Raw genomic sequence first — 110,848 nt, 5'->3', positions numbered from 1 at the left:
GCGGATACGGGCCAGTTCCAGGCTACCGCCGCCCAGATCGCCGACGATGCCGTCCGCGCCCGGAATGCCCGACAGCACGCCATGCGCCGCCGCGATCGCCTCCTGCCCGCCGGTCAGCAGTTCGACGTCCAGACCCATGGCCTTTGCGCGCTGGATGAACTCATCGCCATTTTCCGCGTCCCGGACAGCGGCGGTGGCGACGCAGCGCACCTCCTGCACCTCCATCTCGCGGCAGAGATGGGCGAAACGGCCCACGGCGCGCAGCCCCCGGTCCATGGCCTCCGGCTCGATCCGCCCGGTCCGGCCCAGCGACGCGCCCAGACCCGCCATCACCTTTTCGTTGAAGAGGATGAAGGGAATACGGCGCGGCCCGTCATAGACGACCAGCCGCACGCTGTTGGAACCGATGTCGATGATCGCCGTGCGCGCCTTGGCCTGCTGCGGCGACGTCGCCATGCCGGGGGCAATCGCCCGGATCTGGCTCAGCATGGAATTCATGGCGCTCAGGCCCGCCCGCGCAGGCGAAGGGTCGGCACCGCACCGCTATCCAGCGACGCGCCCCGGCCCGAAAGCGATGGGTTGGTCATGAAATAACGATGCAGGTTGAACGGCCGGTCGGTCGCCTCGACCCGGCTGTAATGGCCCTCGCTGTCCAGCACCCAGCTTTGCTCGGTGTCGATCAGGTTCGCGACCATCACCTGGTCCAGAATCTGGTCGTGCACGGTCGGATTTTCCACGGGCGCCAGAAACTCCACGCGCCGGTCGAAATTGCGCGGCATCCAGTCGGCCGAACTGATATAGACTTTCGCGCCGTTGTTGGGCAGCGCCTTGCCATTGCCGAACACGGTGATGCGGCTATGTTCCAGGAAGCGGCCGACGACCGACTTCACCCGGATATTTTCCGACATGCCCGGCACGCCCGGCCGCAGGCAACAGATGCCCCGCACGATCAGGTCGATCTGCACGCCCGCATTGCTCGCCGCGTAAAGCTTTTCCATGATCGCCGGGTCCACCAGCGAATTCATCTTCGCCCAGATGGTTCCCGGCCGCCCGGCGCGCACATGCTCGATCTCCGCATCGATCAGCTCGCACAGCCGGTCGCGCAGGTCGCGGGGCGACATGACCAGCTTTTCCAGCCTCTGCGGCTCGACATAGCCGGTGATATAGTTGAACAGCGCCGCCGCGTCGCGGCTATAGGCCGGGTCCGCGGTGAAGAAGCTGAGGTCGGTATAGATGCGCGCCGTCACCGGATGATAATTGCCGGTGCCGAAATGGCAGTAGCTGCGGAACTGCCCGCCTTCGCGCCGGACGATCATCGACACCTTGGCATGGGTCTTCCAGTCGATGAAGCCATAGACCACCTGCACGCCCGCGCGTTCCAGCGCGTCGGCCCACATCAGATTCTGCTCCTCGTCGAAGCGGGCCTTGAGTTCGACCACGGCGGTCACCGACTTGCCCGCCTCCGCCGCGTCGATCAGGGCGCGGATGATCGCGGACTGCTTGCCCGCGCGGTAGAGCGTCTGCTTGATCGCCACCACGTCCGGGTCCGACGCCGCCTGTTTCAGGAAGGACACGACCACGTCGAACGCCTCATAGGGATGGTGGACGACGATGTCCTTCGCCCGGATCGCGGCGAAGCAATCGCCGCCATATTCGCGGATACGCTCCGGAAAGCGGGGCGCGTAAGGCTCGAACTTCAGGTCGGGCCGGTCCTCTTCGACGATGCCGGACAGGTCGCCGATGCCGACGAACCCCTCCACCTCCGCGATGATCGCCTCATGCCCCTGGAGCATGTCCTGGAGCATCTCCTCGACCGGTTCGGGGATGCGCTCCTCTATCTCCATGCGGATCACGCGGCCCCGGCGGCGGCGCTTGATGGCGCTGCGGAAATAGCGGACCAGATCCTCCGCCTCTTCCTCTATCTCTATGTCGCTGTCGCGGATGATGCGGAACACGCCGCTGTTGCGCACCCGATATCCGGGGAAGAGATCGGCGGAAAAGCGCCGGATCACCGCCTCCAGCGCCATATAGCGCGCCGTTTCCCCCGGCATCCGCACGAATCGGGCAAGCGAGGACGGGATCATCACCAGTTCCCGAATCGATTCCTTGTCCGACAGCCGCTCCAGATCGAAGACGATCGACAGCCCCTGATTGGGGATGAAGGGGAAGGGATGCGCCGGGTCCAGCGCCTGCGGCGTCAGGATCGGGAAGACCTGCGAAAGGAAATGCTCGCGCAGCCAATTCTCGCAACTGGGGTCCAGCGCGCTGGACGGGCCGATCACCTCTATCCCCACCCGCGCCAGTTCGCCGTGCAGCGCGGCCCACACCTTCTGCTGCGCACCCATCAGCCGCGCCGTTTCCTCCGTGATGGCGGCCAGTTGCTGCGCCGGGGTCAGCCCGTCGGCGGAGCGCATGTCGACATCCTGCAACTGCTGGCCCTTCAGCCCCGCCACGCGCACGGAGAAGAATTCGTCCAGATTGGCACCCGAAATCGACAGGAAGCGCAGCCGCTCCAGCAGCGGATGCGCCCGGTTCATCGCTTCCTCCAGCACGCGCTGGTTGAAGGCCAGCCAGGACAGCTCCCGATTGAAATAGCGGTCGCCGGGCAGGGTCAGGCTGGCGGAGGGGTCAGCTTCGGCCACATATCTCTCATCGTTGCAGAACCGGTTCAGTCCGGGACTATAGGCAAAAATCCCGCACCTTGCAGGACATCTTTCGCCATAGCGGCAGAAATCTTACGTCCCGATGACAAGGCCGCCTCATCCAGCAGGCGCGTCACGGCGGCGATGGCGGCATAGCTGCGCTCGATCCGGCGCAGCAGCCATTCGGGCAGGTCGGCGGCATAGCTGGCCCCCGCCGAGGCCAGGGAGCGTTCGATCAGGGCATGGGCCAGCGCCTCGTCCGGCTGTTCCAGCGCGACATGCGGCGCGGCGGCCAGACGGGAACGCAGGTCGGGCAAGGCCACCTGCCATATCGCGGGCGGCGCGTCGGCGATCAGCAGCAGGGGCCGCTGCGCCGTCTGCGCATCGTTCCAGGCGTTGAACAGCGTCCGGTCGTCCCGCCGCTGCGCATCGTCGATCACCGTGCCGCCGCTCTGCGCGGCGAAGTGGCGGCCCAGCGTCGAGCGCCCGGACAAGGGCGGCCCGCTCAACACGCTGATCGCCAGCGGCCAGCCCCGCCAGTTTTCCAGATGGCGCACGGCGATGCGGTTGGCGTCGCTGACCAGAAATTCGTCGTCCGTTCCCTGACCCGGCCGGTCGAACGGCAGGCTGATCTGTCTCATTGGGCCGGGGCAGCCCCCGCAGCGGCCCGGCGGATGCGCAGCGTGTTGCCGGACACCGCCACGCTGTACCCCCTGGCCGTCAGCGCGGCGCGCAGCGCGTCGACCGTGCCGTCGAAGCTGACCTGCATCACCGACGTGCCGCCCAGCGCCAGGCTGCTGGTCGCCGCCGAACGCACGCCCGCGATGGAGCGCACCGCCGCCTCGCCCTGCGCCACGGACCCGACATCGGGGGTGTCGAACTGGATCGCGAAGCTGCCGGTCGTGACGCCCGGCGTCGGCGGCGCCATCGTCTCCAGCGGCAGGTCGGCGGCATTTTCGATGGCCAGCGCGTCGGGATCGACCGGTTCCTCGATGATCAGCGACGGATCGGGACGCAGGCGGCCGTCATTCAGCGCCTGGGTGTAAAGCTGGTCGATGCGCTGCGCCGCCTGGTCCATCATCTGCGGAAGCGCGCTGTCGCTGGAGGCGCGCAGCGAAAAGCTGCCGATCAGGAAATTATCGGGGCCGTAACGGGCCGTGAAGGTTCCGGTCACGGGACCGCCGGGATATTGGCGGTCCAGCCGGGCGATGGGAATCACCACGTCCGCCGCGCCATATTGGTCCAGCAGCACGCGCCACCACAGCCGCCCGCGCCGCCCGGTCTGCCCCGCGTTCAGCAGGATCGGGTCGGCGATCGACCCGGCCACGCGCACATAGTCGATGGCGCTGTCCCCGGTGCGGAATCGCGCCCAGGCCTTCTGCCATTCGTTGATCCGCTCATAGGATACCGCAGAACCGCCGTCCCACAGCACCGGGATCACCAGCAGCGGCGGCGAATGCACGACATTGCTGCCGGTGACGCCCAGCACCTGCCCGGTCCGCGCCCGGTCGAACATGACGCCCAACGTCGCGACATAGCGGTTCGGCCCGGCCTGCTCATATTCAATCTCTATGCCGGAGATCATGCCCTCAAGCTGCGAATCGGACAGGCCCGGCGCACCGGTCCCGCCATGGGTGCGGGTCCAGAGCATCTGCCAGGCGCGCCGCTGCGCCAGCCGCCAGCCCGCCTGCCTGGCGCTGGCTGCATCCCTGGCGAAGACGTCGACCTTCACATGGCTCACCTGAAAATCGCCGCCGCTGGCGATGGGGGGGACGCCGCGTTCCCCCTCCATCTGCGCGAACAGCGCCGCCGCCGCGAGGCCGAGCGCCACCGCGCCCAGAATCTGGAGGGGGCGCGCCAATACCCGAAAGAAGGGTGCGCGAATCAGGTTCAGAGGCCGAAAATCAAGGCCGCGAAGGACAAGTGGCAGGCTCACGCGCGTCCTTTTGGCGGGATTTGCCTGCCCTGCCAAGCGGCAACCCATTTCCCGTTCCGTTTTCCTCTCCTTTGTTCTAGTGGCGCTCACCATGAGCGAGAACGAATCCTACAGCTACGCCAAGGCTGGCGTCGACATCGCCGCCGGCAATGCGCTGGTCCGCGCCATCGCCCCGCTGGCCAAGGCCACGCGCCGCCCCGGTGCCGACGCCGAACTGGGGGGCTTTGGCGGTTTCTTCGACCTGAAGGCGGCGGGTTACGACGATCCGCTGCTGGTCGCGGCCAATGACGGCGTGGGAACCAAGCTGAAACTGGCGATCGATCATGACGCCCATGACGGCGTCGGCATCGACCTGGTCGCCATGTGCGCCAACGACCTGATCGTGCAGGGGGCCGAACCGCTGTTCTTCCTGGACTATTACGCCACCGGCAAGCTGGAGAGCGGCGTGGCCGAACGAGTGATCGCCGGGATCGCGGAGGGTTGCAAGCAGGCGGGATGCGCGCTGATCGGCGGGGAGACCGCAGAGATGCCGGGCATGTACGCAGCGGGCGACTATGATCTTGCCGGTTTCTGCGTTGGCGCGGTGGAGCGGTCCCAAGCGCTGACCGGCAACAGGGTCAAGGCGGGGGACGTGCTGCTGGGCCTTGCTTCGTCGGGCGTGCACAGCAACGGTTTTTCGCTGGTCCGCCGCCTGGCCGCCGACAAGGGGTGGAAGCTCAATCGCCCGGCGATCTTCGACAATGAAGTGCTGCTGATCGACGCGCTGATGGCGCCGACGCGCATCTATGTGAAGTCGCTGCTGCCGCTGGTGCGGGCTGGGCGGATCAACGCGCTCGCCCATATCACCGGCGGCGGCCTGCTGGAAAATATCCCGCGCGTGCTGCCCGAAGGCTGCCATGCCGTGGTCGAAGCCGATGGGTGGGAACAGCCCCGGCTGATGGCCTTCCTCCAGGCGCAGGGCCATATCGAGCCGGAGGAGATGGCGCGCACCTTCAACTGCGGCGTCGGCATGGTGCTGGCGGTCGATGCGGACGGGGCGGATGCCGTGGCGGCCGAACTGGAAGCGGCTGGCGAGACGGTGGTCCGCGTCGGCACGGTCGAAACGGGTGAAAAGGGCTGCACGGTCAAGGGCAGCCAGGAAACATGGAGCGCGAAGGCGGACTGGACCGCGACGCATCTGGGGTAAATTTTCCCCGTTCGTGCTGAGCAGGGACTGAGCGAAATCGAAGCCTGTCCTGAGCCTGTCGAAAGGCTCAGCGGCTACTCAGGACGGACGGAGGCCGTAAGAAATGTCCAAGGCAAAGGTCGGCGTTCTGATTTCCGGACGCGGTTCGAACATGGCGGCGCTGCTCTATGCCGCCAAGCATCCGTCCTGCCCCTATGAGATCGTGCTGGTCGCGGCCAACGATCCCGAAGCGCCCGGCCTGGCGCTGGCCGCCGCCGAGGGGGTCGCGACCTTCGGCCAGAGCCACAAGGGGCTGAAGCGCGCCGAATTCGACGCCGTCATCGACGCGGAACTGCGCAGGGCGGGCGCGGAATATGTCGCGCTGGCCGGCTATATGCGCCTGCTCTCGCCGGAATTCGTCGCGGGATGGGAAGGCCGGATGCTCAACATCCACCCCAGCCTGCTGCCCAAATATAAGGGCCTGGACACCCACCAGAAAGCGCTCGACGCGGGCGACAGCCATGCGGGCTGCTCGGTCCACATCGTCACCGCCGAACTGGACGACGGGCCGGTGCTGGGCCAGACGCAAGTCGCGATCCTGCCCGGCGACACCGCCGACAGCCTGGCCGCGCGCATCCTGATCGCCGAACATCAGCTTTATTCCCGCACCCTCGCGGATTTCGTGACCCGCGAGCGTCAGCCCGAATGGCTGCTCGACAAAGTGCGCGAGCGCGCCCTCGCCCTGCCGCAGGCAGATGAGGTGACATCGCACGGCATGCCCTGCTTCGGCATAGAGAAGGGCAAGAAATTCGCCTATTTCACGCAGGATCATCATGGCGATGGAGTCATCGCCATCCTCGTCAAGACGACCGCGCCCGAAGAGCAGGCGATGCTGATCGAAAGCGATCCGGCGCGCTATTACCGCCCCGCCTATTTCGGCGACGGCTGGGTCGGCATCCGGCTCGACCTGGGGGATACGGATTGGGAGCAGATCGGCGAACGGCTGCATCGTGCCTGGCGCGAAGTCGCGCCAAGGAAACTCACCGCGCTGCTGGACGCCGCCGACGAATTTTAGCCCCGCCCTTTCCATTCCGATGGCCCAACCCCACTATAGGCAGCCATGACCGACACCCCCTTCCCCGCTCCGCAAGCCGCCATAGAGATCACCAACCTCTCCAAGATGTACAAGGGGGGCAAGCTGGCGCTCGACAATATCAGCCTCTCCATCCCGCGGGGGCAGATTTACGGCCTGCTCGGCCCCAATGGCGCGGGGAAATCGACCACGATCAACATCCTCGCAGGCCTCGTCAACAAGACCGGCGGCAGCGCGAGGATATGGGGCTTCGACATCGACCAGAACCCCCGCAACGCGAAGAACAGCATCGGCATCGTGCCGCAGGAGATCGTCTTCGATCCCTTCTTCACTCCGTTCGAGACGCTGGAGAATCAGGCGGGCTATTATGGCGTGCCCAAGGATCGCCGCCGGTCGATGGAATTGCTGCGCGCCGTGCATCTGGAGGACAAGGCCAACGCCTATGCCCGCACCCTGTCGGGCGGCATGAAGCGCCGCCTGCTGGTGGCGAAGGCGATGGTGCACAGCCCGCCGATCCTGGTGCTGGACGAACCGACGGCGGGCGTCGACGTGCAGCTTCGCCAGCAACTCTGGGCCTATGTGCGGGAGCTGAACCGGCAGGGCGTGACCATCGTGCTGACCACCCACTATCTGGAGGAAGCCGAGCAACTGTGCGACCGCATCGCCATCATCAACCATGGCAAGGTCATCACCGACAAGCCGACCCGTGAACTGATCGCCATGGCGCAGGAAAAGGTGGTGCAGGTGACGGTCGACCGCGACGTCGCGACGCTGCCCGCCGACCCCAGCTTCGAGAAGATCGAACTGTCGGACGACCGCACGCTGACCATCACCTATATGAAGAACCGCGCCAATGCCGGCCAGGTACTGAGCGCCGTGCAGGCGAGCGGACTGGCGATCGTCGATGTGGTGACCCGCGACCCGGACCTGGAGGATGTGTTCCTCAATCTGACAGCGGCAGCCTAGCCCATATAAGAAAAACGTCAGGACGAAGATGCCCATCACCACCTATGACGTCGTCATCATCGGCTCCGGCGCGGCGGGGCTGACGGCCGCCATCAACTTGGCGCAGGACCGCAAGGTCGTGGTGCTGGCCAAGGGCGCGCTGGACGGCGGGTCCACCAACTGGGCGCAGGGCGGCATTGCCGCCGTGCTCGACGCCGGTGACAGTTTCGAGGCGCATATCGAGGATACGATGGTCGCGGGCGCAGGCCTCAACGACCGCAGCACGGTGGAGTTCGTCGTCTCCGAAGCCCCCGCCGCCATCGAGCGGCTGGCCGAACTGGGCGTCCCCTTCAACGCCCATGAAGGGGGTGGAGAGGAATTCGGCGAACGCTGGCACCTGACGCGGGAGGGCGGCCACAGCCATCGCCGTATCGTCCATGTCGACGACGCCACCGGCCATGCCGTGCAGGTCGCGCTGCTGAAGGCCGCCCGCGCCAATCCCAACATCACCCTGCTGGAGGACCGGGTCGCCCTCGACCTCATCACCAGCCGCCATGGCGAGAAATATTCGGGCGACGGCCATGTCTGGGGCGTCTACGCCTTCAACAAGCAGACCGATCATGTCGACGCGATATTGGGCCGGGCGACGATCCTGTGCACCGGCGGCGCGGGCCGCACCTATCTCTTCTCGACAGCGCCCAGGGGGGCGACCGGCGACGGCATCGCCATGGCCTGGCGCGCGGGCTGCCGCGTCTCCAACATGGAGATGAACCAGTTCCACCCGACCTGCCTCTACAATCTGGAGGTCAAGAATTTCCTGATCACCGAAGCCGTTCGCGGCGAAGGCGGCCATCTGAAGCTCCCCCCCGGCGTGCCCGGCGGCGGCGAACGCTTCATGCCCCGCTTCGACAAGCGCGGCGAACTCGCCCCCCGCGACGTGGTGGCCCGCGCCATCGACCATGAGATCAAGCGCCTGGGCCTGGACTATGTCCATCTGGACATCAGCCACAAGCCGCCTGAATTCGTGCGCACCCATTTCCCGACCATCTATGCGCGCCTGCTGGACCTGGACATCGACATCACAAAGGAGCCGATCCCCGTCGTCCCGGCACAGCATTATACCTGCGGCGGCGTGGTGATCGACCTGGACGGGCGCACCGACCTGCCCGGCCTCTATGCGGCGGGCGAAGTCACCGAAAGCGGCCTGCACGGGGCCAATCGCCTCGCCTCCAACTCGTTGCTGGAATGCTTCGTCTTCGGGGAGGCGGCGGCCCGGCATATCCGCGCCCATTGGGACGAACTGCCTGCCCCGCCGCCCATCCGCCCCTGGGACGAAAGCCGCGTCACCAATTCGGACGAAGAGGTCATCGTCCAGCATAACTGGAAGGAAATCCGCCGCTTCATGTGGGACTATGTCGGCATCGTCCGCACCACCAAGCGGCTGGAGCGCGCCCAGCACCGCATCGACCTGCTGGCCAAGGAGGTGGATGAATATTACGGCAATTTCCGCGTGACGCCCGACCTGATCGAACTGCGCAACCTGCTGGAGGTGGCGCGCCTGGTCGTCCGTTCGGCGCTGCATCGCAAGGAAAGCCGGGGCCTTCACTATACGCTCGACTATCCGGACATATTGCCGCAGGCCGTCGACACGGTGCTGACGCCGTGAAAAAAGTGGCGCAGCGATCCGTCGCGCTGCGCCATCAGTTGGGGAGGGAGCGCTGAAAGCGCCGTCCTCCTTGTGCAATTTCCATGCAGCGTCCGCTTTGATCGGCGTCAAACCGTCTTCAGAAAATCGCCCAGCGCCGCGTTGAAGCGCGCAGGCTGGTCCGCCATGACCACATGGCCGCTGGGGCCGATGGGAACCAGCCGGACGCCGCGCTTGGCGGCATAGGCGGCGCGGAAGGTGCGGCCGATCTCGCCCGCCTGTTTCGCGTCATCGCCCACCGCATAGACCACCTCCATCGGCGCGCCCAGCCGCCCCAGTTGCGGCCGCAGGTCGACATTGGCCAGATCGCGCAGCGCATTGGCGATGACGTCCGGATCGCTGCCCTTCGCACCCGGCATTTCCGCCAGCATCTGCGCCAGATAGGCCCGGCCCGCCTTGGTCCCGGTAAAATACTGCCCCAGTTGATCGGCCAGGAAGCCCAGCCCCTGCGCCGTGCCGCCGACCATCGCCGCCCCTTCGGGCAGCATGTCGACCACCATCAACCGCCCGGCCAACCCCTTCAAACCCAGCATCATCGCCAGCGTGCCGCCCATGCTGTGGCCGACGATGGCGGGCCGGTCCAGCCCCGCCGCCGCGATATAGCGGGCAATCTCGTCCGCCAGCGGCTGGACCAGCGGCCCACTGGCATTGGCGTCCGCAGGCAGGCCCGCAAAGCCCCGCACATGGACCAGATGCCAGCGATAGCCGGGCAGCGCGCCGACCACCCCGTTCCACAGCCCCGGCCCGCTCGCCAGCCCGGCGATCAGCACGACGTCGCGCCCGGCCCCCCGCGCCGTGACCGCAATCCGGCGGGATGCGAAAGGCGCAGCCCAGGCCATCGGCGCGGACATGCCGCCCGCCAGCAGGGCCGCCGCGCCCCACATCATGGTTCGTCTGTTCATCATTGGCGCTTTCTTGCAGCCCGACGCCTGAACCTCAACTGAGTTGGGGTTTCCCGTTCAGCCTCCTTACATCGCATTTGTGGAATCGTTCGTCGCATGATTCTTGTCACCCGGCGCGCATCTGAACCCTAATGCGAAAGGAGAGTGCGGGGATTTTGATGACCATGTTGAAGGGAGGGCGCGGCAAGCGTCCAAATGGCGGCGGCCCGAATGGCGGCAGGGGCAGCTCTGTCCGTCTTGTCCTCTTGATGGCGGCGCTTTCGGCCTGCGTCAGCGCGCCGCAACAACCCTATGCCGCGGTTCAGCAACGGCCCCAGCCCACCACGGCGACCTTCCCGATCAAGCCCGTCGCCAATCCGCCCAAGCCCTTCGAGGCGCTGAATGTCGACCAGCGCGAAACCCCGCCGCCCGGCCTGGTCAGCGTGGTCCGCAACCTCGGCCAAAGCTTCAACGGCAAGGTGGGCATCGCCGTGCGCCGCATCGGCAGCGACTGGACGGTCGCCTGGAACGGCAATCTGCTCTTCCCGCAGCAAAGCGTGTCGAAACTCTGGGTGTCGATGACCTTCCTCGACGCGGTGGACCGGGGCAAGATTCGCCTCAGCGACAGCACCACCATCACGAAGAAGGATCTGACCCTCTTCCACCAGCCGACCGCCGCGCTGGTCGGCAATGCGGGTTGGACCACCACCTATTCCGACCTGATGCGCCGCGCCATGACGCAGAGCGACAATACCGCCAACGACACGCTGCTGCGCGCCGTGGGCGGGCCGGATGCGGTGCGCGGCTATCTGGCCCGCCGCTATATCAAGGATATCCGCTTCGGCCCCGGCGAACGGCTGCTGCAATCGACGACCGCCGGTCTCGAATGGCGTCAGGATTATTCGATCGGCCGCAATTTCTACGCGGCCCGCGCCCAATTGCCCATGTCGGTGCGGCAGAAGGCGCTGGACAATTATCTGGCCAGCCCGCCGGACGGGGCGGCGCCCTCCTCCATCGTGCAGGCGCTGGCGAAGCTCAAGCAGAATGACATGCTCTCCCCCGCTTCCTCGCAACTGCTGTTGTCGATCATGAGCGAGGCGAAGACCGGGCCGCAACGCATCAAGGGCGGCGTCCCGGCGGGGTGGCGCTATCTGCACAAGACCGGCACGGGCCAGGATCTGGGCGCGCGTTCGACCGGGTTCAACGACATCGGCATCATGACGGCGCCCGACGGCACCAGCTATGCCGTCGCGGTGATGATCGGCAGCACGACCGAGCCGATCCCGGCGCGCTGGCAATTGATGCAGGCCGTGGCGAAGGCGGTCGCGGCAAACCACGAGGCGCGTTAGCCACAAGCGCTTCCTGCGAAGGCAGGAACCCAGTTCTGCCGTTTGAATATTATGGCAAAGTTTAGACTGGGCTCCTGCCTTCGCAGGAGCACGTCGTTCAGAAGGTCAGGGTTCAATCCAGATTCGGCCTCAGCCAGCGCTCCGCCGTCTCCAGATCGACGCCGCGCCGCCTGGCATAATCCTCCAACTGATCCCGCCCGACCCGCGCCACGCCGAAATATTCGGCCTGCGGGTGGCCGAAGTAAAAGCCGCTGACCGCCGCCGTCGGCAGCATCGCGAAACTCTCGGTCAGCGTGATGCCGGTCGCATGATGCGCGTCCAGCATGTCGAACAGCAGCGGCTTCAAACTATGCTCCGGACAGGCCGGATAGCCCGGCGCCGGACGGATGCCGCGATATTGCTCCTTGATCAGCGCCTCGTTGGTAAGCTGCTCGCCCTCGGCATAGCCCCAGAGCGCGGTACGCACATAATGATGCAGCCGCTCGGCAAAGGCCTCCGCCAGACGATCCGCCAGCGCCTTCAACAATATGTCCGAATAATCGTCGATGGCGTTCTTGAACCGCGCCAGATGCGGCTCGATGCCATGGATCGACACGGCGAAACCGCCCATCCAGTCGCCGTCATGGCTGATGAAGTCGGCCAGGCACATGTTCGCCCGCCCTTCCCGCTTGGCGATCTGCTGCCGCAGCATGGGGAGGGTGAAATGCTTCTCATCCTCGACATGGACGATGATATCGTCGCCCTGCCGACGGCAAGGCCACAGGCCGGCGACGCCCCGCGCCGTCAGCCACTTCTCGTTGACGATGCGGTCCAGCATCGCCTGCGCGTCGTTGAACAGGCTGGTCGCGCTTTCCCCGACGACCTCATCATCCAATATCGCGGGATAATTGCCCGCCAGTTCCCAGGCACGGAAGAAGGGCGTCCAGTCGATATATTGACGCAGATCCTTCAGATCCCAGTCCGGGAAACGATGGACGCCGGGCAGGCGGGGCTTGCCGGGCTTCAGGCTCTCATCGATCTCGAAGGCGTTGTCGCGGGCTTCCTCTATGCTGAGCAGCTTGCTCTGGCCCTTGTTCGCGCGGGACACGCGGACATGCTCATAATCGTCCTTGGTCTTTGCGACGAAAGCATCCTTCTGCGTCTCCGAAACCAGCGCCGTCGCCACGCCGACCGCCCGGCTGGCGTCCAGCACATGCACCACCGGTCCCTTGAAGGCCGGATCGATGCGCAGCGCGGTATGCACCCGCGATGTCGTCGCGCCGCCGATCAGCAGCGGCATGGTCATCTCCGCCCGCTGCATTTCCGTCGCGACCGTCACCATCTCGTCCAGAGAGGGGGTGATGAGGCCGCTGAGGCCGATCATGTCGGCGTCATTCTCGTTCGCCGCCTTGATGATGTCCTGCCATGGCACCATGACGCCCAGGTCGATCACCTCGAAGCCGTTGCACTGGAGCACGACGCCGACGATATTCTTGCCGATGTCGTGGACGTCGCCCTTGACCGTGGCCATGACGACCTTGCCCTTGCCCTTGGCGCCCGGTTCCTTCGCCGCCTCGATGAAGGGCAGCAGGTGCGCGACCGCCTTCTTCATGACGCGGGCGGACTTCACCACCTGCGGCAGGAACATCTTGCCCGCGCCGAACAGGTCGCCCACGACATTCATGCCGTCCATCAGCGGGCCTTCGATCACTTCGATCGGCTTGGCGGCGACGAGACGGGCTTCCTCCGTATCCTCGACCACATACATGTCGATGCCCTTGACCAGCGCATGCTCCAGCCGCTTGGCGACGGGCCAGCCGCGCCATTCCTGCGCGGCCTTTTCCGACGCCGCGTCCTTGCCCTTGTAGCTTTCCGCCAGCGCGACCAGGCGGTCGCCCGCTTCGGGATCACTGTTCAGCAGCACATCCTCACACGCCTGGCGCAGTACCGGGTCGATCGCGTCATAGACGTCGAGTTGCCCCGCATTGACGATGGCCATGTCCAGCCCCGCCGGAATGGCGTGGTAGAGGAAGACCGAATGCATCGCCCGCCGCACCGGCTCATTGCCGCGGAAGGAGAAGCTGAAATTCGACAGGCCGCCCGAAATATGGACATGGGGGCAGCGCTTCTTGATCTCCCGGCAGGCTTCGATGAAGTCGAGACCGTATCCATTATGCTCCTCGATCCCGGTCGCCACGGCGAAGATATTGGGATCGAAGATGATGTCCTCCGGCGGGAAGCCGATGGACAGCAGCAGCTTGTAGGCGCGCTCGCAAATCTCGACCTTGCGCTCCTTGGTATCCGCCTGGCCGGTCTCGTCGAAGGCCATGACGACCACCGCCGCGCCATAGGCCATGCACAGCCGCGCATGATGCAGGAAAGCCTCCTCGCCCTCCTTCATGCTGATCGAGTTCACGACGGGTTTGCCCGAAACGCATTTCAGCCCCGCCTCGATCACTTCCCATTTGGAAGAATCGATCATCACCGGCACGCGGCTGATGTCCGGTTCCGACGTCATGAGTTTCAGGAAGGTCGTCATCGCCTCCACGGCGTCGAGCAGCCCTTCGTCCATGTTGACGTCGACGATCTGCGCGCCATTCTCCACCTGGTCGCGGGCGATGTCGATGGCCGCGGCATAGTCGCCCGCCATGATCAGCTTCTTGAACTTGGCCGAACCGGTGACGTTGGTGCGCTCACCGATATTGACGAAAGTGGCGGTCGATTGCGTGGTCATCGTATCAAATTCCGTTCGGGCTGAGCGAAGTCGAAGCCCTTGTCTGAGCGGAGGCGAAGACACCTCGCTACGTTCGGTACAACCCTTCGATTTCTCTCAGGGCGAACGGAGGAGAGACTTCTCTCCTCCACATCATCACGCCGCGATATGCATCGGCTCCAGCCCCGCGAGCCGCGTCACCACCGGCAATTCCGGCACCTGACGCGGCTTCTGCCCCGCCAGCGCCCTCGCCACCGCGCCGATATGCGCGGGCGTGGTGCCGCAGCAACCGCCGACCATGTTCACCAGCTCCTCATCCACCCACTGGCGAATGAGCGACGCGGTCGTCTCCGGCAATTCGTCATATTGCCCCAGTTCATTGGGCAGCCCCGCATTGGGATAGGCCAGGATCAACGTATCGGCATTCTTCGCCAGTTCGCTCAGATAAGGCCGCAGCAGGTCCGCCCCGAAGGCGCAGTTCACCCCGATGGTCAGCGGCTTCAAATGCCGCAGCGAATACCAGAAGGCGTTGATCGTATGCCCCGACAGGTTGCGCCCCGACATATCGGTGATGGTGAAGCTCAGCATCAGCGGCACGGGCCGCCCCGCCGCCGCCTCGGCCTCCCGCGCGGCCATGCCCGCCGCCTTGGCGTTCAGCGTGTCGAAGCATGTCTCGACCAGCAGGAAATCCACCCCGCCCTCGATCAGCGCGTCGCACTGCTCGCGATAATCGGCCTTCAGCGTATCGTAATCGACCTCGCGATAGGCCGGGTCGTTCACGTCGGGCGAGATCGACAGGGTCTTGTTCGTCGGCCCGATGGACCCCGCCACGAAGCGCGGGCGGCCGTCTTTCGCGGTCGCATCCTCGCACGCCTTGCGGGCGATCCGCGCGGCGGCGATGTTGATATCCCGCACCAGATGCTCGCAGCCATAATCGGCCATGGCGATCTTGGTGGAGGAGAAGGTGTTCGTCTCGATCATGTCCGCCCCGGCATCAAGATAGGCGGCATGGATACCCTCCACGATATCCGGCCGGGTGAGGCACAGAAGGTCGTTATTGCCCTTCTGATCCTTCGCCAGGTCGAGCGACCCGCGATAATCCGCCTCGGTAAGCCCATGTTTCTGGATCGACGTGCCGTAGCCGCCGTCGAAGATCATGATCTTTTCCGCCGCCATGGCGCGGAAGCGTTCCTCGGCGGTCATGCCGTCTTCTCCAATTGGGGTCTGCGCCCAAGCAAATGACAGATCGCATAGCTCAGTTCCGCCCGGTTGAGCGTGTAGAAATGGAAGTCGCGCACCCCGCCGGCATACAGCTTGCGGCACAGTTCCGCCGCGAGCGTCGCCGATACAAGCTGACGCGCAGCCGCATGATCGTCCAGCCCCTCGAACAGCTTGCCCATCCAGCCGGGCACATCGGTGTTGCACATCGCCGACATGCGCTGGACCGCCGCGAAATTGCTGACCGGCATGATGCCCGGAATGATGTCCGCGTCGATCCCCGCCGCCGCCACCGTATCGCGGAAGCGGAAGAAAGTATCCGGCTCGAAGAAAAATTGCGTGATCGCCCGCGTCGCGCCCGCATCCAGCTTGCGCTTCAGATTATCAATGTCGCTCCGTGCGCTCAACGCATCCGGATGCGTCTCAGGATAAGCCGCCACCGAAATCTCGAAAGCATGGCGCTTCATCAGCCCCTCGACCAGTTCCGCCGCGCCCTTGTAACCTTCCGGATGCGGCTCAAACTTCGCGCCCATTTCCGGCGGATCGCCGCGCAGCGCCACGATGTGCCGCACGCCCGCTTCCCAATAGGCGTCGGCCACCTCGTCGATCTCGGCCTTGCTCGCCGCCACGCAGGTCAGATGCGCCGCCGCCGCCAGCGGCGTCTCCTTCGCGATCCGGGCCACGGTGTTATGCGTCCGCTCCCGCGTAGACCCGCCCGCGCCATAGGTCACCGACACGAATTTCGGCGCCAGCGGCGTCAGCGCCTGGATCGCGGACCAGAGCTGCTCCTCCATCTTCTCCGTCTTGGGCGGGAAGAATTCGAAGCTCACATCAACGTCGCCCGCCAGATCGGCATAGAGCGGCGCCTGCCAGTCGTGCCTGGCCTCTTCAACGGAAGGGAAGCTAAAGGTCATGCGGAAAGTCGTCCTTCGATTGGCAGCACGCGCGCGCCCCGGCGCCGTCCCAGCCATAATTGCACCGTCAGTTCCTGGCCGGGCAGCACATCCACCCGCTCCAGTTCCAGGCCCGCGCCCGCGAACCAGCTTTCGATCTGCTCGTCGGAAAAGCCGAGGCGCGCATGCTGGTCGCGCAGCCGCAGCTCTTCCCGTTCATGCGCCGCGAAATCGGCGATCAGCACCCGGCCCCCGGCGCTCGTCACCCGCGCCGCCTCGGCAATTACAGCCTCGGGCGCCTGCGCATAGTGCAGCACCTGATGCAGCACCGCCGTATCGACGCTGCCCGGCTCCAGCGGCAACGCGCCGAAATCGCCCAGCACCAGCGCATATTTGTCGCCCGCATCATGCGGCAGCTTGGCCCGCGCCAGCCGCAACATGTCGGGGCTGCGATCCAGCGCCGTCACCTGATCCGCCGACGGGCCGAACAATTCGATCATGCGGCCCGTGCCCGTGCCGATATCCAGCAGATGCCCGATGGGTTCGGCCCCCAGCAAAGCCGTCATCGCGCTTTCCACGTCGCCCTCCGGCACATGCAGCGACCGGATCGCGTCCCACAGCTCGGCATGTTCCGCGAAATAGCTTTCCGCCGCCCGGGCGCGATCCGCCCGCACCGCCGCCAGCCGGGCCAGGTCGGCCTTCTGCCACAGATCCTCGCTCTCCGAGGGCACAAGCTGGTCGAACAGGGTCAGGAAAGGCGCGATTTCAGCCCCCTTGCCCAGCCGCAGGAAAACCCAATTGCCTTCCTTGCGCCGCTCGACCAGACCCGCCTCCGCCAGGATGCGGACATGGCGCGACACGCGCGGCTGGCTTTGCCCGACGACCTGCGCGATTTCGCCCACCGCCAGTTCCATGGCGCGCAAAAGATAGATGATGCGCAGCCGCGTGGGGTCGCCCAATGCCCTGAAAATGTCGAGTGCCGCGCTCATGGAATGATCATATAAAGAAATCTTTATATACGTCAATGGGCGTTGGGATCGCGCCCCTCACTCCCCTTCCAGCCCCGAATCACGGGCTTAACGCAGGAATGGGATTGCCATGAGTCGCCGGATTCATTACGAATCGCGGCGCAGACGCAATGGGGGGTGAACTTTTCTCCGAGAGTGGTCTGCACCGTTATTATTCTCAGAGAGGGGTTAACCCATGACCAAGTCGATTGCTCTTTCGCTCGTTCTCGCCGCGTCGCTCGGCCTGGCCGCCTGCTCGGGCGGTGCGGAAAATGCCGCCAACAACGCCGCCAATGCTGCCGAGAATGCTTCGAATGCTGCCGACAACGCCATGAACGCCGCGCTGAACGCTGCCGACAACGCTTCGAACGCCGCTTCGAACGTTGCCAACGCCGCTGGCAACGCCGCCGCGAACGCGATGTAATTCCCTTTTCGGGAATTATCCGGGAAGGGGCCGCGCCGGAAACGGGGCGGCCCTTTTCTTTGGCAGGCGCGTGGAGCACGCAAAAGAAAAGGGCTGCCCAACCGGGCAGCCCTCTTTCGTTCATTCTTCACCGCCGGATCAGCAATCCCGATCGATCGCCCGCCCGGCCAGCGCGCCCACGCCCGCGCCGATGATGGCGCCCGTGGTGCCGTCGCCGCGACGGCCATAACGGCCGCTGCCCTTGCCGACTTCATTGCCGAGCAGGCCGCCGGCAATCGCACCGATGATGGTGCCGCCCGTGCCGCTGTCCCGGCAGCGATAGCCGCCGCGATAACCCCGGTAGCCACGATAGCCATCGCCCCGATAATAGCCGCCACCCCGGTAATAGCCGTCGCGGTCGCCGCGATACCCCCGATAACCCCGGTCGCCGCGATAATAATCGCCGCGCTCATAATGGCGGCCCCAACCGTCGCGGGCCATGGCGGGCGTTGCGGTAACGGCCAGGGAAGCAGCGCCCATCGCCAGCGCAGCCCCCAGATTGATCAGAAACTTCGTCTTCATGGCGTTGCTCCTCGACTTTGCCATCCGGCTCGCCCTTCCTGGAGGGACTCGCCATCGATTGATGCCCTTTTGCCCGATTCGCATTGAGCCGAGCCTGAATGGCGATGTCAGCGACCGTTCAGCTAACCGTCGCGCCGCTCCAGCGGCTATGGCCCCCATCATCACGCTTTCCCGCCGCCAGGGCCAGCCGCGCCGTCCTGGGGCGAAAAATCCTTCACGCCGCCCCATAATCCCCTATGGCAGAGGGGATGCGCCGAATCCTGATCGTCCTGCTGCTTGCGATCCTGCTCCTCCCCGCGCCGCACAAGAACAAGCCCGAACCCTTCACCGCCGGTCCGCTGCTGGTCAGGGCGCGCCCCTTGCCCCTGAACGCCGCCGATCCCGCGCAGCGCGACCTGGGGCGCCTCCACTATCTGGGCGGCTGGCAACTGGGCAGCGCGCATCACGGCTTCGGCGGCATATCCTCCCTGTTGGCGGAACCGGACGGGCAGATATTGGCGCTCAGCGATTCCGGCACGCTGATGGGCTTTCACATCGGTCCGGTCAAAGCCAACCGGCGCCCGTTCATCGCCCCCCTCCCCATCCGGCCGCAAGACCGCGACCGCCCCTGGTGGGCCTGGGATTCGGAGGCCATGGCCCACGACCCGGCGACACGGCGCTATTGGGTGGGCTTCGAACTGCAGCAGATGATCTGCCGCTATTCCCCCGGCTTCGCCCGCGTCGAAGCATGCCGCATTTGGCCGGAGATAGAGGCCTGGCCCGAAACGGGATCGGTCGAATCGCTGGCGCGGCTGCCCGACGGGCGCTTCCTGGCGCTGGCGGAAATGGGCATGACCGCCGACGGCAGCCATGACATGCTGCTGTTCGCGGGCGACCCGGCGGAAGCCGCCACGGCGGCGCCCATGCACCTGCGCTATGTGCCGCCGCGGGGCTATCGCCCGACAGACGCGGTGGCGCTCGATGGGCGGCATGTGCTGGTTCTCAACCGGCGGCTGACCTTGCAATCATTGTTCACGGCGACGCTGGCGATCATCGAACTGCCGGAAAAGCCGCACCCCGGCGACAAACTCAAGGCGCGCACCCTGGCCCGGCTGGCGCCGCCGCTGCTGGCCGACAATTTCGAAGGGCTGGCGCTCACCCGGCAGGGCGGCCGCCCCATCGTCTGGATCGTGTCCGACGATAATCATGAATTCTTCCAGCGGACCCTGTTGCTGAAATTCGGGCTGGATTTTTAATCCTCCCCATCGGGAGATGGGGAGGGGGACCGCGCGAAGCATGGTGGAGGGGAAGGGGCGCGACCTCCGAAATTCCCCTCCACCATGCTTCGCATGGTCCCCCTCCCCACGCTGCGCGTAGGGAGGATTTAAGTCGGCCAACGCAAAAAAGCGGCCCGTTGCCGGGCCGCTCTTTCAAGCGAACGAAGCGAAGCGGATCAGGCCGCGACGGCGGCCTTCTTCTTCGCGATATCGCGCTTCAGCCGGCGGGCCTTCAACGACAGCTTTTCGTCGCTGGTCTTCAGCAGCCAGTTGTCCAGGCCGCCATTATGTTCGACCGAACGCAGACCATGGGTCGACACGCGCAGCTTCACGCTCGTTTCCAGCGCTTCGGAGATCAGCGACACGTTCTGCAGGTTGGGCAGGAACACACGCTTGGTCTTGTTATTGGCGTGGGAAACATTGTGACCCACCTGGCGACCCTTGCCGGTCAGCTCGCAAATGCGCGACATAGTCAATCAACCTTGTAATTCGGGTTCGTTCGGAAAGCGGCGCCGATAACGGGATTCCCGACGCACGTCAACCCGCACAGAGCCTTTCCGGGCCGCAACCCTTTCCGACTCATGAGCGTTGATGCCCCATAATCCAAAGGAGGCCGAAATGCGATTCATTGGTGGCTTGGTGCTGATTTTGCTGCTGGTTCTGGCTGGCGGCATCGCCACCGGCTTCATCGACCTGCGCAAGACGCAGGAAGGAAGCCTGCCCGACGTCGCGGTCAAGGGCGGTTCCCTGCCCAAATATGAGGCCGATGTGGCGAAGGTGGAGGTCGGCAAGCGCAAGGAAACGGTCGAAGTGCCGACGGTGGACGTCAAGAAGCCGTGATTTTCCCTTTTCGGGCCGATGTTGTAAGGGGCGATCCATGCCATCGCCCTTCCCCCTGCCCGATCCGATGCGGCGCGCCCTGGACCTCGCCCGCGCCGCCCGGGACGCGGGCGAGGTGCCGATCGGCGCGGTCGTCACGCTGGATGGCCGGATCGTCGGGGAGGGCGAAAATCGCAACCGGCGCGACAATGATCCCACCGCCCATGCGGAAATGGTCGCGATCCGGGCGGCTGCCGCGCATCTGGGGGATTTCCGGCTGACCGGCTGCGACCTTTGGGTCACGCTGGAGCCTTGCGCCATGTGCGCCGGAGCCATCTCCCACGCCCGCATTGCCCGTCTCTATTACGCCGCCGCCGATCCGAAGGGCGGCGCCATCGAACAGGGACCGCGCCTCTTCACCCAACCGCAATGCCTGCACCGGCCCGAAGTCTATGGCGATCTGGCCGAAGCCGAAGCCTCAACGCTGCTGCGGGACTTTTTTCTCGCCCGGCGCTGAATAATCGATGCGGTAGAGGCTGTAGGGCAGCGTCATTCCCGTTTTCAACGTCACAGGCTTCAGCCAGTTCGGCACCTCGCCCCGCATCAGCCCGGCGTAAAAGCCCCTGGGACTGCGCGCCTGATAGATGGTGCCTTCGGGAAAGCCGGGACAGACCAGCAGATAGGTCGCGCGATGCTTCGCCGCGATGGGCCGGAAAGCCTCCGCCGGGCCGTCATAGGCGTGATGCATGTCCAGGATCGTCGCGCCGTTGCGGTGATAGGGGCCGGCCACGGCGCTATGATGGGTGGCGACGATCAGGCGCGGCCCCAGATCGACCATGGTGAAGATGGTGGCCGGGGGCAGCTGGTTCAGCACCTCCAGCGCGGGCAAGGTGCGGCAGCGGCCATTGGCCTTGTCGATTGCCTTCCGGCGCGCCTGCACCGTGGGCTTGGGCGGCTTGGGCTTCTCGCCCGTCGTCCTGACCCAGAATTGGTTGATCTGCGGATAGAGCGGCGTGGCAAAGGCCGCCACGCCCAGCAGCGCCGCGCCTCCAGCCGCCAGCCCGCGCGCCAGCGGACGCCCGCTACCCAGGACGCACAGCAGCCGATAGGCCGCCCAGGCCGCGGGCGGAATGGCCAGCAACTGCGCCGCCGGCCCCGCCCGCAACTGCCAGAAAAGCAAAGCGGTCGAAAACAGCATCATCAGGCCCACCGTGGCCCAGGCCCAGAGCCGGTCGCCGTCGCGCCGCGAAACCCACAGCGCCCAGATCAGGCCGACAAGGCCCGCGACCGGGATCGCCATCAACGGCACGATCAGGCTGCGCGCCTGCACGGTGATCGGCTTCGCCTCCCGGATATTGGCCAGCCACAGCTTTTCAAGTTCCGGCGAGATCTGATAGGCGCCGGACAGGCATTGTGGCCAATTGAGCCAGGCAAAGGCCGCCACCGCCGCGCCTACGACGATCCCGGCCCCAAGCCGTGCAGGCCAGCTTTTGAGCGGCAGCAGCGCCAACAGCGCCATCCCCGCCGAAGCCGCCGCGAAGATCGCGACCCAGATAGGCGAGATGGCGTCGCACACCATTTCCCGGTTGGCATAGCTGGCAAACAGCAGGAACAGCAGCGACGTCGCTCCGCCCAGGCTGAGCGCATAGGGCAGCATCCGCCGCGCCGCGCCATCCTTGAACACCCAGCGCAGCGCGATCAGCGCCCCCCCGGCGGCGAGGTAGACGATCATCTCCATGCCGATGGCGATGGAAAGCGCGCTGCTCACCCCCGCGACGATGCCGCCGCGCAGCCAGTTGCGGTCGATCAGCCCCGCCAGCATCAGCACGGTGAAGGTCAGTTGCCAGCCATGATGGTCGATCCGCATCGGCACGAACATGCCGATGCCCATCTGCGCGGCGAAGGGCGCCAGCGCGGCCAGGAACCAGCTATTCCCCCCCGCCAACCGCCGCGCGATGAAGCCCATCCCCAGCATCAGCGGCAGCAGCGGCAGCAGCGGCGCGATCCCGCAGGCCAGCCGGTCGGCCAGTCCCTGATCCACGAAAGCGCGGAAGAACAGCATCAGGCCCGCCAGCGGCAGGTCCACCAGCCGCGACCAGTGGATGTTGAACCCGGCGGGCGGATCCAGCCTGTACTGCTGCAGGTCGTACCAACCCTGCCCCGCCAGCCAGTCCTTCACCTGAAGGAAACGCATATTATCGTCAGTATCGCTAAGCGTCAGCCAATGGATCTGCGGCCAGCGCATGGTGAGCAGGCAGGCCATGGCCCCGATCCACAAAAGGACGGTCAGCCATTTCCAGTTCCGCTCCGCATAATGGGAGAATTTCGCCGCCAATGGGGCGATACGGGCGCGCAGGACAGGCCAGCTTTGCAGTTTCATGGCGGGTGGATTAGAGGCTCCGCACCAAAGCGCAACGGGGCTGCATGAAAATCCTCCAAATCCTGACGCCGGAAAAACAGGCCCTGTTCTGGCAGATCGTCCGATACGGCCTGACCGGCCTGTTCGTGACGGCGTGTCAGGCGGCGATCTACTGGACCCTGGCCGCGCCGGTGGGCCTGCATCCGCAGATCGCCAACGGCATCGGCTATCTGGCGGCGGTGGCGATCGGCTATGTCACCCACAGCAGCTTCACCTTCCGCGGCCACGGCAGCCGCGACAACCAGGCCGCGCGCGGCGTCCGCTTCGTCGCGGTGTCGCTGGTGAGCTATGCCCTCAACGCGCTGTGGGTGTGGCTGTGCGTCACCCATATGCAATGGCCGGAATGGTCCCCCATCCCGGCCATGCTGTTCGTGACCCCGGCGGTGATGTTCGGGCTGAACCGCCAATGGGTGTTCAGATGATCAATGCACGAAGCGCGCCACCACATCCCGATAGGACCGGCTGACCTTCACCTGCGCGCCTGATTCCAGCACCAGGAAGCATTCGCCGTTGGTATGCGGCTTCACCTGCCGCACCTGGCTGAGGTTCACGATGGTGGAGCGGTGCACCCGCTGGAAATTGCGCGGATCGAGCCGCTTTTCCAAATCCTTCATCGTCTCGCGCAGGATCAGCGAATTGTCGGCGGTATAGATGCACATATAGTCGCCCGCCGCGTCGATCCGCTCGATCGAATCCACGTCCACGCGGAAAATCTGCCCGCGATCCTTGATGTTGATGAGCTTTTCGAAGCGATTGGCGGCAGGCGCGTCGCCCTCCCCCGCAAAGTCGTTCATCGCATCCGGCGCGACTTCGGCCAGCACTTCGCGCAGCTTTTCCGCTTCCTGCACCTGTTTCCTTTCGGACAGCCGCTGCCGCACCCGGTCCAGCGCGTCGGCAAGCCGCCCTTCCTCCACCGGCTTCATCAGATAATCGACCGCCTGCGCCTCGAAAGCGCGGATGGCATGGTCGCTATAGGCGGTGCAGAAGATGAACAGCGGCGGCTCCACCTCCATCAGCCCCTGCACGACGGAAAATCCGTCGAAGCCGGGCATCTGGATGTCGAGGAACACAAGGTCGGGTTTATGCGTCTTGATAGCGCGGATCGCTTCGCGGCCATTGGAGCAGGTTTCTACGATTTCGACATCCTCATGCGCTTCCAGACGCAGCTTGAGGCCTTGGATAGCCAGGCTTTCGTCGTCGACGAGGATTGTTCTTATGGTCATGCGGCCACTCTCGATGGTTCATCCAGGTTAAGCGGCATTTCGATCAGGACCGAAAAGCCGCCAGGCGTGGAACGCGTTTCGAAGCTCTGTCGTTCCCCGAAGGCCTGAATTAGCCTGTCGCGGATATTCGCCAGACCAACGCCCGTCCCTTCGCTCACATGATTGTTCGGGCGGGTGAACCCCTCATTCAATCCCGGACCCGTATCGGATACGATGATCCGGACATTTTCACCGGCAGGCTGCGCCGTGACGGAGATTTCCGCGCCCTCCTCCTTGGGCGTGACCGCATATTTGATCGCATTCTCGACCAGCGGCTGGAGCAGCAGAGAGGGCAGGCGCGACTGGGCCACCGCCGGATCGATGTTGAACACCGGCCGCAGACGGTCCTCGAAGCGCATCTTCTCGATCTCCAGATAGAGTTTCAACGTCTCGATCTCCTGCTCTATCGTCACCTGCGCGGTCGGCTCGTTGATCAACGTATAGCGCAAAAAGGAGGAAAGGCGCGACAACATCGCATTCGCCCGGTCGGTCTGCTTCAACAGCACCAGGGTAGAGATGGAATTCAGCGTGTTGAACAGGAAATGCGGATTGAGCTGATAGCGCAACATGGCAAGCTGCGCGCTGGACGCCTGGTTTTCCAGATGCAGAAGCTGGTCCGCCTGCTCCTCCACCGTCAGGTAGAAGTTGATCGCATAATAAAGCGCCGACCACGCCCCCAGCAGCGTCATGCTGAGGTAGAAGGCGCCCAGGAACAGTTGCAGCCCCGCCGTGTCGCTCCCCCGGTTCTGGGTGGAAAATACCCACGCGTCGATGAACGCCACCAGGCCGGCCGCGACCACCACCGTGACGATGGACGCGCCCCAGGTGACGATCGGCCGCTGACGCTGAAGAAAACGGAACACCACCGCGATCAGCAGCGTCACCGAATAGCCCGACACGGTAGAGATCATCACCGGGATCAGGCTGGAAAGCGGCTGCCCATTGGCGATGGTGGATGACCCGCGCAGCAGGAAGGCCCCGGCCCATCCCACCGACTGGAGGTTCCAGAAAGCGCGGTTCTTGTCCGCGAAAAAGGGCTGGGGCTGGAAACGATGGACTGACATTGGCGCCAGCCTAATGCATCAGAGGCCATCAGAACAACCGTCATGCTGAACTTGTTTCGGCATGAAGGATATAGGGGAATTTTGCCGCCTGGCCCTCAGGCGGCCGCTTCCTGCCTGACCGGCGTCTCTTCATCGACGCACAGCCAGATCAGATCGTTCGGCTCCAACGCCCGGCCGTCATGGGCCTGGATCGTCATCCTGCGGATGGGCTGCCGGTCGCGGCTGTCGGCCAACACCTGGCAGGAGATGGGGCCGCAACCCCATTTTTCGCCCCATTGGCGCAGCGCGATCATGGCGGGGGCCAGATCCTCGCCCTTTTCGGTCAGGCGATATTCGACCTTGCGCCGGTCGCATTGCATCGGCTGACGCACCAAGATGCCGTTTTCCACCAGCCGCGCGAGCCGATTCGCCAGGATGTTGCGGGCGATGCCGAGGACCGACTGAAACTCCTCGAAATGCCGAATCCCCGAAAGAGCGCCCCTCAAGATAAGGAACGACCAGCGTTCACCCATCATTTCCAATGCGCTGGGCAGCGCGCATTGTTCCAGATTCTGCGCCAGATTATGTGTCATCGTCTTCACTTGATAGCTCAAAGCCACCCGCGTTGCAAAAGTGCATCGCACTTGGCGTAAATGGGATTTTTTTGTTGCGCTGCAAGGGTGATCGCGGACAATCGGTAGGGTAATGCTACGCCAATATGAACTTGTCGAACGGGTAAAACGCTACGATCCGGATGCGGACGAAGTGATGATCAACCGCGCCTATGTCTTCTCTGTCCAGAAACATGGCAGCCAGAAACGCGCCAGCGGCGACCCCTATTTCAGCCATCCCATTGAAGTCGCCGGCATTTTGACCGACTTCAACCTGGACGACCAGACCATCGTGACCGCGCTGCTGCACGACACGATAGAAGATACGCTGGTCACCTATGCGGAGATAGAGCAGGCCTTCGGCAAGGATGTCGCCCGGATGGTCGACGGCGTCACGAAGCTCAGCAAGATCGAAGCCATGTCCGAAAATGAGCGGGCGGCGGAAAATCTGCGCAAATTCCTGCTCGCCATGTCGGACGATATCCGGGTGCTGCTGGTGAAGCTGGCCGACCGGCTGCACAATATGCGCACGCTGCACTTCATCAAGAATGAGCAGAAGCGCCGCCGCATCGCCCGCGAGACGATGGACATCTACGCCCCGCTGGCGGAGCGGATCGGCATGTACGACTTCATGCGCGAGATGCAGCTTCTGGCCTTCCGCGAACTGGAGCCGGAAGCCTATGACAGCATCACCAAGCGGCTGGAGCAACTGAAGGAGGGCGGCCATGACAAGGTCGACCGGATCGGCGCGGAACTGCAATTGCTGCTGGGCGGAAAGGGTCTTCCCGTCACGGTGTCGGGCCGGGAAAAGCACCCCTATTCCATCTGGAAGAAGATGCAGGAACGCCATATCAGCTTCGAGCAACTGACCGACGTCATGGCGTTCCGCGTCATCACCGAGACGACGGAGGATTGCTACCGCGCGCTGGGCGTCATCCACCAGACCTATAAAATGGTGCCGGGCCGGTTCAAGGATTACATCTCCACGCCCAAGCGCAACGGATACCGGTCGCTGCACACCACCGTCATCCATCAGGACAATGCCCGGATAGAGGTGCAGATACGCAGCCGCGACATGCATCATGACGCCGAACTGGGCCTGGCCGCGCACTGGGCCTACAAGCAGAAGGGCGACGCCGACGACCATCAGGCCGCCTGGCTGCGCGACCTGGTCGAAATATTGGAGCAGAGCCAGGACGCGGACGAACTGCTCGAACATACCCGCATGGCGATGTATCAGGACCGCATCTTCGCCTTCTCGCCCAAGGGCGAACTGCATCAGTTGCCCAAGGGGTCGACCCCGGTCGACTTCGCCTATGCGGTGCACACCTCGCTCGGCAACCAGACGGTCGGCGCGAAGGTCAACGGCCGGGTCGTGCCGCTGCGCACCACGCTGGAAAATGGCGATCAGGTCGAGATATTGAAGTCGGAGGGGCAGGAACCGCAGCCCGGCTGGCTGACCTTCGCCATCACCGGCAAGGCCCGCGCCGCCATCCGCCGCTATATCCGGCAAAAGCAGCGGGGCGAGGAAGTGGCGCTGGGCGAGAAGCTCTATGAGGAGATTATCGGCCGCTTCTCCCCCGAACTGGCAAGCGAACTGGGCGACAAAGCGCTGAAGGCGGCGTTGAAGCGCCTGAAGCTGGACGACCGCGCCTCGCTGATGGTGGCCATCGCCACCCACCGGCTGCTCGATTCGGAAGTGATGGAGGCCCTCATCCCCGGCTCGACCAGCGTCGAAGGGATGGAGGAAGCCCATCCGCGCCAACATGCCCCCGTCTCGATCCGCGGCCTGACGCCGGGCATCGCCTATAATCTGGGCGATTGCTGCCATCCCGTCCCCGGCGACCGCATCGTCGGCGTCCGCCGCACCGGCGAGCCGATCGAGGTCCACACCATCGACTGCCGATCGCTGGAGGTCGACCAGAATGACGATTGGGTCGACCTGAGTTGGGACAGCAAGTCGAAGGGCGGCACCGCGCGGCTCCAGGTGATCGTGAAGAACCAGCCGGGCGCGCTGGCCGCCGTCACCCACGTCTTCGGCGCGACCAAGGCGAATATTTTGAACCTGCAACTGGTGAACCGCGAAGGCCCCTTCCACACCGACATCATCGACCTGGAAGTGGCCGACGCGCAGCATCTCAATCGCATATTGTCGGCACTGCGCGGGCTGGACACGGTGGTGCAGGCGGACCGGGTTTAAGGCAGCGAAGAAAGCCGTCATCCCAGCGAAAGCTGGGATGACGATATTTTCAGCGTCTGCAGATGGCCGAAATCAAACCTCGCCCTGCAACTGTAACCTCCATGTCACGGCAAACGAAAAAACATCCTATTGCCCGACGGACACCATTTTATCCTGTCCTACACCCCTCCGGCCCGCCTATTCCGGCCCCCGTCTTTGAAATGTCGATCCGCTTCCCACGACGCCTACGCGCGCCCGCGCTCGCGCGCGCATATGGTGTGAACTTCGATGGAAAACCGCCCTTTTCCGCCCTCTCCCTTCCCCCATCGCCAGATTTTGCGTGACAGCGCTCCTACAAATCTCTAAGGGCGCCCGCAGCGGACCCCCGGCAGCAATGCCGGCGGTCTTCCGTCCGAGACAGTCGGTGAAGGGAATATGCCCTTCTTAATTTCCGGCCTAGACGGGGAAAAGTTCTTTACCGGCCGGGCCTTTTCGCCTGTCCGGGTCTGCCTGTTTTCCCTGAGGGATGCGGGCCGGTCGATCTCTCCCCTTCGGACCAATGCCCCGCGTGAAAGCGCGGGTTTTTGCCGTCCACCGGATTTTCCGGCGGACATGAAGTGGAGTAAAGGCATGGATCGTAATCAGAAAGCTGAGGTCGTTTCCGCGCTGAACGCACATCTGGCGGATGTTGGCGTGGTCGTCGTGACCCGCAACCTCGGCATGACGGTCGCCCAGTCGACCGTCCTGCGTCAGAAGATGCGCGAAGCCGGCGGCACCTACAAGGTTACGAAGAACCGCCTCGCCAAGATCGCCTTTGAAGGCACCGACTATACCGGCCTCAGCGACCTGCTGACCGGCCCCGTCGGCCTCGCCTCCTCGGCCGATCCGGTCGCAGCCGCCAAGGTTGCGGTCGAATTCGCCAAGACCAACGACAAGCTTGAGATCGTTGGCGGCGCGATGGGCGAAGTGCTGCTGAACGCGGAGGGCGTGAAAGCGCTCGCCTCGATGCCGTCGCTGGATGAACTGCGTGCGAAGATCGTCGGGTTGCTCGTTGCACCCGCGACCAAGCTCGCGACCGTCACCCAGGCGCCGGCTGCGCAGCTCGCGCGGGTCTTCAACGCCTATGCGGAAAAGAACGCGGCCTGAGGGCTTCGGATTTTTCCGGAATAACGTTTTCAACTCTCATTTAAGGGGCTCAGGCCCCACCCAGAAGGGAATATCAACATGGCAGACATCAACGCACTGGTCGATCAGCTCTCGGCCCTGACCGTCCTCGAAGCCGCTGAACTCTCGAAGGCCCTGGAAGAAAAGTGGGGCGTTTCGGCCGCCGCTGCCGTCGCCGTCGCTGGCCCCGCCGCTGGCGCCCCGGCTGCCGCCGCTGCTGAAGAGCAGACCGAATTCGACGTCATCCTGACCGGCGACGGCGGCAAGAAGATCAACGTGATCAAGGAAGTCCGCGCCATCACCGGCCTGGGCCTGACCGAAGCCAAGGCGCTCGTCGAAGGCGCGCCGAAGGCGATCAAGGAAGGCGTCAGCAAGGACGAGGCCGAGAAGGTCAAGAAGCAGCTTGAAGAAGCCGGCGCGACCGTCGAACTCAAGTAAGTTCGGGTCGGGCCTCGCATCGGCGGGGCCTCGCTGCCCGGCTTCGGCTGGGGAATTGGGGGCGGTGCCTATGGCGCCGCCCTTCTTCTTTGGGGGCGGTTTGGGTGGAGAGCGGGCATTCCAAATCCCTCTCCCTTGAGGGAGAGGGTTGCGCAGACTTGGCAGCTTGCTGCCTTAGTCGTAGCTGGGTGAGGGGAGCGAACAGGTCGATCATGCCCCCGGCATGATCTAAGGGCTGCGGGGCAGCCCTTACCTGTTCGCTCGATCCTGCGGATCGCGCGGGCCAAAGGCCCGCTCCCCCTCATCCAACTCCGCCTAGGCTCCTTCGTCACCAAGGCTTCGTATCCTTCTCCCTCAAGGGAGAAGGAATGTCTTGGTTTGGCCAAAACCGGCCGCGCTATTCGCCCAGGATCACATCCACCCCGGCGCGAGCATGGATGCTGGTGCCGTCATAAATGGGCAGCACGTTCGCCTTCACGTCGACGATCATCTCCAGTTCGGTGCAGGCCAGGATCGCGGCCTGCACCTGTTCCTTGGCGATGTCGGTCAGTTCCGACTTCATATATCGTTCCGACTCGCGGCTGACCTTACCGATGGTCAGTTCGTCATAGACGATCCGGTCGATCCGTTCCGCCAGCTCCATATCGGGCGGCAGCAAGGAGATGCCGTGCGCAACCAGCCGCTGGCGGTAGAATTTCTCCGTCATCACGTTGCGCGTGCCGATCAGCGCGGCTTTTTCGATGCCGTCCGCCTGCATCTTGCGCCCGACCGCCTCGGCGATGTTGATGATCGGAATGTCCACGCCCGCCTGCACCTCGTCATAGACGCGGTGCATGGAGTTGGCGCAGATCAGCAGCGCCGCCGCGCCGCCCTGCTCCAGACGCCGGGCCGATGCGGTCAGCACCTCCGCCGCATGCGCCCATTCCGCCTGGGTGGTGGAACGGCCTATGTCCGCGAAGTCCAGGCTCTCTATCAGCAGCGGCGCGCTGTGCTGGCCGCCCCTGGCGCGGTACACGGCCTGGTTGATGATCTGATAATAGCGCGCCGTCGACGTCCAGCTAAGACCGCCTATCAGACCGAGCTTCCTCATGAATTACCCCAATGCGCCGACAGGACCGGAAAGGCCCGCCTCTCCCTGCGAAGCGTTAGGGGTGGCGTTCCGCATCGGCAAGCCCCTTCCTGCCCGGCCCGCCGCAAAGACGCGCGCAGAACAGACTTCCCGCCGCGCCCGTCAGTCCACCGGCGACGGCCATCGCCATATTTTCCATCAGAAAAGCGGATGCCGCGACGGCCCAGCCGGAAAACCCGCCAACCAGCGCCATGGCGGGTCCGGTCCCGGCGTCCATGGCCCGTTTCGTCAGCCCGCGTCCCGCGAGCAGCGCCGTTCCGCCGCAAGCCACAAGCAGACCGATGTCCGGAGTCGCGACAAATACCCCTATGAACCCGCCGGTCGCCAGCAGCATGACGACCGCGACAAGAGCCTGCCCCCGCCTGACCGGCCCGCGCCGCAGGATGCTCCACACACCCGCGCAAGCCATGCTCCCCCAGGCAATGGCGGCCGCCATCGCAGCCGCGGCGTCGGCCCGCAGCCGGTCCGTCGCATCGTCCAGCAGGCCGAAGGCATGGGGATCGCGCCATGCCGCTCCGCCGATGAAGAGCGCCGCCAGCCCGGCCAGGCCGATCAGCCCGGTCAACAGCGCCGGCAGGGTGGTTCGCGGCACGCCGCGCCCCAGCGCCAGTCCAACCGCGCCTCCGGTGATCAGCGCCGCGCAGATTTGCGGCAGGGCCATGACATCATGGCTATAGAGCGTCACCGCCCCCGCCGCCATCATCCCGGCCATCGCCAGATGCGCGCGCCGCCGAAACCCGCCCCCAAAGGGCGCCAGCAAGGTGGCCGCGAACAGCAAGGCCGCCAGCCACCAGCCGGTAAGGACCGTCGGGTTCATGCCCTCCATCACGGTTTTAACGACGTGCCAAGCCGCCGCGCCGCGATGAAACCGCCGCAAAGCGATGCGCTGCCCGCCACTATGGCGAGCAGGCCCAGGGTCCGCGCCACGCTGCTGCCCGCCTCCGCCGCGACGATCAGCGCGCCGATCAACATGGCAGATGACAACATCTGGAGGGCGGAAACCAGCGGCCGGCCGTCATCCAGCCGCGCCCGCCATGCGGCGACCGCTCCCAGGGCGCAGGCGACGAAAAAGGCGATGAGGATAGGGATGGTCAAGCCCGACCGCGCCTGCGAAGGCGGCCGACTGCGGGGAGAAATGGATGCTGCAACAAGTTCAGCATGACGAAGGGGGATGGGGCAATGCTCTATCCCTCAGGAAATGCGACACGCCCCGCACGCCTGCTTAGCTGGCGATCAGCACCACGACCAGGGCAGCGAGCACGACGCTGGCGATCGTTCCCCATTTGATGAGGGCCACGAACCCTTCATAGGTCTGGGTTGCGCTGTTCATATTTCCATCCGAAGCCATGCACTGTCTCTCTCTGTTTCCGGGCCGCCGACCGCAAGGGGTCGGGTCGAAAATGGTTCGGCCCGTTTTGCCGGCCTCCTCTTATCGTCAAGCCATCCCCCCCTCAAGCCGGAGCGGACAAGAAAATCTTTTCGGTTAAGCCCGCCTTTACCCCTTCCCTCTACGTTCGGGGGTCAGTTCGCAGATGAGGGGTAAGATGGCGCGCGACGGCGTTCCGATGCTGATGTTGATCGATGACGAGCCGGCGCAGCGCAGGCTGGTGTCGGCTCTGGCCGCGCGTGCCGGATGGCGCACCATCTTCGCCAATGACGGCGATACCGCGATCGCGATGCTGGGCACGCAGGACGGCATGCGGCTGGACGCCGTGCTGCTGGACCAGTGGAGTCCAAGCTATGAACCCACCGGCCTGATCCGCGAATTGCGCGCCCGCCGCCCGGCCTTGCCCATCATGATCCTGACCGCGCACAATAATGTCGCCGTAGCGGTAGAGGCGATGCGGGCTGGCGCGACGGATTATCTCGCCAAGCCGATTGCCCCGGAAAGGCTGCTCGCCGCGCTCAACGCCACGTTGAGTGGCGAGCATGGCAAGGGCGAGTTGCGGCCGCTTACGGAAAAGATTCCCGCTGCCCTCTCCTTCGAGGATGTGGTCGGCGCCGCGCCGCAGTTCCGCGCCGCGCTCGCCATCGCGGCCAAGGCCGCCCGCGCCCGCGTGCCGGTGCTGATCGAGGGCGAAAGCGGCGTCGGCAAGGATGTGCTCGCCCGCGCCATCCATGCCGCCTCGCCGCGCCACAAACAGGCGATGGTGACGGTGAATTGCGGCGCCATTCCCGCCAATCTGGTCGAATCGGACCTGTTCGGCCATGAACGCGGCGCCTTCACCGGCGCCTTCGAACGGCAGGTCGGCAAGTTCGTCGCCGCCGATATGGGCACCATCTTCCTGGATGAAGTCAGCGAAATGCCCCTCGATGCGCAGGTGAAGCTGCTGCGCGTGTTGCAGGATGGCGAAGTGCAGCCGATTGGCGCGCGCCGTCCGGTTCATGTCGACGTCCGCGTCATCGCCGCCACCAACAAAAGGCTGCATGACGAGATCGAGGCAGGGCGCTTCCGCGAAGATCTTTATTACCGTCTCAACGTCGTCCAGCTCACCATTCCGCCCCTGCGCGACCGGCTGGGCGACGTGCCCGCGCTGTGCCGCCATCTGCTCACCCGCATCGCCGGTCAGCCGGGAATGCGCGGCCTGGGCCTGACCGACGATGCGCTGGCGCTGCTGATGCAGCATGACTGGCCGGGCAATGTCCGGCAGCTTCAAAACGCCCTGTTCCGGGCAGCGGTGCTGTGCGAGGGCGACGCGCTGACGGCGCAGGATTTCCCGGAAATCGCGGCCCATATTCGCGGCCGCGCGGCGGGCGACACGCCGCAGGCCCGGCTGCGCGCCGTGCCGCAGCCCCATCGCGAGGCCGCGGGCATCACCCTGTTCGAAGGGGACGGCCATGTCCGCCAGTTGGCCGAGATCGAGGCGGATGTGATCCGCCTTGCCATCGGCCATTATCGCGGGCGCATGACCGAAGTGGCCCGGCGGCTGGGGATCGGCCGATCGACCCTCTATCGCAAGCTGGCGGAACTGGGAATCGACAGCGCCGCCTGACCGCGCAGGCCCGTCCCGCCATCATTCCATCGCGCCACCTTCGGCTGCGACGTTGAAATGTCGCGGCGGCTATGCTTTGGGGGAGGAATGAAAAGCCCCTTCTTTGTCGTCGCCATGCCCCTCCTGCTGCTGGCCGCCTGCGGCCGCGCCGAACCGGTCGAGGATCTGCCTAGTCAGGAGGAACTGGCCGCCGCTGCCAATGCCGCCGCCGCCAAGGCGATGGCCAGCGCCAAGGCGGACACTCCGGCCTCCCGCAATTATGTGAATGTCGAGCGCGGCTTTTCCATCACCTTCCCCGAAGCCTGGGTAAAGGACACCGCCTCCAGCAATGCGGACGGCGTGGTCTATCAGGATCCCGGCGCAGGCGCGGACATCCGCATCTTCTGGCAGAAGAAGGATGGGGAGCAGACGTTGCAGCAGATCGTCGCAACGGTGAACGAAGGTTCCGAAGGGGTCAGCGGCGATTTTGTCGGCGACAATGAATATCGCGGCACGGCCAATGACGGCGAAGGCAATAATGTCGCCCTGCGCCTGATGAAGCAGCCGGACGGCTCCGTCGTCACCGCCAGCTTCGTCTATCCCGAAATGCTGAGCGAGCAATATCAGGCGATGGCGGAAAGGACGCTGGACAGCCTGCGCGTCTTCGCGCCCAAGGCCCAGACGCCGGAAGGCGGCGCGGGTCCAGCGGCAGGGACCAATGCCGTGAAGCCGTGAATTGGGCACGGTGGTGAAGCCGTAATGGGCAAGCGGGCATTGAAGTCTCTTATTGCCCGCATCGTTCCCCCGACGGATCAGAAATCCAGTTCCGCGCGCCAGCCGACGACGTCGACGCCATAATCCTTCCGTCCTCCGGCAGGGATGGCCGCGTCGCTATAGTCCAGATGCGCATAATTGACGTTGAAGCGCAGATATTCGACCGGCGTCCACACCAGCGCCGCGATGATCCCGTTCTGCGTGCCGCCGACAATGTCCTTGTCGTTCAGGCTGAGATAGTCGTAGCGCACCGTCGCCTGGAGCGCGCCCCAGCCACCGCTGCCGACCGGGCGGTCGGGCTTCACGATGCCGAATATGCCGTTCCTGTAGCCCCGCGATTCCCCAGTCAGCACATAGCCCACTTCGCCATAGCCGCCGAAGAAGGTCGGATCGGCCAGGCCGGGCCGCGACACCCGCAGCCAGTGCGCCTCGCCCGCCCACCAGAGCGGCCCGCGCACACCGGCGAATTCGGCGCCATAATGGGTTTCGCCCTCCGCCGCGATGCGGGGCGTCGACAGGAAGCGGCTGTTGGCGCTGTGGAGATAGGCGCGCTGGCGGTAACGCTGCGGCGTTTCCGACAGGCGTTGAAAGTCCCGCCAATGGCCGGAAAGCCCGAAATGCAACTGGGTCTTGCCCAGTTTCGGCGCCAGCACGATGCGTCCGTCGACGCCGTAGCTGTTATTCTCGTCGCCGCCTTCGGGACCATCCACATCGTTGGTGAGCGAATCGGCGCTGTCGGAGAAAATGCCCGCCTGCGCCAGCAGCATGCCGGAACGATATTGCGCCGACAGCCCCAGCCGCCGCTCGAAACCGAAGGCGTCGGTGAAGGCGGCCCGCTCCATCACCGAACCGCCGGTATCGCTGATCAGCTCGTCCATCGACTGGAAACCATTATGGTTTCCCAGCGTGACCAGCCACTTGTCCTTCTCATAGGTGATGAAGGTATCGACCAGATCGACGCTGTTGTCGGACAGTTCCACTTCCAGCTTATAGCCGAACCCCCCGCCCAACTGCCCTTCCCCGCCCAGACGCAGGCGGCGCAGCTCGTTCGAATAGCCCTTGGCCCGGTCCTGCACGCTGGCCGGAGTCATCAGCAGCCCGGCGTCATATTGGATGCGCCCCTTCACCTTGAAGCTGGCCGCGCCCTTGCTGAAGACCGGTCCACCCTTCCAACCGATGCTGGTCGATTCGGACTTGGGCGCGGCGGCCGCCTGGACGACGGGAGGCGGCGGAGGCGGACTGTCCAGCCGCGCTTCCAACCGTTCGACCTGCGCCTTGAGCGCCGCGATCTGGGCGCGCAATTCGGCGGCTTCGGTTTCGCTGATGGCCTGCGCCGCGACCGGCGAAGGCATGATGCACATCGCCAGTCCACCAGCCAGTCGGAAGGTTCGGTTCATGAAGGGATCCCTGAAAATCAGCGATGCCAATATGAAAGCAAGATTACGGTTTGAGGTCTATTTAATGACACTTTTATGACAATCACTCCGCCGCCAAGGCGTAGGTCGAACGCGGCAGTTCATGGGCGAGCGCTTTCGCAATGGCCCCCACCACCTGCTGCAAGCGGGCAAGTCCGTTACCCGGACGATCCAGTGTGCCGTCGAGATAGAGGCTGCGGTCGCATTCCAACTGGATCGCGTAAAGCCCATGGGCAGGCCGGCCATGGCGCTCGATCATATGGTCGCCCGCATAGGGATGATTCTGCGCGGCGGTCAGGCCATGGGCGGCCGCCACATCCGCCGCCAGCGTCATCAGCCGGGCCGAAGCGCTGCGCCCGAACCGGTCGCCCAGCACCAGTCCCGGCGCGGCCTGCCCCGCGGTGGGCGGCGGAAGCGGCGGCATGGAATGCAGGTCGATCAGGATCGCATGGCCATGGACATCGCGGGCCGTCCGCATCAACCGGGCCAGCGTCGCATGATAGGGTCTGTGAAACCGCTCGATCCGGCGTTCGACCTCCGCCCAGCCCAGCGGCCGCTGCCAGAGTTCATGCGCGCCGGGCATGCGGCGCGGGATGAGGCCCAGCCCTCCCCGCAACTTGGCGCTGCTCTGCAAGGCCACGTCGCGCGGAATGCCGCTGACCATGCCGGCGTCGATCTCCCGCTCATGCCGGTTGAGGTCGATCGCGGCGCGGGGCGCCCGCGCCACAAGCACCGGAATGCCACGCTCGATCAGCGGATAGGCGATCAGATCGGCCCAGCGATCCTCCAGCCTTTGCAGCACATCCTGCCGGACCCGCGCCTGCGCCAGCAGCGCATCGTCATAATCCCGGCCCGCATGCGGCACGGAAATGACGACCGGGCCGGAAGGGACATCCGGCTCGTAAAGATCATATGCTGGCGTTGTCTCGGTCGGAACCGGCGGCGCGCTATGTCCCAAAAAAGCTCCCTCCTTGCCCGCTTCCAAAGGCCGCCGCCCAAAAATGGTTACTCGGCTGGATAATATTTACACCTTGTCGCATATATAGGCGCTGCACGCCATCCGCGAAGGGGATGGCGTGCAGGGGGCGGCCTTGAAGGCCTGGGGACGAGACGTACGGGGCAATGGTTCGAATTCTGCTAGCCGAAGACGATGAAAGCATGCGCGCCTATCTGGCCCGCGCCCTGGAGCGTTCGGGCTATGACGTGGTCGCCGTCGCCACGGGCGCGCAGGCGGTGCCGCATATCGACAGCGACCGGTTCGACCTGTTGCTGACCGACATCGTCATGCCGGAAATGGACGGGATCGAACTGGCCCAGCATGCCGCCGCGGTGGCGCCCGACATGCGAATCATGTTCATCACCGGCTTTGCCGCCGTCACGCTGAAGGCCGGCAAGGCGGTGCCGCAGGCGAAGGTTCTCTCCAAGCCCTTCCACCTGCGCGATCTGGTGCTGGAGGTCGAGCGGATGTTCGGCACGGAGAGCTTGACCGGACTCAGTTGAGCGCCGTTCAGCCCGCAACCACCTCTTCCATATCGGGCGTGGGGGGCAGCGGCTGCCCGGCCATGGCCGCGGCGAATCGCTCGCGATCCAATCCCTTTTCCCATGCGGACACCACGACCGTCGCAACCGCATTGCCGATGAAATTGGTAAGGCTGCGGCATTCGCTCATGAAGCGGTCGACGCCCAGGATCAGCGTCATGCCCGCCACCGGCACCGAAGGCACGATGGAGAGAGTCGCCGCCAGGGTGATGAACCCCGCCCCCGTCACGCCCGCCGCCCCCTTGCTGGAAAGCATGGCGACCAGCAGCAGCAATATCTGCTCCTCCAGGCCCAGATGCACGTTGGTCGCCTGCGCGATGAACAGCGCCGCCAGCGTCATGTAGATATTGGTGCCGTCCAGGTTGAAGCTGTATCCGGTCGGCACCACCAGCCCGACCACCGATTTCCGGCACCCGGCGCGCTCCATCTTCTCGATCAGGCTCGGCAGGGCCGCCTCGGACGAGGAAGTGCCGAGGACCAGCAGCAGTTCCGCCTTCAGATAGCGGATCAGATGCAGGATGTTGAACCCCGCCAACCGCGCCACCACCCCCAGCACCACCAGCACGAACAGCAGAGAGGTCAGGTAGAAGGTCGCCACCAGCCCGGCCAGATTGGCCAGCGCCCCCACGCCATATTTGCCGATAGTGAAGGCCATCGCGCCGAAAGCGCCCAACGGCGCGGCCTTCATCAGGAAGGATACCAGCTTGAAGATCGCATGGCTGGCCGATTCGAGCACGGTCATCAGCGGATCGGCCTTCTCCCCGATCATGGTGAGCGCGATGCCGAACAGGATCGCGACGAACAGCACCTGCAGGATGTTATGCCCATCCGCCACGGCCGAAATCAGCGTGCCGGGAATGATGTCCAGCAGGAATCCGGTCAGCGTCCGGTCATGCGCCTGCTGCTGATATTGGACCACCTTGCCTGCGTCCAGCGTCGCCGGATCGATATTGAGGCCCGCGCCCGGCTGTACGAGATTGGCGACGATCAGCCCGACGATCAGCGCCAGGGTGGAAAAGGTGAAAAAATAGGCGAAGGCCTTGGCCGCCACCCGGCCGATCGCCCCCAGTTCCTTCATCCCCGCCACGCCGGTCACGATGGTGAGGAAGATGACGGGCGCGATGATCATCTTGACCAGCTTGATGAAGGCCTCTCCCAACGGCTGGAGCGCCACGCCGGTTTCGGGAAAGAAATGCCCTATCGCGACGCCCGTAGCGATGGCGATCAGCACCTGGACATAGAGCTGACGATAGAATGGCAGGCGCGCGACGGCCTGATCAGACGGCATGGTCGATGGCAGCATAGTGTGTGGCGTCCCCTTTTCGCACCGCAGCATATGGCTTGGCAGGCCGCTGTCCAGAAGAATAGCGGGAAGGCCCAATTTCCCGCTTGCGCTACCTCCCACCCCCCGCTATTGGCCCACTCCACCGTGGGCGTGTAGCTCAGTGGTAGAGCACTGTGTTGACATCGCAGGGGTCGCAAGTTCAATCCTTGCCACGCCCACCATGATAAGGCCTTGGAAATCTTCGGGTTTCTGAGGCCTTATTTGTTTCTATCCGGGCTGACCAACGCCGTTTCGCCGCTCCTGACACAATTTCAACACAGGAGCCGCCACATGGCGACCATTACAAAGCGTAAATCGGGTTGGTCTGTTCAGATTCGCCGCAAGGGTTATCAGCCGGAATACCGCACCCTCCCGACCAAAGCTGCTGCGGAAAAATGGGAAGGGAGCGCGAATCTGAAATCGATAGAGGAGATGCACCGCTCGACAGGAAAAGCCTTCTCTCGACCACCCTAGGCGACCTGATGCGACGCTATATGGTGGAGATCACTCCGACCAAGAAAAGCGCCCATAGTGAAGAGTTGCGGATGACCAAGATGCTTTCCGCGCCGATGTGCGAGCTATCCCTGTTGGAGCTTTCGTCCGCACCGATATCGGCCTATCGGGACCAAAGATCGCGGACGGTGAAAGCCGGTACCGTCGCCCGCGAATTGTCACTCATCCATAACGTCATCGACGTAGCGCGGCGGGATTGGGGATACCAGCTTCCGACTAATCCTATCGCCTTGGTCCGTAAGCCTCGCATTCAAAATGACCGCGACAGACGCCTCCGTCCGGGCGAACTGCAACGCTTGGAAGCGGCGTTAGCAGAAACACGCAATCCGCTTATCCGTCCCTTGATTCTGCTGGCAGTTGAAACAGCCCTCAGGCGCGGTGAGCAGAGGTGGCCGGGTTGGTCTGAACGGCGATCGGCATTGGATAAGTGGACCGTCTGCCGATTGTTTGCTCGCACTGCCGATATGGGGCGTCATGCAGGAGGGCGTAGCCCGACCGGAGTGACGCCCCATATCGGCGGCCAAATTCATGCTGCCATCGCCACGGGCAGGTTGTCAAAATATGCCTGGTCCGGGGTCTTGGCGCTAAGGCTCGAATGCGGCCTCTTCGCGTTGTAAAAGCTCAGATAACGACCGATCGATCCCCGGGCTTCGCTGACCCCGCCGTAGGCGTGCAGATAAACCTCCTCGTATTTCACCGAGCGCCACAGGCGCTCGACCACCACATTGTCGCGCCATGCGCCCCGCCCGTCCATGCTGATGGCGATTTTCTCCCGGTGCAGCACGCTTGTGAAGGCGAGCGAAGTGAACTGACTGCCCTGGTCGGTGTTGAGAATCTCCGGTTTTCCGAAGCGCGCGAGCGCTTCCTCCAATGCCTCGACACAGAAGTCGGCCTCCATCGTGATCGACACCCGCCAGGCCAGGACCTTCCGGCTGAACCAGTCAACGATGGCCACGAGATAGACGAACCCCCTCGCCATCGGGATGTAGCTGATGTCAGTCGCCCAGACCTGGTTGGGCCGCACAATCGGCAGTTTGCGCAGCAGGTAGGGGTAAATCTTGTGCCCTGGTGTCGGCTTCGATGTGTTCGGGCGACGGTAACTCGCTTCGATCGCCATCTTCTTCATCAGCGTGGCGACATGCTGGCGGCCGATCTCGATGCCTTCCTGCCGCAGCAGATCGCGCAGCATCCGACTGCCCGCGAATGGAAATTCCAGGTGTAGTTCGTCGATGCGCCGCATGATCGTCAGATCAGCCGCCGAAACCGGCCTGGGCAGGTAATAGACGCTGCCCCGGCTGATCCCAAGTGTCCGGGCCTGCCGCGCGAGCGGCAAGCTGTGCGATCGATCGATCATCGCTTTGCGTTCGGCAACAGACCCGCCTTGCCGAGCGCGCCTGACAAAAAATCGTTCACCAGCGTCAGTTCGCCAATCTTGGCGTGCAGCGTCTTTACGTCGATCACCGGCTCGGCAGCGTCGTTCCGCGTCTCGCTGCCGAACACACCAGCGGCCCCTTCCAGAAGTTGCCCGCGCCATTGCGTGATCTGGTTGGGATGCACGTCAAACTGCTGCGCCAACTCGGCCAGCGTCTTCTCGCCCTTCACGGCAGCCAATGCCACCTTCGCCTTGAATGCCGGGCTGTGATTCCGGCGTGGTCGTTTGCTCATCTCTGCTCCTGTCTCGCGGCTACTCTGGCCGCCGTCAGGCAGAAAATCCACTTATCCCACTGTCCAATTTTGCCAGGCCACCTCTCTACTCTCGTTAACTTCAGCAACTCCGATTTCACCTTTAAGAAGGGCGATAAGTTTTTCAGGCTATTATTCCATACGCACGATCCGGTGCCGCCAAATCCGGTCAGCAAGTCGATGGACGATTATAAGCGTGAAATCATGCAGCGATCACGCATGTTTGCGCCTACATTTTTAAGCATGGAAAGCCTTTCAAAGGATGTTGCTGCCGAAGTGCTGCGCCTTCCTAAATGGGGATACGTTCTTGCCTTGGTAGCAATCATCGTTTCTCTGCTCGCGATCTATGCGCCTATCGCGATTTCAGTTTACACTGATTATTATGTCGGAAAGCCTATGATCGAGAAGATCGACGCACGGGTCGATGCACTTGAAGAAGGCTCATCAGGGAAAAAGGCCAATCCCTCAACTGCTGGTGTGCCGTTCGATTTCAAACAGTGCGATCTCGAAAAAGTCGAGGGGGTTTGGCGGGCGTCTTGCACAAGGTAATGTTCCTTATGGGCCTTCCCATTGGGAACAGGTGCGCCGCGTCCCGCTGAAGTTGATTTCAACCCAGCGGGACGGCGTGTAGCTGGTTCTATGACCCTATCGGGACTGCGGCTGTCGGGGTGGGGGCGGGCCAGACATGTCTGGCGGCCTCGAACAGCGTCTCCGCGCGCCGCCTCATCCCGGCTTCGTCCCATTGATCGGCATGATCGCGGAGTAACCGGGCGTTCAGTTCCAGCTTGCTGTGATCCTGCAAGCCCCTCCGCTTGGAAGGCGCGCCGTCCGGCGCGGTCCACGGGCCGTGGCTCAACTCCTTGTTAAGCGGTCCGCCGATCAGCGTCAGGTTGCCGATGCCGTGCAACGCCCAGTTTCGGTTTTCGCGGGTCACGGCGCTGTCCCCCAACGGCCAGTTCGCTTCCCATTTCTGCGGCAGGATGTGCTCCACCTCCAGAGCGTCGAAGTTGAAAGCCAGCACGGGTTCGGATTTCAGATGCTCGCGCTGATACCTCTCCTCAATGGCCCGCAGGATCATCAGGACGCGGCTGCGGCGCAGGGTGCCGTAGAACTTCCGGTGACACCATTCGGTGCGGAAAGCTTCATCGTCGGGCCAACTGTCCGGCCCGGCAGGCGACGCGGACAGGGCGGCGCGCAACGCGGGGGCGGCGGGGGCGTCGGCGTCCAGAGCCGCAATGTGGTTCACCAGCGTTATAGCCAGCGTGCCATAGCCACGGGACTGGGCCTTGCAGATAGTCCGGCGGACCAGATAACTTTCCAGCACAACCCCCGCTTCATCGAGATCGGCGGCATCAGTGCCGGAGCGACCCATCAGTGCCAGCAGCAGCGGATGGAACACGATGATGTCGAGCGACTTCAGGCGGCGGAGGAACGTGTCGAAGCGGCTATGCCCTCCGGGCTGCTCTATGATCTGGAACCGTTTGGCATCGGCAGCGATGTCGGCCATCAGTGCAGCGACATCCAGCTTGCCGTCATCCAGCCGAGGACCGCCAGCCTGGACGAAATGCAGGAAGCGATCATACAGATGTTTGGCCGACGTGGGTTCGCGCAGGTGACGGGTGATCCAGTTCAGCAGGAAGGTGTCCACACGGGCACGCGACGCATGGCCCACGCCGACCTGCTCACGCCAGTAATCGCTGTCCCGGTCAAATGGTCGCCAGTAGCTGGTGTATAGCGTGTCCGTCTCCAGTCCCTGCCGTGTGCCCTCCCATAGCAGCCAGTTCTTGATAAGGTCGGCAGGCAGCAGCGGCGTGCCATGGGCGTTCAGCGTCTCGAAGATGGCTTGCGGCTCGTCGCTGCCATCAAGATCGAGGACAATCAGTTTAAGATAGTCCTTCAGGGCGGAGGCGAGCGCCTTTGCGCGTTCGCCATGCTGCCCCTGCGCCAGCCAGTCGGCAAACTCCTGCCGGAAATAGCGATAGGCTGCGCCCATGCGCGTATTGGCGATCTGTGGCCCGGCTTCTGCCGTGGCGTCCATAACATCGCGGAAGGCAGCCCGGTCCTCATTGGTCGGCCAGACCTTGTAGCGCTCCTCGTCTTCTGCATAGGCCGGGTTGCTGGTGAGCGGCCCGATCTGGCGGGCGGCAATGTCCACGGCCTTTGTGCCTTCCTCATCGGATTGCACGATAGAGCGTAATGCCTCCAAGGCGTGTTCCGCCGCTTTGAGGACGAGTTGCAAAGTGGTGAGGCGCTGCTGGCCGTCGATAACCTCGCGGCGTGGCAGGCTGAATACCGGATTGGGGGTCTGGTCGAGAACGAGGGTTCCGAGGAAATGCGACGACACGGGTTTGCCGTTCGCATGAAGGACGCGGTCGGCGGCGGCGCGCACATCGTCCCACAACGGTTCCCACTGCCCGTCCTTGTCCCATACATAGGGACGCTGAAATAGCGGAACCGTGTATCTCGTCTGCTGCGTGAAGATGTTCATCACGGAGATGTAACTGGGCTGCATTGTTCCCCCGGTATCATTTTGGTCGCGGCAAAGCCTATGCCGCGTGATGGTGTATTCATCGTAAAAGATCGACCCCGGAAACGATCCGGGTTGACGGTATCGCGTGACTTTCCATGAGTGTTTGCCATTGTTATTCTTGGATTTAATGCAGGAAAAACAGATGGTTAATGTCGGATACGCACGGGTCTCAACGGTAGATCAAGTGGCCGGGCTGGAGGCGCAGGAGCGCGACCTCGGTGCAACGGGTTGCACGAAGGTTTTTACGGAACGGGTGTCATCTGTTGCGGAGCGTGCGCAACTGGCGTCAGCGCTGGACTATGTCCGGGAAGGCGACACGCTGGTTGTGACCCGGCTGGATCGCCTCGCTAGATCGACGGCGGACCTGCTGGCGATCATAGCGACGCTCGAACGCAAATCGGTGGGGCTGAAGATTTTGGATTTCGGTGGCCAGCCCGTCGATACCAAGTCGCCTTCCGGTCGGCTTATCGTCACGCTGTTCGGCGCGGTCGCCCAGTTCGAGCGGGAACTGCTTCTGTGTCGCCAGCGTGAGGGGATTGCCAAGGCAAAGGCGGAGGGGAAATACCGGGGGCGTGCGCCCACCGCGCGCCGCCTTGCCCCGCAGGTCCGGGCGATGAGCGCAGCGGGCGTCGGCGCGTCGATCATCGCCCAGCAGCTTCGGGTCAGCCGGTCATCCGTCTATCGCATCCTCGCAGACGAGAGCCTGTCATGAGTGGCCATCATGTCCGGGCGTCATTTGCATCGCTGACATGCCTGTTCGAGGACATGCATGCGGTTGCGGTCGAAGGTCAGCAGTCGGGACTTCCTATTGATCTGGCGCGGGCGCTGATCGGAAATGTCCGCGAGCGCTTGCTGATGGTCGAGCGCGTGCTAGCCAGCATGGAGGCCGGGCTACTATGAGCCGCCTTCCCGGCAAGCCCGGCCAACGATGGTATAATGGCGCTGATCCGGCCCAGCGTGCGTGGAAGTTGCGGATGGTCAAAGCGGCACTGGCGTCTGGCGACATAGTGCCTTCCTGCACCTGTTCGGTTTGCGAGCGGACGTTTCCTTACGCGGTGGGGCTGCACTCCGAAGACTATGCCGATCCACTGGCCGTCTATCCCGTTTGCCGCCAGTGCCATTTCGCCATTCACATTCGCTTCTGGAGGCCGGATTATTGGCGAGGCTACATCGCCCGGCTCAACCCTGATGGATGGTTCCAGCCGCTTTCCCTTGATCCGGGGACCATGGCGCGGCCATTCGCGGAAACCTATCCGTGCGGCCTTCCGGGTTAAGCTGCTTGCTGGGCCTGACGCACCATGGTGGTCCACATCGCCAGAGCATCCGGTATGAGTGCTTTCCGGCGTTCGAGGTGCAGCGCAGTCGAGCCTTCCGGTATTGCATCCGTAACGTCGTCGCGCGCGCCGACGAGGCAGGCGATTATCACGGCTTGCAGAGCCTCCATGCGGTTTTCGGGGCGGGCATCGTGATAATAGCGAAGGCAGGCCAGTTCAGCCAGTTGTGCTTGGACCCACCGATCTCCCGTTCGCCACATAGGGTAGGCCCGCTGCCACTGGAGCAATCTTCGGCGGGCCTCTTCTATCCCGACAAGCGTGACCGGACGCGATGGCTCCCAGTCCGCCATTTGAAACGTGCTTTGTCGAGTGGCATCCGGTGCCCAGTCCAGCCGATGCCGGATGTTCGTGCCCACCTGCTTTGCAAACTGGACGCCTGCCGGGTGCAGGAAGCATCCGACATCCCTCATCCTTATCTCCAGCGCTCCGGCTTCGGGCTGCGCAGCCTGCTCCTGTAGGCGTTCTGCTCTCGACCGAGTTTCCCCCTCTGTCGATCCGAGGACCAGCAGATTATCGGCATACGTCACCACTTTGCCGATGTCGGCATTGGCCAGCAGATGACCAATGATGATTTCACCGATGATGGGGGAGGTGGCGGCACCCATTGGGAGCCCCGCCGGAGCACTGGAGGAAGGAGGAACCCCGCCGAGGGGCTCGCTTCTGACGCTATACACCGCAGTATGACACATGCGCGCATCGCGGATCACGTTGGCGGTGACGGAGGCGGGCAGCGGGTATAGCAGTTCAGCCAATCGGTCATAGCGGATCGAGCCGTAGAAGTTGGAGATGTCCAACTCCACGGCGTAGATGTCGCCATCACGGAAGGCTGCTTCGATGGCCGCGAGGGCCTCCGGCATCCCCCCCGTTGAACAGGAACTGCTCTGGACGGGGAGGATGTAGCTGGGCCAGCACCTTGGCTACCAGACGGTGGTGCAGGCGTCTTTCTGGCCCGAAGTTCTGAACGATGCGCGGGCGACCATGCTTGACGACCGTAGTCGTGCGGATGCGCTCCCGGATCGGGCTATACGGATTGCATCTGGTGGCAAGGGCGCGGATCGAAGCCGGGGTAACGCCGTGCAACTGTTGCAAGTTGCGGATCACCTCATAGGCATTAAGCGTCGCCAATCGAGGACAGTGCAACAACGTGCGGACATAGGCACGGCGACCGCGCGCGTTCAAGGAAGACAGCTTGCCAAGCGCCAACTTCTCAAACTGGCGCAATCCCTCCAGTTCGATGATGAAGTCAGGATGCTCCGCACGAAAGGTCTCGTAACAGCAATCTCGCGTGCGCCGGGGGTCTGTCTTGCTGGTCATCTCGCGGGCAGCATGACCCGGATAGGATTAAGATCGGCCTAATCGAGCAAATCGCCCATGCTCACGTCTAGCGCCTTCGCGATGCGCTCGACGATGGTGATCGTCGGGTTTCGCACGCCACGCTCGACATCGCTGCAATAGGAGCGTGCGATGCCTGCAAGGTCGGCAAGTTGTTCCTGTGTAATACCGCGCTCTCTTCTGGCACGCGCGATTGCAAGGCCGAACTTCTTTTTGATTTCCATCGCACAGTGAAGGCCATCGCGCGCGTCTCACTGCTACCCGGTATGAGGGTCATTTGTTTACTATAAGGGTCTACGATGGGTAGGTTCGATGAGGAGTTGACGAGATGATTGTGGTGATTGGATTGATGGGTTTTGTTGCTCTATGCTGTTGGGCAGCATCACAGGCGAAGAGGCAGCGGGCCAGTTTGGAGCAGTCGATAGCGTCGATCCCCGATTTCTCGGTGGGTATGCGCTATAATGATCCGTGGAAATCCAGCGTCATCGCCATTGATCCCAGTTCGAGCCAGTTTGCGTATGGCGGAGTGGATCGGCCTTTTCGGACATTCCCATTCAGCGCGTTGATCGCCGCCGAAGTTGAAAGCGACGGCGTAACCATAGAGAAGACAAATCGTGGTTCGCAGGCCATGGGGGCCGCTTTGGGCGGTGCATTGCTTGGGCCTGCCGGATTGCTGATGGGAGGTTTGTCAGGCTCCAAGACCCGTAAGAAGGGCAAGGATACCCGGTTGAGTCTGAAGTTGATCGTCAACGATCTTCAGGACCCCTCTATCGAGATCGTCTTCCTCGCTCCCGGCATCAGAAAAATGGTGGATCATAAGGAGAAACTGATTGGGACGCCGGAGGAACGGCTGGCAGATTGGTTTGGACGTTTTCGGGTCATTCTGCATAGTCAGCAAAACGGGCCGTCCATTTCGGCTCCGGTCCCATCGGCACCTTCGTCACCTCCTTCCGGGTTTGGGCGTCGGCGCGGCCTGCTTGCATCGGACTAAACCGGGATGTTCAGCATCGGCCAGTAGGGTGTGCGAAAGCGGAGGACTGGGACATGCTCTATACGCGGATCGGATTGGAACGCGCAGGCTTCGCCGGATGGGTGCCTTTCGAGAAACTGCGTTATGGCAGTGCGTGCCCGCTGACTGGCGGCGTCTATGTGGTCTGTCGCGACCCGGACGCTCTACCTTCTTACACCCCGGCAAGCGTGGGAGGCTGGTTCAAGGGTAAAGACCCTGCTGTGTCGCTCGACGCGCTAGCCGCCAACTGGGTTGATCTCGCGGAAGTGGTATACATCGGCAAGGCGAATAACCTTCGCCGCCGCCTGAAGCAGTATGCCGATTTTGGCGCTGGTCAGCCAGTTGGTCACTGGGGAGGGCGGCTGATCTGGCAGCTTGCGGATTATTCGACGCTGCTGGTCGCGTGGAAGGAGACGCCGGATCGCGTTCCAGAACAGGTCGAGGCGGAAATGATTGCCGATTTCCGACACTGTTACGGAAAACCGCCATTTGCCAACGATCCGCACAGACTGGGAGCATAGAAATAAAAATCGCCAAAGTTGCACGGGCATAGAGAACATTGCGGGCATGTCTTGTGCTAAAGTTCAAACAGCATGTTTGACCAAGAAAGTCGTCTCTGCCGGAATAATAATAAACTGATTTAACCAAATAGGCTTGCAACCCGTTGCAGCCGAAAATGTTTGACTGATGGTTCAACTTTCCTATTATTTTTCAGGTATTTTGGTTTTTACTTGAAAATGAGGTTGGTGAAACATGGGCTTCAAAGTAGTCCGGTCGCGAACTGGCGACATAGCCGCAGAGGGGGCACAGCCTGCACCGTTTCCTATTGAGGGCAGTGGCACGCTTCCTGAAGATGATGCTGCACTTCCCGGTCCCGCGAAACGGAAGCGGTCGCGCCATGCTGGCCCGATTTACCCCGGAAAGGTGGCTATTCGGCACGCGGGGCAAGCTGCCCGTGCCTTGGGGCTCACTATCGGCGGAATAGAGATCGTGCCGGACGGGACCATAAGAGTTCTGGCCCAAGGCGCGACTTCTTCTCAACCCAAAGACGAGTTTGCAGAATGGTTGGCAGCCGGAAAACTGGCGTAGAGGGCGTTCACATCGTCACCGCAAGGCGACCGGGAAAGCCAGTCCGCTACTACATCTATGCTTGGCGCGGTGGTCCGCTTGTCCGCTCTGTTATCGGTGGCGAAAAACCCGCAGTCACGCGGGAAGATGTTATTGCCATCGCAGAAGCCCTCGAAAAGGCGAAGCCCGCACCGAAGGACACGATTGAAGGCTTAATCCGCCAGTATCGTCCCAACAGCCCTGAATGGACGAAGCTGGAGCGTAGCACCCAACAGACATGGGGGCGGGCACTGGACCGGGTTGAGGAACGGTGGGGGACTGTGCCGCTTCGACTTTGGAACGACCCCCGAATGGTCACGCAGGTAGTGAAGTGGCGTGATGAGATGGCCAGCACTCCGCGTGCGGCAGACATCCATGTTTCAATGCTTCAACGTCTGCTGGAGTTTGGCAGATTGCACGGGAGGGTCACGGTCAACGTCGCGTCAAGCATCCCGACCCTTTACCGGGCAGCGCAGCGTGCAGAGATCATTTGGACCGACGAGGATTTTGAAGCCTTTAACGCCACCGCGAACCAGTCCTTGCGCGATGTCGCAGCGTTGGCGGCTCTGACGGGATTGCGGCGTGCCGATTTAATCGGGCTGACATGGGATGAAATAGGCCCGCAAGCAATAAGGCGGATCGCGGCAAAAATAAGCAGGGGGAAGCGGCGGCTGGTTGTCATGCCTGTGATCCCAGCGTTGCACGACTTGCTTGCGGACCTCAAAACTCGCGCACGCAAGGCGGAGGTAAATACCGTCCTTGTCACCAGCCATGGCACGCCATGGACTGGCAATGGGCTGTCAGGAGGTTTCGGAAAGGCAGTGCGCGATGCGGACATTCATCACTTCGATCATGATGGCAGCAAACGCTGGAAGCATCTTCACGACATACGTGGGACTTTTGCTACTCGGCTCATGACGGCTCCCGGAGAGCGTTTCACGGATAGTGACATTGCCAAACTGATGGGTTGGGCACCCGAACAAGTCTCACAAATCCGCAATCACTATGTTGACGAAACCGCCATTGTCGTGGCACTGGGCGAACGTCTCGCACAGGCTGCTGTAAAACGCTCTGTAAAACGCTAGGCTCAGGCGGCTCTAAGTCGTTGAAAAGGGGGTATAGCTCAATGGTAGAGCACTAGCCTTCCAAGCTTGTGATGCGGGTTCGATCCCCGCTACCCGCTCCAGTGATCTTCCGACCTGGTTGCCCGCTACAAAACATTCCAAACATTAGCAGACTGCATAGGCTCAAGATAAGGCCCGCCCATTCCTGCCACACAAATATGCGTTTTATGCGATAATGCCCCGGTCGAGCGTGGAATCGGATGACGGGACCGCTATAGGGCACCACCTCTTCGCCTCGCATGACGCGCCAAATCGGGAATGCAGCGCGGCGCATCGTTACCTCGCCCGCTGTATCCACGACGATTTCTTCACTCAATGGGACACCGCGCCAGGCTGACAGGTCCGGCTTTCGTTCGAAGTCGGTAATCTTTGCCGTGTCGAACCCGACAGGCAGATATTCGGCGGCATCGGGCAGATCTTGCGCCATCATCGCGTAGGGCACCGGCCTAATCAGATATTCCGACGCCTCCGAAATCCAACGGATGCAGGAGAAAAGAACAAGCCCTAGCCTCTCTTATTCACGACGCTCGGTTTCGGGCCCGCTCTGGGCATTTGCTGCGGCTGGCTGTATTGCGCGGACGACCGGCATCGCTGGCGTTTGTTTCACCGCATTCGGATTGATGGGCTTTTCGGGTTGAAGGGCTGGGCTCGGAGTTCTGCGGCGCTGCCGCATGGGCTACGTCGGCGCAGGCTTCAGCCGGAGAACGAGGGCGCGGAACAGGTCGGCATCCGGACAGGCGGAAGCGAAGGCAATGCGGATGCGGCTAGCACTTTCTACGACGCGCGCAGCGACCTTGAGCAGCCGCAGGCGCAAGGTGGTAAACTCCGCGCTTGCCAGAGCAGCGGTCCTGGGCATCGCCTGCTGGATGCGCCATAGCAGCCAGTATGCGGCAGTGTGCAGTATCAGGCGCATCTGATTGGCATTGGCCGAGCGGCACGAGGTTCGGTCGCTGGCGAGCTGGGACTTGTGGCGCTTGATCAGGTTCTCGGCCTGACCACGCGCGCAGTAGAGCGTGTCGTAGATGTGCTCGGCCGATCCTGTTGCCAACGAGGTGACGACATAGCGGATGTCCATGCCCAGCGTGCTGGCCTCGATCCGTGCAACGACGCGACGCTGGCACTTCCAGGTCTTTGCCCCATAGCGGGTCTCGGCATAGTTGCGCAGGACGGGACACTGACGCTGGGCGCGCTTGACCGCGCAGGCATCGGCGACCGCAACAATGGCGGGATCGGCGCGCAGCGCTGAATTGGTGGGCAGGCCGAACACGTAATCGACGCGGGCCGCATCGCAGTAGGCCATGACCTCGGGTCGACCATAGTGCCCGTCGCCGCGGATAGTGATGTGGGTATCGGGCCAATTACGGCGCAGGTGACGCACCAGGCGTCGGATGTGCCCCGCCGCCTCCTTTCCAGAAGGCGTCTTGCCTGTGCGCAGCAGCATGGCCACCGGCCTGCCGGTCGCGGTGTCGTAGATATGGATCGGTAGGAAGCAGCGCTCCCCATGATGCCCGTTCCAGAACGAGAGCTGTTGATAGCCATGCACGACGTCGCACGTGTCGTCGATATCCAGCGTGACCGCTGTCGGAGGGGCGGGATAGCTGGCGCAGTAGATGTCGATCATCGCGGCCATCATGCTGGCCAGTTCGCGCGTAGTCGGTGCATTTTCCCACCGGCTCATCGTCGGTTGGCTGGCCAGCCCCGCGCCCGATTCCGGCAGCTTGCCGAGCGCCAGGCGGAAGCCTGGATCGTCGCGCAGAGCATCGAGATCATCGGCATCCTCATAGCCGCACGCAATCGCGAACACACGGGCACGCAGAATGTCATCCAGGCGATGGATCACCCGCGCTGGATCGCGCGGATCGGCAATACAAGCCGCCAGGCGCTGGCAAATCCCCATCGCGCGCTCGGCCTGTGCAAGCAGTAGAACACCGCCATCCGAGGTAAGCCGGCCACCGTCGAACGCAGCTGTGATTTTCTTGCGGCCGACTGCTGGGAATCCAAATGAGCTTGCGATATCATCGTTCATGGCGGGTGTGGCCCGTGGCATTTTCTGCCCTGCGGCAGGTTCGGCTTAGACACCCAGTTCCTAATTCAGATCAGAGGCTTACGCCACTCCCGCCAACCCTTCAGGACACTTTTGGTGAATAAGGCGGGCTAGTCCCAAGCCCAACAGGATCGGCTTCGGGCGACAACTCAGCATTGCCGTTATGGCAGCAAATTCGATCAGACCGAGAAGCCGCCAAGGGAACTGCGCCTGGCTCAAGGGCGGGATGTCCCAGATAAAGGGGATCAAGCCGAGCGCCGCCAACGCCGCCAAGAGGCTTACGAACGTCCAGATAGACCGTGCAGACAGCGACATCAGCGCAAGACCGCCGATGAGGACCGGAATATAAAGCATCTGGAGCAGCGGACCATGTGCCAGCAACCCCCAGGACGACGCCCTGTACCAAGCCCCCCATAGAAGCTGCGAGGAAATATAGCCCTGCATCGTCAGAGCGGGAACAAGATAGAAAGCCGCAAGGCCCACGGCCAGTGCGCCGCTGATGACCAAAGGCCAAATGGCGCGCCGGTCATGCCAGATTTTATACGCGCCGAGCGGAGCGATCAGGAAGAATCCTGTCAGCATCGCCATCGGTAAATGTGTCAGCACAAGCCCGGCATAGCTCAACGTCAGCAGGACGATACCCCTGCGTTCAGGAAGGCGAACTATGGCCAAGGCGATGAGTGGGTACCATATGAAGGCAGTGAATTCCGCCAGCGCGCCCCGCACATAGAAGTCCAAGAGGTGATAGGGCGCAGCCATGTAGAGGATTGCGCCGATCAGCGGATAGGTTCCTCGCCCTGATAGCCAATGATACATGGTAATGCCCGAGAGCAGCAGCGTCAGAAAAGCTGCCATGTTGATCGCTGCGAGCGTGGACAAGCCGCCCGCATCGAAGGCGCCGGCTATCCAGAAGGCGATTGGCGGATAGAAGTAGAAGGCGGGGCTTCCCAGACCTTCGAAACTCCCCGGCAACCATCGCGGGTACAAGTTCCCTTTCGCTATCTCCGTCCCGAACTGACTGGTCCAGACGTAGTTATAGGTAACAGAATGGGAAAAACCGGGACCCAGAAGAAAGGTCGGCAACAGGATTAGTGCGGCCACGAGCGCCAAAATGCTGACAATCGTCAGGCTGTTCCGGGTGATCATCCGCGCCGCCATCTGGCCATTCGATACATTGTGGCGTGATCGCCAAAAATGGTAAAAATTATGTTCAATCCCTCGGGCGTGCTATACTCTGCACTAGCGGGTGGTGTTTTGTTAACCATTTTTGTCGATAGCTGCGGTGGGCGTTAGTCCGCAGGGGGGCTGAAGGCATGGCTGAACCATCGTTGCTGTCGATCGTCGTTCCGGTGTTTAATGAACAGGAGAGTATCTCGCTGTTTTTGGATGCCGCACGCCCCGCGGTTGCACAAGCGCTTGCCCTGATCGGGCCGAACGCGCAGGCCGAATATCTCTTCGTCAATGACGGCAGCACCGACCGGACTGGCGACATACTCGCGATCCTCGCACGCCGGGATCCCGACGTGCGACACATCACCTTATCGCGCAACTTCGGCAAGGAAGCCGCGCTGGCAGCAGGCATTGATCGGGCCCGGGGAAATGCCGTCATCCCTATCGACGTCGATCTTCAGGATCCGCCTGAAGTCATAACTGCCATGGTGCGTCATTGGCTGGCTGGTGCGAAGGTGGTCAATGCGCGCCGTGCGGATCGGTCGAGCGACGACTGGTTCAAACGTTGGAGTGCGCAAAGCTTCTATCGCATCATCAATCGGCTTTCCGACTATCCGATTCCTGAGAATGTCGGCGATTTCCGGCTGCTCGACCGGCAAGCGGTGGACGTAATCAAACAGCTTGGTGAACAGGCGCGCTTCACAAAGGGCATTTTTTCCTGGGTTGGCTTCCGCGTGGCGACCGTCGATTATGAACGTGCCCCACGCGAGGCGGGGAACAGCAAATGGCGTGTCAGCAAGCTCTGGTCGCTGGCCGTGGACGGCATCACCGCATCGACCACCATGCCGCTGCGCATCTGGTCCTATGTCGGCGGCAGCATCGCTCTGATGGCCTTTGCCTATGCTGCATTTCTCGTGCTGCACACGATACTGACCGGGATCGACACGCCGGGCTACGCATCCATCATGGTCGCGGTATTGATGCTAGGCGGGCTTAACCTGATGAGCCTTGGCATCATCGGCGAATATTTGGGTCGCGTCGCACAGGAAGTTCGTAAACGGCCGCTTTATGTTGTGGCAGAGGAAAGCGAGCAGACGCCGCGACCTGCCATACAGCCGCATATCGAGGAAATGGACGAATGGATCGATCAGCCTATGCGAGCATGAGTGCGCAGGAACAGGATCATTGGTGGTTCGTGGCTCGCCGCGCCATCATCGATAGCCTGATCCGCGCGAATGTGCCGCTGCCGCCTGGAGCACATATTCTTGAGGCTGGCTGTGGTACCGGCGGCAATATCCCATTGCTGGCACAATTTGGCACGCTGGATGCGATGGAATATGACGCCGACGCGCGTGCACTGGCCTCCGCGCGAGGCCTTTGTCGCGTCGAACCGGGCGCTTTGCCGGACGCGATCGGTTTCAGCGACACGCGCTATGATATGATCGCGCTGCTCGATGTGCTGGAGCATATCGATCAGGATGAAGCATCGCTTCACGCCCTGGGCGCACGGCTGGCGCCAAACGGGCGATTGTTGCTAACAGTTCCCGCAGCGCCCTGGCTCTGGTCGGACCATGATGTGCTGCACCATCACAAGCGCCGCTATACCCATGAGGGCTTGTTGCAAGTGGTCCGTGCCGCTGAGCTGAAGGTCGAAGTCTCAGGATATTTCAACAGCCTGCTTTTCCCGCTCGCCGTGGCGCAGCGCTTCGCCCATCATTGGCTGCGGCGTGACGCTCCACTGGATGCGCGCCCCTCACCCCTTATCAATGCCGCGTTGCAGCGGGTTTTTGCGGCCGAGCGACATGTTCTGGGGCGTATTCCATTCCCGGTGGGACTGTCACTTTACGCCATCCTTTCGGCCTGACGGAGCATTTCGCGGGTCGAAGGGCATATTCCAGGAACCATCCCAGCAGCGCGGCGGCTCATTTGCCATGGCTCGGAAGGGATGATGCGGACGGATCAGCGTCGGCACCTTATTCAACGGGGCAAGATAGGAACCTTTGGGAAAGGCCGCGAACGTCTGATCCCATGCCTTGAAAAAGCTGCATCGCACTTCCGGCGCTGCGGGATAAACCAGCGCCCGCCGGATTTCGGCAAGGCCGGTCAAGCTACCAACCGACAAAACGATCAACAACCAGCGTCGTTTTTCGCCCCGCTGCACCACGTGATCGCTGACCATCACCGTCACCAGAGCCAGCGCAGTGATAGACCCGCGCATCATGAAATCGGTCGACCAGCCAATTTGGACGAACGGGATCAGCATGAGCCAGATAATGGCAAGCCAAAGGCTGTCGCTGCCGAACCGCGTCGAACGTCCAGCGATCACCAGCGGAATCAGATATGGCAGTGTTTCGAACGACTGGAACAGCAACCACTGGATGAAGGGGATCGGTTGGAAATGAAAGCCAACGTCGTCCGATGCTGCCCCCAGATAAATGAGAGAGGGTATGCAAAGGAGAAGCGAGACTGCGGGAACCAGAACGTCGCGCAGACGAAACGCATGCGCGATAATAGTCCGAAATCCAGCCAGAGCAACGAATGGCATCGCCCCGATCAGCCCCAAAGGAGACCACAGCGCCGTCAGCGGAAGCATTGCCAGCCATGGCGCAAGGGTGATCCGGCCTTCTCGCCACATCATATATCCAATGGCGCCCACCCAACCGGCGATCGCATGCTGCGGCACCCAGAACAGCAGAGTGACGGTGGAGGAATATTGGATTTCCGCCCAGTCTTCCATGTGACCTGTGAGCATTCCCTGCATCAGCAGGTCGCCAAGCGCATCCATGCCTGAAAACAGCACGAATATGGTCAATCCGATCACGCGCGATCGCCTGTCAGCGAATAACTGACTTCCCATCGCGAGCGACAGGGCAATGAGCGTGCTGTTCTGCACCAGCAGGGTAACATCAGCCGCGCGAGCGCCTATCGCCTTGAAAATGATCGCGGGCACCAGGAACATGCCAATCGGCGCGCGGAGTAGGTCGGGTTCCGGCCGAGCTGTGTAAACGAACGGCCAAGGGCTTATCCCCATGTCTCGCAAAACGGCAAAGCGCACCTGCCAATCCACATTGGCGTAGAAGAAGCGCCCTTCGCCGCTCAGCGCGAGCAGGCCCAGAACCACAAGAAAGCAGGTAAGTATGGTGCCAATGCCAATATTGCCGCTGTTCTTCGTGACCCTGATCGTGAACGCGCACAGGCCCGCAATGATCAGCAAGCCAATCGGAAAGGCCCAGATAGGCGCCACATCGAGAAATCGCCAGAGAAGTAGTTGGCTGCCACCGAACCAGATGATCAAAAATGCCCATATCCATCCCGGTGCGATCGACATGGAGGACGGGTTTTCCGAAATCGGAGCATCCGTGCGAACGGTGGATGCGTTACGGTCAACCAGCATGGATGCTTCCCGCATCTTTGAAATCCCGATGATCGTGCCGCATATGATAACGATGGTACTCCGAACGCACTAAGTTGCCTTAAGAGCCTCCGGCGAATCTCGGGCATCCCGGATGGGTAGGACGGGGGTCAGGCGGCGTCACTCGTCGGTACACATAGAGCCAACGGGTTGGCCTCCACTCACGATAATTCGCTGCCAGATACTGACGGATGTCCGCACGGCGTAGGAAAAATCCGCGAACATCAAAACTCGCAGGCTGATAAACATAATTTGCCCGTCGCTCGAACAGGATCAGCGCGGGTGACGAGCAACGAATTTCCAGAGCGGCTTCTGCCTGTATCCGCTTGGCCAGTTCGCGTAGCGGTGCCGGATTGGGGCCGATCACTTCGCCGTGGGCGATAGCCGGTATCATCCAATAGGCGTAAAGGCGCGATGGCCAGGCAAGCCCATGATCTTCAACCGTGGGCCATCCCCACATCGGTTCGCCCGAGGCGATGAAAACTGGTCTGCCCTTTGGCAACGTGGACAAAACTAGGTCAATATCGCCCCGGAAAAAGTTGAAATAGGGGCCGATCCTGACCGGCATCAGTACGGGCAATGCCAGCATAAACAGCCCAATTACGGTAGGAATCAGCCGGCGCATGTCGGCCATACCCAGTCGCACGCCCAACGCCAAACCGACAGCGCCGGTCACGGGGACGCTGTGGTAAAGCCAGCCCTTGCGCTGCATAAAGTAGGAAAAGCCATAGCCTATGGCCACGAGCAGCAAGGTGGACACAAACGGATTTGCCTTTTTGCCGAAGGCCCCGCCAAATGTCAGGAAGAATGCGGCTATAAGCGTCCAGATCACGATCCAGGGCCGCAGCAGGATCATTGCCCATGATGATTCAAAACCGTGATAGGCGGCGCGGACCATCGGAAGGTTGTCGGTGAAAAAAGCCGGGGCGAAAGCGATCACGGTGATGGCATAAACGACCGCAAATATTCCTATGGCGATAATTTCGGGGCGGATAGGTCGCCATAGTGACCGGCTGCGGGTGACCAGCCACAATTCCAGCATCACTGGCACAATCGCGAAATAATGTTTAAGCGCAAAGCCGTAAGCGGCGGCGATGCCCACAAGGAGCGCGAGGCACGGCTGTATAGGCACCCCGGTCGATCTGCGCGCAATCAGTGCGGCGTAAGCGACCGAGCAAATCAAGGCGATATGTTCGCGCTGTCCAAAATCGTAGAGTGGTCCGATGACCATCAGCCAGAACGACATGAGCATCAGCGTAAGTCGCCCAGTGGGCGACCCGGTGGCTGAGAGCCGTCCAGCCACCAGCGCCGATAGACCGCCGAGCGCCGTTATACAGACTATCAGCAAGCGAAGCGGAGGCATAGAAAGCCAAGCAGCGACAGAACGGATCGGCACTGCAGACCAGAACCAGAGAGGGGGATTGATTTCCCACACATCCCGATAAAGCGTCGCGCCATTCATCATCTGGCGCGCGATCCAGAACTGCCAAACGACATCGTGGGTGAGCGGAATGTCGTACAGAAAAATCATCGCTGCAGCGACGATCACGGCGAAAATCGCTTCAGGAAGATAGCGTGCCGCGGCCACGGCCGCAGGCGGTTGGATTTGCGGACCCGTCATACCGCCAGGCCGCCATCGTTAGGCTGATTAAGAAAATTCCCCACGCCGAACTTAGATACCAATTAAAGTCACGCGGCAACAGCTCGCACAACGGCTCTGACAACCCTGACGCTTGGTCCTAGGCCCCCAGATATGCCGGCGACGATTGGGGTGGCTGGTTGAGCTGATCTTTTGTTTGACTGGTTCGAGGGGCTGTCACCCTGTTTGCGGCCCAGATCGACATAATCGCCACGCTACATCCAGCCAAAACGTCGGAAAGATAATGCGCTCCGCTGACAAACGTCGAGACGATCACGCCCACATTGAGCAGTAGCCCAGGCCAGCGCAGGAGGCGAATGCCATGGGTTGCCCAGATGAACAACACAGCGGCGGCGGAATGGAAGCTGGGAAACTGTATCAGGCCCGGCCAGATTTTTGAAAGATCGCGAATCTCGCCGTTTTGAAGTTGGGTGATCCACTCTCCGAAATGCCACTGCCAGGGCCAATCATCTCCTATGCCGGGCACGGTGCCCTGCCGTATCCCGTAAAAAATATATGGCCCTTCGGCTGCAGCATATGGGAAAATCGCGGCTGACAAGAGAAGTGCGAAAACATAGGCAGTGATGTAGGTCCACAGCAGCTCGGGTCGCCAAACGCACAATGCCACAGGCAGCAATAAAAACTGCGGTTGAAACGAAGCATATACCGCTTCGGACAAGGGCACGATCCCGGGATATGCGAGGTAGAGGCGAAATACGGCTCTCCAATCGAACCCGAGTGCCGCATCGATCCTGATCAGTTGAGCATCGACGAAGTGGCTGCTGATCGAGGCTAACATTATTATCGTCCCCCCGCTGAGCGCCGCTGCTATTGCAGGAACGGAGCAGGCTTCAAGGAAGAGCGCGATCCTGGCATGCCCATAGCGTCGGGCGAGCGCACCGCAGCCTGCAATCAAGCAAATCGATCCGAACGACGAATAAAGCGCGGACTGGCCGACGATGAAGTCGGATAGCGCAAAGACAGATATCCATGCCATGCACCACGCGAAGAGAATCAAATAAACGATCCGCGATTTCGGGTGGAGTGCATCCTGCGGTTTAACAGTACGAGCATGTTCATTGATACGCTCTATCGCTGCGGTTATCAAATCGCCCCCCTCATCGCCATCTGGCATATAACCAATGGGCTAAAATCATGGCGAGGTTATTAACCGCTGAAGATTTTGAAATGCTTTAAAACCTTTCGTGGAGAAGATGAGGGCAGCATAATCTTATGCTGCCCTGCCATTTCAATGGTCCGGTTGGTCGAAAAATCCCGGCGAAGGATCAGGTTCATTGGCACTAGGGTCGCTCCTGCGAACCGCCGCTCCTGACTGCTCACTGCCCTTAGCTACCATCAAAAGCTCGCGGTCCTTGGCAAGTATTTTCGCCTCCAGCACAGCCGACTGCAGCTGTTCCTTGAGTTCGTCGACTTCCACACCCAGCGCGCCGATCGCCTTGACCAGATCGTCGCGCTCCTGCCGCAGCGCTTCGACCTCATCGTGCAGGGCAGCATTCTCGATGGCGGTCGCCTGACGTTCGGCCTCCAGTTCCCCACTGGCAATGCGCTCCACCGCAGCGATCAGATCCCTGCGCCCCGCTTCGGAGAAGAGCAGCGGCTGCACCACCGACCTGTCCGCACGCCTTTCCTTCCAGTCACGCACCATTTCATAGGCGGTGCTGCGCGAACCCACGCTGCCCAACTTCGTCCAGACGAGCGAGCCGTTGATCGCCTTCATCGGCATGCCCGAGGCGCGCAGCTCATCGCAGACGGGATCCACATCTTCCTGAAACAGCTTCTTCATTTTTCGATATTCCAACCACTATGCCTCGCCCGCTGTACGGTCTGTATCGTTGTACGGATTATACGCTTTGTACTAATGATACAGCGGCGGCCGGGGCAGAATTCCAAACATGCGGCAGGTAATGCCGCTGACCGATGCGGCCTGATTGGCCAGCAGCAGGATCTATGGCGCTGCCCAGCGCTGCGGCGGCGCGGTCAGCATCCGCCGCACACGCCATGCCGACGGGTCGGAGAGCGAGACCTGATCTGCCATAAATCCGAGAAGTTCGACCATCCGGCGGACCGCCCAGCCCAGCCACTCGACCAGCAGCCAGAGCCAAGGCGATCGCATACGAACAACCGAACCCAGCAATATGCCGATGATCCGAAGCACGGACGCGCTCATCCGGCCGGCAACTGCCTCTTCATGCGGTGGATCGGGGTGCTCGTTCTGGGTCACCCATTCCCTGATAGGATGGTCCGACAATTCCCGCCAGAGACGCGCGCATTTTTCTCTGCTGTCGCGACGAAATTCGGCGCGGTATTTCGCTATCGGCCTTTCATTGCCCATTTAGGGGGACAGTCTCCCCCTTCCTGAAATGGGCAATGAAAAGTCCATTGCCTGCCTTCCACCTGCCGGCTCTCATGTGCCCAGCATGGAAAATAGCAGTGCAGCAGGCACTCCGCGCCGTCCGCAGACTCGCGCACGAACCCGGTCTAAACCGCAAAACGGCTTTCCCAGAGAAGTCCTAGAGCAAGAACTTCTACTGACCACAAATGGGAACCAGTCCCCATGCCCTAAAAGTTGCGCAATACCTCTAACGCTGATGCAGTCAGCTGTTAGAGGGGAACTCTGGCGAGTGGTCGTTTCACGATTATTCGCTTCCTCACGTCAGCGGCGGCTATTGCCGTTTGTGATATTTTCCAGTTCATCCTACAAACTAGACTTACGGCTATCATCATTTATCCGTTGCTTCAACGATCTTGATCATGGACACTATTGTTCATGTCGCAACAACTCGACTTCGAGCCTTCAGCCGCTCTCACAGCCAAGCAGGCTGAGCTCGCCCGGGCGGCGATCCGCAAATATCGCGATCGCGCAACTGCCCGATCGGACGACGACATCACGGGCCGGGAGACCAATGTCCTTAAGCTGAAGGGCCGCCGGTTCATTGCAGAAGCTGATCATGCCATCGCGCCGGTCAAGCGCGAAAGGCGGCCCATGGAATTGGCGCCAGCGCGCTTCCACTTGCCACGCGCACCGCAGGGGCGTCCCACCACAGCCGATGGCCGCCAGTCCTTCCACTTCGAACTGACGAGAGTCACCAAAGGCGTGGGCGGCACTTGCCACACCAATGACGGCAAACTGGCCAATCCGGTTGGTCATGTCGGCTATGTCGGCCGAGACGAAGCCGTGGCTTCAGCGGCGGATGCAACTCAGCCTGGCGCGGCACCCCATGAAGCGGTTGCCCATATCGGTTATGTTGAGCGCGACATGGCGCTCGCGATCGACGAAAGCGGCCAGCCCGTCATTCTGAACAACATACCCGGCGATGCCGCCACCTTCTTCGCCCAGGTGGTAAAGCATGAGCGCGAAGGCCATCCCGACGGCATCTGCCTTGCCAAATCGTTCGACGCCGAGGCCCTGTTGGCGCTGACGGATGATGAGACCATCCCGGCAGGACTGAAGGGCGCGATCGAAGCGATAGTCGCTGATCCCGAACGCTATCGGGTGCGGCAGTCTGGCAATGCCGTTACCAGAACCCATCCCTTTCAGATCGAGGCCGACATCGAGGGCGTAGCCGCCTGGCTAAAGAAGAAGAAGGTTGGCGCAGCCATCCATGTACGCGAAGGCCGAGGCGGCATCGTGCAACGGCGCATCACCGGCGAACTGCCGCACGAACTGGGACCGGCGGGATGCGAGCGGGTGTTGTCGGCGCTGGCGGCGGAACTCGATAAGCGAAAGCTGCGCTACTATCTCGCCCTGCATGCGCCCACGGCGGCCAACCATGACCGCAACTGGCATTTCCATCTGCTCTTCTATGATCGCCCGTGCGAGTTGATCGACGGCGAGTGGGATTTCACCATTGCGGCCCAGCATAAATCGGCATCGCGCAATGCTAGGGAAACATATCCCCATCGCCGGCCCAAAGACAAAGATGTGGGCCGCCGCGAATGGCCGAGCCATATGCGCAAGCTCTTCGCAGATGCCGTGAATGTCGAGCTCGCCATGGTCAAATCCCGGCGACGCTATGATCCGCGAACCTTCGCCGAGATGGGTATCGCAGCTGAACCGCAGGTCCATCTTGGATCAAAGGCAGGGTTTCTCGCCGCCTGCGGAGCGGCGCCCAAAAAGGAATTGGGCAATGCAGAGAAGGGCTGGCGGTGGAAACTGCGCCGGGTCCTGCAGTTTCATGATCAGCAGGACAAGGAGGACGCCGACCGGGTGGCGACACTTCGCGCCATGGCTACCGAAGACGACAAGGCGCTCAAGGAAATCGCGGAATTGGAACGCCAGTTGGAGACGGGTCGTGCCGCGGCTCGCACCAGCGACGTCCTGCTGAACGTCCTGCATCCCATGGCGCGCAGCAACGCGGAACGCACAGCCCGCGACATGGCGGGCCATGCCGCCGACTTTGCCGCCAAGCGGAAGGCGGCAGGCAAAGACCCGGCGCAGCATCCGCGCTATCTGGCGCTCACCCAGCGCGGTCGTGACGCCGAACTCTATCTTCAGGATTTGGAGCGCGCGTTCGCGGCGGAAACCAGCTTCGCTCTCGACCTCCATGTCAGCGCGCAGATTGCGCGCGAGCAGGCCCAATTCGATCTCGATGTCCTGCAGCCGGGATTGGCCCGTCCCAGGGCGTCGGCAAAGATTCTTCCCGCTCCGCAGGCGACACCGCGCCTGGATGAAGCATCAGGTGTCGGACAGAGCATTCCCGCCATCATGCCGGATGTTCCGGCTGACGTGCCGCTCACGCCTGATCCGGCCGAACAGCGCCGCGCGCTGACCGTTGAAGAGCGCAGCACGGAGGTTGATCGCTGGCTCGGTCGTATCGAAAGGCACCGCCGCCGCCTGGTCCGGCGCGACGGCCATGTCGAGCCGTTCAAGCTCGACGAACTGGACCGCATGATGCTGGCCACCGCTTCGATCGAGCAGTTGAACCGGCTTGATCGCATCCGCGACCGGCAGAACAGACTTATCGCCAGGATCGTAGAAGCGGTCGAGGCGGCGCCGGGCATATTGACGATCCCGTCACGGCCTGAGGACGAGTGGAGGTTGGCCCATCACGATCCCGCCATGCAGGATGGGTTGCGCCGCTATAGCATCGATCCAGCCGTGCAGGATCGCCTGCGCGCTGCGCAGAAAGCGGGCTGTGCTGCCCAAGCACTCGCTCAGCAAACGGCTTTGCGCAATGTACACCGGGTGATCGACGAAATCTCGAAGCGCGGCCTGCCTATACTGACAAAGGGCACGCAATTGCGGGTAAGCGAGGAAGACGCTGCCCGCCTTGGCATTGCTCCAGCCGATCTTCAGTCGCCAACGGCACAGAAACGCCTGGCGGGCATATATCGCACGCAGGCGATGCTCCGCGCGTCCGCCCCTTCGACGCCCGCTCCGTCTGCCCCTGCCGTCACTTCAACGCCTGCAGCCGAACTTCCCAAGAACAATCCAGCGATTCCCGCCCCCACAGTGCGTCCGGTCGAGACTGTCCGATCCAGGATGGAGCCGGTCAGCATAGGGCCTGCCAGCACCGCTGCGCCTGCCAAAGCAGCGGAACCAGTCGCGGTTCCACCTCCCTCGCCACCAAAGCCCCCCCCGATTACCCCATCGGTTCAGCGTCCGAGAAACGACAAAGCGGAACTGGTTGCCGCCTGGCTGACGGCATGCGCGGCGGCCAAAAAGGATCCGACCTGTGCGCAAGATCGCGACAAGGCCGCCGCCCTGATTATGGCGGACGCCGCGGCACAGGCGTTCGCCGATCTGCTCGATGCGGACAGGCTGAATGATCTTCGGCAACAGGCGTCGGCCCATCATGAACGCCACGCGCCTGCAAGGGTCGTGGCCGAGGCGGAGAAGGCCGCCCCGGTGGCACCGCGCGCTGCAGTGGAACAGCCTGCCCCGGCAGCCCGGTCATCCGAAGAACAGCGGCGCCTGCATCTCCAGCGCCAGATACAGGCCGCGCAGAGGGGTTCGCCACGACGCTGATACGCCCGCATCGGCATCACGGAATCGGTGCTGCAAGCCTGTAGGCAGCATGGAAAAGGCGCCGCTGGCGGGTGTTCTGAACAGCAGTGAAGTCGAAGGTTTTGGAAGAAGGAAAATAGAACAGGCGCAAGCCTGCGCTGCTTCCAGCCTTCATTCACTCACCGGCAACGCCGGTATCCCAGCCTGCACATGATCGCCCTACCGTCCCAAGGCGGTGTGCGGTCGTGCGCCCATCGGAGATCATCATGCTCCCATCCCATACCATCACCGCATTTACGCCCGTCACCATCAATGCCGGTCATCCGGCCGCCGCCGGCGACATTGCGGTCGGCGCTGCCGCGCTGACCGTGACAGTCGTCGCCGGAAAGGTCAGCTTCGACCTGTCTTCCTTCATCCTGCCGCCCAACCAACCCCCGCAGAAGTTTCTCGCGTGGATCGATGATCGCCTGAGCGACGATCAAGCTACCCTGTCAATGTACGGGCCGGGCTGCGTCGTCCAACTGCTCGGGCAACTGCCGGACATCGTCTATTCTTCTGGCTTCCGCAGCCTGGCAGGCAGGGGTAACCAGCCCATCATCTGCCTGCAGATCGAAGATAGAAGGCGCTTCATCTCCCTCCATAAAGCCTGCGCTCAGGCCCACATCGCCTGCGCATCGACCGATCCGGCTGAGCGCTTCGTCGCCTGGGTCAAGGACGACATCGACCAGATCGCCGTGGATGCCGAGATCGATGCGATCGCGACATGGCGGATGACGGTCGCCGCGATCGAACGCAAGAGCGGCCTTGGCCGGGAGCTGGCCACGATCCTCCACCGGCATCTGGTCCAGTGGCTGCGCGATACCGATCGCGCCTCCACCCGTGCGCACGAGCGCAGTCTTTTCCCCATCGCTGGCTGACACGCCTGCCGCGCCTGCGGGCGCGTCCCTATCGAAGGATATTTCCATGGAATTGATCGATCTCTCGATCATGCATCGGGGCTTTGCGCCCCGCAGCATCGCCATCAGCTTGCGGACCGCCGGCTGTTGCCACGGTATGCGCCACCGCCCGGATTGCCGGATATTGGCTGGCATCGGCCTGCTATCGGTCCAGCCGGACTTCGACGGCGGCTTCAGCATTGAAGCCGATGCAACTTACCTCCAGCCAGGAGACATCGTCACCGATCTGCTGGACTGGCTGAATGATCGGGTGCCGGACGATGGCGCGATCGTCACCTGGGACAAATGGTGGCCAGCGGCACGGCGTCTGGCCGCGCTCGCCGATCCGGAACGACATCCCCTCCTGGCGGCGGCGGCGGGCGATACCGCAGGCCGCTGGCGGGAACTGCCCGCAGCCGACACATGGTATCTGCGTCAGGCCCGCGCGCTACCGGTACCCTGCATCTGCGATGCTGGTGTTCAGGTCGCGGACTGCCACTCGACGGTGCCCTTGTCGCTGTTGCCTGATGCCGAGATCGCGATCCCGCAACTGAAACAGGAAGCGATCGCTGGCTGGCTGGCCTGGGCGAGGCAGTTTGCCGACTTCGCTGTGGATCCGATGGCGGCGCGGGCAGTGCGCGCGCTGGAGGCATGGCGCGCGGCCATGCCGATTTCTGACCACGACTGATCATCGACCGACGATTTTCAATGCCCCCGGCACGATGCGCCGCATCGTGCCGGGGCTTCCACCCCAACCTCCGCCACCCTCTCTTGGAGAATATCCCATGCATATCGACCCCGCGCGTGCCGGACGTCCTCAAGGGCCTGCTCTCTCCATGGCGGCGGCACGAATCCGGCCATCGCGACCTGATGAGCGAGGTCTGCGCCGGAGCCGGTCCCGTCCATCTCGCCGAAGTGGCCGCACGGCTATCCATCCCGGTCAAGACGGTCTGCCGCGCCGATCTCGTGTCGCGGCTCATGCAAAATGGTAAATGGTCGTCTGTCCGTGCGGTGGCGGAGGGCGACACGTTAACCACGGCCATGATCCTCATGCTCTGGCGCGACATGGCGGGCGAAGGCGCGTCAGCCCTTGAAGCGAAAATGCGTCTCGCGACCTTCATCGCCGAAAACTGCGCACACCGTCCCTATCATCGGGACTGGCTCGCCTATCGCGACGACGCCCTGCGCACCGCCTTCGCGACCGAGACTGCGCGCATCGGCGCGCTCGCACCAACCATCTGAAAGAGAAAAGAAATGCGTCCTAAGACGGGACGGAAAATGAAATAAATGGGCCGCTGGCCCAGGAAGGAATGTGCGATGACTATTCACCACACCCAAAGCATGATCAACGCCGCCACTTTCGCCCTTCGTGGCCTGATGGGCTATCCGCAGTTCGCGCCGACTGCGCACACCATCGCCTTCTGCTCGGGAGGCGAACGCGACGTTGAAGGTGCAAACTGGATCTGCCAGTTGGTTCAGGAAAGCGGCAACGACGTCGTTCATGTGAACTTCGGCACCGACTCCCTTGAACCGATCAGCGTTTCGCTCGCCCTGCGCCAAACCCAATATGTGGATTGGCATCTGCGCGTGCAGCTATACGCTGCCAGCGAAGAAGCGCCGATCGACCTGGTGACGTCGCAGCATCGTTGGACGGTCGGTCCGCGCCATCTGCTCATGGCAAAGCCACTTCCCCCGCGCAGCAAGATCAAGGCGGGCGTCGAACGCGCCGCCCGTCGCTGGCGCGAAACGACGCTGGTCACGGCAGAGGGGCCACTGCCGGCCGCGCACCTCATGCCGCGAGGGTCGTCCTTCGCAGACGCGATACCGGATCAGGCCGATGCGACCATCGTAAGGATGTTCGCCTGAACGCTCGCGAAGCGAACAAATGCTTCGAGTTCATCCTGCGCCGGCCATGTGCCGGCGCGGACAACTTCAAAAGCAGCGGTCAGGAAGAGCAAGGGAGAAAGGAAAAAAGAAGGGCTTCGCTAAAGCGAGTAAGGTTCGGTTCTTACCGAACCGTTAAAGGGCAAAGCGGATTTGCGTTTTTTACCAAAAGATGCATTCGGGACACAGGAACTGCGCGTCCTGTTTCTTCCTTTTTTTCCTTTCCCCCTGTCGACCTCATCATGCTGTCAGCATGGAAAAGGAGGGCTGTGGTTAACATAAATTAAGACCTCTTCGCTGCGCGATCGACTTGCGCAGCACGTCCTTGTTTACATTCAGATCGCGGGTCGCCTTCGCCTCGGATCAGGCTGGACCTTAAGCAAGATGGCCGCTACATACCCGCCGACACTCAGAGGGGTCCGCTTCTGGATAGTCTGCAGGGTAGGCTCCTTTCCCCGGATCCACGATGGTCCTTGTGCGGGCGGCGCTACCTGGAATATGAACACGGGCAGGAACGCGAGCACATTTGCGAATGATAAATAAGGTAATCGGAAGGATCAAATCCAGCGGCCCTCTGTTCTGGATAACGGTACTTATCCCCACCTCTCTGTCCATCGTTTACTTCGGAGTGCTCGCTTCCGATGTCTATGTTTCGGAATCGCAGTTTGTCGTGCGCAGCCCGGAGAAACCGTCAATGGGCGGCTTGGGCATGCTGCTCAAAAGCAGCGGGTTTGCCAACGCAAACGACGAAATCTACGCAGCCAAAGACTACATCCTCTCACGCGATGCACTGCAGGCGTTGAACCGGCGCCAAGATTTCGCCAATGCATACGGGGCTTCCTCCGTCTCGTTCTTCGATCGCTACAATGCGAGTGGCACCGACGGGACGTTCGAGGATCTCTACAAATATTATCAGAAGAAGATCGAGGTTCAGCATGATACCGCCTCCGCGGTTGTCACGTTAAAAATGCATGCCTATTCAGCGCGGGACGCTTATCGCTTTAATGAGCATCTTCTTGAAATGGTCGAGGCGACCGTCAACAAGCTCAATACACGTGGCCGCCAGGATCTTATCCGCTTCGCGCAAACGGAAGTTGATGAAGCAAAGAAGAAGGCTCAGGACGCCGCTATCGCGCTGTCTGCCTACCGCAACAGGCAGGGTATAGTTGACCCCGAGAAGCAAGCCACGATCCAACTTCAGATGGTTTCTAAGCTTCAAGACCAACTGATCGCTACGCGCACTCAATTGCGCGAGTTGCGCACATTTGCTCCTGAAAATCCGCAGATTGAAGCACTTGAAACTCGGATCAAGGGTCTCTCCGACGAAATCAATGAGCAAACTAGCCAAGTCGCAGGTGGCGCACGGTCCCTGTCGTCACTCGGCGCGCAGTATCAAAGGTTGTTACTGGATAACCAATTCACCGAAAAACAACTGGCCAGCGCCATGGCCTCACTTGAGGAGGCACGAAACGAAGCAAGGCGCAAACAGGCCTACGTCGAACGGATCGTCGAGCCAAACGTGCCCGATAAACCGATCGAACCGCGTAGAATGCGGGGCATCCTTTCTACGCTGATCCTGGGCCTTGTAGCATGGGGGATATTGAGCATGCTTCTGGCCGGGATGCTGGAACACAAGGACTGAGGCGCGAAGATGGCCTTCCTCCAGCTTTCAGAGATCGGCCGCAGCGCCAGCGTGCAGTGGCGTGTGATCCACGCGCTGCTGATGCGCGAGATACTGACGCGATATGGCCGGCACAACATCGGCTTTCTGTGGCTGTTCGTGGAGCCAATGGTTTTTACCACTGGCGTCACGATCCTCTGGACGATGACCAAAGCACTGCATGGATCAGACCTTCCTATCGTCGCCTTTGCGCTGACTGGCTATTCGGCCGTCCTGCTGTGGCGAAACATGCCGGCGCGTTGCATTGGCTCGGTCAACCCCAATCTTGCCCTGATGTTTCACCGTAACGTCCGCGTAATTGACATCTTTATCGCTCGTTTGATCCTCGAAGGCGGTGGCGCGACGATCTCGTTTGTCACTTTATCACTATTCTATATTTATATCGGGTGGCTTGAGCCGCCACAGGACGTCCTCACGATCGCAGCAGGATGGTCACTTATTGCATGGTTCGGATCATCGCTCGCGATTTTCTTGGGCGCACTTGCCGAGAGAACCGAATTGGTGGAGAAAATCTGGCATCCCGTTTCGTATCTCGCCTTCCCGCTCTCTGGCGCCGCGTTTATGGTCGATGCTATGCCGCCAGGTGCGCAGAAGTATCTACTTTACGTGCCAATGGTAAATGGCGTGGAATTGGTACGGGAGGGCTATTTCGGCAGCCTAGTGCATGCTCGTTATGATCTTCCTTACATGGTCGGCTGTTGCTTGACGCTCACCCTCTTGGCATTATCTCAAGTCGCAATCACCAACCGCAAGATTACGCTCGAATGATTCAGCTCGACAATATTCATAAACTTTATCCCACCCGGGCAGGCGACCGCGTAGTTTTAAACGATATTTCGTTCACGCTGCACCGCGGCGAAAAGCTTGGTATATTGGGACGGAACGGTGCCGGCAAATCTACACTGGTACGCTTAATCAGTGGTGCTGAACAGCCAACTTCGGGTAAAATCACCCGCGACATGTCGGTATCCTGGCCGCTGGCATTTGGCGGCGCTTTCCAGAATGCCCTTACGGGCCTCGATAATGTTCGTTTCATCAGCCGGATCTACAAGCAAAGCGCTGAGAGCAACTTCGATTTTGTCTACGACTTCACCGATCTTGGCGCCTACTTAAGAGAACCGGTGCGCAGCTATTCATCAGGGATGCGCGCACGCCTAGCCTTCGCTATATCTATGATTATCGAGTTTGACTGCTATTTGATCGACGAGATCACCGCTGTAGGCGACGCTAAGTTCTATGAAAAGTGCGAGAACGAACTTTTCACCAAGAGAGCTGACCGCGCAATGCTGATTATTTCGCACGATCTCGAATATGTTCGCAGACACTGCCAGCGCTTCGCCGTACTTCACGAAGGTGACCTGATATTCTACACTGAATTCGACCAGGCTTATGCAGCTCATCTGCACAATTTGCACATAGGCGAAAATTGAGAGCATCGAAGCGGGACTTCCGTGAAATAGACATGCGAACATTTCTTGAACTTCTTCCTTATCGCATTGAGCAGATGCTTTGTTCGAGAACGTTCCGCAGCCTCTATGTCCGGTTCATCCGTAAGCAAGGCCCACACGAGGCACGGTCCTGCCCAGCACCAGCCGCCATACGACGGCTATTCGTCGATATGGCGGTTATCAGCGGCCATGATGCAAAAACCGGGATTCAACGCGTGGTCCGCGCACTCGCGCGTGCGCTGGTGGCCGAAGCACCTACCCAGTGGGACATCCGCTTCGTCGCCGCACCAGGAAAAGGACCTTATTGTGAGATCGCGTGGCCCCTTCTCGATCCCGGTAACCCTTTCGGCAACAAAATGGCAGCACGGCCCGGCGATGTCTTTGTCGGTCTGGATTATTCACTTAACGAAGTACGGCGCCATCGTCGTCAGCTTGCCCGCTTTCGGCGAGCTGGCGGCACATTGTGGTTTCTCGTCCATGACCTATTGCCGCTCAACCACCCCGAATGGTTCTCTCACAATACCGTTATTCGCTATCGAGCATGGCTGAGCATCATAGCGGGCCTAGCCGATGGCTTTCTGTGCAACTCGGCACAAACCGACATTGAACTGCGCAAGGCGTTGGCCTGTAGGTATGGATTACAGCAAGGCTATCGCACGCAAATTCTGCCCATGGGACATTCCATTGTGGAAGCGCACGACACCACAAACATTCAGGCCATCCCGTCCCGCATCGATACGGCGACACCCTTCGTGCTGATGGTTGGCACTCTAGAACCTCGCAAAGGCCACCGTGACATCATCGCTGCCTTCAATATTCTATGGCAGCAAGGCCGACCTGAGAGACTGGTCTTGGTCGGTCGCCTAGGGTGGAAGGTCCAAGCGTTGCGCGACTTGATCGTCGGCGATCCCGAATATGGAGATCGGTTGCTTTGGTTTGAAGATGTTAACGACGCCGAGCTTCTCACAATCTATCAGACGTGCACGGGTGTCGTCATAGCCTCGCTTGCCGAAGGCTTCGGACTACCCCTAATAGAGGCACTGGGCCACGGCAAACCCGTCCTTGCACGCGATCTCGCGGTGTTTCGCATACATGACGGCAAGGGCGTGCGCTTCTTTCCTGCCCAAGCCACCGCCATCGAACTGGCCAATATCACGGCTAGATGGTTAAATGAGTGTCAGCAGGGTACCATCGCCGTCGAACTTCCTAAAGGAGAATGGCGCGACGCCGTCAGAACGATGCTTGCCGCAATCGAAGTAAAGGCAGCGCAAATTCCTGCCGAAGAATAGCCATACCAGACATGAAGCACATAAGACACATTTCTAAAATAAGGCCCTGGGCTCAGCGAGGATTTATGATCACCCGTCTCATTGCCAACTTTCAGAGCGCAAATGTCCGCGATACCGATCGCGATTGGGCAATTATCGGATCCACTGAGCCCTATTTTGGCGTGATAACGGCAGACCGTTTTAAACGCGAAAATCTTGACGAAGAGAACCAAGCTGACTTCTTTCGGTCCGGTGAAAGCGATATACGCCACTTCATCAGTCGCATGCGCGATATTTTCGGAGCGTTTGAACCTCGATCCGCACTAGATTTTGGCTGTGGCGTCGGACGCCTGACTCTGCCGCTTGCCGCACTGACCGGATCCGCTACAGGGATCGACATCTCGCCCGGCATGCTTGCCGAGGCGCGCAAACATGACCATCCCGGGCTGCGCTTTCTAAACAAAGTGCCCGATGAACTGTTCGACTGGGTGGTCTCAATCATTGTGCTTCAGCACATTCCCCCAGAGCGCGGTTATAAGATCATCGAACAACTGCTGAACCGGGTCGGCCCAAGCGGTGGCGTCACGTTGCAAATCATGTTCGGGCGGGCCGCGCGACATGAAAAGTCGGTCGGCTCGCGCCTGGTGATCGACGATGCCGGAGTGCGTCCTGCTATCACACGTTGGTGGCGCAAGCGCGTGGCGCCCGGCAGAATGCTGATGCACGACTATGACCTGTCGTGGATCGTAGGCCTATTCTACCGGGCAGGCATGAAGCACCTGACACTGGACCATTGCGATCATGGCGGAATAATTGGGGCCACGATCTATGCGCGAAAGCAGCCCTGAATATCGATCTCATTTAAAATAATTTACGGCGACCAGCCTTCGGCCTTTTTCTCCGCCCAGCAACTTATGATGGCAACAATCATCCGGTGAAAAGATGTAGAAGTGAGCCACAACAACAACGCTTGCCGGGTCCCGTTCGTGCAAGCTAAAGTCCCTACTACTGCATCACGCGAAGCAACGCGATCGCGCAAGCAACCTTGCCATCACCTTTGGATCGGACATAATGATGATTGGGATAAAAGAGAATAAAGGCGATAATCATCTTTCTCATGAAGAGTATGTCACCTTTTTATATCGCAATATTCTTAAACGAGAACCTGATGATGAAGGTCTTTTAACTCACACCGCTGCATTGCGGAAACATGGCGATCATACAAAAATATTTAAAGAATTTTTGGACTCGTCAGAATTCTCGAATCAATCATTATACAACAATCAATCTCTTGAACCAACGTTGCGCGCGAAAACAAATCATGGTGCTGGAAGCATCGACACTGCCACGTTGATAGAGAGCAGTCTTGATCATTTTTATAATATAGATTTCATAGAATCATTACTTTTTCGTTTAAATATAGAAAGAAAATCATCTTCTCATTTAAAAGTTATAGCAGTTTACTATCCTAAAATGAGTAACGGCGGAACAGAGAGGGTCACGTCTCGGCAAATACTTTCATGGATCAAGCTTGGCTACAAAGTCATCCTGCTAACGGATCTGCCAGAGGATAAAGAAAACGACTATCCCTATGGGGATGTCGAGCGGATCATCATCCCCGGCAAGATGATGCACAACCACGATTATCGAGCGCGCGGGCGTGCCCTTGCTGCGATCCTGACTTCATACAAGGTCGATGTTTTCGTAAACAACCTATGGGACGAAACATCCACGGTGTGGGATGTGTTAGTCGCAAAAAGCCTAGGCATTCCGGTCGTAGTCGGATGGCACAATGTGTTCGATACGCGTATCCGCCAGCCGGACGACCTCCATCTGGCCAACATCCGACTTGCCGGTTACCGATACGCCAATCTTGTCACGACTCTTAGTACGGTTGATCAGCTATGGTTCCGGGACCGCGGCATTACTGCACGGGTCGTTTATAATCCGCTGACCTTCGACGCTCTACCCAAAAAGGTGGCTCCATTAGATGGCAAAACGGTCATCTGGGTTGCTCGGGCCGAACGTCATCAGAAGCGCCTCGACCTAGCCATTCGCATGTTCCCCTTGGTTCTGGAGCAGGTTCCCGAAGCGACCCTCCTCATCGTCGGCGACGGCCCAGACCTCAAATGGGCAAAGGAATATGCCCGTTCGCTTGGAATCTCGAGCAGAGTCAACTTCGCTGGATACACGACCGACGTTGCCCAACATCTTGCACAGTCTGATGTCCATATTCTCACATCAGAATTCGAAGGATGGTGCCTCGCGCTCGGCGAGGCATGGGCTTACGGCCTTCCGTCGGTCATGTTCGAGTTACCCTATTTGGAATATGTCCAGAATGGAAAAGGGTTCATTGCCGTCCCGATGGGCGACATTTCTTCGATGGCGGACGCCGTCGCCCGTCTGCTGCTGGACAATGATCTGCGCAAGCGGGTCGGACAGGAATCTCGTCAAGTCGCCGAGGAATTCGACAGAGTGAGCGTGCAGGAGGAATGGCGTCAGATATTTTCCGGAATAGAAGCGGGCGAAAACCTTAGCCCAACTTTGACGCCCGAACACGAACTGCGGGGTTTCAAGGCACTAACAACCGTGTTAGCCGATCGCTTTTTGAGCCTTAACAAAGAAAACACGGACGGTTTTCGACCGGTCCTGCCAAGCGATAAGCCTGCATGGCGACCAAGAAAGAGGCTCACGCGACATATTCTCAAGACCGGCAAAGTGATCGCGGCGCCGTTACTAAAGACAAAGCAAGCAGTTGATCTGATTGTTACCGGCCGGGACCGGCGATTGAAGATGATTGATCTTTCCCACGTCGGCCTAGGTGACAACATCATGATCTGGACGGGCTTGTTCACCCTCCTCAGCAATGATGTGCCGTTGTGCGCTCCCGGGTGCGTGATGCATGTGCAGCCCATCCTTGCAGATCTGGCTTCGCGGCTGTTTGCTCCCTATGGGATCGTAATCCAGCGCGGCCGACCGCAGCAGGAGATAAGTCCGATTTACACGCCGCTACCTCCTGTAGGCTTTAAGCAATGGTGGAGGGCATATATAGGCAGGGACTGGCGCATGAACTGGGTGGAGGCGCTGGACGAGCAAAAGACGTTCCCGCGCAACGGTTCGGACACTTCCTTAAGCGCACGAGTACGCTTGGCCATCTCGGAACGCTTCCTGTATCGTCGGCGCAACTGGGCCGAAGCAACGCCATCATATATCGGATACCGTGTGTGGCTGCCGGTGGCGCTCGCCCACGGAGTGTATCCGCTCCCGTTCCTTTCGCAAATGAAACGTTCACTATCCACGATGCGCAAGATCGTGTCAGACTATATCGATGGCTTCACTCCGATCAGCGATCGAGAGCATTATGAAGGAAGCGCGGCCTTTCCAACCGGCAAGTCGTTCCAGACAATAGCGCCGGAAGCATTTTCTAAAATAAATAGTCTGCTTGGCAATAATTTCTTTGAATGTTATGTACAAAAGGACAGTCCATGGTTCCCCGTTTACGAGAACAGTGGGCTAAATCCGCACAGCTTGGACGATATCAAGGACACGTTTCGTATTATAAAATATTCGAAGAACCTGTTGACTACAGACAGTTTTACCTCACATGTTGCGCAACTTCTGCGCGATGATTTTACCCTGGTCCTTAGTCGTGATATGAAGGAAAGTATTTGTCATCCCGGGGCGGACCCAATGATCGTGGCCAATCACCCTGCCTGCGCACCATGCAACTATCAGGAACGACAAGACTTCGAACGCTGCGTCGCTGGCTATGAGCACTGCATCGCATTCGAAAATGAAGCGTTCGTCTCGCGTATCGCGGCCTGCTTCAACCATAAAAAGCACGCAGAAAATGCGCGTACTGATCTGTAGCAACGCCTATCCCCCCTATTTTCTGGGCGGCGCAGAGCTGGTGGCTCATGCGCAAGCCAAAGCCCTTTCCCGTATGGGTCATGAGGTGCGCGTCTTTGCCGGACAGCTCACCTCTAGCCGCCCGCGGCATGACAGGGCTGATGATGTCTATGAAGATGTTCGGGTGCATCGGATCGCTGCGCTGCCGAAAGATTACAATCAGGCCTTTCTTAACTTTTATCACCCGGCCATCGATTGTCACTTCAATACGATAGTGCAGGAATTTAAACCTGAAATTGTCCATTGCCACAATCTGATGGGACTCTCGGTTAACATCCCAATTCTTGCCAAGCGGCAGGGTGCGAAAACCATATGTACCCTTCATGATTTTTGGGGTTTCTGCCTCAGAAATACGGCAGCGCGCCCGGATGGCCGAAGCTGCGACGATCGGACCCAGTGCCGCTCATGCCTTCCCCGCATTCACGACGGGACCAAGCGCAATGTCCCTATCCGTTTCCGCAAGGATTTCATCAGTTTCGCTCTGGAGCATGTGGACCAGTTCATTGCTCCGAGCCGATATCTAGCGGCCCGCCATGTCTGGGCCGGCTTCCCCGCCGATCGCCTGACCGTCATCCCGAATGGCGTGGACTTGGAGCGTTTTCATCCAGCCCTTGCCGTGCCCGATCATGAAAATGTCCGCATCACCTATGCCGGCCATTTCGGGGCGCACAAGGGCGTGTCAACCTTGCTGGACGCGCTCGCCCGGATCATTCCGGACATGCCCTCCGCCATGCTCCAGCTGGCAGGTGAAGGGCCTGAGTATGAAAATTACCTTGCAAGGATAGAGGCATTGGGCTTGCACAAGCATGTTCAATTCCTCGGGAAGGTCAATCCTTCAGAAATGCCGGATATCTATGCGCGGTCTGATATTGTCGTGCTTCCCTCGGTCTGGGACGAAAATCAGCCGGTATGCCTGATGGAAGCAATGGCGGCAGGCTTGCCCGTCGTGGCATCGCGAAAAGGCGGGATTCCCGAACTGATCGAGCATGGCGAAAACGGACTGATGTTCACTGCCGGAGATACCTTTGGCCTAGCTGCGCAACTTGCAAAGCTGATCGCCAATTCAGGTCTGCGCCAGGCCGCCGGCTGCAAGGGACGGCAACGAGTAGAAGCACTGAGCCATGACTGGCAAATCCGTCGCTATTTGGAAATCTACGCTAAGCCGACTGCCGCCCCGCCCGCCTCCACGCGGCCCCGCGAATTTTACGCTGCGGTCGGCAGCATGCGCTGGAAAATGGCTGGCGAAGACCGCCGCTTGGCCGACGACATGTATCCGACGCGATATTTCATGCCGCGCAAATGGCTAGCAAACAACATGCCGCCCTCCCGGGGTATCATTCTGACCGGTTGGCTCTGGTCCGCTCTACACCTGCTGGGCGTCGATGCCATGTTTACCCTCCCCTTATCATGGCGGAGATTTAGCGATGCTATACGCCGCCATATCGCTGGGCTTGAACGGTGATGGCGGCATACCGGGAAAGTGGCAGTCCGGCTCATGTGTAGGAAAAGCCTAGGTGAGGCCGAGCTCACCCATTTCTTGATCCGCCCTGCCGGTTAGGCCATAGCACAATTTCGGATCGTCCGAAAATATCAAGCACCCTCATGTAGTTTTCGAAACAGCCATGAAAAACGTCTTTCTTTCGTCCAAGGTAATCGGCATCGCATGCATTGCTTCTACACTTTCCGCCTGTGCGGTGGCGCCCGCGAACGGCCCTTCCACACGGGGTATAAAGCAAGCCGAGTCGGATGAATCGAACAGCGCCGGCATCAAGGTGATCCAAGTGACCGACGCGGTCGCCCGCCGGCTCCTCGCCAGCAAACGGCAGGATCTGTTCTCCGAAAATCTTGGCGAGGGCCAGGCTATAGGATCGACCATTGGCAAGGGCGACGTGCTTGAAATCGCCGTATGGGAGGCACCTCCCGCCGCGTTGTTCGGCGCCTTGGGCGGCGATCCCCGGCTGTCCTCTTCCGGGGCGACCGCGCGCGGCACGTCATTGCCCGAACAGATGGTCGATAGCGATGGCAAGATCGTCATTCCCTTTGTCGGCAATGTCCAGGCCGCAGGCCGAACCCCGCAGGCCATCGCTCGCGAAATCACCGCGCGACTGACCGGCAAGGCCCATCAGCCCCAGACCATCGTGCGCCTACTGCGCAATGCCACAGCAACCGTTACTGTTGTAGGAGAAGTCGGCGGCAGTGCGCGCGTGCCGTTGACCGCCAAGGGTGAACGCGTGCTTGATGTGCTGGCCAGCGCTGGTGGCTCCAAGCAGCCGGTCGGCAAAACCGTTGTGCAGATTACTCGCGGCCAGCAGGTCGCTACGATGCCTTTGGAGGCGGTCATTCGTGATCCGCGACAGAACGTCGTCCTTCGGCCGGACGACGTCATGACGGTTCTTTTCCAGCCTTACAGTTTCGTCGCGCTGGGCGCCACCAACCGCAACGAGGAAGTGCCGTTCGAGGCGACCGGCATCACCCTAGCGCAGGCATTGGGACGCGTGTCCGGCCTTCAGGATGCGCGCGCGGACGTGAAGGGCGTTTTCCTGTTCCGCTTGGAAAATCCTGCAGCCCTTTCGCCAGAAGACCGCGCGTCCGCGCGGACCACTCCCGATGGCAAGGTTCCAGTCATCTATCGCATGAATTTGAAAGACCCGGCGATGTTCTTCGTCGCCCAGAGTTTTCCGATCAGCGACAAAGACGTCCTGTATGTCTCCAACGCACCGCTGGCGGACTTTCAGAAATTCGTGAACGTGATCTATTCCACTCTGCTGCCGGTCGCTACCACCCTTACCGTCACACGGTGACAAAACCGGCCCACCGCTGAACGCACGAGGAGTCAAGTGACGTGACGTTTTCGATCGACACGGAAATCAGCGAAACGCTGGAAGCATTAAGGCGGGCTCTGACACCCGACTTTCTTGCCGGACTTGAACCCGTCGCCCGGCAGCTTGCAGCTGCGTTGAAGAGCGGGGGCAAATTCCTCATCATGGGCAATGGCGGCTCCGCAGCCGACGCGCAGCACATCGCCGCTGAACTGGTAGGCCGATACAAGATCGAGCGTCCGGGATTAGCAGCCATCGCGCTTTCCACCGACAGTTCGATCCTGACCGCATGGAGCAACGATTACTCCTATGAAACCGTGTTCAGCAGGCAGGTAGAGGCGCTGGCGCGGCCCGGCGACATCGTCTGGGGCATTTCGACATCAGGCAACTCCGCCAATGTCGTACGCGCCTTCGAAGTAGCGCGCGCAATCGGCGCCACCACCTTCGGCCTGCTGGGTCGCGACGGCGGCAAGCTGGCTGCGCTGAGCGACTTATCCATCATCGTGCCCATTGGGCAGACTGACCGAATCCAGACCGCGCACTTGCTGATCTACCACGCATTATGCGCCTATCTGGACGAGGCGTTCCGTCCAGCCGTCCTCGCCCATGCTTGACCAAGATATTCGCGACCGGATCGCCGCTCTTAATATACTGGTCGTCGGCGACGTGATGCTGGACGAATATTGGTTTGGCGACGTTCGGCGGATTTCGCCCGAAGCGCCCGTGCCGATCGTACATGTCTCGAGGTCGGACGAGCGCCCCGGCGGAGCGGCCAATGTCGCACGCAACATCGTGTCGCTCGGCGCGCGGGCCACCCTGCTTTCAGTAGTCGGCGCCGATGCGACGGCGGATCGTCTGCGCCATACACTCGACGAGGCTGGAGTCAGCCACCGACTTAGCATTGACCCCGCCATCCGGACGACGCTGAAGCTACGCGTCATCGGCCAGCATCAGCAGATGCTGCGGATCGATTTTGAAGAAGCCCCTTCGCTTGAGGCACTGCGGCACAAACAGGCTGAATATGAACAGCTTCTCGCCACAATCGACGTTGTCGTCCTATCCGATTATGGAAAGGGGGCACTGGCTTTCGTAGCCGATCTGATCGTTTCGGCGCGCAGGCTGGGCAAGCCCGTGCTGGTTGATCCCAAAGGGCGCGACTATGGCCGCTACGCCGGAGCCACAATGATAACACCCAACCGTGCCGAGCTGGCCGAGGCGGTGGGAGCATGGTCGTGCTCGGAGGAGCTGGATCAGAAAGCTGAAAAGCTGCGTGCCGATCTAGGGCTAGAAGTGCTGGTCTTGACGATGAGCGAACAGGGTATGAAGCTCTATTCCCCCTCCGGCATTTTCCATCAGCATACGCACGCGCAGGAAGTCTTCGACGTTTCCGGCGCTGGCGATACCGTCATCGCGGCGCTGGCGATCATAAGAGGATGCGGAGCGGACTGGGACAGCGCAGTTACATTTGCGAACGCCGCCGGCGGCGTGGCTGTGGGCAAGCTGGGCACCTCGGTCGTTCATTTCGATGAGGTCGGACGCTTCCTGCAACAGGCAAATGAGAGAAGCCGGTCATCATGACGATCGTCGCCAAGATTGTTGCCAGATGCGAGCTTGCGGACCGCATTTCGGCTCTGCGCCGTCCTCTGGTGTTCACCAACGGGGTTTTTGACATACTCCATCCCGGGCATGTGACCTATCTGGAAGCCGCGCGCGCGCTGGGCGGATCGCTGATGGTTGCGCTCAACAGCGATGCTTCGGCCCGCACGCTCGACAAAGGGGCGGATCGTCCCATCAATCCCGAAATGGACCGCGCCATAATGATCGCAGCGCTGGAATCCGTCAGCCTCGTCACCTTCTTCGATGAGCATAAGCCAGTCGCGTTGTTGAAGGAGGTGCAACCCGACCTCTATGTAAAGGGCGGCGACTATGACATGGAAACGCTTGAAGAAACAGAATTGCTAAGAACCCATGGTGGGGACGCGGTCGCCATCCCTTTCCACGAAGGTTATTCCACCACAGCGCTGTTACATCGCATTCGCGCGAGCAGCATATGAGCCGCGTCGCCCTCTTTCTGGACCGAGATGGCGTGCTGAACATCGATCACGGCTACATCTCCCGGGTGGAAGATTTTGAACCTGTTGAGGGCATATTCGAAGCTCTGCGTTCGGCGGCAGCGCGCGGCTATTCGCTGATCGTGGTCACCAACCAGTCCGGCATAGGGCGGGGTTATTTCACGGAGCAGGATTACGAAGCGCTGGAAGCCCATATCCAGGCACTTTTTGCGGCCAATGGCGTGGACCTGACTGCAACCTATCACTGCCCGCATCATCCCGACGCTGGCTGCGATTGCCGGAAGCCAAAACCGGGCATGATCCTCAAGGCTGCCCGTGAATATAATATCGACCTCGCTAGATCGACAATGATTGGCGACAAGCCGTCAGATATTGCTGCAGCTCAACATGCCGGCGTGGGTAAAGCTGTATTAGTTACCTCATCGAAAAATATTGGTAGTATTATATCTCAACTCTGATGGTTCAGGAAAAGGTGCAATATGAATCTCGAATACTCCATTGATGCTTTTCATGTGGTAAGATCCGCGTTGTCCCTTTTACGTCCTCACGATGTTCGTGGTGCCCGTAAGATCAGGGTAGGACGCCCATTCGATGGCGGATATATTATGATCGATGCGTTCGACGAAGTAGAAGCAGCGTTTTCTCTGGGCATAAATGATGATGTTTCTTGGGACCTAGATATAGCTCAACGTGATATCAACATATTTCAATATGATCATACCATTGATTCCTTGCCCGTAAAAAATCAATATTTTCATTGGGAGAAGATGGGAATTGCTGCTTTTTCTTCGGAAAATATGCGGAGCATCACAGACGCTGTCCAATCATCTGGAAAAATAGAATCCAAAAATCTGTTGCTTAAATGCGATATCGAATGCGCCGAATGGGAAGCTTTACGATACACATCCTCAGAAATACTTTCTAAGTTTTCACAAATAGTTATTGAACTTCATGACATATGCCGATTGGGCGATCCAGAAGACCATGGGGTGCGTCAAGCTCTAGTTAATCTAACAAATTCACACCGTGTTGTGCATATACATGCCAATAACTATGGCGGAACTAGGATGATTGGGGGAATTTTCCTACCAAATGTGGTTGAGGTAACACTACTTCGTAAGGACATGGGCGAGTTTATCCCATCCCAACAGAAGTTTCCAACTGCCATGGACATGCCCTGCAATCGAGCCCATGCAGATATTTTTCTAGGCGATTTCACCTTTTCATGAATTAATTATGCCAATTCTGAAATGTAGTTCATTTTCCAAGTCGCACCTTCTGCAAACGGTTCGGAATAAGCACATGACTATTTTCTCATTGAAATTACTTCGCAACTTTAGGCAAGTTGAAAAATTGCACAGACACCGGCAAGAGATAATAAATCACCGGGATCAGCTTCTATTGGAGCGAGAAAAACTTCTTGAAGCCCGCGAGAATATGCAAGCACAAATCGCCAGCCTCGAACAGGAAAGCTCACGCTTGCGGCATGAACGCGCCAATCTCAACCCAGTCCTTGAGGCTTCTACCAAGGACGGAAATCATCTAAACGGAACAGCTATCGAACAACGCTGGCTCGTTAAAGATGCTCGAGGAATAAACCTTCTTCTAGATAAGGACAGCTTAGTAGATCTGCATGTTTTTCATCATGACAGATGGGAAGAGGATAGGCTCGAATATTTAATATCGCTCATAAGAAACACGACCAAACGTGATAATGAGAACTGCTACTTCTTCGATGTTGGGTCTTACTTTGGACAGTATTCCCTAGTAGTAAAAAAGACTTTTCCAGAGATAAATACGCTAGCATTTGAAGCAAATCCTTATAATTATATTCAATTGCGTGCCAATCTTCTCCTGAATGATATGATAGAAGACCTACGCACTTTCAATCGTTGCGTCTCTGACCAGATCGGCCGGACTAACGTTTCTGTTCCAGACCGGTACAATCGAGGAAGCGCCGCAGTAGGAGGCGCCAATCTTAGCTCTGAAGAATCAACTTTTATAGTGGATAACTTGGTATTCGATGACGAGTTTAAAAATATAAAAGGATCACTTGTGTTCATGAAGATGGATATCGAGGGATCAGAGCCTTTCGCATTGGCTGGGATGAAAGAATTTTCTCAAAAGAATAGAATGATTATTCAAATAGAAGATTGGAATTATCCTGGCAGTGAAAGTAGCAATCTGCTTGCGGATATGGGATTTTCATTGATTCATGACATGCGCCCAGATTTTTTCTACGCAAACTTTGAGCTTGTGACGTGACCTGTTGATTTCCTCCTGCGGATTAGAACAGGGCATTTTGACCATGTCCTGTTTTCTTGTCTAAGCTTTGCGAGAAAGATCGACTCTTTTTGTATCAGGGCAGACGAGCCTGCGCTGGAAGTAGTTGCAGTAATGCTGCCACCCCTCTTGCTTTCTCTCCATCGGCCGCGCTCAAGAACCAGTCGGCGTTAAAACAGTCTGTCCTGCCTCGGTGATTGAAAGACTCAGCGGGGGCCTCGTCGCTGGTCGGTCCGCCTAGTCATAAGGTGGGATGCGTGTCGACTGGACTGTCCTCTGCCCGTATGCCATCTATAATCGCAGGAGCGATCACGATGAGACCATTGGGCAAATTCAAGGCAAATGCATCTGGCAACTTCTCTATTGCTTTGAATTCCAAAGGAGAAACGCGCGTGTCCCGCCGCCTTGACATTGCGGGGGTCACAATTTCAATCCTCGCCATGATCAGGCCAAGATTTTGGTATCCCGGCCTTTTCTGTTTTCACATGGCAATTTCGTCTCTCCGCTCATAGGGGGAAATTCGGCCATGACGGACAGGTCGATCGCTAATCATCGTCTATGCTTTCGGTAACGCCGACCCCCGGCAGCGACGCCAATGCGTCCGAGGTCCGCGTCCACCTGGACACCTCGAAAAACCGGTGGCGTTTGACGGCTTGAGGTGATTCATGTGTGGACGACCCCCGGTGGGCAAGAGCGATTTTCGGCAGATGATGCTTTTCCTGGTCAGGTTCATTCATGTGTCCGGCCTATTCGCGCGGCGCGAGAGGCCGCTGGCCATGATGGTGTCAGTGGATCGGATCCTCATCACTGTGTCGCGCTCGCGGCGCGGTGAATCACGCAGGTTGTTCCGATCCCCGGCTTGACCGAGTTGGCATCATTCGTTTCGTTCTCTCCTGCCCAGACTTTGTTCCGTGCGTGCTTCAGGCGATGGCCGGAGCCGCGCGGTAATCCTCCTCTCGCGTCATGACCGCCCAGGCGATCCTCGCCGTCTTGTTAGCCCGCCTTATTCACCAAAAGTGTCCTGAAGGGTTGGCGGGAGTGGCGTAAGCCTCTGATCTGAATTAGGAACTGGGTGTCTAAGCCGAACCTGCCGCAGGGCAGAAAATGCCACGGGCCACACCCGCCATGAACGATGATATCGCAAGCTCATTTGGATTCCCAGCAGTCGGCCGCAAGAAAATCACAGCTGCGTTCGACGGTGGCCGGCTTACCTCGGATGGCGGTGTTCTACTGCTTGCACAGGCCGAGCGCGCGATGGGGATTTGCCAGCGCCTGGCGGCTTGTATTGCCGATCCGCGCGATCCAGCGCGGGTGATCCATCGCCTGGATGACATTCTGCGTGCCCGTGTGTTCGCGATTGCGTGCGGCTATGAGGATGCCGATGATCTCGATGCTCTGCGCGACGATCCAGGCTTCCGCCTGGCGCTCGGCAAGCTGCCGGAATCGGGCGCGGGGCTGGCCAGCCAACCGACGATGAGCCGGTGGGAAAATGCACCGACTACGCGCGAACTGGCCAGCATGATGGCCGCGATGATCGACATCTACTGCGCCAGCTATCCCGCCCCTCCGACAGCGGTCACGCTGGATATCGACGACACGTGCGACGTCGTGCATGGCTATCAACAGCTCTCGTTCTGGAACGGGCATCATGGGGAGCGCTGCTTCCTACCGATCCATATCTACGACACCGCGACCGGCAGGCCGGTGGCCATGCTGCTGCGCACAGGCAAGACGCCTTCTGGAAAGGAGGCGGCGGGGCACATCCGACGCCTGGTGCGTCACCTGCGCCGTAATTGGCCCGATACCCACATCACTATCCGCGGCGACGGGCACTATGGTCGACCCGAGGTCATGGCCTACTGCGATGCGGCCCGCGTCGATTACGTGTTCGGCCTGCCCACCAATTCAGCGCTGCGCGCCGATCCCGCCATTGTTGCGGTCGCCGATGCCTGCGCGGTCAAGCGCGCCCAGCGTCAGTGTCCCGTCCTGCGCAACTATGCCGAGACCCGCTATGGGGCAAAGACCTGGAAGTGCCAGCGTCGCGTCGTTGCACGGATCGAGGCCAGCACGCTGGGCATGGACATCCGCTATGTCGTCACCTCGTTGGCAACAGGATCGGCCGAGCACATCTACGACACGCTCTACTGCGCGCGTGGTCAGGCCGAGAACCTGATCAAGCGCCACAAGTCCCAGCTCGCCAGCGACCGAACCTCGTGCCGCTCGGCCAATGCCAATCAGATGCGCCTGATACTGCACACTGCCGCATACTGGCTGCTATGGCGCATCCAGCAGGCGATGCCCAGGACCGCTGCTCTGGCAAGCGCGGAGTTTACCACCTTGCGCCTGCGGCTGCTCAAGGTCGCTGCGCGCGTCGTAGAAAGTGCTAGCCGCATCCGCATTGCCTTCGCTTCCGCCTGTCCGGATGCCGACCTGTTCCGCGCCCTCGTTCTCCGGCTGAAGCCTGCGCCGACGTAGCCCATGCGGCAGCGCCGCAGAACTCCGAGCCCAGCCCTTCAACCCGAAAAGCCCATCAATCCGAATGCGGTGAAACAAACGCCAGCGATGCCGGTCGTCCGCGCAATACAGCCAGCCGCAGCAAATGCCCAGAGCGGGCCCGAAACCGAGCGTCGTGAATAAGAGAGGTTAGCGACAGCGACGCTCACCAGTCTCGCCGGCTTGCGCTCCAGCAGCCGGTCCGCCCAGATGCTGACGGCCGTCGTCTTGCGGCGGGTGTAGCGTAGGACAGCAGTGGCGCCGACAACGAGGAGATGGCGCAGATAGCGATCGCCCATCTTCGATATCCCACCCATGCGCTCCTTGCCGCCCGAGGAGTGTTGTTTGGGTACGAACCCGAGCCATGCGGCGAACTGGCGACCCGAGCGGAAGACGCGGGCGTCGCCGACGGTTGCCGCGAGCGCGGTGGCGGTGATGAACCCGATCCCGGGGATCGTCTCCAGCCTACGGGAAGCAATGGTGGCGCGATGCCATCTCATCAACTCGATCTCAATCGCGCGGATCTGCCCGCTCAGCCCCTCGATCATGTCAGCGATCAGCAGCAGGGTCTGGCGTGCGAGCTCCGGTACCAGCGCCGTGCCACTGGCAAGCGCTTCGACCAGCTCGCGAACATGCGCGCGACCCTTGGGCGCGATGACCCCATACTCCGCCAGGTGCGCCCGCATCGCGCTGACTTGTGCGGTCCGCTGCCGGACCAGCAGATGGCGGGCACGATGCAATATCAACACGCTCTGAGCGTCGGCGGATTTGATCGGTACGAACCGCATCGTCGGCCGCCGCACCGCCTCGCAGATCGCCTCGGCGTCGGCTGCGTCATTCTTGTTCCGCTTCACATACGCCTTCACATAGGCTGGCGGCATCAGCCTTACCTCGTGACCAAGTGCCTGGAGCTGACGCGCCCAATGATGCGCCGTCGCGCACGCCTCGATGCCGATCAGGCATGGCTGCAGCTCGCCGAGCAGCGTGAGCAGCTGGTCCCGCTTGACCTTGCGCCGTAGCACCACCTTACCTTCGCAATCTACGCCATGGACCTGGAAAACGTTTTTCGCGATATCCAGTCCGATCGTGGTAATCTCCATGTGGGCGGCTCCTTCCTACTGATGGTCGATGACAGCACCATCATGGCACGACTCGATGCCGTTTGGGTGGGGGCCGTCCACCTCATCACTGCCGGAACGCGACAGCGGAGGCAGAGATGGCAGTACAGCCGGGTTTCTTTGATCTTTCGGACCGCTACGAGGCATTGAGCGCGGCGGGTGATCCGCTGGAACGGTTGTCGGCGGTGGTGGACTTCGAGCTATTCCGGGGGCCGTTGGTGGCGGCGCTGCGGCGCGGCCTCCGTAGCAAAGGCGGGCGCCCGCCGTTCGATCCAGTGCTGATGTTTAAAATCCTGGTCCTGCAAGCCTTGTATTCGCTGTTGGACGAGGCGACCGAGTTCGAGATCAAGGACCGTCTCTCGTTTCAGCGCTTCCTGGGCGTTGGGCTGGAAGGCACCGTGCCCGATGCGACCACGGTCTGGTTGTTCCGCGAACGGCTTATGAAAGCCAAGGCAATCGGCCGGCTATTCGCGCGCTTTGATGCCGCGCTCAAGGATCGAGGCTATCTGGCCATGGGCGGTCAGATCATAGACGCCACCGTCGTGCCCGCCCCCAAGCAGCGCGACACCCAGGAGGAGAAGGCGGCGATCAAGGAAGGCCGTATCCCCAAGGACTGGGCACCTGCCAAGGTCCGGCAGAAAGACCGCGATGCGCGCTGGTCGATCAAATATACCAAGCCTGTCCTGAGCCTGTCGAAGGGGCCAAGGTCAGGGAAGGCGCCGATCCCCAGGCGGCAAAGCCGGTCGATCTGGCCATTCCGATGTTTGGGTATAAAAACCATATCGGCATCGATCGGGCCCATGGGTTGATCCGCACCTGGGATGCGAGCGCCGCCAATGCCCATGATGGCGCGCGACTGCCCGATCTGATCAGCAAGGAGAACACCGCCTCCGGCGTTTGGGCCGATACTGCCTATCGATCGAAGAAGAATGAGGCATTCCTCGCCAAGGGCATGTTCACCAGCAATATCCACCAGAAGCGACTGCCCCGTCGGCCGCTACCCGAACGGATCGCCAAGGCCAACGCAAAACGCTCAAAGGTCCGCGCTGCCGTCGAGCACGTCTTTGCCGGGCAAAAGCACCGTATGGGCCTGGTCGTCCGCACCATCGGCATCACTCGCGCCAGGATCAAAGATCGGCATGGCCAACCTGGTCTATAATTTCCAGCGCCTTGCATGGCTTGAAGCCCGAACTGCGCCTGCATGACAGGAAATCGGTGTGCAGAGCGCGCCTCAATACGACAATCACGCCGCCAGGAGCGACGAAAAACCGTACTTCGTCAGACCCGCGTGCCCCGTCCTAACCCATCAGGCCAAAATCACCCGGTTTTTCGAGGTGTCCACCTGTGTTCCAGCGAACCGGGAATTGGCCATGGACACCTTGGGCAAGGAATTAATTGAGAACCGCATCGTTCCGATCACGGCGGAAGAAAGGCTGGACGGATTCCGACGCGCCCCTCATCCTGGACATGATACAGGACAAGGCGGAAAGCAGGCTGCTACACTTGCCGCCAATACCGGCATGAGCGCACCGCTTGCGCGCCTGCCCTGACAGGCCATTCAAGCGACGAAAGGGGGACAATCATGCCGCGTGGAGAAATGATCGCGAACAGACGGGTGCTGTTCGTGATGGCGGTCGAGGATGAATATGGCCCGCATCTCAAGGCCCGGTTCGATCCGCTGATGGTCGGCGTCGGCCCGGTGGAGGCGGCGCTTGGCACCGGGTTGGCGCTTCAGCGGCTGGAGCGGGATGGCGCCCTGCCCGATCTGGTCGTGTCGCTAGGCTCGGCGGGATCGCGTATCTGCACGTTGGGTGAGGTCTATCAGGTCTCCAGCGTGTCCTGGCGCGACATGGACGCTTCCCGCCTGGGCTTTCCCAAGGGGGTGACGCCCTTTGCGGACCATCCGGCGGAAATGCCGCTGCATACGCCGCTGGAACTGCGCGCGGCGCGGCTGTCTACCGGCGCGAATATCGTGGGCGGGGAGGATTATGCCGCGATCGATGCCGATATGGTCGACATGGAGACCTTTGCGGTTGCGCGCGCCTGCCAGCGCTTCGGCGTCCCGGTGATGGGACTGCGGGGGATATCCGACGGTCCCGGCGAACTGGCGGATATGATGGGGTGGACGCAATTGCTGGCCTTGCTGGATGAAAGGCTGGCGCAAGCGGTGGACAGGCTGGCGGAGGCGCTCTGAGGCTGGGGAAGTTCAACCGCATTGGTAGAGCGATGGGGAATGTGGAAGCCGCTCAATGCCCCTCGAAGGCAATGATCGCCGCAGACGCCACGCCGTCGGCTTCCAGCGCGGCCATGCCGCCCAGATCGGGCAGATCGATGGCGAAGAGCGCCATCAGCACGGTCGCACCCTGCTCCCGGATGAGTTGAGCCGCCGCGAGGGCGGTGCCGCCGGTCGCGATGAGGTCGTCCACCAGCACCACCCGCGCCCCGTCCGGAATCTGTCCCTCATGCAGTTCCAGCCGGTCTGTGCCATATTCCAGCACATAGTCGATGCCCACCGTCTTGCCGGGCAGCTTGCCCTTCTTGCGCACGGGCACGAAACCGACGCCCAGCGCATGGGCCAGCGCCGCGCCCAGAATGAAGCCCCGCGCCTCTATTCCCACGATGAACGCCGGATCGAGCGGCCGGGCAGCCGCCGCCATCCGTTCCACCAGTTCGGCCAATCCCGCACCGTCCGCCAGCAGGGTCGTGATGTCCCGGAACTGGATGCCGGGCTTGGGGAAATCGGGGATGGTGCGGACCAGGGCCGCCAGACTGTCAGCGCTCATTTTTAGCCCTCATAACGAAAGGGGGCCCGGTTTCCCGTGCCCCCTCCCATGTTCGGTTTCAGGTCGCGATCAGGCGGCCTTTTTCTTGTCCGCCCAGATATTCTGATAGGCCATATAAGCCAAGCCCGTCGCGATCAGCAGGAAGAAGATCGTGGCCAGACCCGCGCGGCGGCGGTTTTCCAGCTTGGGTTCGGCGGTCCAGGTCAGGAAGGCCGCGACGTCCTGCGACATCTGGTCGACGGTCGCCTTGGTGCCGTCCCCATAGGTCACCTGGCCGTCGGCCGTCAGCGGCGGCGCCATGGCAAGGTTCAGGTTGGGGAAATAGGGGTTGTAGTGCAGCCCCTCAGGCGTCTTGGCGTCGGGGAATTCCTTCAGCAGTTCAGCCGGCTGCGCCTGGAAGCCCGTCAGCAGCGAATAGACATAGGCGCTGCCATGGTGGCGGGCCTTGGCCATCAGCGAGAGATCCGGCGGGATCGCATTGTTGTTCGCCGCCGCCGCCGCGACATTGTTCGCGAAGGGCTTGGGGAAATAATCCGCCGGGATCGGGTCGCGGGTCGACATCTCGCCCGTCTTGGGATCGACGTCGGGGGTCTTGATCGCCCACTGCTTGGCGATCGCCTTGATCTCCGCTTCGTTATAGCCAATGCCCTGGAGGTCGCGGAACGCGACGAACTTCAGGCTGTGGCAGGCCGAGCAGACCTCCTTGAACACCTGGAAACCGCGCTGAAGCTGGGCCTGATCGAACTTGCCGAAGGGGCTGTCGAACGAGAAAGCCACATGCTTGGGTTTCAGGTGGAATTCATGCTCCACCGTCTTGGCCGGCGGCTCGGTGACATAGGCCACCGCGCCCACCAGGAAGGAAACCAGCAGCCAGCCCGCGAAAAAGAGGCCGACGAGAAATGCGCCGATGCGTACCATTAGTCTTGTCCCCCTTAACCGGCGTGCGACGGCTGCGGATCGCTGCCCATGCCCGGAAGCGCTTCACGCTCCCCTTCGATGGCATGACGGCCAAGCACCGCTTCGGTAATCGAATTGGGCAGTGGCAGCGGCTTTTCGAAGCGCGAGATCAGCGGCAGGATGATCAGGAAGTGGGCGAAATAATAAGCCGATGCGATCTGCGAGATCATCACATAGGGCTCTTCCGCCGGCGCACCGCCGCAATAGCCCAGGATCAGCACGTCCAGGATCAATATCCAGAAGAACTTCTTGAAGGTCGGACGATAATTGCCCGACCGCACCGGCGACGTGTCGAGCCAGGGCAGGAAGAAGAGCAGCAGGATCGATGCGAACATCGCCAGCACGCCCAGCAGCTTGGCCGGCACGAAGAAGAAGTCGACGGTGAAGGCGCGCAGGATCGCGTAGAAGGGCCAGAAATACCATTCGGGCACGATATGCGCGGGCGTCGAGAGCGGGTTCGCCTCGATATAATTGTCCGGATGACCCAGATAGTTGGGCGCGTAGAACAACAGGATCGAGAAGAGGATCAGGAAGACGCCTGCCCCGAAACCGTCCTTCGCGGTGTAATAGGGGTGGAAGGGCACAGTGTCCTGCGGCCCCTTCACTTCCACGCCGGTCGGGTTCGAGGAACCCGGAATGTGCAGCGCCCAGATATGCAGGATCACCACCGCGGCGATCACGAAGGGCAGCAGGAAGTGCAGCGAGAAGAAGCGGTTCAATGAGGCGTTGCCGGGGGCGAAACCGCCCAGCAGCCAGGTCTGGATCGGCTCGCCCACCACGGGGATCGCGCCGAACAGGCCGGTGATGACCTTCGCGCCCCAGTAGGACATCTGCCCCCAGGGAAGCACATAGCCCATGAAGGCGGTCGCCATCATCAGCAGGAAGATGACGAGGCCCAGCAGCCATACCATTTCGCGCGGCGCCTTGTAGGAACCGAAGAACAGGCCGCGGAAGATGTGCAGATAGACGACGATAAAGAAGAAGCTGGCGCCGTTGGCATGCGCATAGCGCATCAGCCAACCCGCATTCACGTCGCGCATCGTCTGTTCGACAGTGCCGAAGGCGACCAGAGTATTGGCGCCGTAATGCATCGCCATGATCACGCCGGTGACGATCTGGATCACCAGCGCAAGGCCGGCCAGGACACCGAAGTTCCAGAAATAGTTGAGGTTGCGCGGCACCGGATAACCGGCGCCGATGGCGTTGTAGACGAGGCGCGGCAAAGGCAGCTTCTCGTCGATCCACTGCATCGCGGGATGCTTGGGAGTATAATGTTCAGCCCATGGAAAGCTCATGACAGTCCCCCTCAACCCACGAGAATGGCGGTGTCGGAAGTGAAGCTGAACTTCGGCACTTCCAGGTTCTTGGGCGCGGGGCCCTTACGGATGCGGGCCGCGGTGTCGTATGACGAACCGTGGCAGGGGCAGAAATAACCGCCATATTCGCCTTTATTCTCACCCTCGCCCGCGCCCAGCGGCACGCAGCCCAGATGGGTGCAGACGCCCATCGTGACCAGCCACTGCTTCTTGCCGTCGACGGTGCGTTCCTCCAGCGTCTGCGGATCGCGCAGGCTGGACGCATCGACCTTGTCGGCCTCCGCGATTTCCTTTTCGGTCAGGTGCCGCACGAACAGCGGCTGCGACCGGAAAGTGGTCTTGATCGCCTGACCCGGCTGGATCGACGAGATGTCCACTTCCGTCGACGCAAGCGCCAGCACGTCCGCACTGGGGTTCATCTGGTCGACCAGCGGCACGACGACCGCGACCGCGCCGACCCCGGCGAAGCTCACCGCGGCGATATTGATGAAATCCCGGCGGCGAACACCGTCGCCGCCCCCGCTGGAGACGGCTGCCCCCTCACTGTCCACATGTTCAACGATCGCCATGCACCTCAACCCTTGCAAGTACGTCCCTGGCCCCGCCGCATTGCCCGATTCTGGCTATGTTATCGGGGGAGCCGCGGCGCCCATGCAGATGGGCACGCCTTTCCCCCTGGCGCGGTTTGCAGGCCTGATAACCGTAGGATGCGCCATTTGCCAAGCCTTTTAGACGGGCTATGACAATTAACCGGGCTGTTCTATGGCGCGGGGCATGCGTATCGCCCTTTATCAACCCGAAATCGCCGGAAATGTCGGCGCGATTCTGCGCCTTGCGGCCTGCTTTTCCGTGCCTGTGGACATCATCATGCCGATGGGATTCGCCTTTTCCGACGCGAAGCTGAAACGCGCGGCGATGGATTATGGCGCGTCGGCCGACGTGACCCGCCACGCCAATTTCGAAGCGTTCGACGCCATCCGCCGGGCGCAGGGACGGCGGCTGATGCTGATGAGCAGCCATGCATCCCAGCGTCTGCCCGATGTCGCATTCCGCGCCGACGACATATTGCTGATGGGGTCGGAAAGCGCGGGCGTGCCCGATGCCGTCCGCGATCTGACGGATGTGCGCGTGCGCATTCCGATGGCGCCGGGCTTTCGATCCTTGAACATCGCCGTTTCCACGGGCATCGCGGTTGCCGAGGCCCTTCGCCAGACTGAAAGTTTCCCGCAATGACCTTGACCCTCGATCCGCAACAGCAAGCCGCCCGCACCTGGTTCGAATCGCTCCGCGACCGCATCTGCGCCGAATTCGAGGCGATCGAGCGGGAAGCGGGTTCCGACGCCCGCTTCGACTATATCGCCTGGGATCGCGAGGCGCCGGGCCTGGCTGCCGGAGAGGGCGGCGGCGGCGTGCGCGGCGTCATGAAGGGCAAGGTGTTCGAGAAGGTGGGCGTCAACGTCTCGACCGTGGGCGGGGCCTTTTCCCCCGAATTCGCCAAGACCATCCATGGCGCCGACGAAGATCCCCGCTTCTTCGCCACCGGCATCAGCCTGGTCGCGCATATGTCCAATCCGCATGTGCCCGCCGTGCACATGAACACGCGCTATCTGGTGACGTCGAAACGCTGGTTCGGCGGCGGCGCGGACCTGAATCCGCCCCTGCCCCGCGACGAGGACACGGCGCATTTTCATGATGTGCTGAAGGCCGCCTGCGATGCCCATGACACGGACCATTATCCGCGCTTCAAGGCGTGGGCAGACGAGTATTTCTTCATCCCCCATCGCGGCGTGCACCGTGGCGTCGGCGGGATTTTCTACGATCATCTGGAGGGCGATTTCGAAGCGAATTTCGCCTTCACCCGCGATGTGGGCGAGGCGTTCCTTCAGGCATTTCCGCCCATCGTGCGGCGGCGCATGGGGGAAAGCTGGTCGCAGGAGGACTATGCGCGGATGCTGGAATGGCGGGGGCGCTATGCCGAATTCAACCTGGTGCACGATCGCGGCACGCTGTTCGGGCTGAAGACCGGGGGCAATGTCGACGCGATCCTGATGAGCCTGCCGCCGATGGCGAGCTGGAGCTGAGGAAGGGCATGACGCCATGAGCCTGACGCCGGTTCCGGACGATCAGATCGCCACCATCGTCACGCATCTGGAGATGCGGGATCGGCCCCGGCCCGCGCCCATCCCGCCCGCTCCGCTGCGGCTGGTGCCGTGGAAGGCGCCGACGCCGGACGCCTATCGCGCGCTGTTCCGGCGCGTCGGGGAGCCGTGGCTGTGGTTCTCCCGCCTGGTGATGGACGATGCGGCCTTGACGGCGATCATTCACGATCCTGCTGTAGAGGTCTATGCCGTCACCGACCCGCGCGGGGTGGAGGTGGGGCTGCTGGAACTGGATTTCCGTTCGCTGCCCGATTGCGAACTGGCCTTTTTCGGGCTGATCCCGGAACTGAACGGCAAGGGGCTGGGCCAATGGCTGATGGCGCAGGCCAAGACGCTGGCCTGGCGCAGGCAGGTCACGCGCTTCTGGGTGCATAGCTGCACGCTCGACAGCCCGGCGGCGCTGGGCTTCTACCGGAAGGCGGGGTTCGTGCCCTATAAGCGGGAGGTGGAGATCTTCGCCGATCCGCGGCTGGCCGGTTTATTGTCGCCCGACGCCGCGCCGCATGTGCCGATGCTGGGTCAATCGGCGGCGGCCTGACGATAGAGCCGCGCCAGCATCACCAGCATATAGACCTGCACCACGGTCGATACGGCGGCGGCGGCCACCCCGCCGATCAGCCGCCCGCCGGCCTGACCGCCGACCAGCGTGCCAATGACGCCGAACACGGACTGCGCCGCACCCCCGACGATGGCGGACAGCAGCGTCAGCGCCAGGACGAAGCCCAGCAACCGCCAGAAATGGCCTCGCGTCAGCGCCCAGCCATGACGCAGCGACGCCATCACGCCTTCCGTCCCATCGATCACCACGGGATTGAGCAGCAGCAGCCGCACGCTGGCGAAGATGGTGACGGCGACCACCCCCGCGCCCAGCAGCAGGGCCAGGGTCGCCCCCAGTGGCTTGGCGACCAGCGAGAGCACGGTCACGACCAGCGTCGCGGCGATCACAGCCCCGGCCAGGAAGCCCGCCACCACCAGCGCCGTGCCCAGCAGCACCGGCAGCCTGGCGAAGCTGAGCCGCAGCGCCTCTCCGACGCTGATGCCGGGGCGCAGGGCCAGCGCGAACAGGGTCAGCGATCCGAACCAGATGATGATCACCGCCAATATCATGGCTGTCCAGAAGCTGCCCGGCACGTGCGGCATGGTGGTTTCCGACAGGTTCCATCTGGCGAGTTCGGGCGGCGTCATTTCCTGCAGGATCAGGCCCGGCAGCGCCACGAACAGCAGGGCGACCGGGAACAGCAGGCTCTTTTCGCGCGAGACGAAGGCGACCGCCTCCTCCCAAGCCTTGCCGATGGACATTGTCGCCATATCTTTACGCCCTGCATAACTCTTCGAAAATCGCGGAGGAGACTTGATCCCTCGCTCCGCCCAAGTCAAGGAAGCCCCATGTCCCCGCACCCGGAACCAGCCCCCGAACCGGCGATCGAATGGCGCGTCGAAAGCGCGCCCGTCGATTATCCCGCCGCATTGGCGGATATGGAGGCGCGGGCGGCGGCGATCTTCGAAGGGCGGGCCGCCGAGCGGGTATGGCTGCTGGAACATCCGGCCCTTTATACGGCGGGCACCAGCGCCGATCCGGCCGAACTGCTCGATCCGCGCTTTCCGGTGCATGTCGCCGGGCGCGGCGGGCGCTATACCTATCATGGGCCGGGCCAGCGCATCGGCTATCTCAACATCGACCTGCGGGAGCGGGGCAAGGATGTGCGCAATTTCGTCCATCATCTGGAAGGCTGGATGATCGACGCGCTCGGCGATCTGGGCATAGCGGCCCGCCGGGCGGAGGGGCGCATCGGCATCTGGACCGACGACCGGCAGGGGCGGGAGGCGAAGATCGGCGCGCTGGGCATCCGGGTGCGGCGCTGGGTCACGCTCCATGGATTTTCGATCAACGTCGATCCCGATCTGTCCCATTTTGGCGGCATCGTGCCGTGCGGCCTTGCCGAATATCCCGTGACCAGCATCGCCGCGCTGGGCATGAAAGCGTCGACCGCGGCGCTGGACGCGGCGCTGGCCCGGCATTTTCCGGCCTTTATCGGTCGGTTGCGGCGATGCCCCCCAGGGGTTGAGCAATGCGGGACAGGCGGCTAGGGTCGCGGCTTTCGCCAGGTGGGGGGCTGCCGGGCATGCGCAACAGGCTTAAGGAGACCCGGATGCGTCCTGACGCGAAGACGATGGTGACAAGGGTGATTTCGGCGGGGCTGATCCTTACGGGCTGCATGGCGCTCGCCGGATGCGGCAGCCAGAAGGAAAGCGGCACCGCCGTTCCGATGAACAATCTGGAAGTGGTCGACGGCACCGCCACCGATGCCATGACCGACCTGGACGGCGTGCGGAGCGAAGGCGCCGTCATGGCCCTGCCCGCCAATCGCGGCGACGATGCGGCCACTCCGGCAGCGGCGAAGAATGAGAGCGAGGAAAAGCCCGCCGCCGATACGGAGATACTGTCGGATCAATAGGCTGGCGTCCGCGTTCAGGCGTGATACAGACGGGCGACAGATAGTTGGCAACGCCCGTTTCGAAGAGGGATTCCGATGATTTTCCGTTCCACTGGCCGTTCCGCCGCGCGGAGGGCCGCCCTGGGATTGGCCATCCTGGCGGCGCCGCTGCTGACGCAACCGGCCGCGGCGCAGTTCTTCTGGTCACCGCCCGATTTCTCCACCCCGCCCCTCACCGACGCGGAGGCGACTGCCGCGCTCGGCCTGCCCGGCGCGAACCCGGCGGAGATCAAGGCGGGGCTGGTGTGGAACCTGCGCGCCGCGCTCAATGTCGCGGCGCTGCAATGCCAGTTCGAACCGACCCTGCTGTCGATCAGCAACTATAATGCGATGATCGCCCATCACGACGCCGAACTGGACGCGGCCCAGGCCACGCTGCTCGGCTATTTCCAGCGCACCGCCGGCAAGGGCAAGCCCGGCCAGATGGCGTCGGACCAATATGGCACGCGCATCTATTCCGGCTATTCGACGGTGCAGGCGCAGCGCGGTTTCTGCCAGGCGGCGGCGCTGGTCGGGCGGCAGGCGATCTTCGCCCAGCGCGGGACGCTCAACGAAGTGGCGCGGGGCGGGCTGGGATCGATCAAGAAGTCGCTGGTCCTGGCGGGCGAGCAATTTTACGGCGATCCGGGCCGCAGCTATTCGCTGGCACTGCCCTCCTTCGACCCCAAATGCTGGAAGAAGGGCAAGATGCTGCCCGCCTGCCATATCGCGTGGAACCAGAAGATCGGGGTTCAACCCTGAGATTGATGGCCGGAATTGGCCATTAACGGTCACAAGAAAACCGTTCGGGCTGAGCGAAGTCGAAGCCTTCAGCCGAGCGAAGCGAGGCTCCCTTTGCTTCGCCTCCGCTCAGCAAGACCCTTCGACAGGCTCAGGGCGAACGGAAACTGAACCTCCGCCATCCACCCAATTCAGCCAAGCCTCTACCGCAACCCCAGATATTTATGCGACTGGAGGCTGAGCCGCCAGCGCGGCCTGTCCATCACCAGGTCGATCGCCGCCCGCGCATTTTTCGCCGCATCGGGATCGTCCAGCGGCTGCACCAGCAGATGATCGAAAGCCCAGCTTTCCATATCCTCTACATCGGCCAGACTATGTCCCTGCCCCGGCTGCGGCCAGACCAGCTTCAGCTCATTGCCGCTGCGCTGGACGACCTCGCTCCCCGCCTTGGGGCTGATGCAGACCCAGTCCAGCCCTGGATGCGCGGGCAGGGTGCCGTTGCTCTCGATGGCGATGGTGAAACCCCGCGCATGCAGCGCATCGACCAGCGCGTCGTCGATCTGGAGCATCGGCTCCCCGCCGGTGAGCACGATATAGCGCCCCTCCCGCCCCTCGCCCCAAAGGGCCAGCGCCGCATCGGCCAGACTGTCCGCCTCGGCAAATTTGCCGCCGCCATCGCCATCCGTGCCGACGAAATCCGTGTCGCAGAATCGGCAGATCGCGCTGGCCCGGTCCTGCTCCCGCCCGGTCCAGAGGTTGCAGCCTGCAAAACGCAGGAACACCGCCCGGCGTCCGGCATGGACGCCCTCTCCCTGCAAGGTCAGGAACATTTCCTTGACGGCATAGCTCATGGCGTCAGGGCTTCACCGCATAGACGGTGGGATCGGGCAGGCCCGCTTCCACAAAGCCCTTGGATCGCAAGCGGCAGCTATCGCACTGGCCGCAATGCTTGCCGTCCGGGGTCGGGTCATAGCAGGACCAGCTCAACCCCGCGTCCAGCCCCAGCCGATGCGCCTCCCGCACAATGTCGGCCTTGCTCATATGCTGGAGCGGCGCGTTGACGCGGATCGGATGGCCCTCGACCCCCGCCTTGGTGGCCAGCGCCGCCATTTTCTGGAAGGCGTCGATAAATTCGGGGCGGCAGTCGGGATAGCCGGAATAATCCAGCGCGTTGACGCCGATGAACACGTCGCTCGCGCCCGCCACTTCCGCCAGGCCCAGGGTCAGCGACAGGAAGATGGTGTTGCGCGCAGGCACATAGGTCACGGGAATGCCGGGACTGACCCCGCCCTTGGGCACCGCGATGTCAGCAGTCAGCGCCGACCCGCCGAACACCGTCAGGTCGAGCGGCAGCACGATATGCGAAATCGCGTTGAGCGCTGACGCCACCCGCCCCGCCGCCCGCAATTCCAGGCGGTGGCGCTGATTATAGTCGATCGAGAGCGCAAGCACGCGATAACCGGCCTCACGCGCCAGCCCGCCCGCGACCATGGAATCGAGCCCGCCGGACAGCAGGACGACGGCGAATTTTCCGCTATTGGCAACCATAAGCCCGGCGCTACCCCTCCCGACGCATCAGCGCAAGCGAGTCGGGTTAATGACAGGCGCCAAGCCAGCGGCCCTCCAGCGCGAAGGCGAAGGGCGCGCCGTCGGCGATGCCCTGCGACCGGATCTGCACCAGGCGCGCGGTTTCGGTGCGAAGGTCGGTCCGGCCATTGCCCGCCGCGCCGCATTCATAAGTGACGACCAGCCGGTTCGGCGTCTCGCTCACGGTGAAGCTCTTGCAGCTATGGCCCGCATGACGGCTTTGCAGAAGCTGGTTCAGATGGGCGACGCAGAGCTTGCGGACCGCGCCATCCGGTCCGCGCTCGCGCAATTCCCACTGGCCCGCCTCCAGCCCCTTGGGCAGGCGCGGCGATGGCGCCGCCGCCTGAACGGCAGACCCCGTCGCCATCATCGTCGCCAAGGCCGCCGCAAGGGCGCGCCGTCCTGCCGTCATCCCGATCCCCCTGTCGATCCTCGATCCATCCGCATCCCGCATTGCCCGCCAATTGCGGCAATTTGATAGCGGCGCCGAATCGAGCGGCCATAATGGCGCAAGATCGGAAGGTCCGGCGCTATCCAAAACTGTCGAGCGCCACCGGGAAGAGGCGGGAGCAGAAGGCGCAATCGACGCCGATGACCCCCTGATCGTCGGCCATCTCCGCCCGCTCGGTTGCCGGAAAGCGGCCGATGACGCTGCGGATATGGTCGAGGTCGCAGCGGCAACCCTTGCTGAGCGCCGTCGGATCGGTGACGCGCACCTCATCCTCTTCATGGAACAACCGCCAGACGATATCGGTCAGCGGCAGGCCGCGATCGGTCAGTTCCGCATCCTTCAGCGTATGGGCCAGCGCCTGGACATGTTCCCATTCAGGATGATCGTGGCGGACATGCAGCCGTTCGCGCCCGACTTCGCCTTCGGGCAGGTGCTGGAGCAGCAGGCCCGCCGCCAGACAACCCTCGCCCGCATCGTGGCGGGTCGCGATCTGGATGATGCTGGGGATCTGTTCGGACTGGAAGAAATAATGCTCCGCCGCGTCGGCCAGCGATTCGCCGTCGAGCGGGACGATGCCCTGATAGCGCTCGCCCGACACCGCCTGATCGAAGGTGATGGCGAGATAGCCCTTGCCGAACAGGCCGAACAGCGTCGGATCGGGGCCGAGTTCGGCCAGCCGGTCGGCGTCGAACTTGGCATAGCCGCGCACTTCGCCGCCCTTGTAATCGGCGACCAGCAGGCTGACGACGCCATTTTCCGTCTGCGCCTGCATGGTGAGTTGCCCCCCCACATCCTTGAGCGTCGTGCCGAGCAGCGCCGCCAGCACCAGAGCGGAGGCGAGCAGCCGTTCGATCTGCGGCGGATAGGCATGGGCGGCCAGAACATCGTCGAGGACCGGCCCCAGCCGCACGATCCGCCCACGCGCATGGCGCGAGGGAATGGTGAAGCCCAAGGCTTGGTCGAGGGAGGTGGAAGACGTCAAATCAGGCTCCGTGTGGCGCGCAAGGGCGGCCGGTCATGCAAAAGCGCTTAGATAGGTTGCGATCATCGGGCTTGCAAATCGGCTTGGGTTCCGACTGTGTTGGGTGGAGAGCGGGCATTCCAAATCCCTCTCCCTTGAGGGAGAGGGTTGCGCAGACTTGGCAGCTTGCTGCCTTAGTCGTAGCTGGGTGAGGGGGTGGCGATCCTGCGGATCGCGCGGGCCAAAGGCCCGCTCCCCCTCATCCAACTCCGCCTAGGCTCCTTCGTCACCAAGACATTCCTTCTCCCTCAAGGGAGAAGGAATGTCTTGGTTTGGCCAAATCGAAACGTCCAGCCAAACTCAACCGAGCCGCCCCAGCGCCCAGAGCAGCACCGACTTCTGGGCATGGATACGGTTTTCCGCTTCGTCCCAGATCACGGACTGCGGCCCGTCGATCACCGCTTCCACCACTTCCTCGCCGCGATGCGCGGGCAGGCAGTGGAGGAACTTCGCGGTCGGCTTGGCCAGCGCCATCAATTCGGGCGTCACCTGATAGGGCATCATCGCCGCCAGCTTTTCCTCGGCATGGGCCTGGCCCATGGAGATCCACGTGTCGGTGACGACGATGTCCGCGCCACTGACCGCAGCCTGCGGGTCGCGGGTGCGGGTGATCCCCGCGCCCAGCGCCTGTGCTTCGGCTTCGAAGGACGGATCGGGATCATAACCCTCCGGCACGCCGATGCGCACGTCGAACCTGAACAGTCCCGCGGCCTCTATGATCGAATGGAGGACGTTGTTGCCGTCGCCCAGCCACGCCCATTGGCTGCCCGGAAGCGCTACGCCATGCTCCACCACGGTCAGCAGGTCCGCGACGATCTGGCAGGGATGCGACAGGTCGGTCAGGCCGTTGATCACCGGAACACTGGCATGATGGGCCATTTCCTCGATCTTGGCATGATCGTCGGTGCGGATCATGATGGCGTCGGACATGCGGCTCAACACCCGCGCCGTGTCCGCGATCGTCTCACCCCGGCCAAGCTGGCTGGTCGCGCCGTCCAGGATCAGCGACGTGCCGCCCAACTGGCGGATCGCCATGTCGAACGACACGCGGGTGCGGGTCGAATTCTTCTCGAAGATCATCGCCAGCGTGTGACCGGCCAGCGGCGCATCCGCATCGGCCTTGCCCTTGGGCCAGCCTTTGCGCGCCGCCTTCCGGTCGATGGCGTCGGAAATCATGGCGGCAATCGCATCGCCGCCGGCGTCACTCAGATTCAGGAAATGATTGGTCATGAGGAAACCCCCTCAACCCATTCGGGCGATCGGATGTTAATGTCAGGCCGCAGCCTCCGCAAAGCTCCGGGCACCGGCCGAAAGCTTCTCGACGCATTCCGCGACATGGCTTTCCTCGATCACCAACGGCGGCAGGATGCGCACGACATTCTGCCCCGCCGACACGGTCAGCAGGCCATGATTGTCGCGCAGATGCGCCACGAAGGCGCGGGCGTCATAATCGCTCTTCATCCTGACGCCCAGCATCAGGCCCAGGCCGCGCACATCCTCGAACATGTCGTGATTGGGGATGAGCTGCTCCAGCGCCGAACGCAGACGGGCCCCGATGGCCTTCACATGGTCCAGGAAACCCTCGCCCAGCACTTCGTCCAGCACGGTCATGCCCACCGCCATGGCCAGCGGATTGCCGCCATAGGTGGACCCGTGCGTGCCGAACACCATGCCCTTGGCCGCTTCCTCGGTCGCGAGGCAGGCGCCCAGCGGGAAGCCCGCGCCGATGCCCTTGGCCACCGCCATGATGTCGGGCGTCAGGCCATATTGCTCATGGGCGAAGAAGGTGCCGGTGCGGGCATAGCCGCACTGCACTTCGTCCAGGATCAGCAGCAGACCGTGATCGTCGCACAGCTTGCGCAGGCCGGACAGGAACTCCTGCGTCGCCGGGGTCACGCCGCCTTCGCCCTGCACCGTTTCCACCAGGAAACCGGCGGTGTCGTCATCGACGGCGGCGGTCGCGGCTTCCAGATCGTTGAAGGGCACCACGGTAAAGCCGGGCAGCAGCGGTTCGAAACCGTCGCGCATCTTGGGCTGGCTGGTGGCGGAGATCGTCCCCAGCGTCCGCCCGTGAAAGGCGTTGTCGAAGCTGATGATCTTGTGCCGGTGCGCCTGCCCATTGGCATAATGATAGCGGCGCGCGGTCTTGATCGCGCACTCCACCGCTTCCGCACCCGAATTGGTGAAGAACACCGTGTCGGCAAAGGTCGTGTCGACCAGACGCTGCGCGAACTTCTCGCCCAGCGGCATGCCGTAGAGGTTCGACGTGTGCATCAAAGTCGCCGCCTGATCGGCTATCGCCTTGACCAGCCTGGGATGACCGTGGCCCAACAGGTTGACCGCGATGCCGCTGGCGAAATCCAGATAACGCTCGCCGCGCTCACCGATCAGATAGCAGCCCTCGCCTCGGACCGGGCGTACATCGCACCGGGGGTAAACGGGCATGAGCGGCGGTATCGACATGGTCCTTCCCTTTCTGGGCTGATGCAAACAAAGTCCGAAACGCAAAAAGGCGGCCCCCGCCGGGCCGCCCTTTGCGAGCGCTGCCTATACAGTCGCGCCTCGAAAGGCGCAACCCCGGCCTTTACGCGATCTGGTTCCACGCCTCCGCGATCTCGCCGATCATGACGCGGGCCTGATCGACCGGGGCGGCGTCATGCTCCTTGGCGCCGGTCAGCAGCAGGCGGCGGGCTTCGCGATAGATTTGCGCCAGGCCGGTGGCAATGTCGCCGCCCTTGTCGAAGTCCAGGCTCGATTCCAGCGCGAACAGGATCGACATGGCGCGTGCCTGCTTGTCCGACACTTTGAGCCGGTCGCCATTGCGTTCGGCCAGCGCCGTCGCGTCCAGCGCCAGCAGCAGTTCGTCGAACAGCACCCGAACCAGCGCATGGGGTGTCGCACCCTCGATCCGGCTGCCGGTGTGGACCGCCGCATAGCGCCGTGCTGCCGCGCCACCGAAACCGCCATGATTATAGTACATGATCTTCCTGACCCTTTTTCATCAATCGTTGCTTTTGGTCCACAGCGCCACCTGCTGTTCCAGATAGCTCTGCGTCGCCTTGAGGGCGGACAGCCGGGTTTCCATGGCCGAATAGACCTTGGTGAGTTGCGCCTGATAATCCGTCATCTGGGTGTCGAGCTTCTCAAGCTGCCTGCCCAGATCGTCGGCCAGCGCCTTATACTTGCCCTGCGAGGTGGCGAGCGGGCCGCCGTCCTTCTGGATATTGTCGCGAACCCCGTCCATCAGCCCGGCAAGGCCGATATTGGCGGCGGTCTTGACCGATGGGTTCAGCATCTGCGTGATCGCCGCCGGGTCGGCCGCGATCGCCTTGTCCAGAACCTTCGTGTCCAGCGCGATCGTACCGTCGCGATTGGTGCTGATGCCCAGGTCGTTCAGCGTCTTGTAGGTTCCGGTCGCGGTAAGCGGCGTCGACATCATCTGCGACAATTGCCGCTTCATGTCGCGGATCGAGGATTCGCCGTTCAGCACGCCCGCATTGGAGGAGTCCGTGCCGGTCGAGGTCGCCGTGTTCAGCGCCTTCATCAGCGTGTTATAGGCGTCGACGAACTCGACCATCAGGTCGCGCATCGACGTGGTCGGCTCGGTCGTGGCGAGCGTGACGCTGGTGCCCGGCGCGGCCTTGTTCAGGTCGATGCGCAGATAGGGGATCGCGCCGTCGATGGTGTTGCCGGCATAATGCTGCTCCACCCCGTCCAGCAGGATGATCGCATCCTTGGGCTGACCGGCGGACGCCATGGTGGCGCTGTCTGTGCCGCTCCACGCGAATTTGGCGAGATCGACGCCCGATATGCTGGTCAGCGAAAAATCATTGGCCGCGCCGGTCGGTCCCTTCATCACCAGCCGCGTGCCCTGCGTGTCAGTGATGACGGAGGCGGTGACGCCCAACCCGGCATTGTTGATGGCCGCGGCCAGGCCGGTATAGCTGTTGCTGGTCGAATCGATGGTGATGGTGGCGCTTTGCCCGCCGACCGTCAGGGTCAACTGGCCCTCGCCTACCGCCGTAGCGGCGGTCGCGCCCGAAACCGGGGTGGAGGCCAGCGTCCGCGCCGAAGCAAGCTGGTTCACGACGATCTGCGCCGGAAGGCCGGTCGGCGTGCCGCCGGGCAGCGCGCTGACGGATGCGATGCTGGCGTCGTTGGAAGCGGGCGTGCCGGAATAGCCGGTGCCCGCGAGCAGGCTGTTCAACGCATCGGCAAAGCTGTCGAGCGAGCTGGAGGCGGAGGCCAGGGCGGAGACGCGCGCGCTGTTCAGCGTCTGGCGGCTGGTGATCGCCGTCTGCTTCGGCTCCTTGGCCGCGCTGACCAGGCTGGAGACGAGCGACGAGGTGTCGATGCCCGATCCCGCGCCAAGCGCCGTCAAGATGCTGCTGCTCACCGAAGTCATGGGCCGTCCTTTCAGAAGAGAGAACGGCCCTAGGCCCAAGACCTTTAGGAATGATTTTCGCGGGAAGGGAAAAAGCGGAAAAGGCGGAATGCCTCAGCGCAGCGACAGGCCGCGCATTCCCCTGATCGCTTCAGGCATCGGGGCGGTTCAGGCGCCGATGGTCACGATCTGATCGGCCGCTCCATGCCGGATATTGGCCTGTGCGACATGGGCGATAGCGGCCCGCTCCGCAATGCGCCTGGCGATGCGGATGGAGCTTTCCACGGCCTCCTTCGAAGCGGGGGGCAGCGGCACCAGCACTTGCGGCGCGGGCAGCATGGACTGGATTTCCTCCGCCGCTCCGTCGACCGTCCGGGTCGTGCCCTGGGTGCTCAGTTCGGCCAATATGTCGGCTATGCGGGCATGCACCCTGGCATATTCGGCGCTGCTGGCGGTGCGGCCTTCCGAAGGCGCCTGATCGTCCGGAGCGGTCTGCGCCGACGATCCCCCGCCCTGGCGAACCGTCGCGGAGGAGGAAATAGGCTGAACAGCGGAAACGGCGGAAGGCGCGCGGGTCGCGCTGCGTTCAACCGGCGATACTTGGTTCCGCGAAAAATAGTCGTTCATGACGCACCATATTAATGCGTCCCCATGAATATTATACGGACAAGAAGCACTAAGCTTTAGTTAAATATCGGAAATTATTTCCGCCGAAAACCAACTAGCTGAAATCAATCGCTTTTCTTGCCATCCGCGTCAAAGCGCAGATCGTCCGGCACGGTGATGAAGGGGCGGTCCATCTCGCTCGCCATGCGGTTTTCCACCCGGAAGACGAAGGCCAGGACCGTGGCGACCGCCATGTAGAGTCCTTCATTGACGATCTGCCCCGCGCGCGAGGTGAAGTAGATGGCGCGGGCCAGGTCCGGATATTGCAGCACCGTCACGCCATTCTGATCGGCCAGGTCGCGGATCGCGGCAGCCACCGCGTCGCAGCCCCGCGCCACCACGACCGGCGCGGCGTCCTGCCCCGGCTTGTAGCGCAGCGCGACCGCGAAATGGGTCGGATTGGTGATGATCACGCTGGCCTCGGCCACCGCCTTGCGGGTCGAACCGCTCAGCACCTCATATTGCTTGCGGCGGATATGGCCTTTGAGTTCGGGCGAGCCTTCGCTTTCCTTATGCTCGTCCTTGATTTCCTGCTTGCTCATCGACAGGCGTTTCGAACGCTGCATGAGTTGCGCGGGCACGTCGATGCCCGCGATCAGGAACAGCCCGCCCGCCATCACCAGGCAGGTCATGATGAACATATTGCCCAGGTCCGCCATGGCGGGGGCCAGACCCGACTTGCCGAGGCCGACGATCTCCGTCATCCGGTCCCAGATCATCCAGACACCGATGGCGCCGAGCAGCGACACCTTGGCGATGGACTTCACCAACTCGATCAGGCCCTGAAGCCCGAACATGCGTTTCAGCCCGGCCGCGGGATTGAGCTTCGACGCCTTGGGCGCGAAGGCGCCGGGGCGGAAGCCGAGCGATCCCAGCAGCGCCGGTCCGGCGATGGCCGCCAGCAGCGTCGCCAGCATGATGCCCGCCACCGGCAGGGCGATGCCGGACAGCAGCGCGAAACCCCGGTCGGCGGGCGCGAAATTGACGATATCCTCCCGCCGGAAGCGCAGCGCCTCTGTCAGCATATCCGACAGGGATCGGACGACGGAGGGGCCGGTGACGGCGATCCAGCCGATGCCCGCCATCACCACCAATGCGGTGGCAAGGTCGCGGGATTGAAGGATGTCGCCTTTTTCCGCGGCGTCCTTCAGCTTCTTGGCTGTGGGCTTTTCGGTCTTTTCGCCGCCGCCATTGCTCTCCGCCATGGATCAGCGCCCTTCCGCGATAGTTTGGGCCTGGTCCAGCCCGGCCTTGAGCGCGGCGGTGATCCCCTCCCCCATGATCGGCGCGGTGACGGCCAGCAGGATCAGGCCCGCCATCAGCGCCACCGGCATGCCGACCGCGAACAGGTTGAGCGCGGGGGCGGTGCGCGACAGCATGCCCATGACGATCTGCACCAGCACCAGCGCGAAGCCGACCGGCAGCGCGATGGTCACGCCCGCGCCCAGCAGCGCGCCTCCAAATTCGATCAGGTGCCAGATGGCGTCGTTGCTCAGCATCGCGCCGCCGGGCGGCAGCGCCTGATAGCTTTGCACGATGAAGCTCACCAGCATCAGATGCCCGTCCATGGCGAGCAGCAGGAAGGTGGAGAGGATGGAAAGGAACTGCCCCACCGCCTGCGTCGCCTGGCCGGAGGACGGATCGACCATCGCCGCGAAATTGAGGCCCATGGTGTTGCCGATCGCCTCCCCCGCGACCAGCGCGGCGGCATAGCCGATCTGCACCGCGAAGCCGATGGCAAGCCCGGCCAGCACTTCGCCCGCGACCAGCATCACGCCCTGGAAACTGGCGACGCCGTCGGCGGGCAGCACGATATGCACGCTGTTGAGCGCCGCCATGCCCAGCGCGAGCGAGAGGATCAGCCGCAATTGCAGCGGCACGGCAGGCGCGCCGAAGACCGGGGCGGCGATGAAGGCCGCGCCGGGGCGGATCATGGCGATCAGCCAGATCCATAGCTGGACTTCGACATTGGCGAAACCTGGGGCGAAGCCCGGCGCGATCATTGGAGCAGGTCCGGAATGCGCTCGAAAATCTCGCGCGTGAAATCGGCGATCAGCACCATGATGGAGCCGCCGAACAGCACCAGCATCGCGCCGACGACGATGATCTTCGGGATGAAGGCCAACGTCTGTTCGTTGATGGAGGTCGCGGCCTGAATCATGCCGATAAGGACGCCCGCGACCAGCGCCGGAATCAGGATCGGCGCTGCCGCCAGCGCCGTGATCCACAGCGCCTGCTGCGCCAGCCCCATGAAGAAATCGGCGTTTTCCATGGATCAGCCTCTCCCCGACCCGTTCACCCTGAGCCTATCGAAGGGCCAGGCTGAGCCTGTCGAAGCCTTTTGCATGGCCTCGCTTCGCTCGGCTGAGGGCTTCGACAAGCTCAGCCCGAACGGGAGAGAGAAATGCGAACCGATCATGTCGCGAACGATCCCGCCAGCGACCCCATGGTCAGCGCCCACCCATCCACCAGCACGAACAGCAGCAGCTTGAACGGCATGGAGATGATGGTGGGGGAAAGCATCATCATGCCCAGCGCCATCAGCGTGGATGCGACGACGAGGTCGATGATCAGGAACGGCAGGAAGATCATGAAGCCGATCTGGAACGCGGTCTTCAATTCCGACGTCACGAAGGCGGGCAGCAGGATTGAGAAGGGAATGTCGGCGGGCGTGCGGAAAGCAGGCGCCTCCGCCAGATTCTGGAACAGCTTGAGGTCGGTTTCGCGGGTCTGCTTGGTCATGAAGCCGTGCAGCACCTTGGCGGAACGGCCGACCGCTTCCTCGATGGGAATCTGGCCCTTGCCATAGGGGTCGAAGGCCTGGGCGTTGATCTGGTCGATGGCGGGCCGCATCACGAAGAGGGAAAGGAACAGCGACAGGCCGACCAGCACCTGGTTGGGCGGCGTCTGCTGCAATCCCAGCGCCTGGCGCAACAGCGACAGGACGATGATGATGCGGGTGAAGCTGGTCATCATGAGGATCAGCGACGGCAGCACCGTCAGCAGGCTCATGAGGATCAGGATTTGCAGGGACAGCGACAGCGAACGGCCATCGCCCGAAATCTGGCCCATGGCGCGGGTCAGCGCGCCGCCATTGTCGGCAGGGACGGCAGGCGCGGCCTGGGCGAAGGCGGGAACCGTCATGAACAGGGCCAACAGCAGAAGCGCGGCCACCCCCCCTTTCGTCATTCCCGCGAAGGCGGAAAAACGCCTAGCGCCCACGATAGCTATCGCCTTCCGCGATCTTCTCGATGCGGCCCCGCGTCACGGAAAGCAGGATCTTTTTCCCCTCGAACTCCACCACGGCGAGCTTGCCGAAAGTCCCCATCGGCAGCGCTTCCAGCAGTTTCAGCGAGCGGTCGTTCTGCCCGACCATCATGCCGGGCTGATATTTGCGCCACAGCCACAATGCGCCAAAGGCCATGCCGCCCACCAGCGGCAACAATATCAGCAGCTTGACGAAGTACCAGATCATGGACGGGCTTTCGCGACTAGAGTGATTTCAAGTCAGATGGGCTCATCTGGCGACCCGGAAATCACGGCAACCAAAATTCATGGATCAAATCCATGGTTAATCCGTCAAGCGGTCTGCCGATAATGCCGCACAAGGCAAGCGGTAATTCGCGTCAGCCGCGCCGTTCGATACCGGCCAGGCGGGTTTCGGTCGCCGCGATCTCCACGATGCGGATGCCGTAACGGCCGTTCACCGTCACCACCTCCCCCTTGGCGATCAGCGCGCCGTTGACCATGATGTCCAGCAGGTCGTCGGCCTGACGGTCCAGTTCCACCACGCTGCCTTCGGCCATGTCCATAACCTCGGCCAGGCGCAGGGATGTCGACCCGACCTCCACCGACATGCGGACGGGAATGTCCGCCAGCAGGCGGAACTGGCGATTGTTCACCATGCGGGAAATACTGTCCTCGCCCACGCTGTCGAGGCGCGGGGCTTCGCTCATGTCGCTCATTGTTCGGGTTCCCATGAAGATTGATTGCCGGAAAGTTTTTCGATCTGGAATGCGGCGCGGCCGTCCTGTTCGCCGATAGATCCATGGGCGACGATGCGGTCGCCCACGATCAGGGGCAGGCTGCGGTTGATGGTGACGGGAATGACGTCCCCGGCCTTCAACTGCATCAGTTCGGCCAGCGAGAGGTGGGGCCGCGCCAGCACCGTGCGGGCAGGCAGCCGGATGTCGCGCATGCGGGCGGCGATGCGGGCCTGCCAGATCGGGTCGGCGCGTTCGTCGTCGATCGGAATTCTGGCGCCCATCAGCGGCTCGATGGTGCGCAGCGCGGAAAGCGGGAAGAGCAGGTCGATCGGCCATTCGGCGTCGCGGCTGATGCTGAGCATGAAGCGTTGCAGCACCATCTGCTCGCCCGGCTGCGCGGCGGCGGCGAAACCGACACCGGTTTCCCGGACGATCAGGCCCGCGTCGAGCGCCAGCATGTCGCTCCAGCATTCGACCAGCCGGGCGATGAAGGCGTCGGAAATGCGGGCGATCAGCCGGTCTTCGGTCGGCGTGAATTCGCCGCGCGGTGGCAAGGCGCGGTTGCCGACGCCGCCATAGAAACAGTCGACCAGGGTAGAGATCATCGCCGCGTCCAGCCGCAGCAGCACCTGGCCCTTCAGCGGCGCCAGGCGATAAACGCCGATGCTGGAGGAATCGGGCACCTCGGCGTTCCAGACGCCGAATTCCAGGGCGCGCGTATCCTGCGCGGCAACATGGGGACGGACCCCGGCGATCGGTTCTATCAAGGCGCGCAAACGCCGGCCGAGCTTTTCGCCCAGCCGGTCCAGCCCCGACAGCATCAACGGCGCCTGAGATTCCCCGCGCCCGAAGGCGTAGGCTTGAACGTCGGTCATTTCAGTCCCCTGCCGTTCCAGGCGGGGGACTTCCCGCACGTTCAGGCAGCCCTATTGAATAACGAAATTGGTAAAATAAACGTTATCGACGCCGCCATAGCGCGTCTTTTGCTTCAAAATGTCGTTAATAATGGTCTTGATCTTCGCCTGAAGCGCCTTTTTGCCCTCTGGCGTGGAAAGCGTTTCCACCGGCTGTTCGGCCAGCATCATCAACACCTGGCTGCGAATCGCCATCTCATGGGTCTTGATCGCCTCCACCACGCGGATGTCGTAATAGGTGGAAACGGCGATGGAGATCTGCGCGAACGCATCCGTGTCGGACATGTTCGAAGTGAAGGGGGTCTGAAGCTGGAAATAGGTCGCCTGATAGGCTGCCGGGTTTGCCGGGGTCGGCAGGTCGATGCCCTTGGCCGGGGCATGGGCGCCGGACGCGACATGACCGCCGCCGCCCTCATGGCTGCCGCCTTCACCGCCGTTATAGCCATGCGCCTTGGCGACATCCTCCGCGCTTTCGCCCGCCAGGACGAGCACGGGCTTGTTCGGGTCTTCCTTCGGCCCTTCTTTCTTCGGGCTGAAGAAACCGGCGGCATAGAGGCCGCCCGCCGCACCTGCGCCGCCGACCACCATGGCGATGGCGATGAGCAGGATCATCTTCATGCCCCCGCCCTTTTTCTTCTTCGGCTTCGCATCGTCACTCATGGAAAATCCCCCGTAAATCCCTCATCTCAGGCATAGCGCGCACGTGCAGCGTCATTGCCCGCCCAGCGCGTCTCGTCATGGTTAAGAACGGCGGGATCGGCGGAATTTTTAGCGGCGAATGCGTTATTTTCCTGCGGGCGCCAGCGGCCCTGCCCCTGCGCCTGCCCTTGGGATTGCGCCATGTTCTGGCCGTTGTTCGCCCAGGCGTTGGCGGTCTGCGAAGAGGATTGCTGGGAATTTTTCTGGTCGGCGCTATCCGCCCGCGCCGCATCCGCGACATGGGAAGAGCGCTCGATCTTCACCTCGGCGATGCGCACCGCCGACAGGCCGGCGTCGAGGCGCAGCCGGTCGCTGTCCTGGCGCAGCGCCATTTCGGCGGCTTCGCTGGCGACGGTCAAGCTGACCGCCGCGCCATCGCTGCCCTGGCGGATATCGACCTGCACGGTGCCAAGCTGATGGGCATCGATCTGGAAGCGGCCCTGCGCGCCGTTCGCGGAAAGCCCGGCGATATCGCGGACCAAGCCGTCGATCCACTGGCCGGAGACGCCCATATCGACCATCTGCGCGCCAAGGCTGGCGGACAGGTCCACCACTGGCGGAGCCGCGACGCTCGGCTGGACCGAGGGAGCGACGGAAGGCTGGGCGAGCAGCGTCTGGGGCGCTGCGTCGGTCGGGGCCGGTTGGGCGATGTTGGTTGGCGTAATCTCGGCCGGAACCCCACGGCCAGTCTTGGCGCGCGCCGCAAGCGGCTCCCCTGCCCGGACCGGCGTGCCGGGCTGGCGGGCAGCGACCTGATCGCGGACCAGTTGAAGCAAGGCGAGGGCTTCGGATTTCACCGAGCGGCTCTCGGCTGCGGGCGTTGCCGGGACGGGCAGGTCGACCGGCGCGGACGCGCTGTCGGTGGCCGCTGTTGCGACAGTCGTTTTCGGGCGGTCGGCGGGCGCCGATGTTGCCGGGGCGGGAACGGGCTGTTCGGCGGCTTGCGGCTGCATCCGCGCCTCCACCGGCAGGTCCTTGCCGCTATCCAGCTTCACCGCTGCCGTCTCCCGCTGCGGCGCGGATGTCGGCAGCGGCTGCGCCGGAACAGCTTGCGGCGTCGGCGTTGGCACGGCGGCGACA

113 protein-coding genes, 2 tRNA genes and 1 pseudogene (2 of these 116 only partly in view) are annotated in these 110,848 nt (G+C 61.9%); 58 read left to right on the top strand and 58 right to left on the bottom strand.

The features are described from left to right. The 4 genes in view from NUH86_RS17025 to NUH86_RS17010 are tightly spaced (at most 26 nt apart) and all read right to left on the bottom strand, a layout consistent with a single transcriptional unit that may run on beyond the window. On the bottom strand, positions 1-498 hold the 5' end (the start) of the coding sequence (locus NUH86_RS17025) for a Ppx/GppA family phosphatase (protein WP_267250590.1). 1,017 nt of this gene lie to the left of the window's left edge; only the first 498 of its 1,515 coding nucleotides appear in the window; the start codon lies at positions 496-498; the stop codon falls past the left edge of the window. 5 nt (positions 499-503) lie between these two features. Next, positions 504-2,642: an RNA degradosome polyphosphate kinase gene (locus NUH86_RS17020; protein WP_267250589.1), complete on the bottom strand. Its 2,139-nt coding sequence runs from the start codon at positions 2,640-2,642 to the stop codon at positions 504-506. 26 nt (positions 2,643-2,668) lie between these two features. Next, positions 2,669-3,283, bottom strand: coding sequence for a chromosomal replication initiator DnaA (locus NUH86_RS17015; protein WP_267250588.1), 615 nt, complete (start codon positions 3,281-3,283; stop codon positions 2,669-2,671). Continuing rightward, positions 3,280-4,578: a heavy-metal-associated domain-containing protein gene (locus NUH86_RS17010; RefSeq protein ID WP_267250587.1), complete on the bottom strand. Its 1,299-nt coding sequence runs from the start codon at positions 4,576-4,578 to the stop codon at positions 3,280-3,282. The genes NUH86_RS17015 and NUH86_RS17010 overlap by 4 nt, the downstream gene beginning before the upstream one ends. Before the next feature lie 91 nt (positions 4,579-4,669). Here NUH86_RS17010 and purM point away from each other — a divergent pair, with 91 nt between their 5' ends. From purM to nadB, 4 genes are all read left to right on the top strand, one after another. After that, positions 4,670-5,764, top strand: a complete 1,095-nt coding sequence (purM, locus tag NUH86_RS17005) for a phosphoribosylformylglycinamidine cyclo-ligase (RefSeq protein WP_267250586.1) — start codon at positions 4,670-4,672, stop codon at positions 5,762-5,764. 103 nt (positions 5,765-5,867) lie between these two features. Further along, positions 5,868-6,818, top strand: coding sequence for a phosphoribosylglycinamide formyltransferase (gene purN, locus NUH86_RS17000; RefSeq protein ID WP_267250585.1), 951 nt, complete (start codon positions 5,868-5,870; stop codon positions 6,816-6,818). Between the two features lie 45 nt (positions 6,819-6,863). After that, positions 6,864-7,802 carry an ABC transporter ATP-binding protein gene (locus tag NUH86_RS16995; protein ID WP_267250584.1) on the top strand — a complete coding sequence of 313 codons (939 nt, stop codon included), beginning with the start codon at positions 6,864-6,866 and terminating at the stop codon, positions 7,800-7,802. 28 nt (positions 7,803-7,830) lie between these two features. Next, the gene (gene nadB / locus NUH86_RS16990; RefSeq protein ID WP_267250583.1) at positions 7,831-9,447 is read left to right on the top strand and encodes an L-aspartate oxidase; all 1,617 of its coding nucleotides are present in this window, start codon (positions 7,831-7,833) and stop codon (positions 9,445-9,447) included. Between the two features lie 107 nt (positions 9,448-9,554). On the opposite strand, the gene NUH86_RS16985 is transcribed toward nadB, so the two are convergent. Further along, positions 9,555-10,391 (bottom strand): alpha/beta fold hydrolase, encoded by an 837-nt coding sequence (locus NUH86_RS16985; RefSeq protein WP_267250582.1) that lies wholly within the window; start codon positions 10,389-10,391, stop codon positions 9,555-9,557. 155 nt (positions 10,392-10,546) lie between these two features. Here NUH86_RS16985 and NUH86_RS16980 point away from each other — a divergent pair, with 155 nt between their 5' ends. Then, the gene (locus tag NUH86_RS16980; RefSeq protein WP_267250581.1) at positions 10,547-11,716 is read left to right on the top strand and encodes a serine hydrolase; all 1,170 of its coding nucleotides are present in this window, start codon (positions 10,547-10,549) and stop codon (positions 11,714-11,716) included. Positions 11,717-11,828: 112 nt separating this feature from the next. Here the strand turns inward: NUH86_RS16980 and metH are convergent, their stop codons facing one another. The 4 genes from metH to NUH86_RS16960 all read right to left on the bottom strand — a co-directional run bounded on the left by metH (position 11,829) and on the right by NUH86_RS16960 (position 17,508). Then, positions 11,829-14,492 (bottom strand): methionine synthase, encoded by a 2,664-nt coding sequence (metH, locus tag NUH86_RS16975; protein WP_267250580.1) that lies wholly within the window; start codon positions 14,490-14,492, stop codon positions 11,829-11,831. Between the two features lie 72 nt (positions 14,493-14,564). Continuing rightward, entirely contained in the window at positions 14,565-15,611 is a 1,047-nt protein-coding gene (locus NUH86_RS16970; protein ID WP_267250579.1) for a homocysteine S-methyltransferase family protein, read from the bottom strand. Next, entirely contained in the window at positions 15,608-16,540 is a 933-nt protein-coding gene (gene metF, locus NUH86_RS16965) for a methylenetetrahydrofolate reductase (protein ID WP_267250578.1), read from the bottom strand. The genes NUH86_RS16970 and metF overlap by 4 nt, the downstream gene beginning before the upstream one ends. After that, positions 16,537-17,508, bottom strand: coding sequence for an ArsR/SmtB family transcription factor (locus tag NUH86_RS16960; protein ID WP_267250577.1), 972 nt, complete (start codon positions 17,506-17,508; stop codon positions 16,537-16,539). Before NUH86_RS16960 ends, metF begins: the two co-directional genes overlap by 4 nt. Positions 17,509-17,722: 214 nt before the next feature. Between NUH86_RS16960 and NUH86_RS16955 the strand changes: the two genes are divergently transcribed. Next, positions 17,723-17,950 (top strand): circumsporozoite protein, encoded by a 228-nt coding sequence (locus NUH86_RS16955; protein WP_267250576.1) that lies wholly within the window; start codon positions 17,723-17,725, stop codon positions 17,948-17,950. Between the two features lie 138 nt (positions 17,951-18,088). On the opposite strand, the gene NUH86_RS16950 is transcribed toward NUH86_RS16955, so the two are convergent. Further along, positions 18,089-18,511 carry a glycine zipper 2TM domain-containing protein gene (locus NUH86_RS16950; protein ID WP_267250575.1) on the bottom strand — a complete coding sequence of 141 codons (423 nt, stop codon included), beginning with the start codon at positions 18,509-18,511 and terminating at the stop codon, positions 18,089-18,091. Between the two features lie 248 nt (positions 18,512-18,759). On the opposite strand from NUH86_RS16950, the gene NUH86_RS16945 reads away from it, so the two are divergent. Beyond that, entirely contained in the window at positions 18,760-19,746 is a 987-nt protein-coding gene (locus NUH86_RS16945; protein ID WP_267250574.1) for an esterase-like activity of phytase family protein, read from the top strand. A gap of 197 nt (positions 19,747-19,943) precedes the next feature. Here NUH86_RS16945 and rpmB read toward each other — a convergent pair whose 3' ends face one another. Beyond that, positions 19,944-20,237, bottom strand: a complete 294-nt coding sequence (rpmB, locus tag NUH86_RS16940; RefSeq protein WP_267250573.1) for a 50S ribosomal protein L28 — start codon at positions 20,235-20,237, stop codon at positions 19,944-19,946. A 148-nt stretch (positions 20,238-20,385) separates the two neighbouring features. Between rpmB and NUH86_RS16935 the strand changes: the two genes are divergently transcribed. Both NUH86_RS16935 and NUH86_RS16930 read left to right on the top strand, forming a co-directional pair. Continuing rightward, positions 20,386-20,607, top strand: a complete 222-nt coding sequence (locus tag NUH86_RS16935) for a hypothetical protein (protein ID WP_267250572.1) — start codon at positions 20,386-20,388, stop codon at positions 20,605-20,607. Positions 20,608-20,644: 37 nt separating this feature from the next. Continuing rightward, positions 20,645-21,103 carry a nucleoside deaminase gene (locus NUH86_RS16930; RefSeq protein ID WP_267250571.1) on the top strand — a complete coding sequence of 153 codons (459 nt, stop codon included), beginning with the start codon at positions 20,645-20,647 and terminating at the stop codon, positions 21,101-21,103. Here NUH86_RS16930 and NUH86_RS16925 read toward each other — a convergent pair. Next, entirely contained in the window at positions 21,065-22,966 is a 1,902-nt protein-coding gene (locus tag NUH86_RS16925) for a hypothetical protein (protein WP_267250570.1), read from the bottom strand. The two genes, NUH86_RS16930 and NUH86_RS16925, sit on opposite strands and share 39 nt — an antisense overlap. A gap of 44 nt (positions 22,967-23,010) precedes the next feature. On the opposite strand from NUH86_RS16925, the gene NUH86_RS16920 reads away from it, so the two are divergent. Continuing rightward, a complete protein-coding gene (locus tag NUH86_RS16920) occupies positions 23,011-23,427 on the top strand; it encodes a GtrA family protein (RefSeq protein ID WP_267250569.1) in 417 nt (138 codons plus the stop codon). On the opposite strand, the gene NUH86_RS16915 is transcribed toward NUH86_RS16920, so the two are convergent. From NUH86_RS16915 to NUH86_RS16905, 3 genes are all read right to left on the bottom strand, one after another. After that, a complete protein-coding gene (locus NUH86_RS16915; RefSeq protein ID WP_267250568.1) occupies positions 23,428-24,228 on the bottom strand; it encodes a LytR/AlgR family response regulator transcription factor in 801 nt (266 codons plus the stop codon). After that, the gene (locus NUH86_RS16910) at positions 24,225-25,331 is read right to left on the bottom strand and encodes a sensor histidine kinase (protein WP_267250567.1); all 1,107 of its coding nucleotides are present in this window, start codon (positions 25,329-25,331) and stop codon (positions 24,225-24,227) included. Before NUH86_RS16910 ends, NUH86_RS16915 begins: the two co-directional genes overlap by 4 nt. Before the next feature lie 95 nt (positions 25,332-25,426). After that, on the bottom strand, positions 25,427-25,903 hold the full coding sequence (locus NUH86_RS16905; RefSeq protein WP_267252171.1) for a winged helix-turn-helix transcriptional regulator: 477 nt from the start codon (positions 25,901-25,903) through the stop codon (positions 25,427-25,429). Positions 25,904-26,015: 112 nt separating this feature from the next. On the opposite strand from NUH86_RS16905, the gene NUH86_RS16900 reads away from it, so the two are divergent. The 3 genes from NUH86_RS16900 to rplL all read left to right on the top strand — a co-directional run bounded on the left by NUH86_RS16900 (position 26,016) and on the right by rplL (position 29,702). Then, positions 26,016-28,121 (top strand): RelA/SpoT family protein, encoded by a 2,106-nt coding sequence (locus tag NUH86_RS16900; RefSeq protein ID WP_267250566.1) that lies wholly within the window; start codon positions 26,016-26,018, stop codon positions 28,119-28,121. A 609-nt stretch (positions 28,122-28,730) separates the two neighbouring features. Beyond that, positions 28,731-29,246 carry a 50S ribosomal protein L10 gene (gene rplJ / locus NUH86_RS16895; protein ID WP_267250565.1) on the top strand — a complete coding sequence of 172 codons (516 nt, stop codon included), beginning with the start codon at positions 28,731-28,733 and terminating at the stop codon, positions 29,244-29,246. A gap of 78 nt (positions 29,247-29,324) precedes the next feature. Next, on the top strand, positions 29,325-29,702 hold the full coding sequence (gene rplL, locus NUH86_RS16890) for a 50S ribosomal protein L7/L12 (protein ID WP_046761890.1): 378 nt from the start codon (positions 29,325-29,327) through the stop codon (positions 29,700-29,702). 397 nt (positions 29,703-30,099) lie between these two features. On the opposite strand, the gene NUH86_RS16885 is transcribed toward rplL, so the two are convergent. From NUH86_RS16885 to NUH86_RS16870, 4 genes are all read right to left on the bottom strand, one after another. Continuing rightward, positions 30,100-30,792, bottom strand: a complete 693-nt coding sequence (locus tag NUH86_RS16885; protein WP_267250564.1) for an aspartate/glutamate racemase family protein — start codon at positions 30,790-30,792, stop codon at positions 30,100-30,102. 55 nt (positions 30,793-30,847) lie between these two features. Further along, positions 30,848-31,648 carry an NAD(P)(+) transhydrogenase (Re/Si-specific) subunit beta gene (locus tag NUH86_RS16880; protein WP_267250563.1) on the bottom strand — a complete coding sequence of 267 codons (801 nt, stop codon included), beginning with the start codon at positions 31,646-31,648 and terminating at the stop codon, positions 30,848-30,850. An 8-nt stretch (positions 31,649-31,656) separates the two neighbouring features. Next, positions 31,657-31,926 carry a proton-translocating transhydrogenase family protein gene (locus NUH86_RS16875; RefSeq protein ID WP_267250562.1) on the bottom strand — a complete coding sequence of 90 codons (270 nt, stop codon included), beginning with the start codon at positions 31,924-31,926 and terminating at the stop codon, positions 31,657-31,659. Positions 31,927-32,053: 127 nt separating this feature from the next. Continuing rightward, positions 32,054-32,161 carry an aa3-type cytochrome c oxidase subunit IV gene (locus NUH86_RS16870; RefSeq protein WP_267250561.1) on the bottom strand — a complete coding sequence of 36 codons (108 nt, stop codon included), beginning with the start codon at positions 32,159-32,161 and terminating at the stop codon, positions 32,054-32,056. A 214-nt stretch (positions 32,162-32,375) separates the two neighbouring features. Between NUH86_RS16870 and NUH86_RS16865 the strand changes: the two genes are divergently transcribed. Both NUH86_RS16865 and NUH86_RS16860 read left to right on the top strand, forming a co-directional pair. After that, positions 32,376-33,824 carry a sigma-54-dependent transcriptional regulator gene (locus NUH86_RS16865; RefSeq protein ID WP_267250560.1) on the top strand — a complete coding sequence of 483 codons (1,449 nt, stop codon included), beginning with the start codon at positions 32,376-32,378 and terminating at the stop codon, positions 33,822-33,824. Positions 33,825-33,911: 87 nt separating this feature from the next. After that, complete coding sequence (locus NUH86_RS16860; RefSeq protein WP_267250559.1) at positions 33,912-34,538, top strand: hypothetical protein; 627 nt, start codon at positions 33,912-33,914, stop codon at positions 34,536-34,538. A gap of 77 nt (positions 34,539-34,615) precedes the next feature. Here the strand turns inward: NUH86_RS16860 and NUH86_RS16855 are convergent, their stop codons facing one another. Beyond that, positions 34,616-35,974 (bottom strand): OprO/OprP family phosphate-selective porin, encoded by a 1,359-nt coding sequence (locus NUH86_RS16855; RefSeq protein ID WP_267250558.1) that lies wholly within the window; start codon positions 35,972-35,974, stop codon positions 34,616-34,618. A gap of 82 nt (positions 35,975-36,056) precedes the next feature. Further along, positions 36,057-36,950 (bottom strand): N-formylglutamate amidohydrolase, encoded by an 894-nt coding sequence (locus NUH86_RS16850; protein WP_267250557.1) that lies wholly within the window; start codon positions 36,948-36,950, stop codon positions 36,057-36,059. A gap of 164 nt (positions 36,951-37,114) precedes the next feature. Here NUH86_RS16850 and cpdR point away from each other — a divergent pair, with 164 nt between their 5' ends. Next, positions 37,115-37,492, top strand: a complete 378-nt coding sequence (gene cpdR, locus NUH86_RS16845; protein WP_267250556.1) for a cell cycle two-component system response regulator CpdR — start codon at positions 37,115-37,117, stop codon at positions 37,490-37,492. 7 nt (positions 37,493-37,499) lie between these two features. Here cpdR and NUH86_RS16840 read toward each other — a convergent pair whose 3' ends face one another. Continuing rightward, the gene (locus NUH86_RS16840) at positions 37,500-38,834 is read right to left on the bottom strand and encodes a dicarboxylate/amino acid:cation symporter (RefSeq protein WP_267250555.1); all 1,335 of its coding nucleotides are present in this window, start codon (positions 38,832-38,834) and stop codon (positions 37,500-37,502) included. 128 nt (positions 38,835-38,962) lie between these two features. Here NUH86_RS16840 and NUH86_RS16835 point away from each other — a divergent pair. Both NUH86_RS16835 and NUH86_RS16830 read left to right on the top strand, forming a co-directional pair. Then, a tRNA-Val gene (locus NUH86_RS16835) sits at positions 38,963-39,037 on the top strand. A gap of 109 nt (positions 39,038-39,146) precedes the next feature. Beyond that, the gene (locus NUH86_RS16830; protein WP_267250554.1) at positions 39,147-39,329 is read left to right on the top strand and encodes a hypothetical protein; all 183 of its coding nucleotides are present in this window, start codon (positions 39,147-39,149) and stop codon (positions 39,327-39,329) included. Positions 39,330-39,894: 565 nt separating this feature from the next. On the opposite strand, the gene NUH86_RS16825 is transcribed toward NUH86_RS16830, so the two are convergent. After that, positions 39,895-41,033 (bottom strand): IS3 family transposase gene (locus tag NUH86_RS16825; RefSeq protein WP_267249575.1). Its coding sequence is split into 2 segments (ribosomal slippage): positions 39,895-40,775 and positions 40,775-41,033, totalling 1,140 coding nucleotides; the frame shifts between segments, so codons are not numbered across the junction. Between the two features lie 198 nt (positions 41,034-41,231). Between NUH86_RS16825 and NUH86_RS16820 the strand changes: the two genes are divergently transcribed. Next, complete coding sequence (locus tag NUH86_RS16820; RefSeq protein WP_267250553.1) at positions 41,232-41,600, top strand: hypothetical protein; 369 nt, start codon at positions 41,232-41,234, stop codon at positions 41,598-41,600. Positions 41,601-41,688: 88 nt separating this feature from the next. Here the strand turns inward: NUH86_RS16820 and NUH86_RS16815 are convergent, their stop codons facing one another. Beyond that, positions 41,689-43,563, bottom strand: a complete 1,875-nt coding sequence (locus NUH86_RS16815) for a DUF262 domain-containing protein (protein WP_267250552.1) — start codon at positions 43,561-43,563, stop codon at positions 41,689-41,691. A 160-nt stretch (positions 43,564-43,723) separates the two neighbouring features. Between NUH86_RS16815 and NUH86_RS16810 the strand changes: the two genes are divergently transcribed. Genes NUH86_RS16810 through NUH86_RS16800 form a run of 3 tightly spaced genes read left to right on the top strand, consistent with a single transcriptional unit; the run spans position 43,724 to position 44,855 of the window. Next, positions 43,724-44,293, top strand: coding sequence for a recombinase family protein (locus tag NUH86_RS16810; RefSeq protein ID WP_267250551.1), 570 nt, complete (start codon positions 43,724-43,726; stop codon positions 44,291-44,293). Continuing rightward, the gene (locus NUH86_RS16805; RefSeq protein ID WP_267250550.1) at positions 44,290-44,481 is read left to right on the top strand and encodes a hypothetical protein; all 192 of its coding nucleotides are present in this window, start codon (positions 44,290-44,292) and stop codon (positions 44,479-44,481) included. The genes NUH86_RS16810 and NUH86_RS16805 overlap by 4 nt, the downstream gene beginning before the upstream one ends. After that, the gene (locus NUH86_RS16800) at positions 44,478-44,855 is read left to right on the top strand and encodes a hypothetical protein (RefSeq protein ID WP_267250549.1); all 378 of its coding nucleotides are present in this window, start codon (positions 44,478-44,480) and stop codon (positions 44,853-44,855) included. Before NUH86_RS16805 ends, NUH86_RS16800 begins: the two co-directional genes overlap by 4 nt. Here NUH86_RS16800 and NUH86_RS16795 read toward each other — a convergent pair. The 3 genes from NUH86_RS16795 to NUH86_RS16785 are packed head-to-tail and all read right to left on the bottom strand — an operon-like array spanning position 44,852 to position 46,471. Further along, the gene (locus tag NUH86_RS16795) at positions 44,852-45,772 is read right to left on the bottom strand and encodes a hypothetical protein (RefSeq protein WP_267250548.1); all 921 of its coding nucleotides are present in this window, start codon (positions 45,770-45,772) and stop codon (positions 44,852-44,854) included. The genes NUH86_RS16800 and NUH86_RS16795 overlap by 4 nt on opposite strands. Further along, the gene (locus NUH86_RS16790; RefSeq protein ID WP_267250547.1) at positions 45,732-46,229 is read right to left on the bottom strand and encodes a hypothetical protein; all 498 of its coding nucleotides are present in this window, start codon (positions 46,227-46,229) and stop codon (positions 45,732-45,734) included. Before NUH86_RS16790 ends, NUH86_RS16795 begins: the two co-directional genes overlap by 41 nt. A gap of 38 nt (positions 46,230-46,267) precedes the next feature. After that, positions 46,268-46,471, bottom strand: coding sequence for a helix-turn-helix domain-containing protein (locus tag NUH86_RS16785; protein WP_267250546.1), 204 nt, complete (start codon positions 46,469-46,471; stop codon positions 46,268-46,270). Between the two features lie 104 nt (positions 46,472-46,575). Here NUH86_RS16785 and NUH86_RS16780 point away from each other — a divergent pair, with 104 nt between their 5' ends. The 4 genes from NUH86_RS16780 to NUH86_RS16765 all read left to right on the top strand — a co-directional run bounded on the left by NUH86_RS16780 (position 46,576) and on the right by NUH86_RS16765 (position 49,549). Continuing rightward, entirely contained in the window at positions 46,576-47,238 is a 663-nt protein-coding gene (locus tag NUH86_RS16780; RefSeq protein WP_267250545.1) for a hypothetical protein, read from the top strand. Between the two features lie 53 nt (positions 47,239-47,291). Continuing rightward, positions 47,292-47,777, top strand: a complete 486-nt coding sequence (locus NUH86_RS16775) for a hypothetical protein (protein ID WP_267250544.1) — start codon at positions 47,292-47,294, stop codon at positions 47,775-47,777. Positions 47,778-48,317: 540 nt separating this feature from the next. Then, positions 48,318-49,448, top strand: coding sequence for a tyrosine-type recombinase/integrase (locus NUH86_RS16770; RefSeq protein WP_267250543.1), 1,131 nt, complete (start codon positions 48,318-48,320; stop codon positions 49,446-49,448). A gap of 27 nt (positions 49,449-49,475) precedes the next feature. After that, positions 49,476-49,549, top strand: a tRNA-Gly gene (locus NUH86_RS16765). Between the two features lie 614 nt (positions 49,550-50,163). Here the strand turns inward: NUH86_RS16765 and NUH86_RS16760 are convergent. Beyond that, the gene (locus NUH86_RS16760) at positions 50,164-51,513 is read right to left on the bottom strand and encodes an IS1380-like element ISSp1 family transposase (RefSeq protein ID WP_013039775.1); all 1,350 of its coding nucleotides are present in this window, start codon (positions 51,511-51,513) and stop codon (positions 50,164-50,166) included. A gap of 78 nt (positions 51,514-51,591) precedes the next feature. Further along, complete coding sequence (locus tag NUH86_RS16755; protein ID WP_267250542.1) at positions 51,592-52,677, bottom strand: hypothetical protein; 1,086 nt, start codon at positions 52,675-52,677, stop codon at positions 51,592-51,594. A gap of 182 nt (positions 52,678-52,859) precedes the next feature. Here NUH86_RS16755 and NUH86_RS16750 point away from each other — a divergent pair, with 182 nt between their 5' ends. Continuing rightward, the gene (locus tag NUH86_RS16750; RefSeq protein WP_416365331.1) at positions 52,860-53,867 is read left to right on the top strand and encodes a glycosyltransferase family 2 protein; all 1,008 of its coding nucleotides are present in this window, start codon (positions 52,860-52,862) and stop codon (positions 53,865-53,867) included. Then, positions 53,840-54,565 (top strand): class I SAM-dependent methyltransferase, encoded by a 726-nt coding sequence (locus tag NUH86_RS16745; RefSeq protein WP_267250540.1) that lies wholly within the window; start codon positions 53,840-53,842, stop codon positions 54,563-54,565. The genes NUH86_RS16750 and NUH86_RS16745 overlap by 28 nt, the downstream gene beginning before the upstream one ends. On the opposite strand, the gene NUH86_RS16740 is transcribed toward NUH86_RS16745, so the two are convergent. From NUH86_RS16740 to NUH86_RS16720, 5 genes are all read right to left on the bottom strand, one after another. Continuing rightward, positions 54,539-56,095, bottom strand: a complete 1,557-nt coding sequence (locus NUH86_RS16740) for a hypothetical protein (RefSeq protein ID WP_267250539.1) — start codon at positions 56,093-56,095, stop codon at positions 54,539-54,541. The two genes, NUH86_RS16745 and NUH86_RS16740, sit on opposite strands and share 27 nt — an antisense overlap. A gap of 79 nt (positions 56,096-56,174) precedes the next feature. Next, a complete protein-coding gene (locus NUH86_RS16735) occupies positions 56,175-57,734 on the bottom strand; it encodes a GtrA family protein (protein WP_267250538.1) in 1,560 nt (519 codons plus the stop codon). A 118-nt stretch (positions 57,735-57,852) separates the two neighbouring features. Further along, the gene (locus NUH86_RS16730; protein ID WP_267250537.1) at positions 57,853-58,860 is read right to left on the bottom strand and encodes a phosphatase PAP2 family protein; all 1,008 of its coding nucleotides are present in this window, start codon (positions 58,858-58,860) and stop codon (positions 57,853-57,855) included. Positions 58,861-59,001: 141 nt separating this feature from the next. After that, entirely contained in the window at positions 59,002-59,556 is a 555-nt protein-coding gene (locus NUH86_RS16725) for a DNA-binding protein (RefSeq protein ID WP_267250536.1), read from the bottom strand. A 162-nt stretch (positions 59,557-59,718) separates the two neighbouring features. Beyond that, positions 59,719-59,940: a hypothetical protein gene (locus NUH86_RS16720; protein ID WP_267250535.1), complete on the bottom strand. Its 222-nt coding sequence runs from the start codon at positions 59,938-59,940 to the stop codon at positions 59,719-59,721. Between the two features lie 600 nt (positions 59,941-60,540). Here NUH86_RS16720 and NUH86_RS16715 point away from each other — a divergent pair. The 21 genes from NUH86_RS16715 to NUH86_RS16615 all read left to right on the top strand — a co-directional run bounded on the left by NUH86_RS16715 (position 60,541) and on the right by NUH86_RS16615 (position 84,494). Next, positions 60,541-63,741 carry a MobA/MobL family protein gene (locus tag NUH86_RS16715; RefSeq protein ID WP_267250534.1) on the top strand — a complete coding sequence of 1,067 codons (3,201 nt, stop codon included), beginning with the start codon at positions 60,541-60,543 and terminating at the stop codon, positions 63,739-63,741. A gap of 49 nt (positions 63,742-63,790) precedes the next feature. Further along, positions 63,791-63,934: a hypothetical protein gene (locus tag NUH86_RS16710; RefSeq protein WP_267250533.1), complete on the top strand. Its 144-nt coding sequence runs from the start codon at positions 63,791-63,793 to the stop codon at positions 63,932-63,934. Positions 63,935-63,986: 52 nt separating this feature from the next. Then, the gene (locus NUH86_RS16705; protein WP_267250532.1) at positions 63,987-64,637 is read left to right on the top strand and encodes a hypothetical protein; all 651 of its coding nucleotides are present in this window, start codon (positions 63,987-63,989) and stop codon (positions 64,635-64,637) included. Between the two features lie 46 nt (positions 64,638-64,683). Then, on the top strand, positions 64,684-65,343 hold the full coding sequence (locus tag NUH86_RS16700) for a hypothetical protein (protein ID WP_267250531.1): 660 nt from the start codon (positions 64,684-64,686) through the stop codon (positions 65,341-65,343). 116 nt (positions 65,344-65,459) lie between these two features. After that, positions 65,460-65,897, top strand: coding sequence for a hypothetical protein (locus NUH86_RS16695; protein WP_267250530.1), 438 nt, complete (start codon positions 65,460-65,462; stop codon positions 65,895-65,897). Positions 65,898-65,972: 75 nt separating this feature from the next. Continuing rightward, positions 65,973-66,521, top strand: coding sequence for a hypothetical protein (locus tag NUH86_RS16690; RefSeq protein ID WP_267250529.1), 549 nt, complete (start codon positions 65,973-65,975; stop codon positions 66,519-66,521). A 550-nt stretch (positions 66,522-67,071) separates the two neighbouring features. Then, positions 67,072-68,181, top strand: a complete 1,110-nt coding sequence (locus NUH86_RS16685; RefSeq protein WP_267250528.1) for a hypothetical protein — start codon at positions 67,072-67,074, stop codon at positions 68,179-68,181. Positions 68,182-68,190: 9 nt separating this feature from the next. Next, positions 68,191-68,988 carry an ABC transporter permease gene (locus NUH86_RS16680; protein ID WP_267250527.1) on the top strand — a complete coding sequence of 266 codons (798 nt, stop codon included), beginning with the start codon at positions 68,191-68,193 and terminating at the stop codon, positions 68,986-68,988. Continuing rightward, positions 68,985-69,650: an ABC transporter ATP-binding protein gene (locus NUH86_RS16675; RefSeq protein ID WP_267250526.1), complete on the top strand. Its 666-nt coding sequence runs from the start codon at positions 68,985-68,987 to the stop codon at positions 69,648-69,650. The genes NUH86_RS16680 and NUH86_RS16675 overlap by 4 nt, the downstream gene beginning before the upstream one ends. Positions 69,651-69,682: 32 nt before the next feature. Further along, the gene (locus NUH86_RS16670; protein WP_267250525.1) at positions 69,683-70,957 is read left to right on the top strand and encodes a glycosyltransferase family 4 protein; all 1,275 of its coding nucleotides are present in this window, start codon (positions 69,683-69,685) and stop codon (positions 70,955-70,957) included. Positions 70,958-71,022: 65 nt separating this feature from the next. Further along, entirely contained in the window at positions 71,023-71,784 is a 762-nt protein-coding gene (locus NUH86_RS16665) for a class I SAM-dependent methyltransferase (RefSeq protein ID WP_267250524.1), read from the top strand. Positions 71,785-72,007: 223 nt separating this feature from the next. Next, positions 72,008-74,806, top strand: a complete 2,799-nt coding sequence (locus NUH86_RS16660) for a glycosyltransferase (RefSeq protein ID WP_267250523.1) — start codon at positions 72,008-72,010, stop codon at positions 74,804-74,806. Continuing rightward, entirely contained in the window at positions 74,787-76,307 is a 1,521-nt protein-coding gene (locus NUH86_RS16655; RefSeq protein WP_267250522.1) for a glycosyltransferase family 4 protein, read from the top strand. The genes NUH86_RS16660 and NUH86_RS16655 overlap by 20 nt, the downstream gene beginning before the upstream one ends. Before the next feature lie 160 nt (positions 76,308-76,467). Next, complete coding sequence (locus NUH86_RS16650) at positions 76,468-77,646, top strand: polysaccharide biosynthesis/export family protein (RefSeq protein WP_267250521.1); 1,179 nt, start codon at positions 76,468-76,470, stop codon at positions 77,644-77,646. A gap of 41 nt (positions 77,647-77,687) precedes the next feature. Continuing rightward, the gene (locus NUH86_RS16645; protein ID WP_267250520.1) at positions 77,688-78,278 is read left to right on the top strand and encodes a D-sedoheptulose-7-phosphate isomerase; all 591 of its coding nucleotides are present in this window, start codon (positions 77,688-77,690) and stop codon (positions 78,276-78,278) included. Further along, entirely contained in the window at positions 78,271-79,242 is a 972-nt protein-coding gene (rfaE1, locus tag NUH86_RS16640) for a D-glycero-beta-D-manno-heptose-7-phosphate kinase (protein WP_267250519.1), read from the top strand. Before NUH86_RS16645 ends, rfaE1 begins: the two co-directional genes overlap by 8 nt. Beyond that, positions 79,239-79,718, top strand: coding sequence for an adenylyltransferase/cytidyltransferase family protein (locus NUH86_RS16635; protein ID WP_267250518.1), 480 nt, complete (start codon positions 79,239-79,241; stop codon positions 79,716-79,718). Before rfaE1 ends, NUH86_RS16635 begins: the two co-directional genes overlap by 4 nt. Continuing rightward, positions 79,715-80,194, top strand: a complete 480-nt coding sequence (gmhB, locus tag NUH86_RS16630) for a D-glycero-beta-D-manno-heptose 1,7-bisphosphate 7-phosphatase (protein WP_267250517.1) — start codon at positions 79,715-79,717, stop codon at positions 80,192-80,194. Before NUH86_RS16635 ends, gmhB begins: the two co-directional genes overlap by 4 nt. A gap of 21 nt (positions 80,195-80,215) precedes the next feature. Further along, positions 80,216-80,965 (top strand): hypothetical protein, encoded by a 750-nt coding sequence (locus NUH86_RS16625; RefSeq protein WP_267250516.1) that lies wholly within the window; start codon positions 80,216-80,218, stop codon positions 80,963-80,965. Between the two features lie 73 nt (positions 80,966-81,038). Then, on the top strand, positions 81,039-82,001 hold the full coding sequence (locus NUH86_RS16620; protein WP_267250515.1) for an FkbM family methyltransferase: 963 nt from the start codon (positions 81,039-81,041) through the stop codon (positions 81,999-82,001). A gap of 1,143 nt (positions 82,002-83,144) precedes the next feature. Continuing rightward, positions 83,145-84,494, top strand: a complete 1,350-nt coding sequence (locus NUH86_RS16615; RefSeq protein WP_013039775.1) for an IS1380-like element ISSp1 family transposase — start codon at positions 83,145-83,147, stop codon at positions 84,492-84,494. 38 nt (positions 84,495-84,532) lie between these two features. Here NUH86_RS16615 and NUH86_RS16610 read toward each other — a convergent pair whose 3' ends face one another. Continuing rightward, positions 84,533-85,612 (bottom strand): IS110 family transposase, encoded by a 1,080-nt coding sequence (locus NUH86_RS16610; RefSeq protein WP_267250514.1) that lies wholly within the window; start codon positions 85,610-85,612, stop codon positions 84,533-84,535. A gap of 116 nt (positions 85,613-85,728) precedes the next feature. On the opposite strand from NUH86_RS16610, the pseudogene NUH86_RS16605 reads away from it, so the two are divergent. From NUH86_RS16605 to NUH86_RS16595, 3 genes and pseudogenes are all read left to right on the top strand, one after another. After that, a pseudogene (locus NUH86_RS16605) lies at positions 85,729-86,835 on the top strand (IS5 family transposase). Between the two features lie 12 nt (positions 86,836-86,847). Next, complete coding sequence (locus NUH86_RS16600) at positions 86,848-87,180, top strand: hypothetical protein (protein WP_267250513.1); 333 nt, start codon at positions 86,848-86,850, stop codon at positions 87,178-87,180. 47 nt (positions 87,181-87,227) lie between these two features. Then, on the top strand, positions 87,228-87,824 hold the full coding sequence (locus tag NUH86_RS16595) for a 5'-methylthioadenosine/S-adenosylhomocysteine nucleosidase (protein ID WP_267252170.1): 597 nt from the start codon (positions 87,228-87,230) through the stop codon (positions 87,822-87,824). Positions 87,825-87,876: 52 nt separating this feature from the next. On the opposite strand, the gene NUH86_RS16590 is transcribed toward NUH86_RS16595, so the two are convergent. From NUH86_RS16590 to petA, 4 genes are all read right to left on the bottom strand, one after another. Further along, a complete protein-coding gene (locus NUH86_RS16590; RefSeq protein WP_267250512.1) occupies positions 87,877-88,413 on the bottom strand; it encodes an adenine phosphoribosyltransferase in 537 nt (178 codons plus the stop codon). A 69-nt stretch (positions 88,414-88,482) separates the two neighbouring features. Beyond that, on the bottom strand, positions 88,483-89,331 hold the full coding sequence (locus NUH86_RS16585; protein WP_267250511.1) for a cytochrome c1: 849 nt from the start codon (positions 89,329-89,331) through the stop codon (positions 88,483-88,485). A gap of 14 nt (positions 89,332-89,345) precedes the next feature. Then, positions 89,346-90,665 carry a cytochrome b gene (locus NUH86_RS16580; RefSeq protein ID WP_267250510.1) on the bottom strand — a complete coding sequence of 440 codons (1,320 nt, stop codon included), beginning with the start codon at positions 90,663-90,665 and terminating at the stop codon, positions 89,346-89,348. Between the two features lie 11 nt (positions 90,666-90,676). After that, positions 90,677-91,255: a ubiquinol-cytochrome c reductase iron-sulfur subunit gene (gene petA, locus NUH86_RS16575; protein ID WP_267250509.1), complete on the bottom strand. Its 579-nt coding sequence runs from the start codon at positions 91,253-91,255 to the stop codon at positions 90,677-90,679. A 193-nt stretch (positions 91,256-91,448) separates the two neighbouring features. Here petA and NUH86_RS16570 point away from each other — a divergent pair, with 193 nt between their 5' ends. The 3 genes from NUH86_RS16570 to NUH86_RS16560 are packed head-to-tail and all read left to right on the top strand — an operon-like array spanning position 91,449 to position 93,383. Further along, positions 91,449-91,919 carry a tRNA (cytidine(34)-2'-O)-methyltransferase gene (locus NUH86_RS16570; RefSeq protein ID WP_267250508.1) on the top strand — a complete coding sequence of 157 codons (471 nt, stop codon included), beginning with the start codon at positions 91,449-91,451 and terminating at the stop codon, positions 91,917-91,919. Beyond that, positions 91,916-92,767, top strand: coding sequence for an oxygen-dependent coproporphyrinogen oxidase (gene hemF, locus NUH86_RS16565; RefSeq protein WP_267250507.1), 852 nt, complete (start codon positions 91,916-91,918; stop codon positions 92,765-92,767). The genes NUH86_RS16570 and hemF overlap by 4 nt, the downstream gene beginning before the upstream one ends. A 16-nt stretch (positions 92,768-92,783) precedes the next feature. Further along, positions 92,784-93,383 carry a GNAT family N-acetyltransferase gene (locus NUH86_RS16560; RefSeq protein ID WP_267250506.1) on the top strand — a complete coding sequence of 200 codons (600 nt, stop codon included), beginning with the start codon at positions 92,784-92,786 and terminating at the stop codon, positions 93,381-93,383. Here the strand turns inward: NUH86_RS16560 and NUH86_RS16555 are convergent. After that, a complete protein-coding gene (locus NUH86_RS16555; RefSeq protein WP_267250505.1) occupies positions 93,365-94,153 on the bottom strand; it encodes a hypothetical protein in 789 nt (262 codons plus the stop codon). The genes NUH86_RS16560 and NUH86_RS16555 overlap by 19 nt on opposite strands. A 78-nt stretch (positions 94,154-94,231) precedes the next feature. Between NUH86_RS16555 and lipB the strand changes: the two genes are divergently transcribed. From lipB to NUH86_RS16540, 3 genes are all read left to right on the top strand, one after another. After that, on the top strand, positions 94,232-94,933 hold the full coding sequence (gene lipB / locus NUH86_RS16550) for a lipoyl(octanoyl) transferase LipB (protein ID WP_267250504.1): 702 nt from the start codon (positions 94,232-94,234) through the stop codon (positions 94,931-94,933). Positions 94,934-94,995: 62 nt separating this feature from the next. After that, the gene (locus NUH86_RS16545; RefSeq protein ID WP_267250503.1) at positions 94,996-95,301 is read left to right on the top strand and encodes a hypothetical protein; all 306 of its coding nucleotides are present in this window, start codon (positions 94,996-94,998) and stop codon (positions 95,299-95,301) included. Positions 95,302-95,376: 75 nt separating this feature from the next. Continuing rightward, on the top strand, positions 95,377-96,081 hold the full coding sequence (locus tag NUH86_RS16540) for a hypothetical protein (RefSeq protein WP_267250502.1): 705 nt from the start codon (positions 95,377-95,379) through the stop codon (positions 96,079-96,081). 182 nt (positions 96,082-96,263) lie between these two features. Here the strand turns inward: NUH86_RS16540 and queE are convergent, their stop codons facing one another. The 18 genes from queE to NUH86_RS16450 form a co-directional block, all read right to left on the bottom strand. Next, the gene (queE, locus tag NUH86_RS16535; protein ID WP_267250501.1) at positions 96,264-96,911 is read right to left on the bottom strand and encodes a 7-carboxy-7-deazaguanine synthase; all 648 of its coding nucleotides are present in this window, start codon (positions 96,909-96,911) and stop codon (positions 96,264-96,266) included. Between the two features lie 4 nt (positions 96,912-96,915). Further along, positions 96,916-97,608, bottom strand: coding sequence for a 7-cyano-7-deazaguanine synthase QueC (queC, locus tag NUH86_RS16530; RefSeq protein ID WP_267250500.1), 693 nt, complete (start codon positions 97,606-97,608; stop codon positions 96,916-96,918). A gap of 46 nt (positions 97,609-97,654) precedes the next feature. Next, entirely contained in the window at positions 97,655-98,059 is a 405-nt protein-coding gene (locus NUH86_RS16525; RefSeq protein ID WP_267250499.1) for a DUF3617 domain-containing protein, read from the bottom strand. A 118-nt stretch (positions 98,060-98,177) separates the two neighbouring features. Next, the gene (locus NUH86_RS16520) at positions 98,178-99,080 is read right to left on the bottom strand and encodes an Hsp33 family molecular chaperone HslO (protein WP_267250498.1); all 903 of its coding nucleotides are present in this window, start codon (positions 99,078-99,080) and stop codon (positions 98,178-98,180) included. A 339-nt stretch (positions 99,081-99,419) separates the two neighbouring features. Further along, entirely contained in the window at positions 99,420-100,349 is a 930-nt protein-coding gene (gene argF / locus NUH86_RS16515; protein ID WP_267250497.1) for an ornithine carbamoyltransferase, read from the bottom strand. 42 nt (positions 100,350-100,391) lie between these two features. Next, positions 100,392-101,582 carry an aspartate aminotransferase family protein gene (locus tag NUH86_RS16510; protein ID WP_267250496.1) on the bottom strand — a complete coding sequence of 397 codons (1,191 nt, stop codon included), beginning with the start codon at positions 101,580-101,582 and terminating at the stop codon, positions 100,392-100,394. Between the two features lie 121 nt (positions 101,583-101,703). Continuing rightward, on the bottom strand, positions 101,704-102,099 hold the full coding sequence (gene fliS / locus NUH86_RS16505; protein ID WP_267250495.1) for a flagellar export chaperone FliS: 396 nt from the start codon (positions 102,097-102,099) through the stop codon (positions 101,704-101,706). A gap of 21 nt (positions 102,100-102,120) precedes the next feature. Then, the gene (gene fliD / locus NUH86_RS16500) at positions 102,121-103,524 is read right to left on the bottom strand and encodes a flagellar filament capping protein FliD (RefSeq protein ID WP_267250494.1); all 1,404 of its coding nucleotides are present in this window, start codon (positions 103,522-103,524) and stop codon (positions 102,121-102,123) included. A gap of 147 nt (positions 103,525-103,671) precedes the next feature. Beyond that, positions 103,672-104,130, bottom strand: a complete 459-nt coding sequence (locus NUH86_RS16495) for a hypothetical protein (protein ID WP_267250493.1) — start codon at positions 104,128-104,130, stop codon at positions 103,672-103,674. 104 nt (positions 104,131-104,234) lie between these two features. Continuing rightward, positions 104,235-105,374: a flagellar type III secretion system protein FlhB gene (flhB, locus tag NUH86_RS16490; protein WP_267250492.1), complete on the bottom strand. Its 1,140-nt coding sequence runs from the start codon at positions 105,372-105,374 to the stop codon at positions 104,235-104,237. A gap of 3 nt (positions 105,375-105,377) precedes the next feature. Continuing rightward, positions 105,378-106,172: a flagellar biosynthetic protein FliR gene (gene fliR / locus NUH86_RS16485; protein ID WP_267250491.1), complete on the bottom strand. Its 795-nt coding sequence runs from the start codon at positions 106,170-106,172 to the stop codon at positions 105,378-105,380. Beyond that, complete coding sequence (fliQ, locus tag NUH86_RS16480) at positions 106,169-106,441, bottom strand: flagellar biosynthesis protein FliQ (RefSeq protein WP_046761916.1); 273 nt, start codon at positions 106,439-106,441, stop codon at positions 106,169-106,171. Before fliQ ends, fliR begins: the two co-directional genes overlap by 4 nt. A 143-nt stretch (positions 106,442-106,584) precedes the next feature. Continuing rightward, positions 106,585-107,358, bottom strand: a complete 774-nt coding sequence (gene fliP, locus NUH86_RS16475; RefSeq protein WP_267252169.1) for a flagellar type III secretion system pore protein FliP — start codon at positions 107,356-107,358, stop codon at positions 106,585-106,587. Positions 107,359-107,380: 22 nt separating this feature from the next. Continuing rightward, positions 107,381-107,644, bottom strand: coding sequence for a FliO/MopB family protein (locus NUH86_RS16470; RefSeq protein WP_267250490.1), 264 nt, complete (start codon positions 107,642-107,644; stop codon positions 107,381-107,383). Positions 107,645-107,795: 151 nt separating this feature from the next. Beyond that, positions 107,796-108,134 carry a flagellar motor switch protein FliN gene (gene fliN, locus NUH86_RS16465; RefSeq protein WP_267250489.1) on the bottom strand — a complete coding sequence of 113 codons (339 nt, stop codon included), beginning with the start codon at positions 108,132-108,134 and terminating at the stop codon, positions 107,796-107,798. After that, positions 108,131-109,030, bottom strand: a complete 900-nt coding sequence (locus NUH86_RS16460) for a flagellar motor switch protein FliM (protein ID WP_267250488.1) — start codon at positions 109,028-109,030, stop codon at positions 108,131-108,133. The genes fliN and NUH86_RS16460 overlap by 4 nt, the downstream gene beginning before the upstream one ends. 51 nt (positions 109,031-109,081) lie before the next feature. Then, on the bottom strand, positions 109,082-109,729 hold the full coding sequence (locus NUH86_RS16455; protein ID WP_267250487.1) for a flagellar basal body-associated FliL family protein: 648 nt from the start codon (positions 109,727-109,729) through the stop codon (positions 109,082-109,084). Between the two features lie 26 nt (positions 109,730-109,755). After that, a protein-coding gene (locus NUH86_RS16450; RefSeq protein WP_267250486.1) for a flagellar hook-length control protein FliK crosses the window boundary here: on the bottom strand, positions 109,756-110,848 show its 3' portion. It continues 686 nt past the right edge of the window; 1,093 of the gene's 1,779 nt are visible here — the last part of the coding sequence; the start codon falls outside the window, past its right edge; the stop codon is at positions 109,756-109,758.

This window comes from Sphingobium sp. JS3065 (assembly GCF_026427355.1).
Lineage (GTDB): Bacteria > Pseudomonadota > Alphaproteobacteria > Sphingomonadales > Sphingomonadaceae > Sphingobium.
This window is presented reverse-complemented; position numbering and strand designations above follow the sequence as displayed.

What these genes read in the sequence shown, in the direction of transcription:
- NUH86_RS17015 (WP_267250588.1), bottom strand. Translation starts at nt 3,283, where the DNA reads ATGAGACAGATCAGCCTGCCGTTCGACCGGCCGGGTCAGGGAACGGAC.
- purM (WP_267250586.1), top strand. Translation starts at nt 4,670, where the DNA reads ATGAGCGAGAACGAATCCTACAGCTACGCCAAGGCTGGCGTCGACATC.
- purN (WP_267250585.1), top strand. Translation starts at nt 5,868, where the DNA reads ATGTCCAAGGCAAAGGTCGGCGTTCTGATTTCCGGACGCGGTTCGAAC.
- NUH86_RS16995 (WP_267250584.1), top strand. Translation starts at nt 6,864, where the DNA reads ATGACCGACACCCCCTTCCCCGCTCCGCAAGCCGCCATAGAGATCACC.
- nadB (WP_267250583.1), top strand. Translation starts at nt 7,831, where the DNA reads ATGCCCATCACCACCTATGACGTCGTCATCATCGGCTCCGGCGCGGCG.
- NUH86_RS16985 (WP_267250582.1), bottom strand. Translation starts at nt 10,391, where the DNA reads ATGATGAACAGACGAACCATGATGTGGGGCGCGGCGGCCCTGCTGGCG.
- NUH86_RS16980 (WP_267250581.1), top strand. Translation starts at nt 10,547, where the DNA reads ATGACCATGTTGAAGGGAGGGCGCGGCAAGCGTCCAAATGGCGGCGGC.
- NUH86_RS16970 (WP_267250579.1), bottom strand. Translation starts at nt 15,611, where the DNA reads ATGACCGCCGAGGAACGCTTCCGCGCCATGGCGGCGGAAAAGATCATG.
- metF (WP_267250578.1), bottom strand. Translation starts at nt 16,540, where the DNA reads ATGACCTTTAGCTTCCCTTCCGTTGAAGAGGCCAGGCACGACTGGCAG.
- NUH86_RS16960 (WP_267250577.1), bottom strand. Translation starts at nt 17,508, where the DNA reads ATGAGCGCGGCACTCGACATTTTCAGGGCATTGGGCGACCCCACGCGG.
- NUH86_RS16955 (WP_267250576.1), top strand. Translation starts at nt 17,723, where the DNA reads ATGACCAAGTCGATTGCTCTTTCGCTCGTTCTCGCCGCGTCGCTCGGC.
- NUH86_RS16950 (WP_267250575.1), bottom strand. Translation starts at nt 18,511, where the DNA reads ATGAAGACGAAGTTTCTGATCAATCTGGGGGCTGCGCTGGCGATGGGC.
- NUH86_RS16945 (WP_267250574.1), top strand. Translation starts at nt 18,760, where the DNA reads ATGCGCCGAATCCTGATCGTCCTGCTGCTTGCGATCCTGCTCCTCCCC.
- rpmB (WP_267250573.1), bottom strand. Translation starts at nt 20,237, where the DNA reads ATGTCGCGCATTTGCGAGCTGACCGGCAAGGGTCGCCAGGTGGGTCAC.
- NUH86_RS16935 (WP_267250572.1), top strand. Translation starts at nt 20,386, where the DNA reads ATGCGATTCATTGGTGGCTTGGTGCTGATTTTGCTGCTGGTTCTGGCT.
- NUH86_RS16930 (WP_267250571.1), top strand. Translation starts at nt 20,645, where the DNA reads ATGCCATCGCCCTTCCCCCTGCCCGATCCGATGCGGCGCGCCCTGGAC.
- NUH86_RS16925 (WP_267250570.1), bottom strand. Translation starts at nt 22,966, where the DNA reads ATGAAACTGCAAAGCTGGCCTGTCCTGCGCGCCCGTATCGCCCCATTG.
- NUH86_RS16920 (WP_267250569.1), top strand. Translation starts at nt 23,011, where the DNA reads ATGAAAATCCTCCAAATCCTGACGCCGGAAAAACAGGCCCTGTTCTGG.
- NUH86_RS16915 (WP_267250568.1), bottom strand. Translation starts at nt 24,228, where the DNA reads ATGACCATAAGAACAATCCTCGTCGACGACGAAAGCCTGGCTATCCAA.
- NUH86_RS16910 (WP_267250567.1), bottom strand. Translation starts at nt 25,331, where the DNA reads ATGTCAGTCCATCGTTTCCAGCCCCAGCCCTTTTTCGCGGACAAGAAC.
- NUH86_RS16905 (WP_267252171.1), bottom strand. Translation starts at nt 25,903, where the DNA reads ATGACACATAATCTGGCGCAGAATCTGGAACAATGCGCGCTGCCCAGC.
- NUH86_RS16900 (WP_267250566.1), top strand. Translation starts at nt 26,016, where the DNA reads ATGCTACGCCAATATGAACTTGTCGAACGGGTAAAACGCTACGATCCG.
- rplJ (WP_267250565.1), top strand. Translation starts at nt 28,731, where the DNA reads ATGGATCGTAATCAGAAAGCTGAGGTCGTTTCCGCGCTGAACGCACAT.
- rplL (WP_046761890.1), top strand. Translation starts at nt 29,325, where the DNA reads ATGGCAGACATCAACGCACTGGTCGATCAGCTCTCGGCCCTGACCGTC.
- NUH86_RS16885 (WP_267250564.1), bottom strand. Translation starts at nt 30,792, where the DNA reads ATGAGGAAGCTCGGTCTGATAGGCGGTCTTAGCTGGACGTCGACGGCG.
- NUH86_RS16880 (WP_267250563.1), bottom strand. Translation starts at nt 31,648, where the DNA reads ATGAACCCGACGGTCCTTACCGGCTGGTGGCTGGCGGCCTTGCTGTTC.
- NUH86_RS16870 (WP_267250561.1), bottom strand. Translation starts at nt 32,161, where the DNA reads ATGAACAGCGCAACCCAGACCTATGAAGGGTTCGTGGCCCTCATCAAA.
- NUH86_RS16865 (WP_267250560.1), top strand. Translation starts at nt 32,376, where the DNA reads ATGGCGCGCGACGGCGTTCCGATGCTGATGTTGATCGATGACGAGCCG.
- NUH86_RS16860 (WP_267250559.1), top strand. Translation starts at nt 33,912, where the DNA reads ATGAAAAGCCCCTTCTTTGTCGTCGCCATGCCCCTCCTGCTGCTGGCC.
- NUH86_RS16855 (WP_267250558.1), bottom strand. Translation starts at nt 35,974, where the DNA reads ATGAACCGAACCTTCCGACTGGCTGGTGGACTGGCGATGTGCATCATG.
- cpdR (WP_267250556.1), top strand. Translation starts at nt 37,115, where the DNA reads ATGGTTCGAATTCTGCTAGCCGAAGACGATGAAAGCATGCGCGCCTAT.
- NUH86_RS16840 (WP_267250555.1), bottom strand. Translation starts at nt 38,834, where the DNA reads ATGCTGCCATCGACCATGCCGTCTGATCAGGCCGTCGCGCGCCTGCCA.
- NUH86_RS16830 (WP_267250554.1), top strand. Translation starts at nt 39,147, where the DNA reads ATGGCGACCATTACAAAGCGTAAATCGGGTTGGTCTGTTCAGATTCGC.
- NUH86_RS16820 (WP_267250553.1), top strand. Translation starts at nt 41,232, where the DNA reads ATGGACGATTATAAGCGTGAAATCATGCAGCGATCACGCATGTTTGCG.
- NUH86_RS16815 (WP_267250552.1), bottom strand. Translation starts at nt 43,563, where the DNA reads ATGCAGCCCAGTTACATCTCCGTGATGAACATCTTCACGCAGCAGACG.
- NUH86_RS16810 (WP_267250551.1), top strand. Translation starts at nt 43,724, where the DNA reads ATGGTTAATGTCGGATACGCACGGGTCTCAACGGTAGATCAAGTGGCC.
- NUH86_RS16805 (WP_267250550.1), top strand. Translation starts at nt 44,290, where the DNA reads ATGAGTGGCCATCATGTCCGGGCGTCATTTGCATCGCTGACATGCCTG.
- NUH86_RS16800 (WP_267250549.1), top strand. Translation starts at nt 44,478, where the DNA reads ATGAGCCGCCTTCCCGGCAAGCCCGGCCAACGATGGTATAATGGCGCT.
- NUH86_RS16795 (WP_267250548.1), bottom strand. Translation starts at nt 45,772, where the DNA reads ATGCCGGAGGCCCTCGCGGCCATCGAAGCAGCCTTCCGTGATGGCGAC.
- NUH86_RS16790 (WP_267250547.1), bottom strand. Translation starts at nt 46,229, where the DNA reads ATGACCAGCAAGACAGACCCCCGGCGCACGCGAGATTGCTGTTACGAG.
- NUH86_RS16785 (WP_267250546.1), bottom strand. Translation starts at nt 46,471, where the DNA reads ATGGAAATCAAAAAGAAGTTCGGCCTTGCAATCGCGCGTGCCAGAAGA.
- NUH86_RS16780 (WP_267250545.1), top strand. Translation starts at nt 46,576, where the DNA reads ATGATTGTGGTGATTGGATTGATGGGTTTTGTTGCTCTATGCTGTTGG.
- NUH86_RS16775 (WP_267250544.1), top strand. Translation starts at nt 47,292, where the DNA reads ATGCTCTATACGCGGATCGGATTGGAACGCGCAGGCTTCGCCGGATGG.
- NUH86_RS16770 (WP_267250543.1), top strand. Translation starts at nt 48,318, where the DNA reads ATGGTTGGCAGCCGGAAAACTGGCGTAGAGGGCGTTCACATCGTCACC.
- NUH86_RS16760 (WP_013039775.1), bottom strand. Translation starts at nt 51,513, where the DNA reads ATGAACGATGATATCGCAAGCTCATTTGGATTCCCAGCAGTCGGCCGC.
- NUH86_RS16755 (WP_267250542.1), bottom strand. Translation starts at nt 52,677, where the DNA reads ATGATCACCCGGAACAGCCTGACGATTGTCAGCATTTTGGCGCTCGTG.
- NUH86_RS16745 (WP_267250540.1), top strand. Translation starts at nt 53,840, where the DNA reads ATGGATCGATCAGCCTATGCGAGCATGAGTGCGCAGGAACAGGATCAT.
- NUH86_RS16740 (WP_267250539.1), bottom strand. Translation starts at nt 56,095, where the DNA reads ATGCTGGTTGACCGTAACGCATCCACCGTTCGCACGGATGCTCCGATT.
- NUH86_RS16735 (WP_267250538.1), bottom strand. Translation starts at nt 57,734, where the DNA reads ATGACGGGTCCGCAAATCCAACCGCCTGCGGCCGTGGCCGCGGCACGC.
- NUH86_RS16725 (WP_267250536.1), bottom strand. Translation starts at nt 59,556, where the DNA reads ATGAAGAAGCTGTTTCAGGAAGATGTGGATCCCGTCTGCGATGAGCTG.
- NUH86_RS16720 (WP_267250535.1), bottom strand. Translation starts at nt 59,940, where the DNA reads ATGAGCGCGTCCGTGCTTCGGATCATCGGCATATTGCTGGGTTCGGTT.
- NUH86_RS16715 (WP_267250534.1), top strand. Translation starts at nt 60,541, where the DNA reads ATGTCGCAACAACTCGACTTCGAGCCTTCAGCCGCTCTCACAGCCAAG.
- NUH86_RS16710 (WP_267250533.1), top strand. Translation starts at nt 63,791, where the DNA reads ATGGAAAAGGCGCCGCTGGCGGGTGTTCTGAACAGCAGTGAAGTCGAA.
- NUH86_RS16705 (WP_267250532.1), top strand. Translation starts at nt 63,987, where the DNA reads ATGCTCCCATCCCATACCATCACCGCATTTACGCCCGTCACCATCAAT.
- NUH86_RS16700 (WP_267250531.1), top strand. Translation starts at nt 64,684, where the DNA reads ATGGAATTGATCGATCTCTCGATCATGCATCGGGGCTTTGCGCCCCGC.
- NUH86_RS16690 (WP_267250529.1), top strand. Translation starts at nt 65,973, where the DNA reads ATGACTATTCACCACACCCAAAGCATGATCAACGCCGCCACTTTCGCC.
- NUH86_RS16685 (WP_267250528.1), top strand. Translation starts at nt 67,072, where the DNA reads ATGATAAATAAGGTAATCGGAAGGATCAAATCCAGCGGCCCTCTGTTC.
- NUH86_RS16680 (WP_267250527.1), top strand. Translation starts at nt 68,191, where the DNA reads ATGGCCTTCCTCCAGCTTTCAGAGATCGGCCGCAGCGCCAGCGTGCAG.
- NUH86_RS16675 (WP_267250526.1), top strand. Translation starts at nt 68,985, where the DNA reads ATGATTCAGCTCGACAATATTCATAAACTTTATCCCACCCGGGCAGGC.
- NUH86_RS16670 (WP_267250525.1), top strand. Translation starts at nt 69,683, where the DNA reads ATGCGAACATTTCTTGAACTTCTTCCTTATCGCATTGAGCAGATGCTT.
- NUH86_RS16665 (WP_267250524.1), top strand. Translation starts at nt 71,023, where the DNA reads ATGATCACCCGTCTCATTGCCAACTTTCAGAGCGCAAATGTCCGCGAT.
- NUH86_RS16660 (WP_267250523.1), top strand. Translation starts at nt 72,008, where the DNA reads ATGATGATTGGGATAAAAGAGAATAAAGGCGATAATCATCTTTCTCAT.
- NUH86_RS16655 (WP_267250522.1), top strand. Translation starts at nt 74,787, where the DNA reads ATGCGCGTACTGATCTGTAGCAACGCCTATCCCCCCTATTTTCTGGGC.
- NUH86_RS16650 (WP_267250521.1), top strand. Translation starts at nt 76,468, where the DNA reads ATGAAAAACGTCTTTCTTTCGTCCAAGGTAATCGGCATCGCATGCATT.
- rfaE1 (WP_267250519.1), top strand. Translation starts at nt 78,271, where the DNA reads ATGCTTGACCAAGATATTCGCGACCGGATCGCCGCTCTTAATATACTG.
- NUH86_RS16635 (WP_267250518.1), top strand. Translation starts at nt 79,239, where the DNA reads ATGACGATCGTCGCCAAGATTGTTGCCAGATGCGAGCTTGCGGACCGC.
- gmhB (WP_267250517.1), top strand. Translation starts at nt 79,715, where the DNA reads ATGAGCCGCGTCGCCCTCTTTCTGGACCGAGATGGCGTGCTGAACATC.
- NUH86_RS16625 (WP_267250516.1), top strand. Translation starts at nt 80,216, where the DNA reads ATGAATCTCGAATACTCCATTGATGCTTTTCATGTGGTAAGATCCGCG.
- NUH86_RS16620 (WP_267250515.1), top strand. Translation starts at nt 81,039, where the DNA reads ATGACTATTTTCTCATTGAAATTACTTCGCAACTTTAGGCAAGTTGAA.
- NUH86_RS16615 (WP_013039775.1), top strand. Translation starts at nt 83,145, where the DNA reads ATGAACGATGATATCGCAAGCTCATTTGGATTCCCAGCAGTCGGCCGC.
- NUH86_RS16610 (WP_267250514.1), bottom strand. Translation starts at nt 85,612, where the DNA reads ATGGAGATTACCACGATCGGACTGGATATCGCGAAAAACGTTTTCCAG.
- NUH86_RS16595 (WP_267252170.1), top strand. Translation starts at nt 87,228, where the DNA reads ATGATCGCGAACAGACGGGTGCTGTTCGTGATGGCGGTCGAGGATGAA.
- NUH86_RS16590 (WP_267250512.1), bottom strand. Translation starts at nt 88,413, where the DNA reads ATGAGCGCTGACAGTCTGGCGGCCCTGGTCCGCACCATCCCCGATTTC.
- NUH86_RS16585 (WP_267250511.1), bottom strand. Translation starts at nt 89,331, where the DNA reads ATGGTACGCATCGGCGCATTTCTCGTCGGCCTCTTTTTCGCGGGCTGG.
- NUH86_RS16580 (WP_267250510.1), bottom strand. Translation starts at nt 90,665, where the DNA reads ATGAGCTTTCCATGGGCTGAACATTATACTCCCAAGCATCCCGCGATG.
- petA (WP_267250509.1), bottom strand. Translation starts at nt 91,255, where the DNA reads ATGGCGATCGTTGAACATGTGGACAGTGAGGGGGCAGCCGTCTCCAGC.
- NUH86_RS16570 (WP_267250508.1), top strand. Translation starts at nt 91,449, where the DNA reads ATGGCGCGGGGCATGCGTATCGCCCTTTATCAACCCGAAATCGCCGGA.
- hemF (WP_267250507.1), top strand. Translation starts at nt 91,916, where the DNA reads ATGACCTTGACCCTCGATCCGCAACAGCAAGCCGCCCGCACCTGGTTC.
- NUH86_RS16560 (WP_267250506.1), top strand. Translation starts at nt 92,784, where the DNA reads ATGAGCCTGACGCCGGTTCCGGACGATCAGATCGCCACCATCGTCACG.
- NUH86_RS16555 (WP_267250505.1), bottom strand. Translation starts at nt 94,153, where the DNA reads ATGGCGACAATGTCCATCGGCAAGGCTTGGGAGGAGGCGGTCGCCTTC.
- lipB (WP_267250504.1), top strand. Translation starts at nt 94,232, where the DNA reads ATGTCCCCGCACCCGGAACCAGCCCCCGAACCGGCGATCGAATGGCGC.
- NUH86_RS16545 (WP_267250503.1), top strand. Translation starts at nt 94,996, where the DNA reads ATGCGTCCTGACGCGAAGACGATGGTGACAAGGGTGATTTCGGCGGGG.
- NUH86_RS16540 (WP_267250502.1), top strand. Translation starts at nt 95,377, where the DNA reads ATGATTTTCCGTTCCACTGGCCGTTCCGCCGCGCGGAGGGCCGCCCTG.
- queE (WP_267250501.1), bottom strand. Translation starts at nt 96,911, where the DNA reads ATGAGCTATGCCGTCAAGGAAATGTTCCTGACCTTGCAGGGAGAGGGC.
- queC (WP_267250500.1), bottom strand. Translation starts at nt 97,608, where the DNA reads ATGGTTGCCAATAGCGGAAAATTCGCCGTCGTCCTGCTGTCCGGCGGG.
- NUH86_RS16525 (WP_267250499.1), bottom strand. Translation starts at nt 98,059, where the DNA reads ATGACGGCAGGACGGCGCGCCCTTGCGGCGGCCTTGGCGACGATGATG.
- argF (WP_267250497.1), bottom strand. Translation starts at nt 100,349, where the DNA reads ATGACCAATCATTTCCTGAATCTGAGTGACGCCGGCGGCGATGCGATT.
- NUH86_RS16510 (WP_267250496.1), bottom strand. Translation starts at nt 101,582, where the DNA reads ATGTCGATACCGCCGCTCATGCCCGTTTACCCCCGGTGCGATGTACGC.
- fliS (WP_267250495.1), bottom strand. Translation starts at nt 102,099, where the DNA reads ATGTACTATAATCATGGCGGTTTCGGTGGCGCGGCAGCACGGCGCTAT.
- fliD (WP_267250494.1), bottom strand. Translation starts at nt 103,524, where the DNA reads ATGACTTCGGTGAGCAGCAGCATCTTGACGGCGCTTGGCGCGGGATCG.
- NUH86_RS16495 (WP_267250493.1), bottom strand. Translation starts at nt 104,130, where the DNA reads ATGAACGACTATTTTTCGCGGAACCAAGTATCGCCGGTTGAACGCAGC.
- flhB (WP_267250492.1), bottom strand. Translation starts at nt 105,374, where the DNA reads ATGGCGGAGAGCAATGGCGGCGGCGAAAAGACCGAAAAGCCCACAGCC.
- fliR (WP_267250491.1), bottom strand. Translation starts at nt 106,172, where the DNA reads ATGATCGCGCCGGGCTTCGCCCCAGGTTTCGCCAATGTCGAAGTCCAG.
- fliQ (WP_046761916.1), bottom strand. Translation starts at nt 106,441, where the DNA reads ATGGAAAACGCCGATTTCTTCATGGGGCTGGCGCAGCAGGCGCTGTGG.
- fliP (WP_267252169.1), bottom strand. Translation starts at nt 107,358, where the DNA reads ATGACGAAAGGGGGGGTGGCCGCGCTTCTGCTGTTGGCCCTGTTCATG.
- NUH86_RS16470 (WP_267250490.1), bottom strand. Translation starts at nt 107,644, where the DNA reads ATGATCTGGTACTTCGTCAAGCTGCTGATATTGTTGCCGCTGGTGGGC.
- fliN (WP_267250489.1), bottom strand. Translation starts at nt 108,134, where the DNA reads ATGAGCGACATGAGCGAAGCCCCGCGCCTCGACAGCGTGGGCGAGGAC.
- NUH86_RS16460 (WP_267250488.1), bottom strand. Translation starts at nt 109,030, where the DNA reads ATGACCGACGTTCAAGCCTACGCCTTCGGGCGCGGGGAATCTCAGGCG.
- NUH86_RS16455 (WP_267250487.1), bottom strand. Translation starts at nt 109,729, where the DNA reads ATGAGTGACGATGCGAAGCCGAAGAAGAAAAAGGGCGGGGGCATGAAG.